Here is a 113,621-nt window from a genome sequence, read left to right as displayed (position 1 = left end):
GTGTCGGCACCCAGGGGGGTGCGCGTGATGTTCAGCGCCCCGAACCAGATCGCCGACGACCTGATCCGCCAGCTGGTCCGCGCCGAGCCCGCGGGGCGTGCGGTCGCGGTGGTCTCCTCTGATCGCGAGGTGGCCGAGTCGGTCCGCAGGATGGGCGCCAGGCCGGTGCCCTCGGTGCTTCTTCTCCGGCGTCTGGGGCGCGGGTAAACCTTTCGTGGTCGCCGGGCATCGGATCACCCAGGAGGATTGATTCGATGAAGAAGATCATAACGCTCGCCCTCGCCGTCCTGGCCGCCGGAGCGACCGTCACCACACCCGCGGCGGCCACGACGGCCGCCATCCCCAAGGGCTTCCTGCTGTACGAGAAGGACGCCGCCAAGAAGGACGACGACCCCGAGACCAACTGGCAGGTCGGCAACTCGGCGAAGGCCAGGCTGGCCGTCAACCCGTGTGACAGGAGCACGCTGGCCGCGACCGGCCGGGTGGCCGCGCGGACGGTGACCTTCACCGGCGTGCCGGACTTCATGAAGGTCGAGCAGGTGATCCTGTACGGTTCGCGGGCCTCGGCCGCCTCGGCCGTCGCCCAGGTGCGCGCCGCCCTGACCAGGTGCGGGGCCAGGACCGGCTCGGGTACCGGCTACCGCTACGCCTCCTCGCGCCTGACCGGGCTCGGCGACGAGGCGCTGAGGATCTCCGGGCAGGTCTACTACGGCAGGAAAGCCGGGGTGGGCGGCGACCGGAGCGTGCTGGTCAGGAAGGGCAACGCCGTCCTGGTCTACCTCTGGGCGGGCGAGTACGCCAAGCCCGCGAGGAGCGACTGGACCGTTCAGCTGCGTGACGCCAGGAGGATGACCGCCAAGATCTGCGCCATCGCCGCCTGCGGGTAGCGCGACCGGGCGGGGTCCGGGGCGGGCCGCTCCCCGCTCCCAGGGGCAGGAGCGGACCGCTTCCCGCGAAGGCGGACCGCCCCCGTGGCCGGGGCGCCGCCGCTCGCGAGACGGGCGCCGCCGGTCGCGGGTAAAGGGGTTCACCTGCAATTAAGGAGCAAACCCGGCGAAAAGGTGAGTCAATCATTACTTCTTCTGTACTATTCGCCGCAGGTCTGGTGCAGTCGGGAGGCGTTGACGTGGCCGTGGCGGGTTTGCCGGTTGGACTGATTCGGATACCGGTGGCGGCCGGGCTCGCTCTCGCGCTGCTGACGCTGCCGGTGGGCGGAGCGTCCGCCGAGCCGAGGCCGACGGCCGCCCAGGCCAAGAAGAAGCTGGAGAAGCTCAACGAGCAGGCCGACCAGGTCGTCGAGAAGTACAACCAGGCCTCGGAGAAGTGGAAGCGGGCCAGGAAGAAGTACAGCACGCTCAACGAGGACCTGACCCGCCAGAACGAGCAGGTCGCCGGGCTGCGCAAGGAGCTCGTCACGATGGCCGTCAGCACCTACCAGGTCGGCGTGGTCAACGGCTGGGAAGGCATGATCTACCAGGCCGATCCCGGCGCCCTGCTGAGCGGCCTGGCCGCCGCCGACCAGATGTCCACCTCCCGCGCCCAGTCCCTGAACGCCTTCGACGAGGCCACCAAGGCGCTGCGGACCAGCCGGGACCAGGCCAAGAAGGCGCTGGCCGAGGCCGACGAGACGCGTGACGAGCTGGCCAGGGAGAAGGCCAAGGCCGACAAGATGGTCAAGGCACAGACGAAGATCCTGCGCGAGCTCAACGCCTTCAGGACGGGCAACCCCGAGAGCGCCGGGATCCAGTACAACGGCTCCGCCTCGGGCAACGCCCGCGCCGCCCTGCAGTTCGCCTTCGCCCAGGTCGGCAAGCCCTACCAGTACGGTGGCACGGGCCCCGGCGGCTGGGACTGCTCCGGCCTGGTCCAGAGCGCCTGGCGCAGCGGAGGAGTCAGCCTCCCCCGCACGACCTGGGAGCAGTGGAGCTGGGGCGCGAGCCGCAAGGTCTCGCTGAGCGAGCTCCAGCCGGGCGACCTCATCTTCAGCGAGGGTCTCGGCCATGTCAGCATGTACGCGGGCAACGGCCAGATCGTGCACGCCCCGCAGACCGGCGACGTCGTCAAGGTCGTCCCGCTGTCCGCCTACGGCCGCCGCATCGTCGGAGCCGTCCGCCCCTGACCGCGCCGGGCCGCGGTCCCACCGGGGACGTCCAGGCCCCGCCTCGCGCTTGACGGAGCGCCGGGAAAAACCGGATGTGCCGGGCGCGTGGGTACTGCCAGCATCGGGACATGATCAAGTCATGGATGCCCGACGAGCTCGCGTACGCCGGTCCCGAGCACCTCGACGCCGCGTTCGTCGCCGGGTTCGACCGCAAGCAGGGCAGGCCCGACCCCGGGGAGGACCTCGCCGTGCTCGCGGGGCACGGCGTGGGGGAGGCGGCGACGGTCGTGGAGTTCGGCGCGGGGACGGGGCAGTTCGCCCTCGCCGCGGCGCGGCGGTTCCGGCGGGTGGTGGCGGTGGACGTCTCCCCGGCGATGCACGACTTCCTCGGCGCCCGCGCCGCCGAGGAGGGCCTCTCCGGCCTTGAGCGCGTGCGCGCGGGCTTCCTGTCGTACGAGCACGCGGGGCCGCCCGCCGACGCGGTCTACACCCGCCACGCGCTCCACCAGCTCCCCGACTTCTGGAAGGCCGTCGCGCTCGACCGCGTCGCGCGGATCGTACGGCCCGGGGGCGTCCTGCGCCTGCGGGACCTGATCTTCGACTTCCGGCCGGCCGACACCGACGCCGTGCTCGGCCGCTGGCTCGACGGCGCGGCGGACGATCCCGCGCTGGGCTACACCCGCGACGACTACGCCGAGCATCTGCGCACCGAGTACAGCACCTTCAGGTGGCTGCTCGAACCGATGCTCGACGCCGCCGGATTCGAGATCGTCGAGGCGGATTTCCGGGAGTCGATATACGGCGCCTACACGTGCGTCAGGCGCTGAGGTCACCCGGCCGGATCGTCCGGGACCGCTCCACGGGCGGTGAGTGTGATGAAGATTACATAAATCGTGATTTGTCGGACTAGCGAGAAGGGTGTGACGAGAGTCATATCTCAATAGCATAAATAGCCATTATGCAGGGATAACAGGAAGATCAAGAGGGGTAGTAGATCTTCCAATTTGGCGAATGCTTTGCCGAAAGTTGGAGATCGGGGTAACTTCTGGCGTCGCGACGTGCAAGCCACGCCGTCGCGGCGAATGTCGGTCTTCGGGCCGGTGTCCCTATAGAAATCCAACCGGCCGCCGCGCCCCCACCCGGGGGCAGGGCTCATCGCGGCGGCCCGCCGAATCTATGCAGCCAGGAGGCATGGAACCGGGGACCCAAAAGGCCCGATACAGCGTGGCCAGGGGTGAATCGGCGCGTTTGTGCCGTAGGGCATCTTCCAAGCCCGAATCCGTCAGCTAACCCGGTAGGCATCAGTGGAAGTCCCAAGGAGAAATCCTGTCTACCACCCCGTACAACCCCCGTCTGTCGCGCCTTTTCCGCCTTTCCCTCGGCGGCATCGCCCTCACCCTGACCGCCTCAGCCGGAGCGGTCACCCTGGGGTCCACGGCGGCGCAGGCGGTGGACGGCCCCTCCGAGATACTGGTCAACAGCGTGACCGGTGTCTCCGAGAAGGCCGGGAGCACCAAGAAGACCGCCTCTCAGGCCGGGACCAGGGCCAAGGCAGAAACCAAGGCCAAGGTCAAGGTCAAGGTCAAGGTCAAGAAGAGCAGGGCGGCACTGCAGAAGGTCCGGGCCGGTAAGGCGGTCTCGGCGGCCAAGAGGCAGATCGGCGATCCGTACCGGTGGGGAGCCTCCGGTCCCGGAGCGTTCGACTGCTCGGGGCTCGTCCGGTACGCCTGGCGGAAGGCGGGCGTGTCCCTTCCCAGGATCACGCACAGCCAGTACAGGTCGATCAGGAAAAAGGTCTCGTGGAGCAACTTGCGCCCCGGTGACCTGCTGTTCTTCAGTGGAAAGGGCCATGTCGGCATGTACGTCGGCAAGGGCAGGATGGTCCACTCGCCGAGCAGCGGCAAGACGGTCCGTGTCGTGAGGCTGGCGGGCTACTACAGGTCCTCCTTCGCCGGAGCGGTACGGCCCGGGGCCTGAGCCCCGTACGGCGCCCGGCACCCGCGTGAGCACGGAGCCCAGGTATGGAACCTGAGCCCGAGCCCGCGTCGGGGCACGCGCTCGAGCACATGCCCGAGCACGGAAAAGCGGCCCCGGCCCTCCACCAGGAGGGCCGGGGCCGCTCCATGCCGGTCGAGTACCATCGGCTCGTGTCCGTCCCGAAAGGGCGCCGCGCCGTGCTCGCCGGGATGCTGGCGCTGATGAGCGCCGGTCCGTTCGCCGGGACGGGACCCCTCCTGGCCGGAGCCGCGCCCCTCCCTCGCGCCCCCCGCCCCCTCGTCCCGTACGCCTCCCGGAGCCCGAGCGACCCCCGCGACCTGTGGCAGGGCGCCGCGGTCACCGTCCGGGGCGAGCACTCCCTCGTGATCGGCCACGGTGTCCCGGCCGGCGTCCTGCGGGATCTGGCGGCCAGGGCCGACCGGGCCCGCGCGACGATCGCGGCGATCTGGGGGCCGGTCCCCGCGGTCGTCCTCTTCCCCGCCACCGACGCCGAGGCCGCGGCGCTCGCCGGGGCCGGGAGCACCCGCGGCCTGGCCGCGATGGCGACCGCGGACCGGGTGATCGTCCTGCCGTCGGGGTACGCCCGGCTCACCGCGACCGGAAGGGACGTGGTGATCACCCACGAGCTCGCCCACGTGGCCACCGGCGCGACCCGCGGCGGTCGGGTGCCGATGTGGCTGTCGGAGGGCTTCGCCGACTACGCGGGCTACCGCGACGCCGGGATCGCGGTGCGCACGGCCGCCGCCGAACTGGCCGCCGAGGTGCGCTCGGGCGTCCTGCCCGACCGGCTCCCCGGCCCGGCCGACTTCGCCCCCGGCGCGCCGAGGCTCGCGCAGGCCTACGAGGAGGCGTGGCTCGCCTGCCGGTTCGTCGCGGAGCGCTTCGGGGAGAAGGCCCTGGTGAGGCTCTACGGTAGCGATGTCGAGAGCACGCTCGGCCTGCCGGTGGACGAGTTCACCCGAGCCTGGCGCGACTACCTCAGGGAGGAACTCACGTGACGCTGAGCATGACGGACACGCCCGCGGGCGTGCGGTCGGCGGGGTGGGCGCTGGCCGCCCTGGGGGTGGTCACGCTGGCGGTCGTGGCGTTCACCACGCCCTGGAGGGCGCTGCCCGGGGGGGCCCCGGCCGTCGCTCCCGATCCGGCCCGCGACTTCACCGCCGAGCAGATCGCCAGGGCCGAGACGTTCGACGCGCTGATCAGCCTTCCCGGCTATCTGTCGCTCGGCCTGACGCTGGTCGTGGCGGGGGTGCTGGTGGCCACCCCGCTGGGCGCGCGGCTCGCCGGCCGGCTGCCGGGGCCCTGGTGGCTGCGGGCGCTCCTCGGCGTGCTGGCGCTGTCGGTGGCCGTGGCGATCCTGCGCTGGCCCCTGGGGATGTGGTCGGAGAGCTACCTGCGCGACTTCGGGCTGTCCACCCAGGCCTGGCCGGCGTGGGCGGCCGACCGGGCCAAGAGCACCGGCATCGGCACCGCGCTGACCGCGATCATGGTGCTGGCGGTGATCGCCCTGGCGCGGCGCTACCGGCGCTGGTGGATCCCCGCGGCGGCCGGGGCCTTCGCCCTGACCGTGGTCGCCTCCTTCGCCTACCCGGTGCTCGTCGAGCCGGTCTTCAACGACTTCAGGCCGCTGGAGGCCGGGCAGCTCCGCGACGACCTGCTCGCCATGGCCGCCAGGGACGGCGTGCCGGTCGAGAACGTGCTCGTCGCCGACGCCTCCCGGCGGACCACCGCGCTCAACGCCTACGTCTCCGGATTCGGCGCGACCCGCAGGATCGTGGTCTACGACACGCTGCTCCGCGCGCCCGCCGGCGAGGTCGAGCTGGTGGTCGCCCACGAGCTGGGCCACGCCAAGGCGGGCGACGTGCTGTCGGGCACGCTCGTCGGCGGCCTGGGCGCGGCGTTCGGGGCGTGCCTGCTCTACGCGGTGACCTCCGCGGGGGCCGTACGGCGCCGGGCGGGGATCTCCTCCCTCGGCGACCCGAGGGCGGTGGGGCTGGTCATGGGGCTGCTGAGCCTGGCCACGGTCCTGTCGGGACCGGCCCAGAACCTGGTGAGCAGGCAGATCGAGGCCCGTGCGGACGTGCACGCGCTGGACCTGACCAGGGACCCGGCGACGTTCGTCGCCATGCAGAGACGACTGGCGGGTACCAATATTTCGGATTTGTCACCCGATCTAGTCGAATATGTACTTTATGCATCGCATCCCACGACGCCGCAGCGCATCGCCCTGGCGCGATCCTGGGCACGGCTGAACGGCCTCCCCGAACCGTGAGCCGCACGCTGGTCGTCACGAACGACTTCCCGCCCCGCGCGGGGGGGATCCAGTCGTTCGTGTACGGTCTCATCGCCCGCCGCCCGCCCGGCTCCGTCGTCGTCTACGCCCCCCGGTGGGCCGGCAGCGCGGCCTTCGACCTGCGCCAGCCGTACCCCGTCGTGCGGCACCCGACCTCGCTGATGCTGCCCACGCCCGCCGTCGCCCGCCGGGCCGCCGGGCTGGTCGCCGAGTTCGGGTGCGACACCGTGGTCTTCGGGGCGGCGGCGCCGCTCGGGCTGCTCGCGCCCCGGATGCGCGAGGCCGGGGCCCGTCGCGTCGTCATGGTCACCCACGGCCACGAGGCGGGCTGGGCCGGGATCCCGGTCGGCCGCCGGGTGCTCGCCAGAATCGGGGCGGACGCCGACGTGGTCACCTACCTGGGGGAGTACACCCGGCGGCGGCTGGCCAGGGTGATAGCGGCGGACAAGCTGGTGCGGCTCGCGCCCGGCGTCGACACCGGGGTGTTCCACCCGGGGGCCGGCGGGGAGCGGGTGCGCGCGCGACTCGGCCTGGGGGAGCGGCCGGTGGTGGTCTGCCTGTCCAGGCTGGTGCCGCGCAAGGGCCAGGACACGCTCCTGCGGGCCTGGCCAGGCGTGGTCGGGGACGTGCCCGGCGCGGTGCTCCTGATCGTCGGCGGGGGCCCGTACCGCAGGACCCTGGAACGGCTGGCCCGGCCGATGGGCGCTTCGGTGAGGCTCACCGGCCCGGTGCCGGAGGCGGAGCTGCCCGGCTACCTCGCCGCGGGCGACGTGTTCGCCATGCCGTGCCGTACCCGCCTGGGCGGCGTCGACGTGGAGGGACTCGGCATCGTCTACCTGGAGGCCTCCGCCAGCGGCCTGCCCGTGGTGGCCGGTTCCTCGGGCGGCGCCCCCGACGCCGTGCTGAACGGGGAGACCGGCCTGGTCGTCGACGGCACCCGTCCCGACGAGGTCGCGGCGGCCCTGGTCGGCCTGCTCAAGGACCCGGCCGGGGCGCGTGCGATGGGGGAGCGCGGTCGCGAGTGGGCGGCGCGCGAGTGGAACTGGGACCTCGCCGCCTCCCGCTTCGCCCGACTCCTGGAGCCCGCGGAGACCCCTTAGACGAGCAGGTCCCGATGCCGGGAACGGGTACGGAACAGGTACGGCGACGCGTACCGGCCGGTGAGCCAGCCCGTGAGGCACGTCCCTGGCGGGCCGGATGCCCCCGTGCCGTCCGGCGGCCGGACCGCGCCGACCGCCGCCCTCCGGCGCCACCGCGCCACCGGCCGGCCCGTCATCCGGTCACCGATCGCCCGCGGCCGCTGACCGGACCTCGAGCGAAACGGTCCCCGCCGGGTCGCAGGCCGGTCGGGAGGCCGCGCATCGTGAACGCATCGCGGAGATATCAACCGGGGCTCGCAGGATCGGTGTCACAAGGAAGCGCTACCAGGGAGTGTCCCCATGTCCACCACTGCCGTCGTCGTCACCGTCCTCGCCGCCCTCTGGGTGGGTTTCTCGGCCTTCTCTCTCCTCCGCCGCGCCGATTGGGTCGTGGAGCCGCTGACGGACTACGGCGTTCCCCGCTCGTGGTGGACCTGGCTCGGCGCGGCCAAGGCCGCGGGGGCCGTGGGCCTGCTCGTCGGCCTGTTCGTGCCGGTCATCGGCGTCCTGGCCGGGATCTGCCTGGTGCTGTACTTCACCGGAGCCGTCGTCACCGTGCTCCGGGCGCGCTCGTACTCGACCGTCGTCTTCCCCCTGCTGTACATGGGCCCGGTCATCGCCGCGCTGGTACTGGGACACGTCGCCTGACAGCGACGCGGATCACAGCCGCGGGCTGCCATGTCGCGCGCCGAGCCGCACGGAGACCCGCGGGCTCCGGGGTGCCCGGAGCCCGCGGAGACCCCTAGCTGTAGAGGGAGTCGACCTGCTTGGCGAAGTCGCGCATCACGATGTTGCGCTTGATCTTCAGGGTCGGGGTGAGGTGCCCGCTCTCCTCGCTGATGTCGATGTCGAGGACGGTGAACTTCTTGATCTGCTCGGCCTTGGAGACGAACCTGTTGGCGCCGTCCACCGCCTTCTGCACCTCGGCGACGATCGCCGGGTCGGAGCTGAGCTCGGTGAGGTCCGCCCCCGCCTTGCCGTTGGCGGCCTTCCACTGCTCCAGGGCCTCGACGTCGAGCGTGACGAGCGCCGCGACGAACGGCCTGTCGTCGCCGACCACCATCGCCTGGCTGATCAGCGGGTGGGCGCGGATGTGGTCCTCCATCGGGGCCGGGGCGACGTTCTTGCCCGCGGCGGTGACGATGATCTCCTTCTTGCGCCCGGTGATGCGGAGGTAGCCGTCCTTGTCGAGCTCGCCGATGTCGCCGGTGTGGAACCAGCCGTCCGCGTCGATCGCCTCGGCGGTGGCCTCGTCGTTGTTCCAGTAGCCCTGGAAGACGTGGCGGCCCTTGACGAGCACCTCACCGTCGTCGCCGATGCCGATGGTGACGCCGGGGAACGGCTTGCCGACGGTGCCGATCTTGTTGGCCCCCGGCATGTTGACCGAGGACGGCGCGGAGGTCTCGGTGAGGCCCCAGCCCTCCAGGGTCTCGATGCCCACGCCGCGGAAGAAGTGGCCGAGCCGCTCGCCGAGGGCGGAACCGCCGGACACCGCCGTCGTCAGCCTGCCTCCGGTCGCGGCGCGGATCTTGCGGTAGACGAGCTTGTCGAACAGGGCGTGCCTGAGCCGGAGGCCCAGCCCCGCGCCGCCCGCCGACTCCGCCCTGCTCCACGCGACGGCGGTGTCGGCCGCGGCGTGGAAGATCTTCCCCTTGCCCTCGGCGGACGCCTTCTGCTCGGCGCCGTTGTAGACCTTCTCGAACACGCGGGGCACGCCCAGCAGGAACGTGGGCTTGAAGGCCTGCAGGTCGGGGGCGACGTTCTTCATGTTGGGGGTGTGGGCGAGGATCGTGCCGGTCTCGATCAGCACGATCTCGATGATGCGGGCGAAGACGTGCGCGAGCGGGAGGAAGAGCAGCGCCGCCCTGCCGTCCACGACGAACAGGCGCTCCAGCGGTCCCTGCGCGACGTTCCTGGCGGTGAACAGCAGGTTGTCGTGGGTCAGGCTGCAGCCCTTGGGCCTGCCGGTGGTGCCCGAGGTGTAGACGATGGTCGCCAGGTCGGCGGTCCCGCGCCCGGTCCTGCGCTCGGCGAGCGTGCCGTCGGGGACCTCGGCGCCGAGCGCGGTGAGCTCGTCCAGGGCGCCGCCGTCGATGCGCCAGATGTTCCTGAGGCCCGGCAGGCCGGCCGCGTCCTCGCGGATGGTCTCCTCGTGCGACTCCAGCTCGGCGAAAACGGCCTTCGCGCCGCTGTCGGAGATGATCCAGGCGACCTGGTCGGCCGAGGAGGACTCGTAGATCGGCACGCCGACCGCCCCGGCGGTCCAGATCGCGTAGTCGATCACGGTCCACTCGTAGCGGGTGCGCGACATCAGGGCCACCCGGTCGCCGGGCTCCACCCCCGCCGCGATCAGGCCCTTGGCCACCCCGGCGACCTGGTCGCGGAACTCCCTGGCGGTGACCGCCGTCCAGTCGTCGCCGACCTTGCGCCGCAGGGCGACGACGTCGGGCTCCTCCTCGGCACGCCGGAACACCGTGTCGGTGAGGTTGGCGGAGGCGGGGACATCCACCAGCACGGGGACGCTGTACTCGCGCACGGGTCACTCCTGGAGACGCACGATCGATGGGGCTGCCTGGAAGTTATCGCGATAAGTTACGCATGAGTAAATTCGTCACCCAGGCGTTATGAAGAGGGATTTCACGGTAGCAACTACCGTCGCGCCGGACCGTCGGCCGCGCCGTGTGTCCCGTCACGTTCCCGCCTCGTCGGGTTCGTCCCATGTGGCCCTATTTATTGGTAGTTAGGATGTCCGGCATGCGGGTTCATGTCGTCAGCGATGTGCACGGAAGAGCCGACGCGCTGGCCCGCGCGGGAGACGGCGCCGACGCGCTGATCTGCCTGGGCGACCTGATCCTGTTCGTCGACTACGAGGACCACTCCCAGGGCATCTTCGCCGAGCTCTTCGGGGCCGAGCGGGCGGGGGAGTTCATCGCGCTGCGGACGGCCAAGCGGTTCGACGAGGCGCGGGCGATGTCCTCCGCGCTGTGGGCCTCGCTGGAGGGCGACCCGCGCGACCACATCGAGCGCTCCGTCCGGCGGCAGTACGGCGAGATCTTCGCCGCGATGCCGACTCCCGCGTACCTCACCTACGGCAACGTGGACCTGCCGGTCTACTGGCCCGAGTACGTCAGGGAGGGCCACCACGTGCTCGACGGCGAGACCGTGGAGATCGGCGGCCTGCGTTTCGGCTTCGTCGGGGGCGGCCTGCGCACCCAGTACCGGACGCCGCACGAGATCGACGACGAGGAGTTCGCCCGCAAGGTCGAGGCCGTCGGCGAGGTCGACGTGCTCTGCTGCCACATCCCTCCCGCGATCCCCGAACTGCTCTACGACGTGGTCGCCCGGCGCTTCGAGCGGGGCAGCGAGGCCACCCTGGAGGCGATCAGGCGGACCCAGCCGCGCTACGCCCTCTTCGGCCACGTGCACCAGCCCCTCGCCGCCCGCACCCGGATCGGCAGGACCGAATGCCTCAACGTGGGGCACTTCCGGAACAGAGGCGTCCCCTACGTCCTGGAGTGGTAGCCGCGCGGTCCGGCAGGACGCCATCCCTCATCCGGGCGGCGATCCTTCGGCATCCGGGCGGTGATCCTCCGACGGGAGCGGCGGACGCGCGAGGTGCCCGCTTCGTGCCGCCGCCTCCCGCCGGCGCGGTGGCCGCGCCCGGCCCCGCCGGGCGTACGCGGACGATCGTGAAGCAGTACGGTTGCCCCATGGCTGATCGCACCACCTCCAGCATCACGATCGGCGCGGACCGGTCGACCATCATGACGGTCATCGCCGACTTCCCCTCGTACCCGGAGTGGGCCGGGCAGGTGAAGGCCGCGCGGGTCCTCTCCACAGGGGAGGACGGCCGGCCGGAGACGGTCCGGTTCGTTCTCGACGCGGGCGTGATCAGCGACGAGTACACCCTCCGCTACACCTGGCACGGTGACGAGTCCGTCGACTGGAGCGTCGCCGAGGCGGGAAAGATGGTCTCCGGGCTCACCGGAAGTTATCGTCTTGCCGACGCGGGCAGCGGCACCGAGGTGACGTACGAGCTCGCCGTCGACCTCAAGGTGCCGATGATCGGCATGATCAAGCGGAAGGCGGAGAAGGTCATCATCGACACCGCCCTGAAGGGGCTGAAGAAGCGCGTCGAGACCCCATGAGGGAGCGGGGCGCGCGGCACGGCGCGGTCGCGGAGCGGAGTCCCGCGCCCTCCCGCCGGGAGTCGGCGTGAGCAGGGTCCTGCTCTTCACCGGCAAGGGCGGCGTCGGCAAGACGACCGTCGCCGCCGCCACGGCCACGCTCGCCGCCAGGTCCGGGCTGAAGACCCTGGTGGTCTCCACCGACACCGCCCACTCGCTGGCCGACGCCCTCGGTGTGCGGGCCGGCGGGGAGCCCACGGAGATCGCGCCCGGTCTCTCCCTCCACCAGGTCGACACCCAGAGGGCGCTGGAACGCCAGTGGGGTGAGCTGCGCGACTACGCCAGAGGCGTCTTCGCCGAGCTCGGCCTCGACGAGGTGACCGCCGAGGAGATCACGGTGCTGCCCGGCGCCGAGGAGGTCATCGCGCTGCTGGAGCTGCGCGAGCAGGCGCGCACCGGGCTGTGGGACGTCATCGTCATCGACTGCGCCCCGACCGCCGAGACGCTCCGGCTGCTCGCCCTGCCCGAGGCCCTCGACTGGCACGTGAACCGGTTGCTGCCCATCGGCAGGCGGCTGCTGGGCACCATCTCCCCGCTGGTCCGCCGCCTGGCGCAGGTCAGCATGCCGGAAGACCAGGTGATCGGCGCGGGCGAGCGGCTCCACCGGGGCCTGATGGAGGTGCGCGAACTGCTCACCGGGCCCGGGGCGAGCGTCCGGCTGGTGCTCACCCCCGAGGCCGTCGTGCTCGCCGAGGCCCGGCGCACGCTCACCTCCCTCAGCCTGTACGGCTACCGGGTGGACGCGGTGATCGCCAACCGTGTCTTCCCCTCCGAGGGCGCCGACCCGTGGCGGCGGAAATGGGTGCGGGCTCAGGCCCGGCACCTGGCCGAGGTCGGGGAGTCCTTCGCGCCGCTGCCCGTGCACACCGTGCCGTACCTCGCGGCCGAGCCCGTCGGCCTCGACGCCCTCGCCGCCGTCGCCGAGGCCATGTACGGCGAGGGCGACCCCTTCGCCCCGCCCTCCGTCGACCCGCCGCTGCGGATCACCGCCGAGGGCGAGCTGATCCTGGCCCTGCCGCTCGCGGACAAGGACGAGGTGGATCTGGCGCGCAAGGGCGACGAGCTGATAGTCAACGCCGGTTCCTACCGCCGGGTCCTGGCCCTGCCCGCCGCGCTGGCCCGCAGGTCGGTGCGGGACGCCGCGCTCCGAGACGGGTTTCTCCGGGTACGGTTCGAATCGGGAGGGCCTGATGACCGATAACACGAACGACGCAGAGAAGACCCCGAAGCCGCGCGCGCCGAGGAAGCCACGGAAGGCCGCAGGCGCCGTGACGCCGCCGTCCGAGGCCATAGGCGCCGAGAGCACCGAGAGCACCGAGAACATCGGGATCGCCGGAAGCACCGAGGGCGCCGAGGGCGCCGGCAAGGCTCAGAAGGGCCGGCGCGCGGGGAAGACGACCCAGAAGGGGCGGAGCGCGGACCCGGCGGGGAAGTCCCCGAAGGGCGGGCGCACCGGATCGTCCGAGTCCGTCGAGTCCGTCGTGCGGGTCGAGCGGGCCGAGGCCGTCGAGCGGCCGGAGAACGCCGGGAAGCCCACGGGGGGCGAGCGCGTCGAGAAGGTCGCGCGCCTGGAGGTGGTCGAGGTGGAGGCCGTGGCCGAGGCCGCGCCTTCCGAGCGGGCTCCGAGCTCCGAGCAGGACCCGAGCCCTGAGCAGGCCACGGGTTCCGAGGGAGCCTCGGGTCCGGCGCAGACCGATCGCGACGCGCGCGCCGAGTGGTTCGAGGAACGCGCCAGGCGGGCCAGGCAGGAGGAGCGGGCCGGATGGACCCCGTGGGCCCGGCCCGGCGACCGCGCCGGGTCCGTGGAGCGCGAGAAGGACAGCGCGGCCGGAAAGCAGGAAAAGGAACGGGCACGGGACGAACGAGCGCGTGACGAGCGGTCCCAGAGCGGCAAGGACCCGCTGGGCACCGCCGCCGAGGAGGCGTTCAAGCTCTTCGACACGCTGCAGCAGAAAGCGACCAGGGAACTGCGCAAGAACCTGATCAAGGGCACGATGACCGGGGTCGGCGGCGCGTTCTCCGGTGGTGGCCGCAGAAGAGAGCGGGACGTGTGGGAGGAGGCGGTCTCGGAGCATGAGGAGTACATCTGCCGGGCCTGCCCCGTCTGCCGCGCGATGGCCGCACAGCGCGAGTCGGGCGGTGGCGGTGCCGTCACCGACCACCTCATGCAGGCGGGCACCGAGCTGTTCGCCGCCTTCAAGTCGGCCGTCGACGGACTCGGCAAGCCCGCTCCCGCGCAGCGGGAACGGGAGCGCGAGCGAGGAGACACCCCCGTGGAGCACATCGACCTGGGGTGAGCCCAGGGGGAGAGGATGAATGGACAATGGCGCTGACCATCGGTGTGGACATTGGCGGGACGAAGGTCGCGGCGGGAGTCGTGGACGAGGACGGCCAGATCGTCGAGCATCTCTTGCGGCCCACCCCGGCGGAGAATCCGGACCAGGTCGCCCACACGATCGGTGACGCGATCCTGGAGCTCTCCAAGGGCCGGGAGATCGAGGCCGTCGGTCTCGGCGCGGCCGGGTTCGTCGACGAGACCAGGTCCATTGTCCGGTTCGCCCCCAACCTCGCCTGGCGCGAGGAGCCCCTGCAGAAGAAGGTCTCCGACATGGTCGGCCTTCCCGTCGTGGTGGAGAACGACGCCAACGCGATGGCGTGGGGCGAGGCCAGGTTCGGCGCCGGTCGCGGCGAGACCCACCTGGTGTGCGTGACCGTCGGTACCGGCATCGGCGGCGGCATCGTGTTCGACGGCTCCCTCTACCGGGGGCGCTGGGGCATGGGCGCCGAGCTCGGCCACATGCAGGCGGTTCCCGGCGGACGTCTGTGCGGGTGCGGCAACCTCGGCTGCTGGGAGCAGTACGCCAGCGGGAGCGCCCTGGTCAGCGAGGCCAAGAGGATCGCCGAGGCCGAGCCGGACCAGGCGGTCAAACTCCTGGAGATCGCCGGAGGAACGCCCGACCAGATCGAGGGTCAGGAGGTCACGGAGGCCGCCCGGCAGGGCGACCCGGCCGCGCTGGCCGCGTTCTCCTCGATGGCCCGCTGGATCGGCCAGGGCCTGGCCGACCTCGCCGCGGTCCTCGACCCGGGCTGCTTCGTCCTCGGCGGTGGCGTCTCGCGTGCCGCCGACCTGTGGATCGACGAGACCCGCGAGTTCTACAACACCCATCTGAGCGGCCGGGGGCACCGCCCGCTGGCCGACATCCGCTGCGCCGAGCTCGGCGCGGCGGCGGGTCTGGTGGGTGCCGCGGATCTCGCCCGCAGGCGCTGACCGCTTCCGGCGCGTACGGCCGCCCGCATGCCGATGAGGGCGGGCGGTCGGCACGTCCGGCGGTGAGCGTGCCGGCCGGGGTGAACGGCCGGCACGCCCGGCGGTGAGCATGCCGATCGGAGCGGGCGGCTGGTACGCCCGGCGGCGCGCGGCTATCCTCGCGGCACGCGTCGCGAAGTGAGGTGGCCGTGGTGCTCAGGATCGCCAGCTACAACGTGCGCTCCATGAAGGACGACGTCCCGGCGCTGGGGCGGGTGGTCGCCGCGCTCCGCGCCGACGTGCTCTGCGTGCAGGAGGCGCCCCGGTTCCTGTGCTGGCGCCGCAGGCGAAGGCGGCTGGCCGCCTTCGGCGGGCTGGTCGTGGCCGCGGGCCGCCGCAGGGGCGGGGTCGCCGTACTGACCGGTCCCGGGGTGCGGTTGCTGCACGGGGAGGGTCGTCTCCTGGAGTCCTTCTTCCCCCTGGAGCGGCGCGCCATCGCGATCGCCGTGGTGGAGGCGGGCGGACGGCGGGTCGCCGTCGGTTCCATCCACCTGGACCTCGACGAGACCGCCCGCCGCCGTCACGCGGACGAGGCGGTGAGGCTCCTGCGGGAGGTGGCCGACCGGTTCGGCGCGCTGCCGGTGCTGGCGGGGGACATCAACGAGCAGTCCGGCCAGCCGAGCTGGCAACACCTCGCCGAACGGCTGACCGACTGCTATCCGGTCTCGCCGCGCGGCGACGGCTTCACCTTCCCCGCCAGGGGCCCGCACAAGCGGATCGACGCGATCTTCGCGGTCGAGGGTTTCTCCGTGGTCTCCTGCGGCGGGGTCGACGCCGACCCGGCCGATCTGGTGGCCGCCACCGACCACCTGCCGGTGGTCGCCGAACTGGACCACCCGCGCCCCGAAGGCGAGGCGCCCCCGGACCCCGTCGCGGACCCCGTCGCGGACCCCGTCGCGGACGCCGGTCCCGGTACGGCCCCGGCGAGATCCCCCGGCACCGGCGACCACGCGGGCCCCGCGCGAGGGGAGCCCGATCCGGGCCTTCCGGGCCTTCCGGGCCTTCCGGGGGAGGCGGGAGAGCCGGGGGAGCCGGGAGGACCGGCTTCCCGGTGACCGTTCCGATGACCAAGGGCAGGCCGTCTTTCCAGATCGCGCCGGTCAAGTGGGGAGACCGGCACACGGGGAGCACGCGAGCCCCGTACCATTTGAAACATGACCCGTCGCCTTCCGCGGCGTGCGCTGGTTCTCTGCGCGGGAGGCCTGCTCCTGCTGTCTCCGCAAACGTTCCCAGCCCACGCCGACCCCGTCAGCCCGCCCGCGGCCGAGGCATGGCAGGCTCCGGTGAGCGCGGGCCTGAGCAGTGACGGATCGCTGTCCGACGTGGCGGGGGTCTCGGCCACGAGCGTGTGGGCGGTCGGCCAGCAGAGCGTCTGGGACGTCTGGCAGAGCCGCGGCGCGATCACCCACTGGGACGGTTCCTCCTGGAACGAGGTCGGCATCCGCAACGACCCGACCGGCGCAGGGCCCCTGCGTTCCGTCGCCGCGGCCTCGGCGACCGAGCTGTGGGCCGTCGGCGAGGGGCACGACGGCCTCCCCTATCTGGCGAGGGGGGACGGGGCGTCCTTCGACAGGGTCATCGTCGACAAGCTGCACTCGGGCGACTGGCTGGGCGGGGTGGCGGCCGTTCCCGGCCGGGTGGTCGCGGTCGGCCGCCGCGACAAGCTGCCCATGATCGTCACCGGCACCGGCGCCGGCTCGAAGTGGAAGCTCACCCACCTTCGCGACCGGGGCACGCTGTACGGGGTGGCGCTGTCGGGCAAGAACGACGGGTGGGCGGTGGGCGACACCGGCGGCAAGCCGTTGATCATGAAGCAGTCCGGCGGGCGCTGGAAGACCTTCAAGACCCCCGATATCGCCGGCGGCTATCTGCGTGACGTCCACCTCGACGGGCCCAAGCGGGCCCTCGCCGTCGGCGGCGTCTACCGGGAGGCCGGCGGGATCGTCCCGCTGGTCCTGTCGTGGAACGGCAAGAAGTGGTCCCGGGTGTCCCTCCCCGCCGGTGACGTCCGCCTGTACGGGGTGACGGGTGACCGCAAGGGTCACTTCTGGATCTCCGGGGTCGACCTGGAGCGGCCCGGCGAGGCGTTCCTGCTCCGCTACGACGGGCGCACGGTCAAGGCGCTGCGCGGTCCGGAGACCGCCTCTCCCCGGACGGTGCGGCTCCAGTCGGTGGCCTACCTGCCGGGCACCGGCACCGTGTGGACCGTCGGCCACGTGGTCGACGCCTCCGGCAAGTACACCGACGTGATCGAGCGCTTCGGCACCTCGGAGCGCGCCAAGCCGTAGTTCGGGCGGCGACGGTCGTGCTCGGCGATCGTGGACGACCCGCTCGGGCGAGCGTGGCAGATGCTCTGGTCATCCGGTCGCGACCGGATGACCAGCTCGGACGGCCGCGGCCGATGACCCGCCCGGGTGGGGTGGCCGTGGCCGGGCGCCCCGCTCAGATGACGGCGCCGTCGTCCCAGCCGGAGTCGTTGGGCGGGCCGTCGCCCATGCGGACCACCAGCGCCACGAAACCGCCGATGAACGCGGCGACCGCGGTGAAGAGCATCCACCCCTCCAGGTTCCAGTTGAGCGCGGCGCTCAGCAGCAGGTAGGCGGGGCCGCCGAACAGCGCCAGCCATGCGATCTTGGTGGTGGCGTCGGTCTTGGGCAGTGGGGGTGGGGGCGGGGGCACGTAGTGCCCCTCTTCTTCCTCGCCGCCGGACTGTTCCGTACCGGATTCGGTGTCGTCCGCGGGGTCGTCCTCCCTCAGGAGGTCCTCCTCGTCCGACTGTTTGATCACCCGTCGCGGAGGCTCGGCCGGAAGGTTCTCACTGTCCGGCCACGGCTGATTCGCCGAGTCACGCTCGGCGGTGTCGTTGAAGGACGCGACGATCTGACGCCAGACCTCGTCCTCATCGCTTTGAGGTGTCACCTAGCTGGGCCCGTTGTTCATCGGCCGATCACTTTCTCCCGGAGACCGCGCATCCCCCGCTCGCGATCAGTCTCTCTGCAAGGGTACAGACGCGTTCGCGGTGATGAACTCCAGGCTCCCCGCAAAGATCCGATCAGCATCGTTGTCAAGCGTCGCGACGTGATAGCTGTCGGCGAGCTCCACCACATTCAGATTCCCCCCGGTCAGCCTCTCACGCAGAATACGCACACTCCCCGGTTTCACAACATGATCCTGCGGACTATGGAAAACCAGGACAGGCTGGGTGATCTTACCCAGCTCCGATCGGGTCAACGACCACAGCCGCAGGAGGGTGGCCGCGGCCTTGACCGGCGTACGCGTGTAGCCGAGTTCGGCCGCCCCCTCCTTCTTGATGTCCCCGGCGACGCCGGGGACCGACGCGACCACGAACTTGAGCAGGGGAGCCAGCCTGAGCAGCGGCGCGTCGTTGACGATCGACGGGTTGACGACCACCAGTCCCTTGATCCCGTCACCGTGCACCTCGGCCAGCCGCAGCGCCATGCACCCGCCGAGCGACAGGCCCATGACGAAGACCTCGGCGCAGCTGCCGCGCAGGTCCGCCAGGGCCTTGTCCAGCTCGGCGTACCAGTCCTCCCAGCGGGTGCGCGCCATCTCCCGCCAGGTGGTGCCGTGGCCGGGCAGCCTCGGGAGCGCCACCGTCATGCCCGCCGCCGCCAGGTATTCACCCCAGGGGCGCAACGACTGTGGCGATCCGGTGAATCCATGACAGAGCAGGACGCCGATCTGTCCCCCCGCATGGTGGTACGCCTCCGCACCGGGCATGACTGGCATCGCGGCTCCTAGTAAGTTTCGCCCGATCGTCGCACGACTGGGACGTGTTTTGCGAGAGGTCGATTTGGGTGGTTCGGCGGGGTAGGTGACCGGGATCGGAAGTGGGAGGATAACTCCAGGTCCACGCCTGTCAACCGAAGGAGCATCGAGTGTTCTACTGGGTGGTGAAGGCCATCCTTTCGCCCTTCCTCCATCTGATTTTCCGTCCCTGGGTGGAGGGCGTGGGGAACGTGCCGAAGGAAGGGCCGGTGATCCTGGCCGGAAACCACCTGTCGTTCGCCGACCACTTCTTCGGTGCGCTGTTCCTGCGGCGCAAGGTGATCTCCCTCGGCAAGTCCGACTACTTCACCGGCCGCGGTCTCAAGGGAATGATGAGCAAGGCCTTCTTCAGCGGTGTCGGCACCGTCCCCATCGACCGCTCCGGAGGCAAGGCCAGCGAGGCGGCCCTGCGCACCGGCAGGCGCATCCTCGACGAGGGGCACGTGCTCGCCATCTACCCGGAGGGGACCCGCTCCCACGACGGCCGCCTCTACAAGGGCAAGACCGGTGTGGCCCGCCTGGCGCTGGAGTCGCGCGTGCCGGTCATCCCGTGGGCGATGGTCAACACCTTCGAGATGATGCCCCCGGGCAGCGTCCTTCCCAAGCTGGGCATCCGCCCGGGGGTGAAGTTCGGCAAGCCGCTCGACTTCACCCGCTACTACGGGATGGAGGAGGACCGCCTCGTCCTGCGCGCCGTCACCGACGAGATCATGTACGCGCTGATGGAGCTCTCGGGTCAGGAGTACGTCGACAAGTACGCCGCGAGCGCCAAGGTCGAGGCCGCCCGTGCCGCCAAGGAGGCGAAGGAGGCGGCCAGGCAGGCCGCCAAGGAGGCGCGCAGGCGTCCTTCCCCGGGTGGGGACGGGACCACCGGGTGAAGCGGGTTCAGAGAGTCGACTCGCGGATGACCAGCTCGGGCTGGAACATGATCTGCTGATGGGCGTGCGACTCGGGATTGTCGCACTCGTCCAGCAGTAGCTCGGTGGCGACCCGGCCGAGCCGGTGGGTCGGCTGCCGGACGGAGCTGAGCGAGACGGTCGACGCCGAGGCGAAGTCGATGTCGTCGTAGCCGATGAGGGAGACGTCCCGGGGGACCCGCACGCCCGCCTGGAGCAGCCCGCGCAGCATGCCCAGGGCGAGCAGGTCGTTCGCGCAGAACACGGCGTCGGGCAGACGCCCCTCGGCGATCATCTTCTCCGCCGCCTGCTGCCCCGACCTGGCGTTCATCGCGCTCATCGCGATCTCCTCCAGCGTCTCCCCGGGGTCGCGGCCCGCCGCGGCCAGCGCCCGCTCCGCGCCGATCAGGCGGTCGGCGCACTGGCGGATGGTGAGGGGACCGGTGACGTAGGCGATCCGCTCGGCGCCGGTGGACAGCAGGTGGGAGACCGCCAGCGAGCCGCCGGTGATGTCGTTGACCGCGACCGAGCACTGGTCGGCGCGTTCGGCGGGGTGGTCCACCAGCACCACGCTGATGCCGCGTTCCTTGAGCTGGTCGAGCTTGGCCAGGTTCGCCCCGGCGGGCGTGATGAGCACCCCGCGGACCCGCTGTTCGGCGAAGACGAGCAGGTTGCGCTCCTCCTTGAGCCGGTCGCCCGAGGAGTTGCCCAGGATCACCGCGTACCCGCGCTCGCTGGCCACCTCCTCGACCCCCGCCGCCACGTCGGTGAAGAAGGGGTTGCCGATGTCGATCACCGACAGGCCGACGGTGCGGCTGTGCCCGGCCCGGAGGCTGGAGGCGGAGCCGTGCCGGACGAACCCGAGGTCGCGGATGGCCTCCTCGACCCGGGTGCGGGTGGCCTCGGCGACCTTCTCCGGGCGGTTGAGCACGTTGGAGACCGTGCCGGGGGACACCCCGGCCCGTGTCGCGACTTCCTTTATGCTCACCGAACTCATGTGCATTGATTAAAACGTAACAACCGATGGTCCGCCAGTCGGCGCCGGTACTTTCGGCCCACCTGACGGTTTTCGGCCCGTGATCCGGCATGGGGGCGTTGACAGTGTCATGCGTGTCACATAGCTTTTTCACCGTCGTTAAAACGTTTTTAAAAAAATCTCACCTCGCCGCGCCCCGGGTCTCCCACGAAGGCTCCGCCGGGTGTCCGCGGGAGGTGACGGGTGAACGAGCGAGCGGAGAGGTGTCATGACGTCGCCGGTTGAGGAACTGCTGCAGCGGTCGCACGCGCTGGGGGCCGATCCGCGGAACACGAACTTCGCGGGGGGCAACACCTCGGCCAAGGGGACGGCGGCCGATCCCGTGACCGGCACCCCGGCCGAGGTGATGTGGGTCAAGGGGTCCGGGGGAGACCTGGGCACCCTGGCCGAGCGCGGCCTGGCGGTGCTGCGGCTGGACCGGCTGCGGGCGCTGGCGGGGGTGTACCCCGGGGTCGAGCGCGAGGACGAGATGGTCGCGGCGTTCGACTTCTGCGCCTTCGGCACGGGCGGCGCCGCGCCCTCGATCGACACCGCGATGCACGGCCTGGTGGACGCGGCGCACGTGGACCACCTGCACCCCGACGCGGGGATCGCGATCGCCACCGCCGCCGACGGGGAGGCGCTGACGGCGCGGATCTTCGGGGACCGGGTGGTGTGGGTGCCCTGGCGGCGGCCCGGCTTCCAGCTGGGACTGGACATCGCGGCGATCAAGAAGGACAACCCCCGGGCGATCGGGTGCGTCCTGGGCGGGCACGGCATCACCGCCTGGGGCGACACCTCGGCCGCCTGCGAGGCCAACTCACTGGAGATCATCCGTACCGCGGAGGCGTACATCGCCGAGCACGGCAGGGCGGAGCCGTTCGGGCCGGTGCTCGCCGGGTACGAGCCGCTGGACGAGGAGGCGCGGGCCGCGCGGGCGGCGGCGCTGTTCCCCGTGGTGCGCGGGCTGGCCTCCACCGACGCCCCGCAGGTCGGCCACTACACCGCCACCGGCGAGGTGCTGGACTTCCTGTCGCGCGAGCGCCACCCCGAGCTGGCCGCGCTGGGCACCTCGTGCCCCGACCACTTCCTGCGGACCAAGGTGGCCCCGCTGGTGGTGGACCTGCCCGCCGGCGCGCCGATCGAGGACGTGATCGCCCGGCTGCGGGAGCTGCACGCCGGCTACCGCGAGGAGTACGCGGCCTACTACCGGCGGCACGCCGTGGAGGGCTCGCCCGCGATGCGCGGTGCCGACCCGGCGATCGTACTGGTGCCGGGGGTGGGCATGTTCTCCTTCGGCAAGGACAAGCAGACCGCGCGGGTGGCCGGGGAGTTCTACGTCAACGCCGTCAACGTGATGTGCGGCGCCGAGGCGCTCTCCTCGTACGCGCCGATCGGGGAGAGCGAGAAGTTCCGGATCGAGTACTGGGAGTTGGAGGAGGCCAAGCTGCGCCGGATGCCGCCCGCCCGCCCGCTGGCGACGCGGGTGGCCGTGGTGACCGGCGGCGGTTCGGGCATCGGGGCGGCGACAGCGCGCCGGCTCGCCGCCGAGGGGGCGTGCGTGGTGGTGGCCGACCGCGACCTCGGCGCCGCGCGGAAGGTGGCCGCCGAGCTGGGCGCGAAGGCGTACCGGCCCGAGGACGTCGCGGTCGCGGTGGAGGTGGACGTCACCGACGAGGCACAGGTGGTCGCCGCGCTCCGGGCGGCGGTGCTGGCGTTCGGCGGGGTGGACCTGATCGTCAACAACGCGGGCCTGTCGCTGTCGCGCTCGCTGCTGGAGACCACGACGGCCGACTGGGACCTGCAGCACGGCGTGATGGCCCGCGGGTCGTTCCTGGTCTCGCGGGAGAGCGCCCGGGTGATGATCGCCCAGGGGATGGGCGGGGAGATCGTGTACATCTCCTCCAAGAACGCGGTGTTCGCCGGACCGAACAACGTGGCCTACGGGGCGGCCAAGGCCGACCAGGCGCACCAGGTGCGGCTGCTGGCGGCCGAGCTCGGCGGGCACGGGATCCGGGTCAACGGGGTCAACCCCGACGGGGTGGTACGCGGGTCCGGCATCTTCGCCTCGGGGTGGGGGGCCAACCGGGCCGCGGTGTACGGGGTGGAGGAGGAGAAGCTGGGCGAGTACTACGCGCAGCGCACCCTGCTCAAGCGCGAGGTGCTGCCCGAGCACGTCGCGGGGGCGGTCTTCCAGCTGACCCAGCTCACGCAGACCACCGGGCTGCACATCCCGGTCGACGCGGGCGTCGCGGCGGCCTTCCTGCGCTGACCGCCGGTCACCGGTCCTCGGTTCTCCTCGCCCGGCTCCCGTCCCGCGAGGCGGGGGCCGGGGGACGTTCCCGCTTTCCGCCTTTTGATTTCTCGTTCCTGTTTCCCGCTTTCCGAGAGGGGCTCGCATGCAGTCGGCACCGGGGACCGGAGGGTTCGCGCAGGCCGGACATCTCGCGCGATCCGAAGAGTCCGCGCAGTCGGCGCAGCCCGCGCCGTCCGGGCGGACCGGGCGGACCGGGAGGTACGCCGCGGTCGACCTCGGCGCGTCGAACGGCCGGGTGGTCGTCGCCGAGATCGGGCCGGACACCCTGGAACTGCACGAGGCGCACCGTTTCGCGAACGTGCCCGTCCGGGCCGGCGGCACGCTGTACTGGGACATCCTGCGGATCCACCGTGGGGTGCTGGACGGCCTGCGCGCGGCGGGCCCCGTCGACGGCATCGGGATCGACTCCTGGGCCGTCGACTACGGGCTCCTGGACCAGGACGGCGCGCTGCTCGGCAACCCCGTCCACTACCGTGACGCCCGCACCGAGAAGGCGGCCAGCCGGGTCCCCTTCGAGGAGCTCTACGCCCGCACCGGCATCGCCCGCCAGCCGTTCAACACCATCCACCAGCTCGCCGCCGAGACCCGGCTGGCCTCGGCCTCGACGTTGCTGCTCATTCCCGACCTGATCGCGTACTGGCTGACCGGGCAGGTCGGCGCGGAGCTGACCAACGCCTCCACCACCCAGCTGCTCGACGCCAGGACCCGCCGGTGGGACACCGTGCTGACGGGCGGCCTCGGCCCCGCGGCCAGGGTCCTGCCGCCGATCCGGCGTCCCGGCGAGGTGATCGGCCCGCTGGCGCCGGAGGTCGCGGGCGAGCTCGGGCTCTCCCCGGACACCCGGGTCATCGCGGTCGGTTCCCACGACACCGCCTCCGCGGTGGCGGCGGTCCCCGCGGAGAGCGAGCGGTTCGCCTACATCTCCTGCGGAACGTGGTCGCTGGTCGGCGTCGAGCTGGACCAGCCCATGATCAGTGAGGAGGGGCGGCGGGCCAACTTCACCAACGAGGCGGGCATCGACGACACCGTGCGCTACCTCCGTAACGTCACCGGGTTGTGGCTGCTGCAGGAGTGCATCCGCACCTGGGAGGCGGAGGCCGCCCCGGCGGAGACCCCGCCCGGCGCGGAGCCGTCCACCGGTTCGTCCGCCAGACCGTCCACGGAGTCGTTCACCGGGTCGTCCACGGAGTCGTCCGCCAGACCGTCCACCGGGTCGTTCACCGGGTCGCTCGAAGAGCGGCCCGCCGGGGCGCCGGGAGGGCGGGTCGACCTGGAGGAACTGCTCAGGCAGGCCGCAGGGGAGGTGCCGTTCCGGTCGGTCGTGGACGCCGACGACCCGATCTTCCACGCGCCCGGCGACATGCCCGGACGCATCGCCGACTTCTGCCGCCGTACCGGCAGGCCCGTGCCGGAGACCCGCGCCCAGACCGTCCGCTGCGTGATCGACTCCCTGGCGCTGGCCCACCGGGCGGCGATCGAGGACGCCCGGCGGCTCACCGGGCAGGCGGTGGACACGATCCACATCGTCGGGGGAGGCTCGCGCAACGCGCTGCTGTGCCGGCTCACCGCCGACGCCTGCGGCCTCCCCGTGGTCGCGGGACCCGTCGAGGCCACCTCGATCGGCAACGTCCTGGTCCAGGCCAGAGCCGACGGGGTCGTCTCCGGCACCCTCGCCGACCTGCGCGCCCTGGTCCGGCGCACCCAGCGCCTGGAGCGCTACGAGCCGCGCCCCGATGCCGGGATCCCGCCGGCGGAGACGCTCGGCCGGCCTGTTCCCGCCGAAGGGTGAGTGTCGGCCGGCCTGTTCCCATCGAGGGGCCGGCGGAGGGCCCGCCGGATCCCCGGAGGCGTGCGGCCGGGGATCCTGGGCGTGGGACGTTCGGACGCCCGGAAGGCGCGGCGGCCGGTCAGGGCCTCACGGGGTGTCCGACCCCATGAGGTGGGTGCGGATCTGGCGGATGTGCTCCGGAGTGGTACGGCAGCAGCCGCCGACGAAGGCGGAGCCCGCGGCGGTCCACCCGGCCGCGGCCTCTCCGAACTCCACCGGGTCGGCCAGCCCGAGCCAGCGCCGGTTCGCGGAGTCCCAGACCTCGCCGGAGTTGGGGTAGACCATGGTGGGCTTGCCCTTGATCTGCGAGATCAGGCTGAGCACGTGGCGCGGTGCCGTGCAGTTGACGCCGATCGCGATCACCTGGGGGTTCCCGGTGAACAACCCGGCGGCCATCTTGAGCGGGGTGCCGTCGTTGATGTGCTCGCCGTCGCGGCAGGAGAAGCTCACCCACGCCCGCATCCCCGGCGTCTCGGCGAGCAGCCGCCTCAGCGCCCTGGCCTCGGTGTAGGACGGGATGGTCTCGCAGGCCATCAGGTCGGCCTCGCTGTCGGCCAGGATGTGCCAGCGGTCGCGGTGCCAGTCGGTCAGGCCGTCCTCGTCGAGGTCGTAGTCGCCGGTGTACTCGGCGCCGTTGGACAGGTAGGCGCCGTACGGGCCGACGCTGGCGGCCACGGTGCCCGAGCCGTGGGCGTCCCTGGCCTGGGCGGCCAGGTGCACGGAGAGCAGGATGAGGTCCTCGGCCTCGGCGGCGCTCAGGCCGCGCCGTACGAACGCGGGGATGCTCGCCTGGTAACTCGCCGTTATCGCCACCTCGGCGCCCGCGGCGAAGTAGTCGAGATGCGCCTGCCGGATCACGGAGGGGTTCTCCAACAGGAGTTTCGCCGACCAGAGATCGTCTCGCAGGTCCGCGCCCAGCTCCTCCAAATGGGTGGCCAGGCCGCCGTCCAGAATCACCATCCCGCTACTTTATGTGGCGCGGCCCGAGTTGGAACCCCGCTCTTCCCGCCCTTGGTCCCGCTCTGTCCCATATCGGTCTCGCGGCATCTTCGTCGCGCACGGTGATCCGCCGGTGATCCGCGCCCGCGCGAGGGCCGGATCCAGGGAGGCCGCCGTGCCGATGACCGCGCCTCGTTTCCGTGAAACGGGGGGAAACCGCTACGCGTCACCTCCCGCTGTCGTCCGAACCGGCTCGCCGCCGAGTAGATGTCTGTGAGGCTTCAGGACGGAGATCGTGAATGGACGACGGGTTCGACGCTTACGTGGCGACGCGTTACGAGCGGCTCCGGCATACGGCGCACCTGCTGACGGGCAACAGGGCGACCGCCGAGGATCTCGTGCAGACGGCGCTGGCCAAGGCCTGGGTGGCGTGGCGTCGGATCGAGGGTGACCCCGACCCGTACGTGCACCGGATCATCGTCAACACCCACGCCTCCTGGTGGCGCAGGAAGTGGCGCGACGAGGTGCCCGCCGAGCACCTTCCCGAGCGCGCCGATCCGCGGGACTTCACCGCCGAGGTCGGCAGCCGCCAGATGCTCCGGGAGGCGATCGGCGGCCTGTCGGGGCGGCAGCGCGCGGTCATCGTCCTGCACTACTTCGAGGAGCTCACCCTCGCGCAGTGCGCCGACGTGCTCGGCTGCTCCCTCGGCACGGTGAAGACCCAGCTCGGCAGGGCGCTGAAACGCCTTCGCGTCCATTCGGAGATCGAGATGACGGGAGCGAAGCGATGATCTACACCGAGGACGAGTTGCGCGCGGCGCTGGCCGAGGACGTCTCCGAGGGGCTCCCCGACGTGCGGGAGATCGTACGGCGTGGCCGTCGCATCAGGCGGCGCAGGGTCGTGGCGGGCGTGGCGGGCATGGTGGGCGTGGCGGTGGCCGTCGTGGCCGTCGTGGCCTTTCCGGTCCGGGGGCTCTGGAGGGACGCGGAACCGGTGGAGAAGGAGTCGTCGACGGCGGCGAGGATCTCACCGCCGTCCGCTCTGCCCACTACGGACCTCCTGGACGCCCCTCTGATCACGTCATACGGCTCCACGACCATGCCCGGCAGAACGACGGTCACGTTCCAGCCGTTGAGCGCCTTCAGCTCGTACATGGTGGTATGCGCCGATCCGAAGGCGGTGGTGGTGATCCGGAAGGACAACGGAAACGGTTCGGCCGGCGCGTGCAGAAAGGACGGCCTGTACGGCTACCACTTTGACCGCACCATCTCGTTGGAGCGGCCCCAGCGTCTCAAGGTCTGGGTCCTGCCCGGTGACGTGGTGATGGATCCTCCCGGCCGCCCCCCGAACTCGTACGACGGCTGCAAGGTGGTGAGGAAAAAAGTGGGTCTGTGTGACGGCAAGTACATGGCGTCGGAGTTGCTCAATCCCGGAGTCATCGAACGGGTGTTCGCCGAAATCGAGCGGCGACCGGGGCGGTGGGCGGTCGGGGTCTACGATCAGGCGGGCAGGACCGCACCACCGAGGCCGACCGCGCCGAGTACCGTCGAACCGGACGATCGATCGGATACGACGACACCGCCGGGGCCGGCTCCGACGAGTGCCGTCACCGTCGAACCGGGAGCCGGATCGTGAAGAGGGCGGGACCGTCCGCCGGCGGGTCCGGGGCGACCTCGCGAGAGTCCCGCCCGGAGGTGGTCTCGTGACCGTTCTGGACGGTCGCGAGACCACCTCCGGGCCCTCAGGTCGCCAGGGCTTCCCGGGATGGTGGCGAGGAGGTCACCGCTTCCAGAACGGGCGCCGTTTGGCGGGGCCCGCCAGGGACTCCAGGACCTCCTCGGCCCGCCGCCACAGGGTGTCCACGTCCCCGCCGGCCCGCAGCTCCTCGGCCAGGGCCGCCAGCTCCGCGTGGCCGCCGAGGTAGACGGCCAGGGCCGCGAGGCGGCTGCCCAGGTCCTCCAGCAGGCGCAGCCGCTCGGCGGCGGGCAGGGACGCCGCGGCGCGCAGCCGCCTCAGCTCCTCGGCGAGCTGCTCCCTCGGCGGCTCCTGCGACGTGCCCTGCCTCGGGGGAGCCCCGGCCGGCGCGGGACGCAGCATCCGGGCGCGGTCGTCGAAGCCTCCGGCCGCCGCGTCCTGCGGCAGGCCGCCGACGGCCGGGCTCGCCGCGAACTTCGGCATGGAGCCGGGACGGGCCATCCCCGGAGGCGCCCCGGGGGACGGCGGAGGGCTCGGGGCCGCGCTCTCGAAGGCCATCGAGGTCATCATCATCGGCGCGGCGGCGACCGGGCCCTCCCAGCCGCTGGGCAGCTCCACCGGCTGGATCACCCGATGCGCAGGACCGCCCTCGGCGACCACCCGCGTGTCGACCGCGACGAAGGCGGTGAACCGGCAGAGCACCCCGTACCTGAGCGAGGTCTCGACGATCTCGGCCTCCAGCGACCGGTCACCGGCCGCGTAGCGGTCCTCCAGGGCCCGCAGCCGTGCCCGCGCCCAGATCGCCCGCACGGCCGGATTGTCCACCGTCGACGCGGTGACCCTCCGCTCCCACGGCGAGCCGTCGGGGCCCAGGCCCCGTACGGCCAGCGCTCCGGCGGCCGTGCCGCGGTAGCGGCCGAGCACGGTGAGCGGGACGCCCGAGTAGATCGAGCCGAGGTGGCTGACCGTCTCGGTGACCAGGTCGAGCCCGTCGGCCTTGAGGGACAGGTCGGTGACCAGGGGGGCGCCGATCCGGCGGTGGATGTGCTCCATCGCCTCGTCCAGCCGGTCCTCGGACTCGACCAGCTCGCACCTGCCCCCGCCCAGCCCGGCCAGCCTGCCCAGGAAACCGGCGTTGACCGCCCTGTCGATGCCGACCGTGTGCACCCGCACCCCGGCGAGCCCGGCGCCGGTCCGCTCCAGGATCTGGTCCTCGTTGCCGACCTGCCCGTCGGTGACGAGCACCAGCACCCGCTCCCTGGCGGAGTCGGCGAGCAGCGCGGCGGCCCGCTCCAGCGGTGACAGCATCTCGGTGCCGCCGCGCGCCTCCAGCCTGGCCAGGTGCTCCACGGCCCGGTAGCGGTTGCGGTCGGACGCCTCGGACAGTCCCTCGCCGAGCCCCTCCGGGTACTCCACGACGGTGTCGAAGGAGAGCACCGCGAACCGGTCGCCCGAGGTGAGCGTGTCGACGATGCGCGCGGCGGCGCGCCGGGCGGCCACCATCTTCCAGCCGGTCATGCTGCCCGAGCGGTCGAGCACCAGCACCACGTCCTTGGCCCCGGTCCCGGCAGGCGCCGGTTCGGGGACGACGGTCAGCGTGAACGTGCCCTCGTCGCTCTCGCCGTCCCTGTCGGGGGCCAGCGCGAGGGAGGTGGAGGCGTCCGCGGCCAGGCGCAGGATGAAGTCGCGGTCCAGCCGCTCACCCGGCTGGAGGCGGATCACGGTGCCCTCCTCCTGGACCACGTGCAGGCTGGAACGGATTTCGCGCAGCTCCAGACCGGCGGGGTCGACGGAGACGGCGAGCGACAGCCGGACCGGGTTGGGGAAACCGGGCAGCAGCACCGGCGGGGTGATCCGGGAGGCGTCGGGGACCGCTTCGGTGTCCGGGGCCCAGCCGTCGCCCGCGCGCTCGCCGTCCAGCGGGGTGCCCGGGACGTAGCGGGGGGCGACGACCAGCGGGAAGCGGAAGGTGGCCGCGCCGTCCTCGTACGGGAGCGGCTGGTTCAGCGTGAGGCGCACGGTGACCCGCTCGCCCGGCACGATGTTGCCGACCCTCATGGTGAAGACGTCCGGCCGGTCCTCCTCGGCGATCGCGGCCCGCTTCCCCTGGGAGACCGCCTGGTCGTAGTCGGCCCTGGCCTGGCCGCGCTCCTTGAGCACGCCCTCGACGACCCGGCCGTCGGCCTCCATCCTGAAGGCCGTCACGGCGGCACGGTCGGGCAGCGGGAAGACGTACGTCGCCTCGAGTGCCACGTCGTGCGGGTTTCGGAAGCCCTGGACCACCTCGACCCCGGCGCTCAGGCCGGACACGGCGGCGGTCACGTCCACGCTCTCCAGCGGCAGGTTGCCGCGTTCGGTGGCGAGCGCCCCCATCCCGGCGTCGGGGACGGGCAGGCACTCCTCCGGCGGCAGCGTTGTGATCGAGGTAATCATGTGTGAATTCCTTCCGGAGGTGTGAGGCCGCGTTCGCGGAGGAGCGACAGGAGCCCCTCCGAGGCGACGGCGATCTCGGCGAGGTCGTCGGGTGAGGGGGCGTGTCCGCCCGCGTCGAGCAGCAGCGTCACGCCGTTCGCGAGCCGTACGCCGTGGACGATCACGGCTTCCGGGGCGGGCGGTGCCGGGGGAGTCCTGCCGGGTGGGTTCTGGGCCTGCGGGACCGTGGCGGGGAAGGTCTTGCCGGACGAGGCTTCACCGGACGGGGCCGGATCGGGCGGGACCTGGCCGGAGGAAGCAGGAGGGGCCGGAGCGGGCGGGACTTCGCCGGACGGGGCCGGGGCCGGAGGCGGCTTCGGCGGAGCGGGGCCGGTGACCGCCGAGGCGGCGGCTGCCGGGGCGGCGGACGGCCCGGCCCAGAAACGCGGGCGTGCCGCCCGGGGAGAACCGGTCCCCGCCGGAGGCGGGGGCGGGTGCCCGGGTGCGTGCTCCGGCCGGTGCTCCGGTGCGCTTTCCGAGGCGGGCTCGGGGAGCCGGGCGATCGACTCCAGGGTCTGGTCGGTGGCCCCGGCCAGCTCGGCCTGGATCTCGGCGATGGTCCGGCCGTCGGACTGGCGCCGCTTGACGGCGACGATCTGGAGCAGGTGGCGCCTGCCGTACATGGCCACGCGGCCCCGGCGGGCCAGCGGGGGGTCGAGGAGGCCGATCGTCGAATACCAGCGGATGAGGCGCTCGTTGGGCATGTCCCTGACCCGCCCGTTGAGCTGGGCGGTGGGGGCCAGCGCCGCGGACGCCCGCTCGGCCAGTTCACCGATGGTCCATTCCATGCCTCGATAGTGACACTGTAATCATGACAGTGTCAACATGATGGCCGGAATAGGGAGACGGATAGATGGGTACGGACATTTCGTAGCAAAGGGGAAACTAAGCTCGAAACAGGGGGAGGACGCTTCATGTCCGCGATCACCAGCCCACTCACGCCAGAAGCCAAGAAGACCATTGCCGTCGTGCTCCAGGGGGCTCTCGTCGACCTGCTCGACCTTTCGCTCTTGACCAAGCAGGCCCACTGGAACGTGATCGGACACAACTTCCGGTCGCTGCACCTGCAGCTCGACAAGATCGTCTCGTCGGCCAGGAAGCACGCGGACACCGTCGCCGAACGCGCGGTGGCCCTCGGGTGCAACCCCGACGGCCGGGCCTCCACGCTCGCGAACACCAGCGAGGTGCCGCAGCTGGAGTCGGGCTACATCAACGACGGCAAGGTCGTGGCCGCCATGACGGACATCCTCGGCTCCATCATCCGCCGGATGCGTGAGCGCATCGAGGCCGCCGAACAGCCCGACCTGGTCACCCAGGACCTCCTCATCGAGATCACGCAGGACCTCGAGAAGCACCACTGGATGATCGAGGCCCAGCGCTAGATCGTCTTCCGAGGCGCCCCGGCCCGTGAGGGCCGGGGCGCCTTTCGCGTTCCCGGCGGCTTCTCCGCGCTTGCGGGGTGTGTCGGCACGGAAAGGAGAAACCCGGCCCGGCTCGGGTCCGGCCATGCCGCCGACCGGCATCACCGCACCGGCCGGCAAGGGGGTGGACGACCGGCCGCGTCCGCGGGATCCGCGTCGACGCGCGGATGGCGCTCTGGAACCGGTTCACAGAGGAAGGGTGGGCGCTCATACTCCATTCCATGGAGACCTACGCGAAGGCCGCGAGGGGGATCGAGAGGGGGATGCAGGATGAAACTGATCCACCTATCGGAGATCGATCCCTCCACGACCGGCCTGGTGGGCGGCAAGGCCGCCGGGCTAGGTGGGATGATCAAGGCGGGTGAGCGCGTTCCGGACGGTTTCTGCCTGACCACCGAGGCCTACACGTCCCGTGATCTCCCGGAGGACGAGCTGATCGACGCCTACGAACGGCTCGGCGGCGGGCGCGTGGCGGTCCGCTCCAGCGCCACCGCCGAGGACCTGCCGTACGCCAGCTTCGCCGGTCAGCAGGACACCTACCTCAACGTCGAGGGCGCCGGCCCGCTCATCGACGCGGTCCGCAGGTGCTGGGACTCCCTGTACACCGAACGCGCCGTGGCCTACCGCGCCGCGGCGGGCATCGACGACGCCGCCATGGCCGTGGTGGTCCAGCGCATGATCGATCCCGTGGTCGCCGGTGTCCTGTTCACCGCCAACCCGATCACCGGCTGCCGCACCGAGACGGTCGTCGACGCCGCCCCCGGACTGGGGACCGCCATCGTCGACGGCACCGTCGTCCCCGACCACTACGTCCTCGGCCACCCGCCGCCGGACGTACCCGGCGGCGGGTGCCTCGGCGGGCGGCAGCTCGAAGAACTGCGGGAGGCCGGGCGGCGGCTGCAGGAGCTCTTCGGCTCGCCGCAGGACATCGAATGGGCGATCGATTCCGCCGGCACGCTGTGGCTGCTGCAGTCCCGGCCGATCACCACCCTGTTCCCCGCCGCGCCGGACACTGGCGACATGCGGCTCTACCTCGAGTTCGGCCACATCCAGGGAATGCTCCGGCCGACCACCCCGATGGGGGTGTCGCTGCTCAAGACGGGCTCGGCCATGTGGTTCAAGGCCGTGGGCGCCACGGTCGATCCGCGTGATCCGCTGCCCCGGCTGGTCCCCATCGGCGGGCGGCTCTACTTCGACCTGACCGATTTCATCCGCAACAGGTCCATGCGGAAGCAGCTGGGGACGTCTCTGCGGGTGTACGGGCCGCGGGTGCAGGGTGCCGTCGAGCGCATGCTGGACGATCCGCGGTTCGCCCCGCGCGGCGGCCTGCCGTTCCGTCTCGGCAGCGCCGTGAAGATCACGCTGCGGCTGGCACCCGGTGCGGTCTTCGGCCTCGCCCGTAGCCTGGCCAGGCCGGACGCCGCCAGGGCCAGGGCCTACCGCGCCGTGCAGGAGATCAGGCGCCGGACCGTGCCGCCGAGCGAACCGGCCACGTCGGTCGAACGGCTCCGCTGGGTGGTCGAGGACTCCCACCGGGCGGTCATGAGCCCCGACATGATGGGGCTCGTGTGGCCGCTGACGGCCGGGATCCTCGCCGGGGTCGCGCCGTCCGCACTGCTCGAAGGTGTCGCCACCGCCGACGAGCTGGACATCGTCCTGGGCGGGATGCCGCACAACGTGACCACGGAGATGGACCTCGCGCTCTGGCAGGTCGCGGTGAACGCGCGCGGGCACCGCGACCTGTTCCTCGACACCCCGCCGGAGGAACTCGCCGCGAGGTACCGCGCGGGGGAACTCCCCGACATCGGGATGGCCGGCTTCCTCGACAGGTACGGCATGCGCGCCGCCGCCGAGATCGACGTCGGCATGCCCCGCTGGGAGGAGGACCCGGCCCCCCTGTTCGCCACGATCGCCAACTACCTCCGGGTGGGCGACCCCGAGCAGGCGCCCGACCGGCGGTTCGCACAGGCCGCGCGGCGGGCGGAGAAGATGATCGAGACGCTGTCGCGGCGGGCGCGGCGCGGCAGACCGGTACGCGCCCGGCCCGCGACCTTTTTCATGCGCCGGTCGCGCAAGCTCACCGGGCTCCGGGAGATCGCGAAGTTCGCCTGGCTGCCGGTGATCCAGACGGCCCGCCGTCAGCTCCTGCTGATCGGAGGCGACCTGGCCCGTCGCGGTCTGTTGGAGCGCGCCGACGACATCATGTTCCTCGATCTGTCCGAGGCCCGCTCCGCCGTACACGACCGTGCCGACCACCGGGACCTGGTCGCGGCACGCCGCGCCGAGTACGAGCGGGAACTGCGGCGGCACACCGTCCCGGGAGCCCTGCTGTCCGACGGGACCGACGTGGAGACGCTCGTCCCGCCCGGGCCCGCGGAAGCCGGAGTGCTGGTCGGGATGGCGGGGGCCGCGGGCCGGGCGACCGGCAGGGCACGGGTGATCCGCAATCCGGCCGGTGCGCACATCGAGCCGGGCGAGATCCTCGTGGCCCCCACGACGGATCCCGGCTGGACCCCGTTGTTCCTGACGACGGCGGGGCTGGTGACCGAGACCGGGTCGCCGATGGCGCACGGCCCCACCGTCGCCAGGGAGTACGGCATCCCGGCCGTCATCTGCGTCCGCAACGCCACGCACGAGATCAGGACAGGGCAGCTCATCACGATCGACGGGGCCGCGGGCACGGTTCGGGTGGAGGAGGACGGCTGAGGGCCCGGCCGTTCGAGCCGTCAGGCCTCGGACGACCATCGGACACGCACCGGCGTCCCCGCCCCGTGACCGAGCCGCGCCGCCGAGGTCGAACAGGGCGGGCACGGGCCGGGCCGTCACCGAGGTAGAAGCCGTCCGCGCTGGGTAAATCCGGGGAGGACCACACGGCCGGCGAGGGAGGAGGCGGGCGTGGTATTCGACTCCTGGAGCGGGATCGTCCGGACCGTCGTCGCCGCCGTGGCGGCGTACGCCGTGCTGGTGACGGTGCTGCGGCTGTCGGGCAAGCGCACCCTGGCGAAGATGAACGCCTTCGACCTGGTGGTCACCGTCGCGCTGGGTTCCACGCTGGCCACCGTGGTGCTCTCGTCCGATGTCGCGCTCGCCGAGGGCGGGCTCGCGCTGGCCCTGCTGGTGGCACTGCAGTTCGCCGTCGCCTGGCTGGCGATCCGCTCGGCCCGGGTGCGGCGGCTGATCAAGTCCGAGCCGACCGTGGTGCTGCGCGACGGGCGGCTGCTGGAGCAACCGATGCGCCGCCAGCGCGTCACCGCCTCCGAGGTGCGCCAGGCGGTCCGTGCCGGCGGCTCCGGCGCGCTGGAGGACGTCGCCGCCGTCGTCCTGGAGACCGACGGCAGCTTCAGCGTCATTTCCCGCCGGAAGCTCGGCGCGGGCAGCGCCCTGGCCGGCCTGGCCGGATTCGCCGGCCCGGGGGATTCCGCCGGTTCCGGGCACCGGCCGTCCCGATGACCTCTGCCCCGGCCGCGCCACCACCTCACGCCGGAGCGGGCCCGGCGCCGGCATGAACCCCCGCGACGAGGAAACGGCCGACGACCGCCAGACCTGGGCCGAGCGGCTGATCGACCGCCTCGACGGTCTCATGAGCGTCCTGGGCCTGCTGTTCCTGCTGGTCGTGCTCGGGCAGAATCTCGCCCGCCACCCCGTGCTGGCCGATGTCCTCTTCGCGGCGGGCTGGCTGCTGTGGGCCGCGTTCGCCGCCGAATACGCGCTGAGGTTGTACGTGGCCCCGGCGCGGCTGCGGTTCCTGCGCCGCACCTGGTGGCAGTTGATCTTCCTGCTCGTGCCGTTCCTGCGGTTCCTGCGGCTGCTGCGGTTGTTCCGGCTCGCCCGGGCCGGCGGCGTGCTCGGCTCGGCCGTGCGCGGCGGCCATTCGGCCGGGCGCCTGCTGTCGGGCCGAATGACCTGGCTGGCCGCGCTCAGCGCCATCGTGGCCCTGGCCTCCAGCCAGGTGCTGCACGAGTTCGCCGAATACGACGACTACGCCCTGGCGCTGCACGACGCCGTCATGGGCACCGTCACCGGTGAACCGCTCACCGTCAGGACCACGGCCCTGGCCGCCGTCGTCGAGGTGTTCCTGGCCGTCTACTCCGTGGTCGTCTTCGCCTCCGTCGCCGCCGCGATGGGCGCCTACTTCCTCAGCCGCCACCCCTCCGGCCCGCAGGACGGCGAACGTCCGGGCGACGAGCCCCCGGCCGACCCGGCCACCCGTCCATGACGTGCCGGCATGTCCCCTCTTGACGAAACCGATCCGTCCCGCATGCGGTGATCCGACCGGCCGACGGGTACCGGCCCTTCACACGACCTCCACCACCGGAAGGAGCGCGCCATGCCGGTGCGCGGAATGATCGACACCCGGCTCCGCCGACATCGACCTGGCCGCCGAGGCCGTCCAGGCGCCGATCGGCCGCGTCCGGGCCCGCGCGAGCGGAGGACCGCGATCTGCCGACCCGGTCGAGGTGACGGCCCGGCACCCCTCCGGAGGACGCGAAAGCCACTCCGCACCTCCCGGGCACGGCTGTTCGCCCGCACGCAGCGTAAGTAGAAGATCGTTGGTGAAGAACATGCGGAGCAGGACAAGTACATTGTGCGCGGCCGTAATACTGCTGGCCGCATGCGCCTGTGGCAAGGAGGGCGATGCCGGATTCTCCACGGAGGAGTTCGCGCCGAACACGGGGGCCAACGAGATCGTCAACGACGTGTACGTGAGGAACGCCTTCATCATCGGTGGTCCCGCGGGCGAGCCGCTGCCGCCCGGGTCGGGCGTCCCCCTATACGTGACGCTGGTGAACCAGCGAACCGAGCCGGACCGGCTCGTCTCCGTCAGCGCGTCGCCCACATTCGAAGGTTTTCGCGTCCGCGGAGGCGGCCTGGACCTTCCGGTGCGTCAGCCGGTCGGCGGGGACGTGAACCCGCAGGCGTTGCTGACCGGGTCGACCGGCGACCTGCGTAGCGGCACCTACCTTCCGGTGTCGTTCCGGTTCCAGGACGCCGGGACCGTACGGGTGCAGGTGCCCGTCCTGCCGCCCTCACAGTGGCGGGCCACGTACTCGCCCTGGCCGTCGCCCGGCTCGTGATGGAGGATGCCGGCCTCGATACCGGGAGCTTCGGCGACGGGCGCGGCTTCCGCCCGGCAGCTTAACGCCCGATATCGCGTGGTTTCACCCGCTTGTAGCACTGCCCGTCGCCGACGGCCTTGAGCCCGGCGAGGTCTCCTTCCTGAAGCGTGGTCACCCGCCGGCCGTACTGGACCGGATTCATCAGCTGACGGGGGTCGTCCACATGCCCCAGACCGACCAGATGCGCCAGCTCGTGCAGCATCACGGCACGTATGGCGTCGTCCCCGCCCATCGACGTCATCTGGCCGGCGTCGAAGACCACCGTCCCGCTCACATACCGGGGGACGCCCCTCCCGGCGCGGACGTAGACGGGACCGCCGTACCCGACCGCCTGCCCGCGCAGGCGCGCGGACTCCTCCGGGCCGGAGTAAGCGATCAGCACCGGTGCCCACCGGTCGCCGTACCGGTCCGGCTGGTAGGCCTTCCTGCCGTCACCGGGCGTCTCGTCGGTGCTCCCCCGGTAGGAGAACTTGAGTCCTGTCGCTTCGGAGATGCGCCCGAGGCTCTCCCGTAGCAACCGATCGCCCCCTTCCGGCCGCCCTTTCGTCCGCACGACATAGCTGATGGGCTCGCAGGTACTCCACCGCACGGGCTCGCCGTCGTCCCGCGTGTGCAGGAAGCTGTAGCCGTCCTTCGCGCCCTCCTTCCGGTTGTGGCCCCCACCGGATTCCTCCGCGGACGGGGGCGTGCCGGGCACCTGGGTGGTGACCACGCAACCGGAGAGCACACCGATCATCAGTACGGCCGCGACCGTCGCCTTCATCGGCCCCCCTCTCGTCGCCCGCTCCATCCCCCTACCCGGTACCGCACCCCGGATGCGGCTGCCGGCTCCGGCGGCAACCGCCGCCACGCACCACGTCCACCGCCCTTCCCCACGAGTCACGTCCCCGCCCATAGGAGCCGGTGCGATCGATACCGGCCGCCGCGTCACCGCACCCGTGCGGGGCGGGTACCGGTGAAGCGGGTGATGAGCGGTCCCGCGACCGCCAGGATGAAGACGTAGGCCGTCACCAGGGGTGCCAGGACGGGGTGCTGGGTCGCGGCCAGGCCGATGATGACGATGGAGAACTCGCCCCGGGCGATCAGTGCGGCCCCCGCGCGGGCCCGGCCGCGCCTTCCGACCTCGTCCCGGGAGGCGGCATAGCGGCCGGTGACGACTTTGGTCATGCCGGTGACCACGGCCAGCGCCAGGGCGGCGGGCAGCACCGGCGGCAGCTCGCCGATGTCCACGGACAGGCCGATGGCCACGAAGAACACCGCGGCGAACAGGTCGCGCAGCGGGGCGAGGACGGCACCGGCGCGTTCGGCCGTCTCACCGGTGACGGTGAGCCCGACCAGGAAGGCGCCCACCGCGGCCGAGGCGTGGATGTACTCCGCCAGCGCCGCCACCACCAGGGTGATGCCGAGCAGCCTGAGCATGAGCTGCTCGGCGTCCGGATGCGTCACCAGCCGGCTGACGTGGTGGCCCCACCGGTAGGAGGTGGCGAAGGCGGCCAGCACCGCGCCGAGCGCGACCAGCACGCCGAGTACGGCCTGCCACCAGGTGCCGCCGGAGACCAGCACCGCCAGCACCGGCAGGTAGGCGGCCATCGCGAAGTCCTCCAGGACCAGCACCGACAGCACGGCCGGGGTCTCCCGGTTGCCCAGCCGGCGCAGGTCGCCCAGGAGCCGGGCGATGATCCCCGAAGAGGAGATGTACGTCGCACCGGCCAGCGCCAGGACGCTCACGCCGTCCAGGCCGAGCAGCCATCCGGCCACCGCGCCGGGCGCGGCGTTCAGCACCAGGTCGACCGCGGCGGAGGGCACGTGGCGGCGCAGGCTGACGGTGAACTCTCCGATGGAGAACTCCAGGCCGAGCACCAGGAGCAGCAGCACGATCCCGATGGAGGCCCCCGTTCGCAGGAACCCTCCCGCCGCGGGTACGGGCAGGACGCTTTCCTCGCCCAGCGCCAGCCCCGTCAGCAGGTAGAGCGGGACCGGTGACAGGGTCAGGCGGCGCGCCATCGCGCCGAGGACACTGAGCGCGACCAGGATGAGGCCCAGCTCCAGCAGCAGGACGACGGAGACGTGCACCCGCTCAGGCCCGCAGGATGCGGGTCACGTCGGCGATACCCCTGTCGGTCCCGATCACCACCAGGACGTCACCGGCCCGCAGCACCTCCTGCGGGCTCGGCGAGGCGATCACCTCCTCCCCGCGGACGATCGCCACCACCGACACGCCGGTGCGGGTTCGAGCCCTGGTGTGCCCCAGCGGCCGGTCGGCGTAGGCGGAACAGGCCGGGAGCTCGACCCTGCTCGAGTTCAACCCGGGCACCTCCCTGCTCAGGTCGGCGAACCGCTCGGCGATGCGCGGCGCTCCCAGGATCTGGGCCAGGGTCTCGGCCTCCTCCTCGTTCAGCCGGAACACCGGCCTGGCCTCGTCCTGGTCGTCGTCGCCGTAGACGACCACCTCGAAGTCACCCGTACGGCGTGCGACGACGCCGATCAGGTCCCCCTCGTGATTGGTGAACTCGTACCGCAGCCCGACACCGGGCAGGAGCACCTCGTTGACGTCCATGTGCTCATCATCACGGTGGGCACCCCCGGCGCTCTGCGGGAACGGGTCCGTGTCGCGTCCGCGTCGCGCGGCCGTCGTCCGGAACCCGACACGTTCCCGGCTTTCGGGGTCTCCCGGAGCTCGGGCGCGGGGAGAGGGTGATCGCGCCACATGGGCGCTAAGGCGGGGGATTCCGCGTGTGGCCGTCCCCGAGCCAGACAAGGTCGGAGCGAAGCCGCCGCGCGGCGCTGTGCGCGCTCGTCCACCGGCCGAATCCGTGGCCGTTCGCCCCGAAGGTCGCCGCCGTCCCGCCCGGCAACGTCAGCCCGTAGGCCACCACCTCCGTGACGACTCCTTCGTCGTCCCCTCCGCACTCCTGGATCAGGGCGAACAGGCGTGGTGGCTCATCTGTCAGGGTGCGTGTCTCTTCACGGGCGTGCTCCGGCTCCGTGTCGCGTGCGAGGTGTCCGCCGACGCCCGAATCATGGCAGGCGGATGGTTGGCCGAACTCAAGGGAATGTTCCACGGCGGGTGCTCTCTTCCTGCCTGGCGCCTGTGAAGGCCGCCCGATCTGAATTCGTCTCGGCCGACTACCCGGAGAGACAGTCCTGCGTATGGCGCGCCATCGGCCGAGCTCTCAAGCCTTCGGCCTTGAGGGGAGGCCACGCGGGACCTCCTCGTGCAAGCACGAATCAGCCTGTCTGTTCTTTGGTCCACGGCAGCTCTATAGTGTTCTAGAGCACCAGTGAAGTCAACGACTGATTCAGAGTGCACTAGAACAGAGGTCCCATGATGGCTGACAGCCCGCAGGCGATGGCGCCGTACAGGCGGATCGCCGCACAGATCAAGGCCAGGATCGACAGCGGGGAGATCCGGCCGGGTGACCGCATTCCGTCGGTGCGGGAGATCATGCGGGACGAAGGGGTTTCCACCGCGACCGCCACCCGGGTCGCGGCCGTGCTGAGGGCGGAAGGCTACGCGGAGTCGGTTCCGGGGATCGGAACCCTGGCCACCCTGCCGAAGAAGATCACAGCAGGTTCCGATCGTCTTCAAATGCTGCGGGCGAGCGGGAGCGGCTACCGCCGGGGGGAACGGGCCGAGATCTTGAGCGCCGGTCTCGTCCCGGCACCCGAGGTGGTCGCGGACGCGCTGGAGATCGAAGAGGGAGTCGCCGTTGTCCAGCGCCGTCGCGCCTACTATGACGACAGAGGGCTCGTGGCGCTGTCCACATCGTGGCTTCCGGGTGAGCTGGGCCAGGTGATACCCGAGCTGCTGATCGCGGAACCGCTCCCGAGGATGGCGTTCGGGCTGGTCGAGGACAGGGCGGGCCGACGGGCCGTCCGGCGGCGCGACATCGTCGCCATCAGGCCGGTTCCCGAGGACGTCGCCTCGGTGCTCGGCATGGAAAGCGGTCTGCCGGCACTCACCATGACGAACCTCTACTGGGATCAGCACGGCGAGGTGACCGAGTACGCCGTGGACTTTCTCGGCCCCGGTCGCGAGCTCTCGGCCGACTACGCCCTGGAACAGTCTCCCGGCCTCCATCGCTGACGCCGATGCTCACAAAAGTGTGATGCGAGGGGCCGGTGTCGCGGGCTTCCCGCGAGCGTACGATCCCCCGCGAAGCGCCGCTCGCACACCGGATGAGTCCGCGACCGTCGTTCAAGAGCGGTCGGCCGCGTCGAGCGAGCGAGAGGGAGGAGCACGTGATGATCAGCCCTGAGGAGCTGGCGGGTGTGGCCTGGCACATCGGTACCAGGAGTGCCGACAGCAACGGTCAGTGTGTCGAGGCCGGTCCGCCGGCCGATGGCAGTGGGCGCATTGCCGTGCGGCACAGCCGTCGTCCCGACGCCGAGGTGATCGTCTACACCCGGGCCGAGTGGGAGGCGTTCGTCGGCGGCGTCAAGGACGGCGAGTTCGACTTCCCCGCCCGCTGACCGTACCGGCTCACAATGAGGCGATTCACCTTGTCCCGGTTTATGTGGGTATCACCATACTTCGGTGGTAATCGACGGGCGGCGCCCCGAGTCTGGATACTTGCGGCATGAGTGGTGAAACCCGTGAAATCGTAGAAGAACTGCTGCGCCGGATGGCCGAGGGCGATCACGACCGTACGGCGGAGTTGTTCGCCGAGCCGGTCGACTGGCGGCTCGCCTGGCCCGCCGAGGGGCATCCGGCGGTGCCGTGGATTCGCCCCCGGTCCGGCCGGGCCGAGGTGGCGGACCACTTCCGGTCGCTGGAGGCCCATCACGTGCCCGAACTGAACGGCACGTCGGTGACGCGCATCCTGGTCGACGGCGCGGACGCCGTCGTGCTCGGGGAGATCGCGCAGACGGTGCGGGACGGCGGGGCCGCGTACACCTCACCGTTCGCGCTGCACCTCACCGTCGAGGACGGGCTCGTCACCCGCTTCCACATCTACGAGGACAGCCTCACGGTCGCGCGGGCCCTCAGCGCTCAGGCGTGATCGCGAGGAGGTCCGTTCCGTCGCCGCGTCGGGGAACGGGCTCACGCTCCGCGCCTCGGCGGACCTCGGTCTCGGCAGGCCTGGACGCTTAGTGGTCCCGCCCGGAGGTTCGTCGGGGGTCAGTGGTTGAGGTAGGGGATCGCAGGCGCAGTCGAGGGCTTCCTGGGCGGTGCCGATGGTTGACGTGCTCCCCGGCCTGAAGGTCGAGGCACCAGCCCGCATTTCGGCAGCCCGGCCGGCAGGATCTGGTTCTCGTACTTGCCGCTACCGGCGAGGTGGCCCAGGTCCCGGGTGCGCCGCTCGATCGGCCCGGCCGGCGCACCCCCGCGACCCTGTTGAGTTTCCAGGCGCATGACATGGCCGGAAGTCGCCCGTGCTCGGGCTCCTGCACGGCCGTCAGCGTACCGTCTAAATTGCATTGACCGGTAGCACGCACCCGTCTACATTCATGTCTAACAGGATATTCACGCGAGACGACATGAAAAAGCTACCTTCATCATCCCGAACGATGGTGAACCAGCCGAGGAGGCCGCGTGCAAGAACGCTTCGGAGGCAAGTCGGCGATCGTCGCACTGACCGCCCTGACCCTGGCCGTGTTCGTCTACGTGACCACCGAGTCGCTGCCCATCGGCCTGCTCCCCCTGATCGCCCGGGATCTCGGCACCAGCCCGTCAGCGGTCGGGCTCCTGGTCACCGGATACGGCCTGATCATCGTGCTGGTGTCCCTGCCGCTCACGCGACTGACTCGCCGGCTGCCCCGGCGGCGGCTGCTGTGCGTCCTGTTGGGCGTCTTCGTCGTGGCGACCTGCCTGTCGGCCATGGCGGGGAACTACTGGCTGCTCATGGGCGCCCGGATGGTGACCGCGCTGAGCCAGGCGCTGTTCTGGGCCATCGTGACGCCGGCCGCCGCCGGCCTCTTCCGGGCCGAGGTGCGCGGCCGGGCCCTGTCCATCCTGTACGCCGGCGCCTCCAGCGCCGCGCTGACCGGCATCCCGGCCGGCACGTGGCTCGGCCAGCAGACCAACTGGCGGGTGGCGTTCCTCGCGCTCAGCGGCCTGGCCCTGCTCGTCCTCGCCACGATCGCGGCCGTCCTGCCCGACACGCCCGCCGGGCAGGGCGCTGCGGACCGGGGCAGCGCGCCCGACCGCGGCCGGTACCTGTCGATCGTGGCCACCACGGCGGTCGCGGTCACCGGCGCGTTCACGGCGTTCACCTACATCAGCCCGTTCCTGAGCGACGTCAGCGGCTTCACCGAGTCATCGATCGGCCCGCTCCTGCTGGCACGCGGGATCGCGGGCCTGGCCGGCGTGTTCGTGGTGGGCTGCCTCGTCGACCGCCACGGCTGGAGCACCATGACGGGACTCATAGGCCTGCAGGCGTTGGCGCTCGCCGGGCAGTACGCGTTCGGCGCCTCCCCGGCCGGGACCGTCATCGCGATCTCCCTGTCCGGCTTCACACTCGCAGGCCTGACCGCCGTACTGGGATCGCGGGTGCTCGTGTACGCGCCGGGCGAGTCGGTCATGGCGAGCGCCGCTACCTCCATGGCGTTCAATGTGGGCATCACCGCGGGCGCGTTCCTCGGCAGCGTGCTCCTGCCCGGTCCGGGCGTGCGCAGCACGGCACTGGCCGGGGCGCTGCTCAGCCTGGCGGCGTTCGCCATCGTGCTGGCCGAGCCGGTCCTGTCCAGCCGGCGGAAGGGCGCACCGGCCACGGCCGCCGCCCCCCTGCCCGAGGGCGCCCGAGTCACGTGATCCGATGCTCAACGCACCGAACCGTGCAACCTCCCTACCTGCCTTGAGTGGTAGCCTCAAGGGCATGTCACTCGACGTGGGACACCTTCCCCTGGTCGGCGGGCACCCCGCGCTCGATCTGGTCAACACGCTCGAACGAGGGGTACCGCTCGACGGCGGGCCGCCCCACGACCATCTGTCCGACGCCCCCGCATTGCTGCGCTGGGCGGCCAGGGCAGGCCTGATCAGCGACGCGGAGCGCGATCGGGCCGGCCAGGCGTGGCACGACGATCCCGCGTCGGCGCGGGCGGGGCTGGCCACCGTACGGGACATCCGGGAAGGGCTGCACCTCGTGGTGCTCGCAACGATCCGGCCCGCCGACGGCGGGCCGGCGGACGACGCGGGCGAGGGGGATCCGATCGCGGCCGGGGCCGCGCTGGTCGTGCTGCACGAGCGATGGGCCGGAGCAGTTGCCAGAGCCGCGCTGGTGCTCGACAGAGGCGACCCGCCGCAGGTGCGGCTCACCTACGGCACGATACCCGCCATGCTGATACCCGACCGGGTCGCCGAGGCCGCACTCGACGTCCTGCGGACGGCCGACCTGACCCGGGTACGCCGCTGCCCCGTACGCGACGGCGGCTGCGGATGGCTGTTCCTCGACCAGAGCCGCAACGGCTCCCGCCGCTGGTGCCGCATGGCCGACTGCGGCAACACGGCCAAGGCCCGGCGGCTCACCGAGCGCCGCCGCGCCGCCCGGGGCGGCACCCCGTAGGACCCGTACGCGATCGACGGTCGACGCCGCACCCAGGCGGCGGGTCACCTCGCCGCTGCCCGTCGAGGACCCGGCCGGCACCGCGCCCTGCCGGTCGAGTTCGTCGATGAGGGCGTCGAGGTCGGCGGCGAAGGTGCCGTAGTCGTAGCCGGCAGTGGGCCGGCTCGAGCGGCCGAAGCCACGCCGGTCGTAGGCGGCCAGGTGGGCCGGTGATCCGCCCCCGGTGGTCACACGGTAGCGGGACGGGGGCTCAGAGGAGATAACGGGCCAGGTCGGCGATGGGGTGCGGTCCGGAGAGCAGGTCGCGCAGGGTGTCCAGGTGGGTGGCGCCCGAGGTGTGGTGGGCGACGAGGCCGGTGTCGTGGACGGCCCGCTCCCAGCCCCCGTCGTCGTTCGCGGCCTCCTCCAGCCGCCGCAGCACGCTCGCCCCGTCCGTCTCCCCGGCCAGCAGCGTCAGCAGGTGCGGCCACTGGACGGCGAGCGCCGCGAGCTTGGCGACCTTGCCGTCCGAGGCGGGGGCCGCACCGGCGAGGGCTCGGCGGTAGGTCAGGAACGAGTAGAAGCGGAACACGTTCACGTACCGCTTGATCTCGCGCGGGTTGAAGAACGTCAGGGCCGGGAGCACGAACTCGATCGCCCGGTAGGCGTTCTCGTCGCTGTAGAGGTCGTCGAAGACCCGGTCGGCGGCCTCCCGGGTCGCCGCGCAGAGCCCGCCGACGGCGTCGGAGCACTCGATGCCCAGGGCGTCCTGCGCCAGCCGCGCCGCCTCGTCGAGGGTCGTTGTGGTCGGGCGCAGCGCCCAGATGGCGTCCTGCAACCGGCTCACCTGGACCGGGTCCGGCGGTTCCGCCGCCCGCGATCCGGGGTCGGGGGTCTCCGCCGGCGTTCGCGGCCCGAATCCCTGCAGCTCCATCGTCGCCCGCAGCCCGAGCCCCGGTATCGCCACCGGCGTTCGCGATCCGGGTCTTCGCGGCTCCGCCGGTGCCCGCAGTCCCGGCACGGCCGCTCCCGGTGGCGTGGTGGTGCCGGGAAAGCCCGGTGTGACCGCGCCGAGGGGGGAGGGCCGTGCGGGAGGCAGGGGACCGCGCGAACGCGGCCCGGCCGGATCCGGTGGCGGGTCGAGCCGTTCCAGGGCGGCTGGGGGACCCGCCGGACGCGGTCCGGCCGGATTCGGTGTCCGTGTGGTGTCCGGGTCCCGCGGCCACGCGGTACCCGTGCCCGCGGGAGCGGCGGGAGCGGCGGGAGCGGCGGGAGTGGCGGGAACGGTGGCAGGACCGGCGTGCGCGCCGGGATCGTCCTGGGGGACGGTCGCGGGCCGCGCCAGGTCGGACACGCCCAGCAGGGCCCGTACGAAGGCGGGCAGCCGGTCGGCGTCGTCCAGCAGCGGCACGCTCAGCGGGAGCTGCACGATCTTCTCCAGGAACCGCCAGCCCAGGCCGGACCGCCCGCCGCCCGGCAGCGTCCCGGCCAGCTCCGGGTAGGCCGCCTCGACGTGCGCCACGACCACCTCCGGTTCCATGGCCAGCACGAACACGCAGTTGGGGAACTCCCCGGCGAGGAAGAGGTTGATCGCCTCGATGACCTGCGCCACCGTTCCCGGCGAGCAGCGGTCCAGGTCGTCCACGAACACCACCAGCGGGCGCTCCCCGGTGGCGACGAGGTCGAGGACCTGCCGCATGTCGGTCTGCACCAGGTGCAGGAAGCCGGTCCTGGACCGGTACCCGGGGGTGGTCGCGACCTCGTTGACGAACCCGTCGGCCGCGCCGGGGCCGAGCAGGTCGGGTTGGGTGACCAGGCCGCGGAACGCGTTGTCCGCCGACTCCCCGAAGAACCGCGCCAGCCGTACGGCGCCCGCCCCCACCACCAGCGCCGACCCGGCGGAGCCGACGGCCGCCGCGGCGTTCCCCAGGAAGGCGCCGAGCGCGGGCAGCAGCGCGGCGGCGGCCAGGAGCGCCCCGGTGAGGACGACGGTGGCGACCAGGCCGAGGGCCACCGGCGCCAGACGGGTCATCGCCAGATGGTAGGCGCGCCTGCGGACCGCCTCCCGGTCGATCCTGGACAGGTTCAGCTCCAGCCAGAACCGTTCCCGCTCGGCGCGGGGCAGCCGCCGGGTGACCTGGGTGATGATCTCGTGGGCCAGCCCGGCCCAGACCTGCTCGCCGCTCTGGTACATCCACGGGTTGAACCAGACCGTGGGCCGCCAGTCCGCCCGCCGCAGCGGGAGCGGGCCCGGCTCGGCCTGCCCGGAGCTCTCCCGGGGGCGCCGTCCCGTCCTGGCGAGCACCTCGGCGTTGGTCAGCGTCCGCTCCGCGCGGGAGCCGGGCAGGTGGATCGGGGCGGGGTCGTCCCCGGCGGCCCCGGGGTCCAGCAGGTCCTGGATCATCCGCATCAGCGAGGTCTTGCCCGCGCCCCAGGGGCCCTTGACGCCGATCGTGAGCGGGGGCCGGGTCTCGGGATGGCGGACGAACGCGGCGATGGCCTCGGCGTAGACCCGGTGCCCGAGCTGGTCCTCGGTGGTCCACCGGTCGGCGGTGAGCCTGGCCCTGGGCCGTACCGTCCGCAGCCCGGCCCGGCGGCGGCGCAGCAGCGCCGAGGTCTGCGCCCGCTCGGCCGCCGACAGCCGCGAGTGGCCGAAGGCCCGCACGTCCGGGTGGACGAACGTGGTCGTCTCGCCCAGCAGACCCCAGTGCCTCAGCTCGGCGGCGTCGCCGAGGATCTCGTCGATCGGCTCGTCCTCGTCGAGGAGGGCCGCCCTGCGCAGGATCTCCCTGGCGGGCTCGCTCAGGTGGAGCTCGTAGACCCGCCGGACGATCTCGATCCCGCAGGCGGGCGGGGCGTGGTCGCCGAGCCGCGCCAGGACGCGGGCGAAGGCGGCGTGCGGCACGGCGGCGGTGTCCCGCGCCGGGGTGAGGGCGACCCCCGCGACGGCCCCGTACGAGATCAGGATGGGCGTGCGGGCGGCCGAGGCCGCCGCGTAGCGGGCGAGCGCGTAGGCGTGCAGGTCCCCGACGCTGATCGTCCCGTCCCCGTCGAGGTCGGCGGCCCGCGTCGTGAGGCCCTCCGCGATGACGTCGGTCAGCGTGCGTACCGGGCCGGGTACCGTCTCGTCGAGCCTCAGCGTGAGGGTGAGGGCCGCCGCGGCCACCCTCGGCTCCCCGGCCACGGCGAGCTGCCTGACCGGTTCGGCGGAGCCGTCCAGGGCGCTCCAGCCGAAGTCGACGATCATCAGTACGGCGGCCGCCAGCGACTCGCCGACCTGCCGCCCGAACGCGCCGATCATCGATCCCAGCTGTCCCGAGGTCCAGCCGCCGTCGGCGGGCAGCCGGATCACCAGCAGGTCGCCCTCCCGCGCCGAGCGCAGCAGGTTCCACACGCGCTCGCCGTCCGCGCCGGCCCCCTCGCTGGTCTCGGACTCGACGGTGAACCCCTCGGCGCGCAGCGCGCTCGCCAGCCGCGCGTCCGGCGGGGCGGCGTACGGCCCGGTGGCGGAGGTGCCCGCGTCCGGCGAGGCCGAGGGCGGGAGCGGGAGCGGGAGCGGAGGAGAGGGAGAGGGAGAGGGAGGGACAGGTGACGGTGGCGGGGTCGCGGCCGTGAGGGAGTCGAGGAAGACGAGGGCTCGGCGGGTGCCCACGTGGGGCGTGGTCTCGAAAACTGGATTCGCGAACGCGAGTCCCTCGCTCAACGGTCCTCCCGATCTGACGGCGGTCATCCCACTGTGGACGCGTCGGACGGGACAGATGGCGATCTTGGCGATAGGTCGACCTGTTTTGACGGATGTTTGATCGCCGGTTTCCGCAAAGTTTGCGGCGGGGAGCCGGGGCGGCGTCACCCACGGCGGTGTGGAATCTCGGCATCCCGCTGGGCGTGGACCGGCAGTTCGTCCAGGACCTGGCGGCCGACATGGCCGCGAAGGAAATCGGGCCGCTGATCGAGTGCGGCGCGGTCGCCCTGCCGCGACTGCCGTGGGGAACCGGGTCGGGCCTGGCCACGCCGGCCTGTCACCGGCGCAGGCGGGCGACCTGCTCCGGCTGCTGACCCCGCGTCCCGCGGGACCGCGCCGAGGCTCGCCGCCGTGTCCTACGTTGAGAGGACTCTCAGTGTCCCTCAGCGAGGTCACAGGTCCGGCGTAGCAGGCTTCACCGGGTCACCGGGTCACCGGGTCACCGGGTCACCGGGTCACCGACCGGGTCACCGTTTCACGGGGTTGAGGAGTCCGGATGAGAGCAGAGGTGTCGGGCGAACGGCGCAGGTGGCCGTGCGTTGCTGCGGTGTGGAGCTCGGTCTACGGTGCGGCCCACGTGTGGTGGCTGGCAGACCCGGGGTCGCCGCTGGCTCCTCCGGAGGAGGCGTTCTCACCTGGCCGGTGGGTGGCGGTGACGCTCGCCTTCATGGCCACGGCGGTGTGCTCAGCGATCGCCGCCGGGATCGGACACCACTGGGCGGCGCCTGTGCGGTGGATGCTGGTGGCGCTGGCGTGGGTGATCGGGGCCGGACTGATCGTTTATTCGTACATGCTCGCCATCAGCCTTGCCGCCATGCTGTTCGGCCAGGTCGACGACTGGGGGAGCCTGTTGACCCGCGCGGCCGGAGCGACGGCGGGCGCGCTGACGCTGGCGTGTGCCGTCGCCGAGCAGCGCAGGGTAAGGCGGGCCTGCTCTCACTGCGCCCGAGTCCACGGCCGTTCGCCGGAGCGGCGCACCGATCCCACACCGCGGTGGGCCTACCTCGCCGCCTACGTCGCGATCGCCGGTTGCGCAGCTCGTGTGCTCGTGCTGGTAGTCGACTCCATCACGACGCACAAGCCGCTGCCGTTCGCGCTCGGTGCGCCCTTCGGGATCTTCGTCGCCCTGCTGATCCTGGCCGGCACCCTTCTGCCGCTGGCGTTGGTCCACCGGTTCGGCAGGATCTGGCCGCGTTGGGTGGTCCCGCTGGCAGGCCGTGATGTGCCGCGATGGCTCGTGCTCGGGCCCGCCTTGTTCGTGGGCGCGAGCTTGGCCGGCTACTTCGGCGTGGCCGGGATGACGGCATGGCTCCTCGGCAAGGGCAACCTGGCTCAAGCCCCGGTCTGGAAGGTGTCGATGGAAATGTTCGGCTATACGTTGTGGGGCTCGGGCCTGCTCGCCGCCGCTGTGTCCCACTACGGTTTGACCAGGCCGGACTGTCCTTCTCATGGGTGCGCCGTCCCGCGCGCCCTGGGAACGTCTTCATGATCGGATCAACGATCGATCACCGAACGTGACACGGTTTAGGGCGAGGTTGGAGACGGCCCCTGGGCAGGGCCCTTGGCCCGGGACCGACCGGCCGGGTTCCGCGAGGAGGCGATCTCAGAGGTGAGGAGGCGCTCTCAGTGGTCGCGGGCCCGGAGCTCAGAGTTTCAGAGGCGGAGAGGCCGTCTCAGAGGTGCGGGCCCGGATCTTGGAGGTTCGGAAGCGAGGAAGCGGTCTCAGAGGTCGCGGGCCCAGATCTCCTCGATGAAGTCCCCGCCGCCCGGGCCGCCCCGGCCCCGCTCCTTCTCGACCAGCTCGAAGCCCGCCGCCTTGTAGATGCGCCTGGCGCCCAGCAGGACGTCCCTGGTCCACAGCACCATCCGCCGGTAGCCGGCGGCCCTGGCGAAGCGCACGCACTCGTCCACGAGCCGGGTGCCGATCCCCATGCCGCGCGCGGACGGCTCGACCAGCAGCATCCGCAGCTGCGCGGTCTCGTCGTCCTTACGCACGCAGAAGACGCATCCGGCGCGCTCGCCGTCCACCTCGGCGATCCAGGCCGCCTCGCGCCGGGGGTCGTGGCCGTCCACGTAGTCGGCCACGACCCTGGCCACCAACGCCTCGAAGTCCATCCCCCAGCCCCGCTCCTGGCTGTAGAGCGTGCCGTGCCGGTAGACCACCCAGCCGAGGTCGCCGGAACGGGGCGGACGGATGACGTACGGCAGGTCCGCCTTCGGCGTCCGGCCGAAGATCTCTTTGATCGTCGCCATGCTCGCGACCAGCCGGTCGCCGTCCTCGTCGGTCACCCCGGCCATCAGGTCGCGTACCTCCTGCGCCGCGCGCTCGTCGAAGCCCGCGAACCTGGTCCGGCCCTCGGCGGTCAGCTCGACCACCTGCCGCCGCGCGTCGGCGGCGGACCGCTCGCGCACCACCAGGCCGTCGCCCTCGAACCTGCCGAGCATCCGGCTGAGGTATCCGGCGTCGACCCCGAGCAGCCGCCGCAGGTCGCTCACCTCCATCCGGCCCGCCCGGTCCAGCTCGAACAGCACCCTCATCTCGGTCAGCGAGTAGGGGCTGTCCAAGAGGCCCTGATGGAGCAGGCCGATCAGCCTCGTGTAGAAGCGGTTGAAGTCGCGTACGTCCGCCACGTGTCTCTCCATGCTTGACAGCATCAACCAATTCATTGACGCAGTCAAAGAATTTGTCGACGTAGCCTCCTGTGAGATCGGCGGCCCGCTGCGCTAACTTCGCACTTTGGCTGAGAACGGATGATGAGCGGGGGCGGCGCGCGCCGCGCCCACGGCGGGAGCATGATGGCTGAGGTCGCGTACATCGGCGGATACACCCCGGACACCAACGGGTCCGGGCCGGGGATCACCCTGGTCGAGCTGGGGAGCCTCGCGCGGCTCGGGGAGACGGCGGCCTCCGGCCCCTCCTTCCTCGCCGTCCACCCCACCCTCCCGGTCCTCTACGCGGTGGGGGAGAGCGAGCGCGGCACGGTCTGCGTCTTCGCCCGCGCCGGGGACGGCACGCTGAGCCCGCTCGCGCAGCGGCCCAGCGAGGGATCGGCCCCCTGCCACCTGGCGGTGGACCCCACCGGCACGCGCCTCGCGGTGGCCAACTACGGCGACGGCACGGTCAGCGTGCACGGCATCGACGGCTCCGGCCTCCTGACCGACGTATGGATCTTCCCCTACCGCGAGGGCGCCCACGCCCACCAGGCGGTCTTCGGCCCCGACGGGGTGCTGTACGTGAGCGACCTGGGCTCCGACGAGGTCCGCCGCTACCTGGTCGGGGACGAGGTGGTCCCGCACCCCGCGGGTCCGGTGCGGCTCGCGTCCGGCATGGGCCCCCGGCACATGGCCTGGTCGGACGGCCACTGGTACGTGGCGGGGGAACTGGACGGCACCGTGCGCGTCTACGAGGTCTCCGACGGCCTCGACGACTCCGGCGACTCCGGCGACTCCGAGGCCTCCGGCGTCTCGGGTGTCTCCGGCGGGGAGTGGCGCGAGGTCGCCGCCGTCCCGGCCAGCGGGACCGACGGACACAACCAGCCCTCGCACCTGGAGGTCTCCGGCGGCCTCGTCTACGTCGCCAACCGGGGACCCGACACGATCTCGGTCTTCGCGGGTCCCGGGCTGGAGCCGGTGGCGGAGGTCCCCTGCGGCGGCGTCTGGCCGCGGCACTTCGCCATCGCCGACGACCGCGTGTACGTGGCCAACCAGCGCTCGGACGGCGTCGCCGTGCTCCCGCTCAAGGGGGGCGTGCCGCAGCCCGCGGAGGAGGTCCTCGCCGTCGGCACCCCCTCCTGCGTGCTCCCACTGTCCTAACATTTCCCTGGGGGCCTCCCGGGGCCCCGGCCCGCCTCCGGCGTGCCTCCATCGGGCCCGCGCCGGGCCTTCGACGTGCGCGCCCGGCCGGACGCGGGGAGACGGTCCGCCGGGCGGCTCACCTGTCGATCATGGGAAAGGACATGTGAGGACTACCCCCCTTGGTCTAGACCACTGGGCGCATCTGCGGGCAGAATGCGTTGCGTCGGTGGCGAAAACCCGTCGCCGGACCGACCGTGCCACTTAGTCTGGCCATCTTGTATCGAACTCACTACCGGAGGATGCCATGCGTATCGGAGTGCTCACCGGGGGCGGCGACTGCCCTGGCCTGAACGCCGTTATCCGCGCCGTCGTGCGCAAGGGAGTGGGCGTTCACGGGCATGAGTTCGTCGGGTTCCGCGACGGCTGGCGCGGTCCCCTCGAGGGCGACACCATGCCGCTTGACATCGAGGCCGTACGCGGGATCCTGCCGCGTGGCGGAACGATCCTTGGCTCTTCCAGGACCAACCCGATCAAGATCGAGGGCGGCGTTGAGAAGATCAAGGAAAACCTCGCGAAGGGCGGGGTCGACGCGCTGATCGCGATCGGCGGCGAGGACACCCTCGGTGTGGCCAAGCAGCTCTTCGACAAGGGCGTGAAGGTCGTCGGCGTGCCCAAGACGATCGACAACGACCTCAACGCGACCGACTACACCTTCGGCTTCGACACGGCCGTCAACATCGCCGTCGAGGCGATCGACCGCCTGCACACCACCGCCGAGTCCCACCACCGCGCGCTGATCTGCGAGGTCATGGGCCGTCACGCGGGCTGGATCGCCCTGCACGCCGGAATGGCGGGCGGCGCCAACGTCATCCTCATCCCGGAGAAGCCCTTCGACATCGACAAGGTCTGCGCCTACGTCGAGTCCCGCTTCGAGACGCGTTACGCGCCGATCATCGTCGTGGCCGAGGGGGCGCACCCGGTCGAGGGCCAGATGGCGCTGCAGGCGGGCGAGCTCGACGCCTTCGGCCACGTGCGACTCGGCGGCATCGGCGAGAACCTCGCCAAGGAGATCGAGAAGCGCACCGGCAAGGAGGCCCGCACCACCGTGCTCGGCCACATCCAGCGCGGGGGCACCCCCACGGCCTTCGACCGGGTGCTGGCCACCCGGTTCGGCCTGCAGGCCATCGACGCGGTGCAGGAGGGCGACTTCGGCAAGATGGTCGCCCTGCAGGGCACCGACATCGTCAGGGTCGGCCTCGACGAGGCCACCAAGGAGCTGAAGACCGTGCCGGCCGGCCGCTACGAGGAGGCCGAGGTCTTCTTCGGCTGAGCCGGATCGCCCCCGGAGCCCGCCCCCGAGGCGTCTCCGGGCGCGCCGGTAAGTGTTCTGCAAGCGGCCTCCCCTAGCCTCCCGGCAGGGCGGCCGCCCGCGATTCCCCTCCATGTACGGCTTGCGCCTTGACCAGGCACCAGCGGGGGCGCAAGCCGTACATCATCGCCCTTGCGAGTCGAACAGCGACGGGCCCTTCCGCGCGGGAGCCGGCGGCGGGGCGACCGGCTCCCGGAGGTGGTCCTCGTCGCGGAGGCTCTCCAGTCTGGCCAGCAGGGCGGCGTCGCTCTCCATCTCCCGCTGCGACGGCGCCAGGATGACGGCCAGCAGCAGGCCGAGGGTGAGCAGGCTCACCAGGGCCAGCGTGGGCAGCATGAAGTCGACGCCCCTGGCCCCCTCGACCGGCGTCAGCGAGATCAGGGGCCGCACCTCGAGCGCGAACATGCCGGTGTAGTGCATGCCGCAGACGGCCAGAGCCATGATCAGCGCGGCGCCGCCGGTGGCGAGCGCGCCGCTGACCCGCAGGGTGAACCAGAGTGCCACCGTGGACGCGGCGATCGCGATCAGTACCGAGAGCCCGACCAGCGGCGGATCGTAGGAGACCTGCGCCGACATGTTCATCGCGAACATCCCGATGTAGTGCATGCCCGCCACGCCGAGGCCGGTGAGCACGCCGCCGGACAGCAGGGAGAGCGGCCTCTCGCCCTGGTAGGAGACCAGGAACAGGCCCGCGCCCACGATGACGACCGCCAGGGCCGCCGAGCCGATCGTCAACGGCACGTCGTAACGGATCTGGCCACCGCCGACGGCGAAGCCCATCATGGCGACGAAGTGCATGACCCAGATGCCGGTGCCGCCGATGGACAGCGCCCCGCCCGCCAGCCAGCGGACGCGGGCCGCGCCCGTCGCCGCGCGGGCCCTGGCGGTGAGCAGGAGACCGAGCATGCATCCGACACTCGACATGACGTAGGCCAGCGCGGGGGTGAGCAGGCCATAGGAGAAGTGATCTACGTGGGACATGTTCCAGTTTCTATTGAGAGGGAAACCAGGGGATTATTGCAGCTCGCGGCCTTTCCGGAGAAAGGGGCGGGCGGCCGATGACGGGAATCGAGGACCCGTTTTGGCGAGCGGTCGCGGTTTTCCGCGTCGCATCCCTCGGGTACGCGGCGGTCCTGCTCGTCCGCGCCGGAGGGTACGCCCACCCGGTGACCGGCTGGCTGGTGATCGGCGTCATGGCACTGTGGACCGTGGCGACGATCTTCGCCTACTCCGTCAGGGAGCTGCGCGGCCGGCCCCTGCTCGCCGCCGACATGCTCGTGACGGTGGGCTGCCTGCTCGCCACTCCGGCCGTGCAGGGCCCCTACCAGCAGGGTAGCCTGCCGATCACCGGCACCTGGATGGGCGGGGCGGTGCTCGCCTGGGGAGTGTACGGCGGGCGGCGGTTGGGGGCGGTGGCCGCGCTGATCGTCTCGCTGGCCGATCTGTGGCTGCACGGCGTCCCCGGGGGCGGCTTCGAGATGCTGCCGATCAACGGAACCGTCCTGCTCTTCCTCGCCGGGGTGGTCGTCGGGCACGTGGCCCGGCTGGCCAAGAAGGCCGAGGAGCGCATGCAGCAGGCGATCGAGCTGGAGGCGGCCGGGCGGGAGCGGGAGCGGCTCGCCAGGGGAATCCACGACTCGGTGCTCCAGGTGCTGGCGCTGGTCCAGCGGCGCGGGCAGGAGATCGGCGGCGAGGCGGCCGAGCTGGGCAGGCTCGCGGGCGAGCAGGAGGCCGCGCTGCGCGAGCTGGTCAGGCTCAGGCCCGAGACGTCCGCCCTCGGCACCGCCGACCTGTGCGCCCTGCTGCACGGGTACGGCTCGGCCACGGTGACCGTCTCGGCCCCGGCGACCCCGCTGACCCTGCCCGCGGCCACCGCGGCCGAGATGGCCGCCGCGGTCGGGGCCGCCCTGGACAACGTCGCCCGCCACTGCGGGGCGCGGGCGCCCGCCTGGGTCTTCGCCGAGGGCGACGGCGGGCTGGTCACCGTGACCGTCAGGGACGAGGGGCCGGGCATCGCGCCCGGACGCCTGGAGGAGGCCGCCGCCGACGGGCGGCTGGGCGTCGCGCAGTCCATCCGGGGCCGCATCGCCGACCTCGGCGGCACGGTCACCGTGATCTCGGACCCGGGCCGGGGCACCGAGATCGAGATGTCGGTGCCGGCCGGGTGAAGAAGACCGGCCGGTCGGGACATAACAGCCCTAAGGTGGGCCAATGCGCGTGATGGTGGTGGACGACCACCCGATGTGGAGGGACGGGGTGGCCAGGGATCTGGCCGAGGCCGGGTACGAGGTCGTGGCGACGGTCGGGGAGGGGCGGCAGGCGGTCCGGGTGGCCGCGGCGGTCCGGCCCGAGCTGGTCGTGCTCGACCTGCAGCTGCCCGACCTGCCGGGGGTCGAGGTGGCCAGGAGGCTGGCCGCGTCGGAGCCGCCGCCCCGGGTGCTGATGCTGTCGGCCAGCGGCGAGCAGGAGGACGTGCTGGAGGCCGTCAAGGCAGGCGCGTCCGGATATCTCCTGAAATCAGCGAGCAAGGAGGAGTTCCTCGACGCGGTCAGGCGCACCGCCGAGGGCGACGCGGTGTTCACCCCCGGCCTTGCGGGACTCGTCCTGGGGGAGTACCGCAGGCTGGCCGCCAGGCCCGCGCCCGAGACGACCCCCCGCCTGACCGAGCGGGAGACCGAGGTGCTCCGCCTGGTCGCCAAGGGCCTGTCGTACAAGCAGATCGCCGAGCGTCTCGTGCTCTCCCACCGGACGGTGCAGAACCACGTCCAGAACACCTTGAACAAGCTCCAGCTCCACAATCGGGTGGAGCTGGTCCGCTACGCGATCGAGCAGGGCCTCGACGAGTCGTAAGCGCGACTAAAGTGACAAGGTCGAGACGTTGTCTTTGCGTGAGTACGCGAGAGACTTGACCGTGGTACCCGGACCCCCGGGTTCTCCGGGTTTCCCTGACGTCCCCCGACTCCCCGTTCCCCTCGACGTTCCACCGGAGGTCGCACCATGACCATGTCCGCCTTGGGCGAGCCCTGCGTTCTGCTCAAACTGGGCGAGGTCGTCCTCAAGGGCAACAACCGCGAGCTCTTCGAGCGCAGGTTGCAGGCCAACATCAAGGCCGCCCTGAAGGACGTCGGCGTCAAGGTCGACGTACGGCAGCGCCACGGTGTCATCGCGCTCTTCCTGCCCGACGGCAGTAGCGCGGAGATCGCCGACGCGGTCGCCGAGCGTGTCTCGTACGTCCCCGGCCTGGTCTGGGTGCACCGCGCCTGGCGGGTGGAGAAGGACCCCTCGGCGATCACCAAGGCCGCCATCGAGTTGCTGGCCGACCGCGACGACGTCAGGCGCGGCGTCTCCTTCGCGGTCCGCTCCCGCCGCCGCGACAAGCGCTTCCCGCTCACCTCGATGCAGCTGGACCGCTCGGTCGGCGGCGAGCTCAACGACATCTACGGCCTGCCGGTCGACCTGAAGCGCCCCGAGCTGGTGGTCTCCATCGAGGTCGACCGCGACGAGGCGTTCGTCTTCACCGGCGGGCAGCCGGGCCAGGGCGGGCTGCCGGTCGGCACCAGCGGCAGGGGCCTGGTGCTGATGTCCGGCGGCATCGACTCCCCGGTGGCCGCCTACCGGATGATGCGCCGCGGCCTGCGGGTCGACTTCCTGCACTTCTCCGGCATCCCCTTCACCACCTCGGAGTCCATCTACAAGGCGTACGCGCTGGTCAGGGCGCTCGACAAGTTCCAGGGCGGGTCCCGGCTGTGGGTCGTCCCCTTCGGCAAGGCCCAGCAGTCGATCAAGGCCTCCGGGCAGGACCGCCTGGCGATCATCACCCAGCGGCGCCTGATGCTGAAGACCGGCGAGGAGGTCGCCCGCCGCCTGCGCGCCGGGGCCCTGGTCACCGGCGACTCCCTGGGGCAGGTCTCCTCGCAGACCCTGCAGAACATCACCGCCCAGGACGACGCCGTCGACATGCCGATCCTGCGTCCCCTCATCGGCCTCGACAAGACCGAGATCATGGCCGAGGCCCGCCGCATCGGCACCCTGGCGATCTCCGAGCTGCCGGACGAGGACTGCTGCACGCTCCTGGCCCCCCGCAGGGCCGAGACCGCCGCGAAGCTCGTCGACCTGAAGAAGATCGAGCGCCGCCTCGACGCCGAGGAGCTCGCCGTCCAGCTGGCCGGGTCCCTGCAGGAGTACAAGATCGACACCTGAACCCCCCCGGGCACGCCCGGGGGGAGGTCAGGCGGGGGCCAGGAGGTCACCGGCGGCGACCTTGCCCAGCAGCGGCGGGAAGTGCTCCATCACCCGGGCGAGCTCGTCCAGGTCGCCGTCGACCAGTGCCTGCGGGCCGTCGCAGAGGGCTTGGTCGGGGTGCGGGTGGACATCGATGATCACGCCGTCGGCGCCGGCCGCGACGGCCGCGCGGGTGAGCGGCAGGACCAGGTCGCGGTGGCCGCCGGAGTGGGACGGGTCGACGATCACCGGCAGGTGCGACAGCCGCTGGGCGAGCGGCACCGCCGAGACGTCCAGGGTGTTGCGGGTGGCGGTCTCGAAGGTGCGGATGCCGCGCTCGCACAGCACGATGTCGAGGTTGCCGCGCTGGGCGACGTACTCGGCGGCCATCAGCCACTCCTCGATGGTGGCGCTCATCCCTCGCTTGAGCATCACCGGCCTGCCGGCGGCGCCGACGGCCTGCAGCAGCGCGAAGTTCTGCGCGTTGCGGGTGCCGACCTGGAGCATGTCGGCGTAGGAGGCCACCAGCTCCACGTCGTCGGCGTCGACGACCTCGGTGACGACGGGAAGCCCGGTCTGCTCGCGCACGTCGGCGAGGATGCGCAGGCCCGCCTCACCGAGCCCCTGGAAGGCGTACGGGGAGGTGCGGGGCTTGTAGGCGCCGCCGCGCAGCAGGGTGGCCCCGGCCGCCTTCGCCATCAGGGCGGCCTCCAGGGTCTGCTGCGGGGTCTCCACCGCGCACGGCCCGGCGATCAGGGTGACCGTGTCCGGGCCGATCGGCACGCCGCCGACGCGCACGGTGGACCGCTCGGGGTGGTTGTCGCGGCTCACCAGCTTGTACGGCGCGCTCACCCGCATCACGTCGGCCACCCCCGGCATCCCGCGCAGGTCCAGGGTGGCGAACTGGGCGATGTCGCCGACCAGGCCGATGATCGTACGGCTCACGCCCCGGCTGACGAACGCCTCGCCGCCCGCCGTGCTGATGATCTTCACGATCGCCTCGACGTCCTCTCGCGTGGCGTCCGGGCCCATGACGATGACCATTTCTCTCCCTCTCGATCGCTCCGCCGGTGCCGGCCGATCCCGGCGGGCCCCGATGGTTCTCGTGGTTGTGACGTTCTCGGCGAAGGCCGGGAAAAGCAGAAGGCCCCGGGTCCGAAAACCGGACCCGGGGCCTTCTGTTCGCCAGGCTGTCAGCGCAGCATCTGGAGGCGAACGGTCCGACCTGAGGGTCCGTCGCCATACCAAAACCAGAACGCGGTGCGCATAGCCGCAAATGATAGCGCACGACGAGAATGCGCTCTCCCGTGACCCGGGGTCCGGAGGGGGAAGGGTGCAATGCGGTGGCCACCGAGGAGGCGGAAAACCGACGATGGCAGGATTACCCCGTGCCAGCGGGGAAACGGCGAGGGGAGTGACGGTGGAGCAGTCCGAATCACCGGAGGAGCCTCGCCTGCCCCCCGGCCAGTACGTCCCCCGGGGCAGGCCGGTGATCCACTATGGCCGGGTGCCCACCTTCCGCCCGGCGACCTGGCAGTTGCACGTCATGGGGGCGACCGCCTCGGGCGAGCAGCACCGCTTCACCTGGCCCCAGTTCTCCGAGCTGCCGCGCACCACGATCGTGGCCGACTTCCACTGCGTCACCAAGTTCTCGATCATGGGCAACGAGTGGAGCGGGGTGTCCACGGAGACGCTGATGAAGATCGCTCCGCCCGCGCCCGACGTGAAGCACGTGATGATCTGGGGTGAGTACGGCTACAGCGCCAACCTCCGGATCGGCGACTTCGCCCGCTCCCAGACGATGTTCGCGCTGGAGTTCGAGGAGAAGCCCATCTCCCCGGAACGCGGGTTCCCGGTGCGGATGGTCGTCCCGCACCTGTACGCGTGGAAGAGCGTCAAGTGGGTTCGCGCCGTGGAGTACCTGGTGGAGGACAAGCGCGGTTTCTGGGAGGAGCGCGGTTACCACAACATCGCCGACCCCTGGCGCGAGCAGCGCTACTCCTATCAGGAGGAAGCGGGCGAAGGCCCGCCGTGATCGGCGTTCGCCCCTGATCAGAGGGACGGGTTGACTACGGTTTTCCGCATGTCGACCACCGGCTGGGTGCTGCTGTGCGCCTTCAGCACCCTCCTCGGATTCCTCCTTCCCCGCCCGCGCCGGCGGCACCCGGACCGTCCGGGCGGCCCGACGGACGAGGCCACCTTCCTCACCCTGCACATCGCGGCGATGGCGGCGCCCTCGCTGCGGGCCGGGCTCACCCGCGACTCCGCCCGCAAGGCGGTCCGCCACCTGCGTGCCCTGCTGGGCACCAGCGCCATCGCGGTCACCGACTCCGGCGGACTGCTCGCCTGGGACGGCGTGGCGGGCTGCCACCGCGACCACGCGCCCGAGCACGCCCGTGCGGTCCTCGCCTCCGCCCGCCCGCGCACGGTGGCCGGAGACGAGCTGGCCTGCGACACGCCGGGCTGCGCCATCGGGGGCGGGGTCGTCGTGCCGCTCACCGTCGACGGGCGGGTGGTCGGGGCGCTCGCCGCGTACGACACCGTGGTGAGCGCTGCGCTGGTGCGGACCGTCACCGAGGTCGGCCGGTGGGTCTCGGGACAGCTGGAGATGGCCGAGGTCGACTCCTCGCGGCGGCGGACGATGGCGGCCGAGATGCGGGTGCTGCGCGCCCAGATGTCCCCGCACTTCGTCTACAACGCGCTGACCACCATCGCCTCCTTCGTCCGTACCGACCCCGACCGGGCGCGGGAGCTGCTGGTGGAGTTCGCCGACTTCAACCGGTACGCGCTGCGCCGGGCCCGCGACTTCGCCACCCTCGCCGAGGAGGTGCACTGCGTGGACCGCTACCTGCTTCTGGAACGTGCCAGATTCGGCGACCGGCTCCGCGTCACCCTCCGGGTCGCGCCGGAGGTGCTGTCGCTCCCCGTCCCCTTCCTCTGCCTGCAACCCCTGGTGGAGAACGCCGTCAAGCGCGGGGTGGCCGCGGTGGGACGTCGGGGCGAGGTCCGGGTGGTGGTCAGCGACGCCGGCCCCGAGGCGCACATCAGCGTGGAGGACGACGGCCTGGCCGTGCCGTCCGAGCGGACCCGGCCGCTCCTCGACGGCGGCCCCCCGCACGAGGACGAGGAGGGCGGGATCGGGCTGGCCGGCGTGGACGTGCGGTTCCGCCAGATCTACGGCGAGGACTACGGCCTGGTCGTGGAGAGTGCCCCGAACGCGGGTACCACGGTGAGGCTCCGCGTTCCCAAGCTCCCTCGCCAATAGCTACATGTAGTCAAACTATTACCTGAAGTCGCCATGCGGCTTGCGGCGGATGTGGTTCAGGGGGCAGCGTAGGGTCATGTTGCGAGTCCTGGCCGTTGACGACGAGGTCCCCGCTCTTGAGGAGATCGCCTATCTCCTCCGCCAGGACCCCCGGATCGAGCACGTCTCCACCGCCGTGGGCGGCGTCACCGCGCTCCAGGACATGGTCCAGATGATCGGTACGGGCGAGCGGCTGGACGGGGTCTTCCTCGACATCCGGATGCCCGGCCTCGACGGCCTCGACCTGGCCAGGCTCATCGCGGGCTTCCCCAACCCGCCCCGGCTGGTCTTCGTCACCGCCCACGAGGAGTGCGCGGTGCAGGCCTTCGAACTGGAGGCGGTCGACTACCTGCTCAAGCCGATCAGGACCGACCGGCTGGCCGAGGCGGTGCGGCGGCTGGAGGCGCTGATCCCCGCGCCCCCCGCGACCCCCGCGGCGGCCGACCCCGTGGCCGAGGACGTCATCCCGGTCGAGCTCGCCGGGCGGACGAGGTTCGTGCCGCAGCAGGCCGTCTGGTTCGCCGAGGCGCAGGGCGATTACGTCCGGCTGCACACCGACGAGGGCAGCTATCTGGTCCGCATGCCGCTGGCCGCCCTGGAGCGGCGCTGGGCCGGGTCGGGGTTCATCAGGGTGCACCGCAGCACGCTCGTCTCGGTGCGGCACGTGAGCGAGCTGCGCTTCGACGGCGGCCGGGTGATGCTCAGGGTGGGCACCGAGACGCTCCCGGTCAGCCGCCGCCACACCCGCCAGGTCCGCGAGCGGCTCATCCGCCAGTTCCGCGACCGCCCTGCCGCCCCCGGGGTGGCCCGGGGCAGGTCCCTGCCCTCCGCCGCCCTGCGCTAACCGCGCCCCTTCCCGTTTCGTCCCGCTCCCTTCCGGGGATCGAGAGCTCCCTCCGGGAGGTGAGGGCTCCCTCCGGCGTTCCCTCCCGAGGCGCGAGGGACGTTCCGTGGCGGCCGCTCGTCCCTCCCCGTTCGTACCGGCGGGCCGCGCGTGGTCGCGGGTGGGCCGTGCGTGGGCCGTGCGTGGTCGCGGGGCCCACGGGGATGGTTCCGGGGGTCCTCGCCCCTCTCCGGGCCGTACGGCCGCCGTGCGACCACGTCTTCGCCCAGGGCCCTGCCCCGCGTTCCCACGCCCCCGGGTGGCGATTCACGCCCGGGTGGACCCCGGCACGCCCACTCCCGGGCCGCCGGGCCGCCGGCCGTGTCTCCGATCGCCGCCCCGGCCGTGGCCCGGACGGCGCCCCGCGCTCGCCGCGGCCATCCTCGCCCGGGACGCCTGCCTGCCGTCGCCGGGCTCCCGGTCCCCGACCCCGCTCGCCGGCACGCGTTTCGCGCGCCCTGCCCGCGTTCCCCCGTACCGGTGGTCCCACGGGCCCCGGAAGCCCCCGATCGACCGTTCGTCGTCCGTCGGCGGCCGTTCGTCGTACCGGCACTCTCCGTACATCGACAACTACGAACCGTTAATCGCGCTGGGGGGAAAGCGCCGCTCACTCGTCTGGACGCGCCTCTAGTGTTCCCTCATCGGAGAGCGAGACCCGCCGCGTCAGGGGGGACAGAGCCGGAAGGCTCGCACAAGACCTGACGTGCGGACATCGGGTGACCGTCGAGAGCCGGCGACATCCGGTCACTCGGCCGCCGGGTCCTTGGCCGGAAGGGGAGGGGCCGCCGATCTCCGATATGACGGGACGCCCGCGCCAGCCAGCGGGCCGGACCGTGATCCGGCCACACGGGGGCGGCCGGATCACGAGGACGGGCGTCCCGTCTGACCTCGCGGACCCCGGGGACGCGCGCCCTCCCGGCCGGCGATCACCGGCAGGCGGCCGGTCGCCGGATCAGGAGTCGCGCAGCTTCTTGAGCACGTCGATGTCCTCGCGGTGCTTCTCGGCGCCGCCCGGCGTCTCGATGCAGAACGGCACCCCCGCCACCGCGGGGTGGCGCATCATCTCGGCGAAGGGGGCGGCGCCGATGTGGCCGGCGCCGATGTTCTCGTGCCGGTCCCTCCTGGAGGCGCACGGGTCCTTGGAGTCGTTGGCGTGGACCAGCTTGAGCCGCCCCGGGGCGATCGCGTGCAGGGCGTCCAGGGTCTCCTTGACGCCCTCGGAGGTCGACAGGTCGTGCCCGGCGGAGAAGACGTGGCAGGTGTCGAAGCAGATGCCCGCCTTCGGGTGCCAGTCGAGGGCCTCCAGGTAGGGCTCCAGGTCCTGGACGGTCGCGCAGAGCACCCCGCCCTGCCCCGCCATCGACTCCAGCAGCAGGTCGGGACCGTCGTCGGGGATCTCCTCCAGGAGCGGCAGCAGGTGCTCGTGCAGCTGGCGCAGGGCGGCGTCACGGGACTGGCTCACCGCCGACCCCGTGTGGATGACCACTCCCTTCGCGCCGATCGCGTGGCCGCGCAGCAGGTTGTGCCGCACGGTGGCCACCGACTTCTCCAGCGTCTCGGGGCTGGGAGACCCCACGTTGACGAGGTAGGAGGCGTGCACGAAGGACAGCACGCCCGACTCGCGCAGCTTGGCGTCCTGGGCGGGGTCGCCCGCGGCGAGCGCCCAGCCGCGGGGGTTGCTGACGAACACCTGGATCATCTCGGCGCCGATGTCCGCGGCGTACCGCAGCCCGCCCTTGGCGAGACCACCGGTGACGGAGACGTGCCCGCCGATGAGGGAGAGTGAAGTCATAGTGAACCCATTTTAGGCGCCACCCGGGCGGTCGGCCTGTCCCCGGCGATCGGTGTTCCTTATCGCCCGACGGCACCCGCCGTTCAGCGAGTTTGGAGCATGTTACGAAAATCTGGGGCAAATCATGGCTCACTTTGCGGTTCTTGGCGCTGGACCGCGCACACCGGCGGTGTGTGTACTGCTCACATGCGTAACGTGGACTCCGCGCCGAACTCCGCGCCGCCGGTCCCGGGGCTGGCCGCGTTCAACGCGCTGGGCGCCGAGGAGGCCGAGGCCGGGCTGCTGGCCTGCTGCGCCTGCCGGGCCTTCGCCCGGGAGGTGGCCGCGCTGCGCCCCTACCGCGACCTCGACCGGCTGGCCGAGGCGGCGGAGGCCGCAGTGCGGGGGCTGGACTGGTCCGGCGTCCGCGAGGCGCTGGCCGCCCACCCCCGGATCGGCGAGCCGCCCCGGGAGGGTGGTCCGGCGACCGGTTCCGAGCCGCCCGGCCAATCGGGAAAACGCGTGGAAAGGCGCTCGGAAACCGAAGCGGCCTGGTCGCGGGGGGAGCAGGCGGGGGTCGGCACGGCCGGGCGGGAGGTCCTCGACCGGCTGGCGGAGGGAAACCGCGCCTACGAGCGGCGGTTCGGCCACGTCTACCTGATCTGCGCCACCGGCCTGTCGGCCGGGGAGATGCTGGCCCGTCTCACGGAGCGGCTCGGCAACGACGAGGACACCGAGCGGGAGGTCGTCAGGGCCGAGCTCGCGAAGATCACCCGGCTGCGGCTGGCGAAACTCCTGGGAACCGCCACATGAGCCCCGCACCTCCGGGAGCCGTCACGAGTTTCGTGCCCCTGGGAGCCGTCACGAACCCGGGAGCCGTCACGGCCTCCGTACCCCTCGAAGACCGCGCGCCGGGGAAGGGTCACACATGAGCCTGTCCACCCACGTGCTGGACGCCGCCCTGGGCAGACCCGCGGCGGGGGTCGCCGTACGCCTGGAAAGGGACGGCGAGGTGCTCGCCGAGGGCGTCACCGACGCCGACGGGCGGATCGCGGGATGGACCTGCGGGGAAGGCGACCACCGCCTGGTCTTCGAGACCGGCGGCTACTTCGCCGCCCGCGCGGTGAAGGCCTTCTACCCCCGGGTCTCGATCGACTTCACGGTGGCGGACCCGCGGGAGCACCACCACGTGCCCCTGCTGCTCAGCCCGTTCGCCTACTCGACGTATCGAGGGAGCTAGCATGCCCGTCGTTCTCGGCCCCAACCGCTACGGCAAGGCGGAGACCCGCCTGGTCCGCGTCGTCAGGGACGGCGGCGTCCACCACGTCAAGGACGTCACCGTCGGCTCGGCGCTGTCCGGTGACATGGAGGCGGTCCACCTCACCGGCGACAACGCAGCGGTCCTGCCGACCGACACGCAGAAGAACACCGTGTACGCCTTCGCCAGGAAGCACGGCGTGGCGGAGATCGAGGATTTCGCGGTCCTCCTGGCCCGCCACTACGTGGAGTCGCAGCCCACCGTCCACCACGCCCGCGTGGAGATCGAGGAACACTTCTGGGACCGCATCCCGGTGTCCGACGACGTCGCAGGGGAACGCGGGCGGCACTCCTTCGTCCGCTCGGGCCGGGAGACGCGCACCTGCGCCGTCCACCACGACCGGGACGGCACCACCACCGTGGTCTCCGGGCTGAGGGACCTGGTGGTGCTGAACTCGACCGACTCGGAGTTCTCCGGCTTCGTCGAGGACGAGTACACCACCCTCCCGCCCACCAAGGACCGCGTCCTGGCCACCGCCGTCTCGGCCCGCTGGCGGCACCTGCCCGGCGCGGAACCGCCGGGGACGGCGTACGGGGAGTCGTACGACGAGGTGCGCCGCCACCTGCTCGGGGCGTTCGCCGAGACCTACAGCCTGTCGCTGCAGCAGACGCTCTACGCGATGGGCGAGCGGGTGCTGAACGCCCGCGAGGAGGTCTGCGAGGTGCGCCTGGCGATGCCGAACAAGCACCACTTCCTGGTCGACCTCACCCCGTTCGGGCTGGACAACCCCAACGAGGTGTTCTACGCGGCCGACCGTCCCTACGGGCTGATCGAGGGCAGCGTGCTCCGCGACGACGCCCCCGACGCCCGCTTCAGCTGGGAGTGACGAGCATGGACTTCCTGCGACCCGCCACGTGGGCGGAGGCACTCGCCGCCAGGGCCGACCGGCCGGACGCGGTGCCCATTCAGGGCGGCACCGACATGATGGTCGAGCTCAACTTCGACGTGCGGCGGCCCGGCGCGCTGCTCGACCTGAACCGGGTCGCCGAGCTCGCGGAGTGGAGCGAGGAGCCGGACGGCAGGCTCAGGGTCGGCGCGGGCGTGACGTACGCCCGGCTGATCGCCGAGCTGGGCGACCGGCTGCCCGGCCTGGCCCAGGCCTCCCGCACGGTCGGCTCGCCGCAGATCCGCAACCGGGGCACCGTGGGAGGCAACCTCGGCGCGGCCTCGCCCGCCGGGGACGGCCATCCGCCGCTGCTGGCCGGGGACGCGGTCGTCGAGGTCGAGTCCGCCGCCAGGGGCGTGCGGATGATCCCGGCCGACGGCTTCTACCTCGGGGTCAAGCGCAGCGCGCTGGAGGCCGACGAGCTGATCCGGGCGTTCTGGATGAGCCCCGCGAGCGGCCCCCAGTACTTCTCCAAGGTCGGCACCCGCAACGCCATGGTGATCGCGGTCTGCTCGTTCGCGATCGCGCTGCGCCCCGGTGAGCGCCGGGTCGGCACCGGCATCGGCTCGGCCGCCCCGACCCCCCGCCGCGCCGTCGCCGCCGAGGAGTTCCTGGCCGCCGAACTCGACTGGGAGGCACGGCTCGACCCGGCGGTGCTCGGCCGTTTCGGCGAGCTGGCCGCCGAGGCCGCCTCGCCGATCGACGACGTGCGCGGCACCGCCGATTACCGGCGCCACGCCATCGCGGTGATGGCGCGGCGCACCCTCACCTGGGCGTGGAACGAGTTCCGCTCCGGACACTTCGAGAGGAGGGCCGGCTGATGCGCGTCACCTTCACCGTCAACGGCCGCACGGAGACCGCCGACGACGTCTGGGAGGGCGAGAGCCTCCTGTACGTCCTGCGAGAGCGGGTCGGCCTGCCGGGCTCCAAGAACGCGTGCGAGCAGGGCGAGTGCGGCTCCTGCACGGTCTACCTCGACGGGATCCCCGTCTGCGCGTGCCTGGTCGCGGCCGGGCAGGCCGAGGGGCGTCAGGTCCGCACCGTCGAGGGGCTCGCCGACGGCGACCGGCTCGACCCGATCCAGGAGGCCTTCGTCGAGTGCGGCGCCGTCCAGTGCGGCTTCTGCACCCCCGGACTCCTCGTCCAGGCCCACGACCTGATCGAACGGGTCGGGCAGCCGTCCGACGCGGAGATCCGCGAGGCTCTGGCGGGCAACCTGTGCCGGTGCACCGGCTACGAGAAGATCCTCGACGCCGTGCGCCTCGCCGCGGCACGGAAGGCGGAGGCCTCGTGAGTCCCACCCTGATCGAGAACGTCCACGGGAAGGCGGCCCGGTGAGCTCCATCCTGATCGAGAACGTCCACATCGCCCCGGTCGCGGGCCCGGAGATCCTCTCGGGGCACATCCACGTCGAGGGCGACAGGATCGCGGCCGTGGGCGCCGGCCCGGCGCCGGACGTCCCGGGAGCGGCCAGGATCGACGGCACCGGCTGCCTGGCCACCCCCGGCCTGGTCAACACCCACCACCACCTCTACCAGTGGGCCTCCCAGGGGCTCGCCCAGGACGCCACCCTGTTCGAGTGGCTGACGGCGCTCTACCAGGTGTGGGCCGCGATGGACGCCGAGGTCGTCAGGGGCGCGGCGGGCGCGGGGCTGGGCCATCTGGCGCTGTCCGGCTGCACCACCTCCAGCGACCATCACTACATCTTCCCCTCCGGGCGCGGGGACCTGTTCGCCGCGGAGATCGAGGCGGCGAGGGAGGTCGGACTGCGCTTCCACCCCGCCCGGGGCTCGATGGACCGCGGGAGGTCGCAGGGCGGCCTGCCACCGGACGTCGTGGTCGAGCGGCTCGACGAGATCCTCGACGCCACGGCCGAGGCCGTCGACACCTACCACGACCCGTCCTTCTCCTCCATGCTCCGCGTCGCGGTAGCCCCCTGCTCGCCGTTCTCCGTCAGCGCCGACCTGATGACCGAGGCCGCCGCGCTGGCCAGGTCCAAGGGCGTGCGCCTGCACACCCACCTCGCCGAGACCCTCGACGAGGAGGAGCACTGCCTGCGGCAGGTCGGGCAGCGCCCGGTCGACTACATGGAGAAACTCGGCTGGCTCGGCCCGGACGTGTGGTTCGCCCACGCCGTCCACCTGAGTGACGGCGACATCGACGTCTTCGCCCAGACCGGTACCGGTTCGGCGCACTGTCCCAGCTCCAACGGCCGTCTCGGCGCCGGGATCGCCCGCGTCTCCGAGATGCTCCACCGGGGCGCGAACGTCGGCCTGGGGGTGGACGGCAGCGCCTCCGCCGAGCTGACCTCCCTGTCCGGCGAGATGCGGCAGGCTCTGCTGTTCCAGCGGGCCAGGTACGGGCCCACCGCGCTCACCGCCCGCCAGGCCCTGGAGATCGCCACCCTCGGCGGGGCGAGGAACCTGGGACGGCAGGAGGAGCTCGGCTCCCTGGAGGCCGGGAAGCTCGCCGACATCGCCCTCTGGCGTACCGGGGCCTTCGCCTCCGCGGTCGCCGACCCGGTCTGCGCCCTGGTCTTCGGCACCCGGCAGCCCCCGCTGGCCCGGCTGCTGGTCGGCGGCCGGACCGTCGTCGAGGACGACGAGCTGCGTACCGTCGCCCAGGACGAGCTCGGCCGCGAGGGAGGCGAGGCGCACCGCCGCCTCATGCGCCTGGCGGCGGAGCAGGGCTTCGGGATCTCGTGACCTTCCCCGCCGGTGGCCCGGAGGCGTCGCCGGGCAGGACCGGACGTCCGGAGGATCTGGAGCATCCGGAGCGTCCGGGGTGTCCAGGGGGTCCGGGGCGTCCGGGGGGAGGGGCCGGGCGTCCGGGGCGTCCGGGGGCGGATGTCAAGATGGTGCTCCGTCTCACCGGGGTCCGGCATCCGCCTCCCGTCCGCTCGTACCGGCCGGGAACGCGTGCCCCCCATCCGTCACCAGGGAGCAGGGTTGTCTGAGTCGTCGGGACACGTCGTGATCGCCCCGGACAAGTTCAAGGGTTCGCTGACCGGTGCCGAGGTCGCCGCGCGGATCGCGGCGGGTCTCGGGCCCGGCGTCGCCACGGTCGCGCTGCCGGTGGCCGACGGCGGTGACGGCACCGTGGACGCCGTCGTGGCCTGCGGTTTCACCCGCGTCGAGACCGAGGTCACCGGTCCCGTCGGCGTACCGGTCCTCGCCTCCTACGCCTGGCGCGACGCCTCCCCGCCGGAGGGCGGTGCTCCGGGGGCGGACGTGCCGACGGCGGTCGTCGAGCTGGCCGAGGCGTCCGGCCTGCGGCGGCTGCCGGTCGCCTCCGGGCCCGCCGCCCCGGCGGGATCGCCCGCCCACGAGGGCGTCGAGCTGGCCCCGCTCACCGCGACCAGCCACGGCACCGGCGAGCTGATCGCCCACGCCGTACGGCGCGGGGCCCGGCGGGTCGTGCTCGGCCTCGGCGGCAGTGCCTGCACCGACGGCGGCACGGGCATGATGCGGGCGCTCGGCGTCCGCTTCCTGGACGCCGAGGGGTGGGAACTCCCCTTCGGGGGAGCGGCCCTCCGCGACCTGGCGAGAATCGACACCTCAGGACTCATCGCCGTTGACGGGGTCGAGTTCGTGGTCGCGGGCGACGTGGACAACCCGCTGCTCGGCCCGCACGGCGCCGCCGCCGTGTACGGACCGCAGAAGGGCGCGAGCCCCGACGACGTGCGGCTGCTCGACCGGGCCCTCGCCCGGCTCGCCGCCGTCGCCGCGCACACCCACGGCCTGGTCGGGGCCATCGAGCACGACGGCGTCGTCCGCTCGATGGGCGTGGCCGGGCAGCCGGGCGCGGGCGCCGCGGGAGGAGTGGGCTTCGCCGCGCTGGCCTTCCTGGCCGCCGACTTCCGCCCGGGCATCGACTATCTCCTGGAACTGCTCGGCTTCCGCGACCGGCTCGAGGGCGCGCGCCTCGTCGTCACCGGTGAGGGCTCGCTCGACGAGCAGACGCTGCGCGGCAAGGCACCCGCCGGGGTGGCGAGCGCCGCGGCCAAGGCGGGGGTCCCGGTCGTCGCGGTCTGCGGGCGCCGCAGCCTCGGCGACGAGGAGCTGAACGCGGCGGGCATCACGGCCGCCTACGCGCTCACCGACATCGAGCCCGACCCGGCCGTGTGCATGTCCCAGGCGGGCCCGCTGCTGGAGCGGCTCGCCCGCAGGGTCGCGGAAAGGCACCTTTGACAGACGGCGAGGACGGAGAGCGGATGAGCGCAGGGGCTGAGGACGTACCGGATCTGGTCATCCGGTCCCGCAGGGTCGTGCTGCCCGGGGGAGAGGAACCGGCGGCGGTCGCCGTACGGGACGGGAGGATCGTCGGGGTGCACGCCCACGACGCCGGGCCGGACGCCGTCGAGCGGGTCGACCTCGGCGACGTCGCGCTGCTGCCCGGCCTGGTCGACACCCACGTGCACGTCAACGAGCCCGGCCGCACCCACTGGGAGGGGTTCGCCTCCGCCACCCGGGCGGCCGCGGCGGGCGGGGTGACCACGATCGTGGACATGCCGCTCAACTCGCTGCCGCCGACCGTGAACGCGGACGCCCTGGCCGTGAAGCGGAGGGCCGCGGACGGGCAGTGCGCGGTGGACGTCGCCTTCTGGGGCGGGGCCGTCCCCGGCAACGTCGGGGACCTGCGGGCGCTGCACGAGGCGGGCGTACGCGGGTTCAAGTGCTTCCTGTCCCCGTCGGGCGTGGACGAGTTCCCGCCGCTGGACGCGGACGGCCTGCGGGCCGCCATGGTGGAGATCGCCTCCTTCGACGGCCTGCTGGTCGTCCACGCCGAGGACCCCGCGCTGCTCGCCGACCCCGAGGGGCCGGGATACCCGGAGTTCCTCGACTCCCGGCCGGGAGAGGCCGAGCGCCGCGCCGTCGAACGGGTCGCCGCGCTGGCGGGGGAGACCGGGGTGCGGGCGCACATCCTGCACGTGTCGTCCGCATTGTGCCTGGAACCGCTGGCGAAGGCCCGGCGGGAGGGGGTGCGGCTCACCGCGGAGACCTGCCCGCACTACCTCACGCTGATGGCCGAGGAGGTGCCCGAGGGCGCCACCCAGTTCAAGTGCTGCCCGCCGATCCGCTCCTCGGCCAACCGAGACGAGCTCTGGCGCGGGCTCGCCGACGGGGTGCTCGGCTGCGTCGTCTCCGACCACTCGCCGTCCACCCCCGACCTGAAGGTGCCCGACTTCGCCGCCGCCTGGGGCGGGATCTCCTCCCTCCAGCTCGGCCTGACCGCCGTCTGGACCGAGGCGGCGCGGCGCGGGCACGACCTGGGCGACGTCGTGCGCTGGATGGCGGGAAACCCGGCCGAGCTGGCCGGGCTGCGCGGCAAGGGCGCGATCGCGGTGGGTGCGGACGCCGACCTCGTCGCCTTCGACCCCGACGCCGTCCACACCGTGGACGTCTCCGCCCTGCACCACAGGAATCCGGTCACGCCCTACCACGGCAGGACGCTGGTGGGGGAGGTGCGCACGACGTGGCTGCGCGGCCGGGCCGTGGGTAGGGAACCCCGGGGCGCCCTCCTGTAGGGCCGTCGGGACCCGAAGGACCGTGGAACGACCCCGGTGGCCGGGCCGGCTCCCCGCGAGAAAGGTTCTCTCCTTGACCGAGTTCACGATCGGATTCACCGCACTGCCCGACCTCGCCCTGCGCACCCTCGGCGGCTCGGTCATCGCGGCCAACGACGAGTCCTTCGCCGAGAAGGAGAGTCTCATCAGGCCGGGCCGCCCCGGCTTCATGCCGCACACCTTCGGGGCCAAGGGCCAGGTCTACGACGGCTGGGAGACCCGCAGGCGCCGCGAGCCCGGCCACGACTGGGCCCTGGTCAGGCTCGGCATGCCCGGGGTGATCAGGGGCGTCGTGATCGACACCGCCTGGTTCAAGGGCAACTACCCGCCGTACGCCTCCGTCGAGGCCGCCGAGGTCGAGGGCTACCCCACGGTCGCCGAGCTGGAGACGGCCGGCTGGACGGAGATCGTTCCCAGGAGCGAGCTGAAGGGGGACGCCGAGCACCTCTTCGCGGTGCCCGGCGAGCGCCGCTACACGCACGTACGGCTGAACATGTTCCCCGACGGGGGCATCGCCCGCCTGCGGGTGCACGGCGAGGTCAGACCCGACCTGTCCCTGTACGAGGGACTCGGCCTGGACCTGGCCGCCCTGGAGAACGGCGCGCTCGTCACCGCGTGCTCCGACGAGTTCTACTCCTCGCCCAACAACGCCATCTCACCCGGCCTCGCCCGCCACCAGGCCGAGGGCTGGGAGACCGCCCGCCGCCGCGACGACGGCAACGACTGGCTGGTGATCCGCCTGGCGGGCCCCGGCGTCGTCAGCCTCGCCGAGATCGACACCACCAACCTGGTGTTCAACGCCCCCGCCGAGGTCTCCGTCACGGGCAGCGCGGACGGCACCACCTGGTTCCCGCTGCTGCCCAGGACCCGCCTGCTGCCCGACACCCGGCACCGCTTCCGCATCCGGGACGCGCCCGCGGCCACGTACGCCAGGGTCGACATCCATCCCGACGGCGGCCTGGCCCGGATCCGCCTGCACGGCTTCCTCGCCGAGACCGGGGGCTGATCCCGCCCCGGTGCCGGAGAGTCAGTACCAGATGGTGACCTCGGTGCCGGGCGGGACCGCCTGGCCGCCCGGCGGAACCTGGGCCAGCACCCTGCCCTTGCCCAGGGTGCGCCTCAGCTTCACCGTGACTCCCGCGGCGCGCAGCTCGTCCCTCGCCGCCCGGTAGTCCTTGAACACGATGTTCGGGATCACCACGATCTTCTGGTCGTCGCCGGGTGGTGGCTCGCCCTCGCGCTCCCAGGGCCAGCGCCAGTCGCCGCCGCACTGCGACAGGGTCAGCCGGACCACGGCACCCCTGTCGACCTCGGCCCTGGGCAGCGGGTCCTGGGCGATGACGGTGCACGGCTGGGCGGAGTCGGTCTGCTCGACGAACTCGGGAACGAACCCGTCCCCGCGCAGCACCGCGTCGGCCTGGTCGCGGGGCATTCCCCTGAGGTCGGGCATGACCAGGCCCGCGCTCACGACCAGGTCGAGCTTGCTGTTCTCCTTGACCGGGTTTCCCACGGCGGGGATGGTCCGCATCACCTGGCCGCGCGGCACGGTCTCGCTGGCCTGCTTCCTGACGTCGTCGACGAGGAGGGAGGACTCCGCCAGCTTGCTCCTGGCCTGCGGTTCGGTCATCCCCACCACGTTGGGCACCGCCACCCGCTTGGGGCCGGCCGAGGCGATGAGGATCAGCTTGCTGTTCGGCTCGGCCTCGGTGCCCGCCGCGGGCTCGGTGCGCAGCACGATCCCCTTGGGAACCTTCTCGTCGTGCTCGGCCTTGCCCGTCTCGACCGTGAAGCCGCTCCGCTTGGCCTCGCCGGCGGCGGCCATGATGTTCTTGCCCACCAGGGTGGCGGGCACCACGATGGAGGTGTTCTGCGAGAACAGCCAGCCGGTCACCCCCACCGCGATCACCATGACCACGGCCAGCCCGATCAGGAACCAGCGGGCCCCCGACCCCCCGCGCGCCCTGGGGGCGGCCTCGGGGCGGTCGCCGGCCGGGCCGGTGAGCAGGTCGGCGCGGGGCTGGATCAGCGTGTGGTTGGCCGGGGCGGGGGGCGCGGGCGCCACCATCTCGTGGCCGTGCGGCGGGCCGACGGGGACCGACGGCACCGGTCCGCTCTCCCTGGGCAGCATCCGGTGCGCCTCGACGGCGGCGACCAGCAGCGCGGTGGCGTCCGCCGGACGGTTGGCGGGGTCGCGGGCCGTCGCCCTGGCCACCAGCGTGTCGAGCAGCGGGGAGGAGCCGGGCAGCAGCGCCGAGGGCACGGGCACCGTGTCGTGCACGTGCCGGTAGGCCACCGACATCGGGGTCTCGCCCTCGTACGGCTGGCGGCCGGTCAGGAGCTCGAACAGCATGATGCCGGCCGCGTAGACGTCGCTGCGGGCGTCGGCGCCGCCGGAGGTCACCTGCTCGGGCGACATGTAGCCGATGGTGCCGATCATGACACCCGTGCGCGTCTGGTTGCTCGCCTCGATCGCACGGGCCAGGCCGAAGTCGACGACCTTGACCCGGCCGTCGTCGGCGAGCAGCACGTTCTCCGGCTTGACGTCCCGGTGGATGAGGCCGGACTGGTGGGCGGCGCCCAGCGCGGCGAGGACGGGGATCATGACCTCCAGCGCCTCGCGGGCGGGCAGCCTGCCCCGGGCGCGGAGCACGTCGCGCAGGGTCCGCCCCGGCACGTACTCCATCGAGAGGTAGACGTTGTCGCCGTCCGTGCCCTGGTCGAACACGTGCACCACGTTGGGGTGCGACAGGCTCGCCACCGACTTGGCCTCGCCGATGAAGCGCCGCACGAAGGCGGGGTCCTCGGCGAGCGAGCGGTGCATCACCTTGACGGCGACCGTGCGGTCGAGCCGGACGTCCAGGGCCAGATAGACGGTCGCCATTCCGCCCCGGGCGATCCGGGACTCGACGCGGTAACGCCCGTCGAGGAGTTTCCCGACCAGGGGGTCCGTAAGCGTCGTGTCCACGTGGCCGAGTTTACGGGCGATTTGGCGCCGACAGGATCCCCGAATCCCAAACCGATGCCGAGACGTGGTGGTTTTCTATCGATGAACCACCGGCGTGCTGTCGATCGAGGGAGAGGAGGCTTCCGCGTAGCGACGCCGGGGTATCCGCCCGGCCATACGGGCCGCCCGGCCCGCGGAGACGGCCGAGCGCATCGCCCGGGCCATCAGGTCAGGACGCTGCGCGCGGGTGACCGCCGTGGCCAGCAGGACCGCGTCGCAACCCAGCTCCATGGCGAGCGCCGCGTCGCTGGCCGTGCCGATCCCGGCGTCCAGGATCACCGGCACGCTCGCGAACTCCACGATCAGTTCGATGTTGTGCGGGTTGCGGATGCCCAGCCCCGAGCCGATCGGCGCGCCCAGCGGCATCACCGCCGCGCAGCCCGCCTGCTCCAGCCTGCGCGCCAGCACGGGGTCGTCGCCGATGTAGGGCAGCACCGTGAACCCGTCGGCGACCAGCCGCTCCGCCGCGTCGAAGGTCTCGATGGGGTCGGGCAGCAGGGTGCGCTCGTCGGCGATGACCTCCAGCTTGACCCAGTTCGTCTCCAGCGCCTCCCTGGCCAGCCTGGCGGTCAGCACGGCCTCACCGGCGGTGAAGCAGCCCGCGGTGTTCGGCAGCACCTTGATGTCGCGCCGGCGCAGCACGTCGAGCACCGAGCCCCGCGCGGCCGGGTCGAGCCGCCGCATCGCGACCGTGGTCAGCTCGGTCCCCGAGGCGGCGAGCGCCTGGTCGAGGATCTCCAGGGAGGGGGCGCCCCCGGTGCCCATGATCAGGCGGGAGGAGAACTTCTCGCCGCCGATGATCAGCTCGTCCGCCATGCCCGCCATACCCGTCATGTCAGCTGCGTCAGTCATGTCAGTCATGTTCGTCATCGCCCGTCACCCTCCCTGAACCGCGGTGAGCACCTCGACGCGGTCGGCCTCCGCGAGCGCCGTGGACTCCCAGGCGCCGCGCGAGACGACCTCGTCGTTCACCGCGACGGCCACCCCGCTCCGCACGTCGGTCAGCCGCCGCACGGCCTGCGCGACGGTCGCCCCCGAGGGCAACTCGTGCGCGGCGCCGTTGATGGTCACGTTCATCGGTACTCCTGAGGTGTGTGCTCCCGGAGGCGGTGTTCCCGCGGCGGGTGTTCCCGGGAGCCGCGCTCCCGGAGGGCGCGCTCCTGTGGGGTGTGCTCCTGGGAGCCGTGCTTGTGGGGGGTGTGCTCCCGGGAACCCGGCTCCCGGAAGCGGAGGGGAGAGCAGACCGCGGCGAGCCCCGGGTCCGGCTCACCCGTCCCGCCCCCCTCACCCGTCTCGCTCACGCAGAGGTCGGCGGTGAGCGGCGCGAGCAGGACCCCGCCCCGGTGGTGGCCGGTGGCCAGGTGGAGACCGGGCACGATCGTGGGGCCGATCAGCGGCAGGTTGTCCGGGGTGCCGGGGCGCAGTCCCGCGGCCACCTCGGACACCTCCAGCTCGGTCACCCCGGGGACGAGCTCCCGCGCGTCGCGCAGCAGCTCCCACAGCCCCCCGGCGGTGACACGGGTGTCGAAGCCCATCTCCTCCTGGGTGGCGCCGAGGACCGTCTCGCCGTCGCCGCGCGGCACCAGGTAGACGTGCGAGCCGTGGACGACCCCGCGCACGCACCGCCGCAGGATCGGCGCGGGAGAGCGCAGCCGCATGATCTGGCCCTTGACGGGCCGCACCGGGGGCAGCGCCTCCGGGGGCACCCCCTCCAGGGAGCCCGACCAGGCTCCCGTGGCGAGGACCACCAGGCCGGCACCGACGGTCTCGCCACCCGCCAGGCGTACTCCGGTGACCGTTCCCGAGGACGTGAGCAGCTCGGCCACGCGGGCGCGCACCAGGGCGCCGCCCGTACGCTCCAGGGCCGCCAGGAGTGCCGCGGTGACCCTCCTGGGGTCCACCCAGGCGTCGCCGCCGGCCAGCAGGCCGCCCCGGACGGCGGGGGCCAGCATGGGCTCCAGGCGGCGGCACTCGCGGCCGGTGAGCCGCTCGGCGGGCAGTCCCAGCCTGGCGGTGAAGGCGGCGAGGTCGTCCAGCGCGGCCAGGTCGTCGGAGCCGAAGGCGACGTCGAGGGTGCCGTCGGTGCGGTAGTCGAGATCGTGCCCGCTCGCGTCCGCCAGTTCGGCGGCGAAGGCGGGCCAGCGCTCCAGGGAGGCCAGGCCCAGCCGCAGCAGCGGCTCCTCGGTGTAGGTGACCTCGCTGACCGGGGCGAGCATGCCCGCCGCCGCGTGCGAGGCGCCGGAGGCCGGTGCGGGGTCGGCCACCGCCACCCTCAGGCCCCGGCGGGCGGCGCGCCACGCCACCGACAGGCCGATCACGCCCCCGCCGGCGACGAGAAGATCGAAATGGTCCGCCATACGTGCTCCGCTCCCTTCGCCGGCATGACCCGGATCAGGTTCGTGGCGGTCGAGGGCTCGCTCGCGGCCGCTGTCCGGACCTCGCTCGCCCGTGCCGTGCCCGATCGCGCCCCAGGGCGCGTCTCCTCGCACATCACCGGCTCGCAGGGTCCTTCTTCGCCCGCAGCCCTCCTCTCAGCCCGGTGCGTACCGGGCTCCCGCGCGTCTTCACCCCCCACCCTAAGGGTTCGGACAACACGCTTAGCGCGTTAGATGTGAGGTAAATCCCGTTTTCGTTATCAACGACCGTTGGTAGGAGTACGGGGTTCCCGCTTATGGTCGGGAAGTGTGAATCATGTCGTGGTGGTTGGCGCCGGCCTGGCCGGTGTACGCAGCGTCGAGGCGTTACGGGCCCGTGGGTTCGGCGGCAGGATCACCCTGATCGGAGAGGAACGGCACCGGCCCTACGACCGCCCGCCCCTGTCCAAGGGGGTGCTGCTCGGCGAGACCGACTCCACGGTCGTCGACTCCGACCTCGACGCGCTCGAGGTCGACTTCCGCGCGGGCGTGTCCGCCAAGGGGCTCCACCCCGGCGTGGTCGAGACCACCGAGGGCGAGCTGGCCTACGAGGGCCTGGTCGTCGCCACCGGGGCCCGCCCGATCAGGCTGCGCGGGGACGGCCCCCAGCACGTGGTGCGCACCATCGACGACGCGCTCCGGCTGCGTTCACTGCTCGGCGAGGGAACCACGGTCGCCGTCATCGGCGCGGGCTGGATCGGCGCCGAGGTGGCCACCGCCGCCCGCAGGGCCGGCTGCGCCGTGACGGTCGTCGAGGCCGCGGGCACCCCGCTGGCCGCCGCGCTCGGCCAGGCCGGCGGGTACACCGCCCCCTGGTACGCCGAGGCGGGCGTCGACCTGCGCCTGGGCACGATGGTCGCCTCCGTCGACCACGGAGGGCTCACCCTGGCCGACGGCTCGGCGATCGAGGCCGACGTGGTCGTCACCGGCGTGGGCGTGCGGCCCGCGACCGAGTGGCTGGCCGGGTCCGGCATCAGGCTCGACAACGGCGTGGTCACCGACGAGCACCTGCGCACCTCGCTGCCCGGCGTGGTCGCGGTGGGCGACTGCGCGGCCTGGTGGTCGCGCCGCTACGGCATCCGCCTCCGTGTCGAGCACTGGGACACCGCCCTGGGCGCCCCGGACGTCGCGGCGGCCACCCTCGTCGGCGACGCCGCGGTCTACGACCCGGTCCCCTACTTCTGGTCCGAGCAGTTCGGCCACATGGTCCAGTACGCGGGCCACCACGACGGCGCCCGCCTGATCCTGCGCGGCGACCCGGCGGCCGAGGGAAAACCCAGGTGGGCGATCTGCTGGGTGACCGAGGACGACCGGCTCACCGCGGTGCTCTCCGTCAACCGCCCCCGCGACCTGGTCCAGGGGCGCCGCCTCATCGAGGGCGGGCAGCGCCTCGACGTCGATCGCCTCACCGACCCTGCGATAGCGTTGCGCGATTGTACGGTGGCGTAACCTCGCCGCCAGGTGTTTGGCGAAGGGCTCGATGTGGTAGTGGTGGATTCGTGACGCTTTCTGTTGCGCAGATCGACCGGGAAACCGACCAGCTGGTGGGCGAGTGGCTCACCCTGACCGAGGTGGCCAGAAGGCTCAACCTGAGCGCCGGTCGCGCCAAGCAACTTCTCAAGGACCGCAAGCTCATCGGAGTGCGCAGGGGCGGTGGCGAGCCACAGGTCCCCGCCGCGTTCCTCGCCGACGGAGACGTCGTCAAGGGCCTCCCCGGCACCCTCACGGTGCTCCTGGACGCCGGATACGACGACGTCGAATCCCTTCGCTGGCTTTTCACCCCCGACGACACGCTTCCGGGATCGCCGGTCGACGCGATCCTGGCGGGCCGCCACACCGAGGTGAAGAGACGTGCTCAAGCCCTCGGTTTCTGACGCCCGCCTGTATCTCTGTACGGACGGGCGCCGGGACCGGGGGGACCTCGCGGACTTCCTCGACGCCGCCCTCGCGGGCGGGGTCGACATCGTGCAACTGCGCGAGAAGGGCCTTGAGGCGCGCGAGGAGCTCGACCTCCTCGCCGTCTTCCGCGAGGCCTGCGACCGGCACGGCACCCTCCTGGCCGTGAACGACAGGGCCGACATCGCCTACGCGATCCGTCCCGACGTGCTCCACCTCGGCCAGGATGATCTGCCGGTGCGGGTCGCGCGCGACATGCTCGGCGACGACATCCTCATCGGGCGTTCCACTCACGCCCCCGAGGAGGCCTCCGCCGCGGCCGTCGAGCCCGGTGTCGACTACTTCTGCTGCGGCCCGATCTGGCCGACGCCCACCAAGCCCGGCAGGTTCGCCCCGGGCCCCGGCCTGCTCAGGCACGCCGCGGCCCTGGAGACCGACCGGCCCTGGTTCGGCATCGGCGGCATCGACCTCGCCAACCTCGACGAGGTGATGTCGTACGGCGTGCGCCGGGTCGTGGTCGTGCGGGCGATCACCGAGGCAGACGACCCCAAGGCGGCGGCCGAGGAGTTCAAGCGGAGGCTGGCCGCCCCCGCCTGAGGCCCCTCCGCCCGGCGAGGACCGCGTCCCCTGCCGGGCGGACCGGCCTGTCCGCGGACCTTTTCGCGGGCCGGCCTGTCCGCGGGCTTTTTCGCCAACCGGCCGGTTGGCGAACCCGCCGCCGGCCGGGTGTGCGTCCGGCGCGCGGTCAGGTCCGCCGGGAGGTGGCGGCCACCGCGAGGTCGGCCAGGGCCGCGCGGGCCTCGGGAAGGATCGGGGCGCCCTCCAGCGAGCCGAGGGCGTTCTCCAGATACCCCTTGATCAGGTCCTCGCACGCCACGAGGGCCCCCGTCTCCTCGATGATCCGGCGCAGCCGGTCGACCCCCGCCTCGTCCAGGCCGGGGTCGCCCAGCGTGGTGCGCACCACCTGGGCCTGCGACTCCGAGGCCGCGGCCAGCGTGCGGGCGATGAGCATGGTCCGCTTGCCCTCGCGGAGATCGTCGCCGGCCGGTTTGCCGGTCTCGTCAGGGTCGCCGAACACGCCGAGGATGTCGTCGCGCAACTGGAAGGCGATGCCCACGGACTGCCCGTACTCCTCGCAGAGCCGGTCGATCCACGGCTCCCTGCCCCGGGCGGCCAGCACCAGGCCGAGCCGGAGCGGTTGTTCCACGGAGTACTTGCCGCTCTTGAAGAGGGCGACCCGCAGCGCGCTGTCGAAGGTGCCCTCCCCGTGCGCCTGCTCCAGCAGATCGAAGTACTGCCCGCACATCAGCTCGGTGCGCATGTCGTCGTGGACCTTCTGCGCCGCCGCCAGCGAGGCGGCCGGCAGGCCGCTGTTCCGCCACATCTCACCGGACCAGATGAGCATCAGGTTGCCCAGCAGGATGGCCGCCCCCTCGCCGAACTGCTCGGCCGAGCCGTGCCAGCCCGCATCCCTGTGCAGCCCCTCGAACCTGCGGTGCGCCGAGGGCATGCCCCGGCGCAGGTCGCTGGCGTCCATCACGTCGTCGTGCACCAGGGCGCTGGCCTGGAGCAGCTCCAGTGAGGCCGCGGCGGCGAAGAGCGCGGGATCGTCACCTCCGCCCGCGCCACGCCAGCCCCAGTAGCAGAAGGCGGGCCGCAGCCGTTTGCCGCCCGCGAGGAAGTCCTCGGCCGCCGAGATGAGCGGGGCCAGCTCCGGAGCGCTGACCTGCGGGCGCTGCCGTTCGACGAATCGCCGAAGAGAGCGGTCCACCTCGGACCGGATCGTGTCCAGCGCGGCTGCAGAAGTGATCATCGAATACCTCCAGTGTGGAGACCCTGGGCTTCAGCTCTGGGGGGGAAACGCGGTACGTTGCCGTGCGTCGCGGCAGCGTGACCAGCGGTGATGACGCACCGATCACCGTACGCATGATCGACAAGATCCTCTCCGCCGGTCCGGCGGAGAGGTGGAACGCCTGTGGAGCCGATGTAAGGCACGACACCTCCGGGTTCCTTGCGACTGGCGATGAGGCAGGAAACCCAATCTATGAAAATCGGAATCCCCCGCCTTCGACGGCGGGAGGAGGTCAGGTAATGAGATTAACGGTCCAAGAGGACATTTCGATCTAGAGGGGTGGTTGATTTGCGCGATAATTGACACAGGGCCGTTCTGCGGGTGGCGGAGATGATCTGACCGGGCACCCGGGCGGCCGGGCAAGTATCCTTGCCCCATGGCTCTGGGTCGCGCATCTGTCCTCCCCGATCGTGTCGCCACCGTCCGCGAACTCCTCGCCGCCGGTGCCCGCTCGTTCTCCTTCGAGTTCTCCCCTCCGAAGACCGACGAGGGAGAGCGTCAGCTCTGGCGCGCCGTCCGTGAGCTGGAGTCGCTGCACCCCACCTTCGTGTCCGTCACCTACGGCGCGGGCGGCAGCACCCGCGACCGCACCGTCGACATCGTCGAGCGGATCGCCCACGAGACCACGCTCACCCCGGTGGCCCACTTCACCGCCGTCAACCACTCCGTCCGCGAGCTGCGCCACCTGATCGGCCGCTTCGCGGGGGCGGGCGTGCGCAACATCCTCGCCGTGCGGGGCGACCCGCCCGGCGACGTGACGGGCGAGTGGGTGCGCCACCCCGAGGGCGTCCAGTACGCCGAGGACCTGGTCCGGCTCATCCGCCAGTCCGGCGACTTCTGCGTGGGCGTGGCCGCCTTCCCGTACAAGCACCCCAGGTCGGATTCGATCGAGTCCGACACCGAGTACTTCGTGCGCAAGTGCCGCGCGGGCGCCGACTACGCGATCACCCAGATGTTCTTCCGCGCCGAGGACTACCTGCGGCTGCGCGACCGGGTGGCGGCCGGCGGCTGTGACACGCCGATCATCCCCGGGATCATGCCCGTCACGCAGATGAGCACCATCGCCAGGTCCGAGCAGCTCTCCGGCGCCCCGTTCCCGCCGGAGGTGGCCGAGAGGTTCGCGGCCGTCGCCGACGATCCGGCCGCCGTGCGCAGCCTCGGCATCGAGCACGCCGCCGAGCTCTGCCAGACCCTGCTCGACGAGGGGGCGCCCGGCATCCACTTCATCACCTTCAACCGCTCCAGCGCGACCCGAGAGGTCTTCCAGGCCCTCGACCACACGCAGAAGGCCGCCCCGCTGCCGGTCTGACGCCGCCGCGTCCCCGCTGCCCCGCCCCCGCCGGGACATGGCGGCCGGCGGGTGGTCCTTGTCCGGCCGGGCCCCGGTCACCGTGGCCCGTTGTGGCCCTTCGCGGCCCGCCCGGCGCGTCCGGCCTGGCCGGGTGGCCCGGCTCCCGGGGCGGGACTCCCAGGTGCGGGGCGTCCGGGGAGGGCGGCGTTCCTGCGGGGACCAGGAGCTCCGGCCGGTGGCTCAGCCGTCCAGCGGCAGGACGGTCCCGAGGATCGCGTAGCGCTCGTGCCCGCCGGGAAAGACGAACTGCGTGAGCAGGTCCACGAAGCCGATGCTCCGGTAGAGGTGCCGGGCCGCGGTGGGCTGGTCACGGGTCGACAGCACGGCGGTGCGCTCCAGGCGGCCCGCGCACATGCCCGTGATCATCGCCCGGCCGATGCCCTTCCCCTGGTAGTCGGGGTGGACGTGGATCTCGGCGAGCTCCAGCGCGTCGCCCAGCCAGCCGCGGGCGCTGCCCTCGCCGTGTCTCTCCACGAGGGCCCGCCTGACCACGTCGTGCCACCACTGGCCGGGAACCCCGTGGAAGCCGTAGGCGATGCCCACCGGTGTGCCGTCGGCGAGCTCGGCGAACAGGCAGGTGAAGGCGGGGTGGGTGGCGTGGTTTCCCATGATGAGCCTGCGGCCGGCGATCTGGTCGGCGGGCGGGTTCATCGCCTCGGTGTAGACGTGGAGGACCGCGTCCAGCCGGAGCCTGAACTCGTCGGGTCCGATCCGTCGCAGTCCGATCACGCGTCGCACCCTAGCAGTGCGAACGTGACGCGGGTCGGCACGGGGCGAGAGCGCGGCACCCGGTGTCCACCACGAGGTTCACCGGCCGGTCCCGCTCGCCTCCTGACCCGGCCGCACGGGTCCTGACCGCCCAGGCACGGCTCGTGCGGGGGTGTACGGGGTCCGGGCGCGCCGTGTCACGGTCACGGCGTCCCGCGGCCACGGGAGCCACGGGGGTCGTGAGGGCCATGGGGCCCGGGAGTGCGGCGTCCGGTGGCCACGGCGTCCGGTGGCACGGCGTCCGGTGGTCGCGCGGTTCGGTGAGTGCGGCGCCTTGCGAGTGCGGCGTTCAAGCGCCGTTGAAGGCCGTCAGTCGAAGGCCGTCATTCGACCTCGACGGGAACCCCGCCGGTGATGCGGACGAGCTCCTCGAAGGAGGTCGGGAAGACGGTGTGCGGATGGCCGGCGGCGGCCCAGACGACCTCGTGCTTGCCCAGCCAGGTGTCGACCAGGGTCCTGACCGGCGCGGGGTGGCCGATCGGGGCGACGCCGCCGATGACCTGGCCGGTGGCCGCCCGTACGAAGGCGGGGTCGGCGCGCCGCACCTTCGCCGCGCCGGCCGTCCTGGCGATCAGGTCGGTGTCGACCCGGTGGGCTCCGCTGGTCAGCACCAGGAGCGGCTCGCCGTCGGCGTCGAATATCAGGCTGTTGGCGATGGCGCCGACGTCGCAGCCGAGCTGCGCGGCCGCGGTGGCGGCGGTCGGGGTGGCCTCCGCGAAGACGACGATCTCGCCGGGGACGCCGTGCTCGCGCAGGACGGCGGCGACCTTCTCGATGTTCGGATGCAACTTTTCTGGCACGCGGCCACTCTAAACAGATTGACCGTTGATTGCCGCTTTATAACCGGCGGCCTGCACGGGGAACCCGTGCGCTATGGTCCCTTGACCTGATCCATAGTGATATGAGGAGTTGATTGAAAGTGGGGGTTGGACAGCGGCAGGGAGTGGCCGCGCTGATGACGGCGGGGGCCGTGCTCCTCTCTTCCGCGGGCGTCACCCTTTTCGCGGACGCCGCCGCGGCCCAGACCTCGGCTTCCCCTGCCGTCTCGGCCGTGACGGCTGTGACGGCGACGGGGGCGAGCCCGTTCGTCGCACCGGGCAAGACGCTCAAGCTCGGCGCGAAGGGCGCCACGGTGAAGGTGCTCCAGACCCGGCTGGCCGAGCTCGGCTACGCCCCGGGCAGGATCGACGGCCGCTACGGCGGGGCGACCCTGGCGGCGGTCTGGGCCTTCCAGAAGGTCAACGGCATCACCCCGACCAGCACCGTGGCGCGCAGGACCTGGGCCGCCCTGGAGACCCCGCTGGCGCCGAAGGTGCTCGTGCCCAACGGGAAGCCGACCCGGGTGGAGGTCAACCTCGCCAAGCAGGTGATGGTCCTCTACGTCGGCGGTGTGGTGAAACTGGTCAGCCACACCTCCTCGGGCAGCGGGATCTCCTACTGCGAGACGGCCACCTGGGAGGGCAGGGCCCAGCGGTTCTGCGGCGACGCCCGCACGCCGACGGGCGACTACAAGACCACCTGGCGCAGGGACGGCTGGCACAAGTCCTACCTCGGCCAGCTCTACAACCCGATCTTCTTCAACGGGGGCATCGCCTTCCACGGCGCGCTGTCGGTGCCGCTGGCGCCCGCCTCCCACGGCTGCGTACGGCTGCCGATGCACGTGGCGGAGGTCCTTCCCGGCCTGCTCGGTACGGGAGTGCCGGTGCACGTCCGCGGCAGGTTCGTCCGGTAGGGCGGCGGAACGGGTGATCCGGGGGGCGTGACCCCGCCGGTCGTGAACCGGGGCCCCGGGAGACGGCGATCTCCCGGGGCCCTTTCGCGTTTCCGCGCGCACCGATCTCCCCGGGCCCGCATGTGCCCTCACGCACCGATCTCCCCGGGCCCGCATGTGTCCTCACACACCCGAAGATCGAACTTTTGTTCGTCGTTTTACTTGACAGTATTAGTGATCGAATTTATGTTCGATGTGATGACACGGGGCTCGCGGCTCGTGTCCGAGGGCGGCCGATCCGGTCCACGTCGTCGGCGGAGACGATCGGGCCAGGTCAGGACGGGCGGGGAGAGGGGAAGCTCCTCGTCCGGCCGTCCGGTGGATTTGTCGGTGGGGTCTGCGAGTGTGATACCACCGGCGAAAACGCCGGAGCCGCTTGCGACCAAGGAGGCTGAAGCACTATGACCCCTCGGCTCAGCGATTCCGGTGGGCCCCGGTTGTCCCCCACGGTGCGGGCGCACCTCTCAGACGCGCGCGACTGCCTCGAAGAGGCCGCCGCCGCCCGGACTTCCGCCGCGCGTTACGTCGCGGCCCACCTCGCCGCGCTCAGGGCGGCCGCTGCCGTCCTGGCGGCCCGTCCCCGTCCCATGGAGGGCCGCAGGAGGCGCAGGCTGCGCAGCGCCTGGGAAATGCTGCCCGAGGCCGAGCCCCGCCTGGCCGAGTGGGCACCCTACTTCGAGACGAGCGCGGCCAAGCGGGCCGCCGCCGAGGCGGGCCTGACCCGCACGGTGTCCTCGCGAGACGCCGAGGAGCTCATCTCCGAGGCGGAGCGTTTCGTCACCGCCGTGGAGAAGCTGCTCGGCGCGCCGAGCCAGCCCATGCTCCCCGGCCAGGTCCCCCTAGCCGGTTAGAGCCGGAGCGGCCTCCCACCCGGGGTCGCCGCCCGGGCTCACCGGCGCCGTCCCCGTACGTCTCCGTGCCCACCGGTCCTCCCGGGCGGCACGAAGACGTACGGGGACGTTTTTCGCGTCGCCTGTCCCTCGCGTCGCCTGTCCATCACGCCACCCGCCCCGGGCCGTCCTCACCCCGTCCGTTCCGACGCCGCCGCCGTGGAGTTCTGGCGGGCGGCGCGGTGACGTAGCAGGAGCATGGCGGCGTCGTCGCTCAGCGGCCTGCCCACGTGGTCGAGCAGGTCGGCGCGGAGGGCGTCCAGCGAGCCCTGGGGGTCGTCGCCGTCCAGCAGGTGCGCCCGCTCCAGCAGCGGGTAGAACTCGCCGGCCGCGTCGCGCGCCTCGATGACCCCGTCGGTGTAGAAGAGCACCTGGTCGCCCGGCTCGAACGGGATGTGGTGCGGCTGCGGCTCACTGGCCTTGAGGGCGCTCATGCCCAGCGGGAGCGCCTCGTCCGGCGGGTCGGCGAACCAGATCCCGCCCTCGGCGTCGAGCACCATGGGCGCCGGATGGCCGCAGTTGATGACGGTGATGGTGGAACCGCCGCTGATCTCGGCCAGTACGGCGGTCACGAACTGCTCGCCGGACAGCTCGCGGGTCAGGGCGTTCTCCAGACGCGCCACGACGCCCTGAAGCGCCTTCTCGTCGTGGGCCGCCTCCCGGAAGGCCCCGAGCACCACGGCGGCCGTCTCCACGGCCTCCAGGCCCTTGCCCTGGACGTCTCCCACGATGATCCGCACCCCATGCGGGGTGGTGACGACCTCGTACAGGTCGCCGCCGATCCTGGCCTCCGCCGTGGCGGAGGTGTACGAGACGGCCACGCCGATGCCCGGTCCCGCGCGGCGGGGCACCGGGCGCAGCAGCACCCGCTGGGCGGCCTCGGCCACCGAGCGCACGTCGGCGAGCTGGTGTTCGTGGCGCAGCCGCCCTGCGCTGGCCAGCACGCTGGCCATGGTGACGCCGAGGATGGCGATGAGGGTGATGTCGGTGCGGGGCATCCAGAGGATGTCGTTGTAGGCGCCGAGCGCGAAGCACAGCAGCAGGGCGACGACGCCGACCACCGTGGTGCGGGCCAGGCCGCACGCCACGCTGGCGAAGGCCGGGCCGAGGGCGAGCAGCGGCAGGAGGCCGGACGTGGGGCCCGAGCCGAAGTCGATCAGGGCCACCACGGCCATGACGACGAACGGCAGGAGTTTCAGGGTGTCCTGGGTCTTGGTGGTGCCGATCGAGGTCAGCAGCCGCAGGAAGGCATGCGTCTTGGTCGATCCCAGCGACGTCATGACGGCGCGGAGACCACTTTTCCGGCTTGATCGAGAGTGATCGAGCCGATCATCTCCCGAGGCCATGTCCACCACATCTCGCTAAACGCATGTTTGCCTTTTCCTACCACAGTGGCGGTCAGCCCGGGGCGGGACGAAGGACACGTTCTACTGAGAGCGGGAAGCTCTGCGGGGTGGGCACGCCGGTTCCGGCGCACCCACGACCGGTCAGGGGTCGTCAGAAGGACTCGACGGCTCGGCGCGCCTCCGGGTCCAGGACGCCCCAGCTGATGAGCTCCTCGGTGAGCTCGCTGGGGGACTTGTCGTAGATCACGGCGAGGGAGCGGAGGTCCTCCTGGCGGATGGACAGCACCTTGCCGTTGTAGTCGCCACGCTGGCTCTGGATGGTGGCCGCGTAACGGGCGAGCGCGCCCGCCTTCTCCTTGGGGAGCTGGGCGAGACGCTCAAGGTCGATCACAAGCTTCGGTGTCGGGCCCAGGGGGCTCGGAGCGGCCCCTCCCGGCAGCAACTCCGAGACCGGCACTCCGTAGAAATCAGCCAGTTCGGCAAGCTTCTGCACGGTGACGGCACGATCGCCACGCTCGTAGGAGCCAACGACGACCGCCTTCCAGCGCCCGCGGGACTTCTCTTCCACCCCGTGCAGGGACAGGCCCTGCTGGGTGCGGATGGCGCGGAGTCTTGCACCCAGCGACTTGGCGTACTCAGACGGCATGGTGTGGCCCCCCGGCTCTGTTATGTAGTGCTCTCAACATGATTGTGCTACCTCGCAACTTATGCCCCGTTCACCGGGTTGGCGCCCGGGGTAGGCACCTTTGGTGACCGATGCGTCAGGGTTCACCCGATAACGCCACGAGGTGTGGTTACGGACAGTGACGGTAAAGCTGTGGGCGCCTAAGGTCAAGCTGATTGGAAAAAAGATGCCGAATCCGGTCCGGTGGGGTCCGCCTCAAACGCCGCACTTGTCCTACCCCGCATCGCGAAACCTCCGGTTTTTTCGGGACTTTCGCATGATTTCCGGCTCTTCTCCGGGATTCGGGACGGCGTCGCCCCCGGGTGCGGCGACGGGCGTATGATCTTGAACGGCGCGGCGGCGGGCAATACCCGGTGCGACGGTTTCGCGCCGCCGGAGGCGAGGCTCGGCGCGCCCGTGTGCCGGTCCGGGCGTCGCCCCGGGAGGCTCCGCCCGCCGTGTCCGGGCCGTCCCGCCCCGAGGCCAGGGGCGGAGGTCCGCCCCGGACGGCCGGCCGGCGGCCCCGGTCACCGGACGCCCCGGTTGAGACGCGAGTGGCGGTAGCCGTAGAGGAAGTAGGCGAGCAGGCCGGCCGCCATCCAGATCCCGAAGGCCAGCCAGGTGACGCCGGCCAGGCCGGCCATCACGACGAGGCAGAGGATCACGCCGAGGATCGGCGTGATCGGGAAGAACGGTGTCCTGAAGCCGCGGGGCAGGTCGGGTCGGGTGCGGCGCAGGACGAGCACGCCGGTGTTGACGATCGCGAAGGCGAACAGGGTGCCGATGCTGGTGGCCTCGGCGAGCCGGCCCAGCGGGACGAACCCGGCGAGCACGGAGACGAAGGCGGCCACGATGAGGGTGTTGGCGACCGGTACCCGGCGGCGCGGGCTCACCCTCTCGAAGATCTTCGGAATCAGACCGTCGCGCGCCATGGCGAACAGGATGCGGGTCTGGCCGTACAGCACGGTCAGGACCACGCTGGCGATGGCGATGGCCGCGCCGAAGGAGATGACGACGCCGGGCCAGGTGGCGCCCACGGCCCGCTTCGCGATCACGGCCAGGCCCGCCTCGGTATTCTGCGGGTCGAAGTCCTGCCACGGCATGGCGCCGACGGCGGCCAGCGCCACCAGGACGTAGACGAGTGTGACGACGCCGAGGGACAGCATGATCGCCAAAGGGAGGTCACGCCTGGGGTTCCTGGCCTCCTCCCCGGCGGTGGAGGCCGCGTCGAAGCCGATGTAGGAGAAGAACACCTGCGAGGCGGCGGCGGTGATGCCGGCGATCCCCATCGGGGCGAACGGCGCCAGGTTGCCCGCGTCGAACGCGGTGAACGCCACGACGCAGAAGAACGCCAGCACCGCGATCTTGACGAGCACGAAGATCGCGTTGGCGCCCGCGCTCTCCGAGGCGCCGCGCAGCAGCAGCCAGGTGGCGAGCAGGACGATCAGGATCGCGGTCAGGTTGACCACGCCGCCCCGGTCGCCGGGGGAGTGGACGACGGCCGCCGGGAACGTCCAGCCGAACAGGTCCTGGAGGAAGGCGTTGAGGTACTCGCCCCAGCCGACCGCCACGGCCGCCACCGAGACGGCGTACTCCAGCATCAGGCACCAGCCGCACACCCACGCCACCAGCTCGCCCAGGGTGGCGTACGCGTAGGAGTACGACGATCCCGAGACGGGGATCGTGCCGGCCAGCTCCGCGTACGACAGCGCGGAGAACAGGGCGGTGACCGCGGCCAGCAGGAAGGCGACCGGCACCGCGGGGCCCGCCCTGGGCACGGCCTGGCCGAGGATCACGAAGATGCCGGTGCCGAGGGTGGCGCCGACGCTGAACAGGGTCAGCTGCCACAGGGTCATGCTCCTGCGCAGCTCGCCGCCCTCGCCGTGGCCGCCCTCGGCGACGATCTCCTCGGCGGGCTTGGTACGGAGAAGCCTGCGAGCCGGTGAGGCCATCCGTTCCTCCCCTCCACCGCGGTCCGCGTGGTGACGGTCCGCCCTGCCGGGAGGGAGGACCAGGCCCGCTCTTCCATGGGGGCGCCGACTCTCCGGGAGGTACAGGGAGCTTTTCCGCACACGTCCCGCCGCACACGTCCCGCCGGACCCGGCTTCCGGGAGCCGAGCCGTCCGGACGGGCCTTCCGGACGGGCCTTCCGGACGGGCCGGGCTGCCTGGACGGCGGGCGGCGGCCGGAGTCGGGGGTCAGATGCCGTCGCGTTCGAGCGGGCAGCTCATGCAGCGCGGGCCGCCCCGGCCGCGGCCGAGCTCGCTGCCCCGGATCGTGATGACCTCGATCCCGTTCTCGCGCAGGTGGTTGTTGGTGGTGGTGTTGCGCTCGTAGGCCACCACCACGCCGGGACGCAGGGCCAGCACGTTGCAGCCGTCGTCCCACTGTTCCCGCTCGGAGGCGTACACGTCCTGCGTCGCGCTGAGGACCTTGATGTCGTCCAGCCCGATCGCCCGCGCGATGGCCCGGTGCATGTCCTCGGGGGGATGGTCGGTGATCTTGAGCTCCTTCTCGTTGTCGCCGGGCTCGACGGTGTAGGAGGGCAGCATGCCCAGCCCCGCGAACTTGGTGAAGACGCCGACGTCCACGTTGGTCATGACCGTGTCCAGGTGCATGAAGGCCCGCGCCTTCGGCATGTCGAGCGCGACGATCCTCGTCGCCGCCCCTCGCCTGAACAGGCTCCGCGCGAGCATCTCGACGGCCTGGGGCTGCGTGCGCTCGCTGATCCCCACCAGCACCGCGCCGCGGCCGATGACGAGCACGTCGCCGCCCTCGATGGTGGCGGGCGCCATGGGGATGCCCGGCAGCCAGACGTTGTAGCCGCCCTCGTCCGGCCGGTCGTAACCGGGCGCGAAGGCCGGGTGGTAGCGGTAGATCGCCTCCATGTTGACGGTCTCGCGGCGGCGGGCCTTCTTCCTCATCGCGTTGATCGAGACGCCGTCGTAGATCCAGCAGGAGGTGTCGCGGGTGAACAGGTGGTTGGGCAGCGGGGGCAGGACGAAGTCGTCCGGCTTGAGCGTGTGGAAGGCGAGGCTCTTGGGGTCGGTGCCCATCTCCACCATCTCGCGCTTGGTGATGCCGCCGGTGAGATAGCGCTGGAGCACGATGGAGTCCATCGAGTCCAGCGCGTTGCGGATGGCGTCGACGGCCATCGGGCCGAAGTAGCGCTCGTCGGCGATGCCGTCCAGGATGTGCTTGCGCGCCTCGGGGATCTCGACCGTCTCGCGGAGCAGGTCGGAGAGCATGTAGACGGTGACGCCCTGTTCGACCAGGAGCTTCTGCCACTCCTCGTGCTCCTCCACGGCGCGCTGCACCCACAGCACGTCGTCGAAGAGGAAGTCGTCCTTGTTCGACGGCGTGAGCCGTTTCAGGGCGAGTTCCGGCCGGTGCAGCAGGACCTGGTGGAGCCGGCCGACCTCGGAGTCGACGTGAAAGGCCATTTCTCTTCCTTCGCGGCTGGTGACGGGCGCGGCCGGTGACGAGGCCGTCAGAGGCCGTCGGCGGCCTTCAGCGGCCGTCGGTGGCCGCCGGGCCGACCGCGCCCGGGGTGTGATCGTCATGCTCCGCCTTGGTGCGGATGTAAAGCGCATACCCGGAAGAACCAAGGGGAAGTCAGCGATGATCGGGATATTTATTCTCTTTTGAGAAGATTGCTGGGCCGGATCTTCGGCGTTCGCGGAGCGGACCCCTGTTCGGGCGAGCCTTCACGCGGCTGGTACCGTGAAGGCGTTGACTTCCTTTAAGACCCGTCCCGTGAGGCGGGAAAGGTGGTGTTTCTCCGTGGCCGAGGCCATTTCGCGTTCGCTCCCGCATGCGCAGGGCAACGCCCGCGCCGTCCTTGAGGAGCCCGACATCAACCGGGCACTCATCCGCATCTCCCACGAGATCCTCGAGCGGACCAAGGGCGGTGAGAACGTCCTTCTCCTGGGCATCCCCACCCGCGGCGTCCACCTGGCCCGCCGCCTGGCCGCCCACATCAAGCAGTTCGAGGGCCGCTCGGTGCCCGTCGGCTCCCTCGACGTCACGATGTACCGCGACGACCTCCGGCTGCGTCCCGCCCGCGCGCTGGGCCGCACCGAGCTGCCCGCCGACGGCATCGACGGCAGGGTGGTCGTCCTCGTCGACGACGTCCTCTACTCGGGCCGTACCGTCCGCGCCGCCCTCGACGCCCTCAACGACCTGGGCCGCCCGCAGGCCGTGCAGCTCGCCACCCTGGTCGACCGGGGGCACCGCGAGCTGCCCATCCGCCCCGACTACGTGGGCAAGAACCTGCCGACGTCCAAGTCCGAGAGCGTCAAGGTCTACCTGGAGGAGAACGACGGCCGCGACGCGGTCCTGCTGCTGAAGGAGGAGGACCGGTGAAGCGACACCTGATCTCCGCGGCCGACCTGACCCGCGACGACGCCCTGCTCATCCTGGACACCGCCGACGAGCTGGCGAAGATCTCGGAACGTTCCATCAAGAAGCTGCCCACCCTCCGGGGCCGCACGGTGGTGAACCTCTTCTTCGAGGACTCCACCCGGACCAGGATCTCCTTCGAGGCCGCCGCCAAGCGCCTGTCGGCCGACGTCATCAACTTCTCCGCCAAGGGCTCCAGCGTCTCCAAGGGCGAGTCGCTCAAGGACACCGCGCTCACCCTGGAGGCGATGGGCGCCGACGCCGTCGTGATCCGCCACGGCGCCTCGGGCGCGCCGCACCGGCTGGCCGGCTGGGTGCGCGGCAGCGTCGTCAACGCCGGCGACGGCACCCACGAGCACCCCACCCAGGCCCTGCTCGACGCCTTCACCATGCGCCGCCGCCTGGGCCCGCTGGACGGCAGGAAGATCACCATCGTCGGCGACGTGCTGCACAGCCGGGTGGCCCGCTCCAACGTGCTTCTGCTGGCCACGCTCGGCGCCGAGGTGACCCTGGTCGCCCCGCCGACCCTGTTCCCGGTCCAGGTCGACTCCTGGCCGTGCGAGGTCTCGTACGACCTCGACGCGGTGCTGCCCAAGTCCGACGTGGTGATGATGCTGCGCGTGCAGCGCGAGCGCATGAACGCGGCGTTCTTCCCCACCGAGCGGGAGTACAGCCGCCGTTACGGGCTCGACCGCGACCGCGTCGCCAAGATGCCCGACCACGCCATCGTGATGCACCCCGGCCCGATGAACCGGGGCATGGAGATCGCGGCCGAGGTGGCCGACTCGCCGCGCTCGACGATCGTCGAGCAGGTCGCCAACGGTGTGACCGCACGCATGGCCGTCCTGTACTTGCTGCTCGGCGGCGCCGACCTCGGGGGAGAGATCTGATGAACGACCGCATCGGGGCCACGCGTGACGGCATCGTCATCAGGGGCGCCAGAATCCTCGGCGGCGAGCCGGCCGACATCCTGATCCGCGACGGCCTCCTGGTGGAGATCGGCCAGGGGCTGACCGGCGGCGAGACCGTCGAGGCCGAGGGGCTGATCGCCCTGCCCGGCCTGGTCGACCTGCACACCCACCTGCGCGAGCCGGGCCGCGAGGACGCCGAGACCGTCGACACCGGCACCCGCGCCGCCGCCCTCGGCGGCTACACCGCCGTGCACGCCATGGCCAACACCGAGCCGGTCGCCGACACCGCGGGCGTCGTCGAGCAGGTCTGGCGCCTGGGCCAGGAGGCTGGCCACTGCGACGTGCAGCCCGTCGGCGCCGTCACCGTCGGCCTGGGCGGCGAGCGCTTGGCCGAGCTCGGCGCGATGGCCGACTCCGCCGCGCGGGTCCGGGTCTTCTCCGACGACGGCAAGTGCGTCTCCGACGCGGTGCTCATGCGCCGCGCCCTGGAGTACGTCAAGGCCTTCGACGGCGTCGTCGCCCAGCACGCCCAGGAGCCGCGCCTGACCGCGGGCGCGCAGATGAACGAGGGCGCGGTCTCCGGCAGGCTGGGCCTGACCGGGTGGCCCGCGGTCGCAGAGGAGGCGATCATCGCCCGCGACTGCCTGCTCGCCGCCCACGTCGGCTCGCGCCTGCACGTCTGCCACGTCTCCACGGCCGGTTCCGTGGAGATCATCCGCTGGGCCAAGTCCAAGGGCTGGGACGTCACCGCCGAGGTGACCCCGCACCACCTGCTCCTCACCGACGACCTGGTCGAGGACTCGCCGGTCGGCTCCTACAACCCGATCTACAAGGTGAACCCGCCGCTGCGCACCCGCGCGGACGTCGAGGCGCTGCGCGAGGCCCTGGCCGACGGCACGATCGACTGCGTGGCCACCGACCACGCCCCGCACCCGGTCGAGGACAAGGAGACCGAGTGGGCCGCCGCGGCCATGGGCATGATCGGCCTGGAGACGGCGCTGGCCGTGGTCCAGGAGGCGATGGTGGACACCGGACTGCTCGACTGGGCCGGCGTCGCCGAGCGCATGTCCCTCGCCCCGGCCAGGATCGGCAGGCTCCAGGGGCACGGGCGGCCGATCGAGGCCGGGGCCCCGGCCAACATCACCCTCTACGACCCGTCGGTGCGTGCCGCGGTCGACCCGGCGGGCTACGCTTCCAAGAGCCGCAACACGCCCTACGAGGGCCTGACCCTGCCCGGCCGCGTCGTGGCGACCTTCCTGCGCGGCAGGCCGACCGTCCTGGACGGAAAGCTCACGTGAGGGCTCCCGTCCGCCGCCCCCGGGCGACCGCGGTGACCTCTGTGACCGCCGCGCCCGCCGGGCCCGCTGCGTTCGCTGCGTTCGCTGCGTTCTCCACGGAGGGCACCTTCCGCCTTCCCTTCCCGGAACACGGGGGCCTTCCTCCCGCCCCGGGGCGCCGAGGCGCCCCGCCGGGCGGAGGGATGACGACCCACCATGCCGGATATTTCATACTTTGCGGAGCTGTAACCGAGATGATCGGGGTGTGTGAGTGACCGCAGTGCTAGTGCTGGAAGACGGGCGCGTCTTCCGCGGGATCCCTTACGGCGCCGAGGGCGAGACCTTCGGCGAGATGGTCTTCAACACCGGGATGACCGGCTACCAGGAGACGCTGACCGACCCGTCGTACCACCGCCAGATCGTCGCGATGACCGCGCCCCACATCGGGAACACCGGGGTCAACGACGAGGATCCGGAGTCGTCGCGGGTGTGGGTGGCCGGATACGTGGTCCGCGAGCCCGCCCGGACGGCCTCCAGCTGGCGTTCCAACCGTTCCCTGGACGACTACCTCAAGGAGCAGGGCGTCGTCGGCATCGCCATCACCGGCACCCGCGCCCTCACCCGCCACCTGCGGGAGCGGGGGGCGATGCGGGCCGGGGTCTTCTCCGGCAAGGCCCTGGCGCCGGTCGAGGAGCTGCTGGAGCGAGTGCTGGGCAGCCCCGCGATGGAGGGCGCCGACCTGGCCGGGGAGGTCTCCACCTCCAAGCCGTACGTCGTGCCCGCGATCGGTCCCAAGCGGTTCACCGTGGCCGCCGTCGATCTCGGCATCAAGGCGATGACGCCGCACCGGATGGCCGAGCGCGGCTGCGAGGTGCACGTGCTGCCCGCCTCCGTCACCGCCGAGGAGATCCTCGCGCTCGGCCCCGACGGGGTGTTCTTCTCCAACGGGCCGGGCGACCCCGCCACCGCCGACGGCCCGGTCGAGGCGCTTCGCGGCGTCCTCGACGCGGGCGTGCCGTTCTTCGGCATCTGCTTCGGCAACCAGCTCTTCGGCCGGGCGCTGGGGCTGGGCACCTACAAGCTGCGCTACGGCCACCGGGGCGTCAACCAGCCGGTGCAGCACCGGGGCACCGGCAAGGTGGAGATCTCCGCGCACAACCACGGCTTCGCCGTGCGGGCGCCGCTGGAGGGCGCGTTCGACACGCCGTACGGGCGGGCGGAGGTCAGCCACGTCAACCTCAACGACGACTGCGTCGAGGGGCTGCGGCTGCTGGACCGCCCGGCGTTCAGCGTCCAGTACCACCCCGAGGCCGCGGCGGGCCCGCACGACTCGGCCGGCCTGTTCGACGACTTCTGCGCGTTGATGGCGGGCGAGCGGGGAACGGTCAGCGAGGTGAGCGCTAACACCGGCGCGACCATGAGTACGGAGCGGTCGAGGGGACGAGCGGGCGGAGTGGCCGACGAGGGACGAGTCGTCCGCGCAGCCGGCGAGGAGCCGAGCGCGACCATGAGCACGGAGCGGTCGAGGGGACGAGCGGGCGGAGTGGCCGACGAGGGACGAGTCGTCCGCGCAGCCGGCGAGGAGCCGAGCGCGACCATGAGCACGGAGCGGTCGAGGGGACGAGCGGGCGGAGTGGCCGACGAGGGACGAGTCGTCCGCGCAGCCGGCGAGGAGCCGAGCGCGACCATGAGCACGGAGGGAAGCAAGGGTGCCTAAGCGCACGGACATCCAGTCGATCATGGTGATCGGCTCAGGGCCGATCGTGATCGGCCAGGCCTGCGAGTTCGACTACTCGGGCACCCAGGCCTGCCGCGTGCTGCGCGCCGAGGGCTTCCGCGTGATCCTCGTCAACAGCAACCCGGCGACGATCATGACCGACCCCGAGTTCGCCGACGCCACCTACGTCGAGCCCATCACCCCCGACATCGTCGAGAAGATCATCGCCAAGGAGCGGCCCGACGCGCTGCTGCCCACCCTGGGCGGGCAGACCGCGCTGAACACCGCGATCTCCCTGTACGAGGCCGGGGTCCTGGAGCGCTACGAGGTCGAGCTGATCGGCGCCGACGTCGACGCCATCCAGGCGGGCGAGAACCGCGAGCTGTTCAAGGGCATCGTGGCCAAGGTCGCCGCCGAGCGCGGCCTCAACGCCGAGTCGGCGCGCTCGTTCGTCTGCCACAGCATGGACGAGTGCCTGGCCGCCGCCGGCGAGCTCGGCTACCCGCTGGTGGTGCGGCCCTCCTTCACCATGGGCGGGGTCGGCTCGGGCTTCGCGCACGACGAGGAGGGCCTGCGCCGCATCGCCGGGGCGGGCCTCGACGCCTCGCCGACCACCGAGGTGCTCCTGGAGGAGTCCATCCTCGGCTGGAAGGAGTACGAGCTGGAGGTCATGCGCGACCGGGCCGACAACGTGGTGATCGTCTGCTCGATCGAGAACATCGACCCGATGGGCGTGCACACCGGTGACAGCGTCACCGTGGCCCCCGCGCTGACGCTGACCGACCGCGAATACCAGAACATGCGCGACGTGGCCATCGCGGTCATCCGCGAGGTCGGCGTCGACACCGGCGGCTGCAACATCCAGTTCGCCGTCGACCCGCGCACCGGCCGCATGGTCGTCATCGAGATGAACCCCCGCGTCTCGCGCTCCTCGGCGCTCGCCTCCAAGGCCACCGGCTTCCCGATCGCGAAGATCGCCGCCAAGCTGGCCATCGGCTACACCCTGGACGAGATCCCCAACGACATCACCAAGGAGACCCCGGCGTCGTTCGAGCCCTCGCTCGACTACGTCGTGGTCAAGGTGCCGAGGTTCGCGTTCGAGAAGTTCGCCGGGGCCGACCAGACCCTGACCACCCACATGAAGTCGGTGGGCGAGGCCATGGCGATCGGCAGGTCCTTCCCCGAGGCCCTGCAGAAGGCGCTGCGCTCGCTGGAGAAGAAGGGCGCCTCCTTCACCTGGGCCGGGGAGCCGGGCGCCAAGGACGAGCTCCTGGCCGCCTGCCGCGTCCCGCACGACGGGCGCCTGTTCACCATGCAGCAGGCCATCCGCGCCGGGGCCACGATCGAGGAGCTGTCGCAGGCCACCTCCGTCGACCCCTGGTTCCTCGACCAGCTCATCGCGATCGACGAGGTCGCCGCCGAGCTGCGCGACGCGCCGCAGCTGACCGCCGAGGTGCTGACCCGGGTCAAGCGGTACGGCTTCAGCGACGCGCAGATCGCCGAGCTGCGCGGCATGACCGAGCCGCGGGTGCGCGACCTGCGCCACGCGCTCGGCGTCCGCCCGGTCTACAACACGGTCGACACCTGCGCCGCCGAGTTCGCCGCCCAGACCCCCTACCTGTACTCCACCTACGACGAGGAGACCGAGGTCCCCTACGGGGAGCGTCCCAAGGTCCTCATCCTCGGCTCGGGGCCCAACAGGATCGGCCAGGGCATCGAGTTCGACTACGCGTGCGTGCACGCCTCCTTCGAGCTGTCGGCCGCCGGGTACGAGACCGTCATGGTCAACTGCAACCCCGAGACGGTCTCCACCGACTACGACACCTCCGACCGCCTCTACTTCGAGCCGCTCACCCTGGAGGACGTCCTGGAGGTCGTCCACGCCGAGCAGCAGACCGGTCCCGTGGTGGGCGTCATCGTCCAGCTCGGCGGCCAGACCCCGCTCGGCCTGGCCCAGGCGCTCAAGGACGCGGGGGTCCCGATCGTCGGCACCTCGCCCGAGTCGATCCACCTCGCCGAGGAGCGAGGCGCGTTCGGCAGGGTCCTCGCCGAGGCGGGCCTGCCCGCGCCCAAGCACGGTGTCGCGGTGACGGAGGACGAGGCACTGGCCATCGCCGCCGAGATCGGCTACCCGGTGCTGGTGCGCCCCTCCTACGTGCTGGGCGGCGCCGGGATGGCCATCGTCTACGACGACGACACCCTGGTCGCCTACATGGCCAAGGCGGGCGCGGCCAGTGACCACCCGGTGCTGGTGGACAAGTTCCTCGACGAGGCCGTGGAGATCGACGTCGACGCCCTGTTCGACGGCGAGGAGCTCTACCTCGGCGGCGTGATGGAGCACATCGAGGAGGCCGGCATCCACTCCGGCGACTCGGCGTGCTCGCTGCCGCCGATGACGCTGGGCGGCTACGACATCAAGCGCATCCGCGCCGCCACCGAGGCCATCGCCAGGGGGGTGGGCGTGCGCGGCCTGCTCAACGTGCAGTACGCCATGTCCGCCAACATCCTGTACGTGCTGGAGGCCAACCCGCGCGCCAGCCGTACGGTCCCGTTCGTCTCCAAGGCCACGGCGGTGCCGCTGGCCAAGGCGGCGGCCAGGGTGATGATGGGCGCCACGGTGGCGGAGCTGCGCGCCGAGGGCCTGCTGCCCGCGACCGGCGACGGCGGCACCATGCCGCTGGACGCGCCCATCGCGGTCAAGGAGGCCGTGCTGCCGTTCAACCGCTTCCGCGGCGTGGACATCGTGCTCAGCCCCGAGATGCGCTCCACCGGCGAGGTCATGGGGATCGACGAGTTCTTCGGCACCGCCTACGCCAAGTCGCAGGCCGCCGCGTACGGCTCGCTGCCCACCAAGGGGCGGGCGTTCGTCTCGGTGGCCAACCGTGACAAACGCGCGATGATCTTCCCGGTGAAGGCCCTCGCCGACCTCGGCTTCGAGATCCTCGCCACCGAGGGCACCGCCGAAGTACTGCGCCGCAACGGCGTCCATGCCAAGATCGTGCGCAAGCACAGCGAGGGGACCGGCCCCGAGGGCGAGCAGACCATCGTCCGGCGCATCCTGGACGGGGAGGTGGACCTCATCGTCAACACCCCCTTCGGCAGTCCCGGCCAGTCGGGGCCGCGCCTGGACGGCTACGAGATCCGCACCGCCGCGGTGTTGCGCGCCATCCCCTGCATCACCACCGTCCAGGGACTCGCCGCGGCCGTACAGGGCATCCAGGCGATCGTCCGCGGCGACATCGGCGTACGGTCCCTCCAGGAGCACGCGAAGCGTTTGCGGAGCGGCTGAGGAGCGGGGCCGGTGCCTTAGCGGAGGTGAGGGAGACGCCTGTTACTCCGGTACAGGTGACCGGCACGGTGCTGACGACGCGCCGCGTCGACGCCTACCATGCGCTGACCGTGGTGGCGCCCGGCATCGCCGAGCGCTTCCGCCCCGGCCACTTCGTCGGGGTGGCCGTCGGCGGGGCGCGGACGTCGATGCTGACGCGCCGTGCCTTCTTCGTCCACGACGTCAAGCCCGACTACGGCGGTACGGTCGAGTTCGTCTTCTCCGTACGAGGTCCCGGCACGGCCTGGCTGGCCGAGCGCCGCGCCCGCGACACCCTCGACCTGGTGGGCCCGCTCGGCCGCCCGTTCCCGCTGCCCAGGGACCCGGTGACCTGCGTCCTGGTCGGCGCCGAGCACGGCTCGGCGACGCTGTTCACCGTGGCCGACGCCCTCCAGGGGCGCGGCTGCCGCGTCGACTTCGTCCTGGGCGCGGTCTCCGCAGACCGGGTGTTCGGCGCCCTGCGCGCCAGGAGGATGGGGGAGACCACCACGCTGACCACCGAGGACGGCTCCCTGGGCATGCGCGGCCGGGTGACCGACGTGCTGCCCGGAGTGATCGCAGACGTGCGGGCCGACGCCGTCTACGCCTGCGGTCCGATGCCGGTGCTGCGCGGCGTCACCGCGGTGGCGGTCGAGTTCGACATCCCCGTCCAGGTGGCCGTCGAGGAGGGGATGGCGTGCGGGATCGGCGTGTGCATGACGTGCGTGCTCCCGGTCATCGGGGACGACGGTGTAACCCGGATGGTGCGCTCGTGCGTCGAAGGACCGGTCTTCAGGGGCGAGCGCGTCCGCTTCGACGACGTCGGCACGATCCCGTTCGACGCGCTGGGAGCGCCCGGTGGGGGAACGCGGAATGCCGGTTGACATGCGGACGTACCTGGGGCACGTGGAGCTGGTCAACCCCGTCACCACGGCCGCCGGGTGCGCGGCGTCGGGCTCTGAGCTGGCCCAGTTCTTCGACCTCGCCAGGATCGGCGCGCTGACCACCCGGTCGATCACGATGGCCCCCAGGGCGGGCCGCCCGACCCCCAGGATGGCCGAGACGCCCTCGGGCATGCTCAACGCCGTCGGGCTCCAGGGGCCGGGCGTGGACGCCTTCCTGGAGCGCGAGCTGCCCTGGCTGGCCCAGCGGGGCGTGCGGACCGTGGTGTCCATCGGCGGCGGCACCGTGGCCGAGTACACCGCGCTGGCCCGCAGGCTCACCGACGCGCCCGGGGTCACCGCGGTGGAGGTCAACCTGTCCTGCCCCAACATCGAGGACCGGGGCCGGGTCTTCGCCCGCGACGGCGCGGCCTCCGCCGAGGTGATCGCCTCGGTGCGCTCGGTGATGCGCTACGACGTGCCCGTGGTGGCCAAGCTCTCCCCGGACGTCGTGGACATCGTGAGCGTCGCCCGCGCGTGCGTGGACGGCGGCGCCGACGCGCTCTCGATGATCAACAACCCGCTCGGCATGAGCATCGACACCGAGGCCATGCGCCCCGCGCTCGCGGCCGTCACCGGCGGCCTGTCGGGACCGGCCATCCGGCCGCTGGCCGTACGCTGCGTGTGGCAGGTCCACGCGGCCCTGCCCAGCGTGCCCATCATCGGCATGGGCGGCGTGCTGACCGGCAGGGACGCCTTCGAGCTCATCCTCGCCGGCGCCTGCGTCGTCGCCGTGGGGACGGCGCTGTTCCACGACCCCTATGCCTGCCTGCGCATCCTCCGCGAGCTGGAGGAGCTTCTGGCGGCCCGGGGGTTCCACCGGCTGGCCGACGCGGTCGGACTGGCCCACCGCCCGCCGGGGGCGTCCTCCCGGCATCGGATAGATCTTGAGGAGAGTTCCCTGTGACGCCCGCACCCATCGCCGTCGCCCTGGACGCGCCAGACCTCGAGACCGCGGCCCACTGGGCGAGCCTGGTGACCCCGCACGTCACCACCGTCAAGGTCGGGCTGGAACTCTATCTCCGCTACGGCCCCGACGTGATCGCCTCCGTCCGCGGGGCGAGCGGAGTGCGGATCTTCCTGGACCTGAAGCTCCATGACATCCCCAACACCGTCGCGGGCGCCGCCAGGGCCGTGGCCCGCCTCAAGCCCGCCATCCTGACCGTGCACGCCGCCGGCGGCCCCGCGATGATCCGCGCGGCCGTGGAGGCCATGCCCAACACCCAGATCGCGGCGGTGACGTTGCTCACCTCGCTCTCGGAGGCCGACCTGGACCAGCTGGGCGTCAACGGCCCCTCGCAGGACGCCGTGCGCCGCCTGTCGGCGCTGGCCGTCGCCGCGGGCGCCCAGGCCCTCGTCTGCTCGCCGCGCGAGGTCGCCGCGGTGCGCGCCGAGGTCGGGCCCGACATCACCCTCATCACCCCCGGCGTCCGCCCCGCCGGCGCCGCGAGCCAGGACCAGGCAAGAGTAGCGACTCCCGAGCAGGCGCTGGCCGACGGGGCCGACCTTCTCGTGATCGGCCGCCCGATCACCGGCTCCGCCGATCCCGGCGCGACGGCCGCGGGCATCGCCGCCGCCCTCCGGCGCGTCTCCGCCGCCTCCGGGCACGGCGCGTGACGCGGTCCGGGAAACCGCCGGGCGTCGGCGTACGACGCGATCCGGAAAGTCGCGTACGACGCGATCCGTGAACCCGTCGGGCGGTCGTGGGCGGCGCGCCCGCGACTCTGTCGGGCGTCACGCGTCACGCGTGACGGGGTCCGGAGGCCGCCGGGCGTCGCGGGTGGGGTAACGCCGGGAACCACCCGGTTTCGCGTGTGAGGGGACGCTGGAGACCGCCGGGCGTCGCGGGTGGGACAACCCCTGAAAACTCGGCGTTGAGAGCAGTTTCGTCGACGTAGAGCAACGCGGCGAGCACGGAAAGTCACGAAGTAGATTTTCTAGGGGGATAAAGTGGCCTTGACGTTGCTTGAAGCGCCATGACCAGCTAGTTTCCCATCCCGTCCGAGTACATCGACAGGAAATTCGAGGTGACCCGGCGTGGCTCTTCCTCCCCTTACCCCTGAGCAGCGCGCCGCAGCCCTAGAGAAGGCTGCCAAGGCCCGCCGAGAGCGTGCCGAGGTGAAGAACCGCCTGAAGCACGGTGCGGTCTCTCTGGCTGAGGTGCTCAAAGACGGGCAGGCCGACGACGTCATCGGCAAGATGAAGGTTTCGGCCCTTCTCGAGTCGCTTCCCGGCGTGGGCAAGGTCCGCGCCAAGCAGCTCATGGAGCGGCTTGGAATCGCAGAGTCCCGCCGTGTGCGGGGCCTGGGTACGAACCAGCGAGCTTCGCTCGAGCGTGAGTTCGGCGGGGCCGAGAGCTAGTCTCGGTTCATACGACCACGCTCGCCCCGCATGGGGGACGGCATCACGGGGGGTTTGGAGTGACCGGAACGTCGTGGTCCGACGAGAGTCGGACTCCGGAGGCAACCGCCGAGGGCGGGGCCGGTCGCTTCACATCCCCAGCCGGAGGTCCGGAGGGGGCGCGAGCCTTCCCCGGCCTCTCGGCCGGTAAGCGCCTGACGGTCCTGTCCGGGCCGTCGGGCGTCGGCAAGTCCACGGTCGTCGCCGAGCTTCGGCGGGCACACCCGGAGGTGTGGCTGTCGGTCTCGGTGACCACCAGGAAACCCCGTCCGGGAGAGACCCACGGGGTCGAGTACTTCTTCGCCGACGACGAGGAGTTCGACCGCCTCGCCGCCTCCGGCGAGCTGCTGGAATGGGCCGAGTTCGCCGGCAACCGGTACGGGACCCCGCGCGGCCCCGTGCTTGAGAAGCTCGACGCCGGGGTGCCCACGCTGCTGGAGATCGACCTCCAGGGCGCCAGGCAGGTCCGCGCGACCATGCCCGAGGCGCTGCTGGTCTTCCTGGCCCCCCCGACCTGGGGAGAGCTGGAGAAGCGGCTGCGCGGCCGGGGCACCGAGCCCGAGGACGTCATCGCCCGCCGCCTGGCGGCCGGCCGGATCGAGATGGCGGCCGAGCAGGAGTTCGACCTGACACTCGTCAACACGTCCGTCCAGGGCGTATGCCATCGGCTGATAGCCTTATTGGCTGATGCTCCCGAGGATTCGCGCCTCGGACGTTCACCTAGCTAGGGGAAATCACACGTGGCAACCAGCGCCGCCTACTCCGAAGGCATCACCAACCCGTCGATCGACGCCCTGCTCGACATCGTCGACAGCAAGTACAGTCTCGTGATCTTCGGCTCCAAGCGGGCGCGTCAGATCAACGCCTACTACTCCCAGCTCGGCGAGGGCCTGCTCGAGTACGTCGGCCCGCTCGTCGAGACCCACGCGCAGGAGAAGCCGCTGTCCATCGCGCTGCGCGAGGTCAGCGAGGGCCTGCTGACCTCCGAGCCGATCGAGGGCTGAAACACCTCGTGCGGACCCCAGAAGAAGCCGGGTCTCCCGGCAGACCCAGGGTCGTCCTCGGTGTGAGCGCGGGCATCGCCGCCTACAAGGCGTGCGAGCTGCTGCGCCTGTTCACCGAGTCGGGCCACGACGTTCGCGTGGTCCCGACCAGGGAGGCGCTCCGCTTCGTCGGTGAGCCGACCTGGGCCGCGCTGTCCGGCAACCCGGTCACGACCGACGTCTGGGAGTCCGTGCACGAGGTGCCGCACGTCCGCATCGGGCAGGGCGCCGACCTGGTGGTCGTCGCGCCGGCCACCGCCGACGTGCTCGCCAAGGCCGCCCACGGGCTGGCGGGCGACCTGCTGACCAACACCCTGCTCACCGCGCGCTGCCCGGTGGTGTTCGCCCCGGCGATGCACACCGAGATGTGGGAGCACCCCGCGACCCGCGCCAACGTGGCCACGCTCCGCGAGCGCGGCTCGATCGTCGTCGACCCCGCCGTGGGCCGCCTGACCGGCGCCGACACCGGCCCCGGCCGGCTGCCGGACCCGAAGGAGATCTTCGAGGTCTGCCGCGCGGTTCTCGCCGGACGCTCCGCCGACCTGGCGGGGCGCCGCCTGGTGATCTCCGCCGGGGGCACCCGCGAGGCCATCGACCCGGTCCGCTTCATCGGCAACCGCTCCTCTGGCCTGCAGGGCTACGCGCTGGCCCGCACGGCCGTCGCCCGCGGGGCCGAGGTCACCCTGGTGGCCGCCAACGTCGGCCTGCCCGATCCGGCGGGCGCCAGGGTCGTCCGGGTCGAGTCGGCACTGGAACTGCGCGCCGCCGTGCTCGACGCTGTGGAGGGCGCCGACGCCGTGGTCATGGCCGCCGCCGTCGCCGACTTCCGGCCCGCGGCGCGGAGCGGATCGAAGATCAAGAAGACCGCCGACGAGCCTGACGCCATCCATCTCGTGAAAAATCCTGACATCCTGGCTGAACTGGGTGAGCGGCGCCGCGAGGGGCTCAAGCCGTACCCGCGGGTGATCGCGGGATTCGCGGCCGAGACCGACGACGTGCTCGCCAACGGGCGGGCCAAGCTCGCCCGCAAGGGCTGTGACCTGCTCGTCGTCAACCAGGTCGGCGACGGCCTCGCCTTCGGCACGCCCGACAACGCGGCCGTGGTCCTGGTCGCCGGCGGGGAGCAGGTCGAGATCCCCCGCGGCCCCAAGGAGGCCCTCGCCGACACGGTCTGGGACCTCGTCGCCGCGCGCCTGGCCTGACCGCTCGCCGTAGTCCACCTTCCGGCGGATCCGACCACTTGCCGTCGGCGGCCTCCCGGCGGATACTGCCTCCGAGATGACCTGCGATGTCGCGGCTTGGAGGGGTTTCGATCATGCCGGTCGCCGCCGCCGTCAGGGCTCGATGCCGGGCGCTGCTCCCTCCGGGGGAGGAGATCCACTACGTCCTGCCCGCGTTGTCGGTGGGCACCCCGGTCATGGCGACCTTCCTCATCGTGGTCACCGACCGCACCATCTGCGTGATGTCCACCAAGTTCTTCGACCGCGACGCGCCGACCTCGGTGTACGCCACCCACTCCCGGCGCACCCGGCTCGGCCCGCTGGAGTTCTCCGCGGGCGCGGCCATCGAGCTCGGCGACATGGTGTTCGAGATCGAGGAGGAGTACGCCGCGGTGGTCGCCGCCGCCGACGCCGAGGTCTTCGCCCCCGAGACGCTGCCCCCCGACCCTCTGCCCGATTTATGAGCTAAATGCCGATTTTTCGGGTTTTTTCGGTGGCGTGATCGAGCCCTCCTCGCGTCGCGGACGCACGCGGTCCCGGCCCGGATTCCGGTGAGCAGGCTCTCTTTCCCGTACGGGATCTAAGACTTTAGGGTGACATGATCTGAGACGATTTCGCGGCCCCACATCAGGTGGGGCTAGAATTCGCCGGAGCGCTACTGGTGTCCGCCGACGCCAGAGCCCCCAGACGCCAGCAGCCGCTGCATGAGGAGCCACTGACTTGTCCCGTCGCCTTTTCACCTCCGAGTCGGTCACAGAGGGCCACCCGGACAAGATCGCCGACCAGATCAGTGACGCGATTCTCGACGCCATGCTCAAGGGTGACCCCAAGAGCCGTGTCGCGGTCGAGACGCTGATCACCACCGGTCAGGTCCACGTCGCCGGAGAGGTGACGACGGAGACCTACGTCGACATTCCCGGTCTCATCCGCGAGAAGATCCTCGAGATCGGTTACGACGCCTCGCACAAGGGCTTCGACGGCGCCTCCTGTGGCGTGTCGGTGTCCATCGGAGCGCAGTCGCCCGACATCGCCCAGGGTGTCGACGACGCCTACGAGAACCGCGAGGGCGAGGCCGGCGACGAGCTCGACCGCCAGGGCGCCGGCGACCAGGGCCTGATGTTCGGCTACGCCTGCCGCGAGACCCCCGAGCTGATGCCGCTGCCGATCCAGCTGGCGCACCGCCTCGCCGAGCGCCTGTCGCAGGTCCGCAAGGACGGCACGGTGCCCTACCTGCGTCCCGACGGCAAGACCCAGGTCACCGTCGAGTACGACGGCGACAGGCCCGTCCGGCTCGACACCGTGGTGGTCTCCACCCAGCACGCGGCCGAGATCGACCTCAAGGAGATGCTCGCTCCCGACATCAAGGAGCACGTGGTCGACCCGGTCCTGGCCGGCCTGGAGATCGCCACCGAGGGCTACCGCCTCCTGGTCAACCCGACCGGCCGCTTCGAGATCGGCGGCCCCATGGGCGACGCCGGCCTGACCGGTCGCAAGATCATCGTTGACACCTACGGCGGCATGTCCCGCCACGGCGGCGGCGCCTTCTCCGGCAAGGACCCGTCCAAGGTCGACCGCTCGGCCGCCTACGCCATGCGCTGGGTCGCCAAGAACATCGTGGCCGCCGGTCTGGCCGACCGCGCCGAGGTCCAGGTCGCCTACGCCATCGGCAAGGCCCACCCGGTCGGCGTGTTCGTCGAGACCTTCGGCACCGAGAAGACCGACGTCGAGAAGATCCAGCAGGCCGTGCTGGAGGTCTTCGACCTGCGCCCGGCCGCGATCATCCGCGACCTCGACCTGCTCCGCCCGATCTACTCGGGCACCTCCGCGTACGGCCACTTCGGCCGCGAGGGCTTCTCCTGGGAGTCCACCGACCGCGCCGACGCCCTGCGCAGCGCCGCCGGTCTCTGACCGCACCGCTTTTCCGTACGGCCCCCGCGAACTCCTTCGCGGGGGCCGTCCGCGTTCCCGGTCCCATCCCGCCTGGCGGGATGCCGATTTCGTGTGTCGCACGCCGGTGTCATGCGCTTGGGGATGTGGGGAGTCTCTCGCTGGTGAACTGGGCCCAGACGGCGTGGCCGTGGGTTCGGGTGCCCTGGCAGCCGACCTGGGAAGCCAGGGCGGTGACGAGGAGGAGGCCCCGGCCGCTCTCGCCGAGGAGGGCGGGGTGGGGGAGAGCGGGTACGGGCCCCTGGCCGGAGTCGTAGACCGTCACGCGGGTGGTCTCGGGTTTGCGGACGACCTCGACGACGAACGTGCCGTACGGCCGTCCGCTGGCGGTGTGGCGGACCGCGTTGGCGGCGAGTTCGGCGACGACCTGCTCCGCGTCATGGCCGAGGGGGGAGTCGACCAGGAGAAACCGGACGAAGCGTCGAGCCTCGGGAACCTGGCAGGGACGGCCGGGGAAGGTCCGCCGCCAGATCATGCCGCCAGGGCGGAGCCGGACCATCGCCTCGATCAACTCCGGGGCCACGCCGTCGTGGGTAGCGGTCATGTGCGTTCTCCTGGTCTCCTGGTCAGGGGAAAATCGTCAGCAGAACAGTGGCCCGGCACTCCCGTGCGGTAGCCCTCCGGGACGGCGTCAGCGAGATACTCCGCACACAGTGCCGCTGACCTGCGAGAACATCACATCCAGTGGCCGAGGATCCCCACTTCCCCCGCGAGCTGTCATTCTCCGTGACCATGGACATACGATCCGTGTGTGTTCGGGGAAGGGAGTTGAGGATGCCCGGAGAGGGATACCGGATCCTGCTGGGATGCAGACGGCGCAGCGAGGCACTGCGGGCCTGCCGCCTCACGTTCGACCAGATCGCCGGCGTGTTCGCCCTCGACCACCAGGTCAGCCCGTTGCGCCTGTACCGCTACGCCCACGGTCGCACGGCGGGTGAGGTGGTGGCCGCCTACAACGACCTCGACCCGGCGGGCACCGCCACCCTGCGTGCCGCGCGCTTCTACGACTACGAGGCATGGCCGCAGGCCGGGCGGCGTCCCGGCGCCGGGGCGGTCGCCATCTTCGCCCGCATTTACCAGACCACCGCCCGCCGCCTGGTCACCGACGAGGTCTACGCCTCCTACGGGGTGCGCGACCGCGACCTGATCGACCAGACGGATCACCGTCACCTCGACGCGCACCACTGCCGCCAGGTGTCCGGACCGGCCGTCCCGGGCACCAAGGGGACGAAGGTACTTTCCCCGCTCGTTCCCGCGCCCGCCCGCTGTGCCGACCTGCTGCGCGCGGTCGGCGCAGAGGAGGCCGACGTGAAACGCCGCGAACTGCTCTTCGAACTGGCCCTGCTCCTGGGCGGGACACCGGCCCTGGGCCTGCTGCGCCACCTCACCCCGCCGGAGCGGGAACGCCTGGCAGCGGCCGCCCGGCACCAGGGCCCGATCGACGCGGCCACCATCGACGTGCTGGAACGGCTCACCGCCCGCCTGTGGACCATGGACGAATCATCGGGCCCCCGGCGAGTCCTGCCGGTCGCCGAGGCCAAACGCGCCATGGTCGACGACCTCCTCAAGCGGGGCTCCCTCACCCCGGCCCTGCGCGAGCGCCTGCTCCGCGTCTACTGGAGCCTGAGCCACATGACGGGCTGGTGTCACTTTGATCTGCTGGATCATGCCGCGGCCGCCTGTCGATACGAGGAGGGACTGGCTGCGGCGCACGAGCTGAATGCGCCCGCCCTCCTGGCTCATATGCACGGGTTGCTGGCTGATATGGCACTTCACCAGGGAAAGCCCACGGTCGCCATGGACCATGTCTTCGCGGCTGACGGCTGGGCCAAGAGCAGTGGTAACCGTCTGCAGCAAGCGGCGACTTTTCTCATTATCGCCCGTGTGCTCTCGAGGACGAGGTCCGACGATGAAAGTCTCCGCGTGCTCGACCGTGCCATCTCACTGGCGGGAAGAAATCGGGAGGCCAGTGATCTTCGGCACCTCTTCTGGTGTAACCAGGATCGTGTCGCACGCCATGCCGTCTTCTGTCTGGTCGGGCTCAAACAGCCCGATCGAGCGATCAGCGCGGCGGATCCGATCATGACGGAGATGGGGTCCGGATCGAATCGATCCGGCTGGAATCGCGAGCGGGGCATCCTGAATCTCGAATACGCGACCGCGCTGATTCAAAAACAAGAGATTCCGGCGGCCACCGCCATGATCGGTGAGGCTGCTCAAATCACCGTGCGACACAGCTCTGCCAGACTCGTTCACTCCGTACGGCGAACTCGCGTCCAGCTTCAGCCGTGGGAGGGCAACAAGCACGTCCGGGATCTGGACGAACGGTTGCGCTCGCTGTCCATCGTGGTCTGACGTGTTCAGGCACTCCTCCTGGAAATCGCTTGGTTATCAGACATCATTGGGTCTGGGGATGTTGGCCGACGTGAACGGAGAGCTCCATGGTGCGCCTTGCTTCCGCCCGTGCCGGGGCGGCCGTGATCGTCGCCTTGGGGATGTTGGCGTTGGGAGCGTGCTCTTCTGAGCCTCCGGGGCCGACGGCGGCTCAGGCCGAAGCGACGTTGAAGGCCGACATCGACTGGTTGGTGAAGTCGACCCACGCAAAAGATGTCACGGTGACGGACGAGGGTGGCAAGGACATCCCCTGCGGAGAGGGGAAGGCAAAACGAACGTATGGGGTTGCCGGAGTGGACGCTTCCAGCGTCGACGAACCGGTCATCATCTTCAACATGCTGACCGGCGGCCTGGGGAAGCGCGGATACAAGGTTGTTTCTGTCGACTGGAAAACGCCGAGCAATGAGTCCGTCAAGGGTGAATCGCGTGTCAAAATCACTGTTGATTCTTCGCGGAAAAAGCATTTCGAGCTCTCCGGCGAGACTCAATGCCTCAGGGTCGCTTTGTGAACTACCCCAAAGGGCTTGGGTTTGTTTGCGTGTTGTCCTTGGCGCCGCCGAAAGCGTTGTTGAGCCGGGTGGCCGCCTCTCCGACGGTGCTGTCGTCTCCGCTGCCCGAGCCGTTGCGAATCATCCAGTCGGCGAGGTTCTTCAACGCCTTCGGGTCCTTGGCCAGCTTGTCGAAGGGGAGCAGGTTGCCGTCCTTCCCGGTGATGGGAGGCCGGCTGAAGGCCGGATCGTCCGGGGGCACCGGGTAGGAGAACCCGTAGCGCTTCAACTCGTGAAAGATCCAGTATTCGCGCCCAAGGGTGGCCAGGCGATTACGCTCCTTGAGAGTGTCCAGGCGGGTTTTGTCGATGTCCTTGTACGAGTCGACGGTCTCGCTCGCGGACTTGCCGATCAGCAACCAGATCAGCTCTCCGGCCGGGTCGAACGCCATGCTCGCGCCCGAGGCGTCCAGCGTCGCGGCGGCCCACTGCGAGACGCCGAATCCCACGAGGTCGACTCCCAATCCCATGAGGAGGAAGAGCCGATCCCTCACCTCCTGGTCATACTCATCCATTTTTCCCTGGACCTCGTTCGCCGCGGCGAACTGCATGCCGGAAACGTAGCCCAGGCTCGCGAAGGTTCTTCCGAGGTGTTTGATGCCCGCCCCGCGGTCCTTGGCGCCCGCCTCGTCCATGAGGTGCCTGGAGAACCTGCCCATTCCCGCGTCGAACGGTTTCATCCGCTCCGCCGAGTCGGCGAAGGTCTTGATGAAACGGTAGGTGTCGCCGGGACTGAGACGGAATTTCGGATGCAGGCCTGCGGTGAGCGTGGCGGTTTTCTCGAACGCGCTGTCCTGTGTCCGGTTGGCGTCACCGGCGTCGGCGCCCTCGATGATCTCGGCGGCGTAGGCGCCCGCGAGCATCGACATGAAGATTCTCGCGCCCTTCGCCACCTCCATCGGCTGCCCCTCCGGATTGCGGAAGTCCGCTTCGGTCCGGAGCTCGCCCATGGTCGTCATGGTGTTGAAGGCGAATCGCACCGCCTCGGGGCCGGGGGAGCGCTTCTCGAAGACACCGGCTCCGGCGGCGAGCATCCGGCCGAACTCCTTCTCCAGGTCGAAGGCGATCACGTCATGCTCGTTGGGATAGAGCGAGACCTGCTCGTTGAGTTCGGAGAACAGTTCCCTCAGATCTCCGGGGGACAGGTCGTTGAACAGGGCTCTGGCCGTTTCCGGATTGTTGGCCAGGGCGGACAGGAAATGGCTCAGGTCGGCGGTCCAGCGTGCCGGACCCCCGCCCTCGGCGGCTTTGTGGACGCGGGGACGTATCACCTCGGTGAACCACCCGGAAGGGAACCTGCCGTGGCCGAGCGCCAGGCCCAGATCGGCCCCCTGCGTCTTCCCGAGGTTCTCCGGTTCCCAGGCCGGGCCGAGCGTTCTCGGCCGCCGGGCCACCGCCGTGGCGAGAGCCTCCCCCATGGTCTTCCAGTGTTTTCGAGCGGATTCTCCGTGATAGTGATTCAGCTTCCGAAGCGCTGCCGCCGCGCCCTTCGGGCCGAGGGCGGAGAAGAATCCCGCGGTGAAGTCGGCGTCATTCCGCCTGCCGGCGAGCCGGTCGAAGATGCCGTCGTATACGTTTTCCGAGGAGTACGGAGTCGGGTGTCCCAGGGCGCTGAGGCTTTCCGCGAGCTTCTCGCCCTCGTCGGTGGCGAGAGTGCGTGTCGCGAGAGCCTTCTCGTCGAAGGCCGTGAGCCCTCCGCCCCCGGGCCCCGGCGTGAGTCCCAGCGGACCCGGCCCCGCCAGGCCCGCGGCCCACTCCTTCAGGAGGTCGGGCTCCTGGATCAGCTGGTTGCGCCTGCGCAGTCGCGGGATCTCCTGGTCCAGCCAGCCTTCGATCTCGCGGATCCGCAGGGCCGCGGACCGGTCGGCGTCCACCGAGGAAAGCGCCCTGAGGATTCCCGAGAGCTCCTCGCCCACCACTTTCCGCGCCTGCTCCAGCGACGCGATGAATCGCTCCATCAACTCCGGATTGATTCCCGAGTATTCATCCGGAGATGACCCGTTTTCCGATGACGCGGGCGGTGTCGGCCCCATATCGAAAGTCTCCTGCCGAAGGCGATCCACGTTTACCTTAGGCACCCGGATCGCAGCCTGATAGGAGTTCGATCGCCTGGGAGCGTGGACCGCGGGTTCCGGTCTTTCGCACGAGCGACGGGCGCTGTGCTCGACGACACGGGAAAGACTTGACGACACGGGAAAGAACGGTGGCCGGGAAGAATCCGGTACCCGGGGGAGCGCGCGTCGGTTGTGCGCCTAATCTCTGCTTATGTCCTCACCGTCCCCCCGTCTGCTGCTGCGCAACGCGCGGCTGGGTCCCGGCGGCCCGCTCCGCCACGTCCTGATCGCCGGAGGCCGGGTCGCGGAGGTGGCCGCGGAGCCGCCCCCCTGTGACGAGTCGGTCGACGCCGGGGGCGCCACCCTGCTGCCGGGCCTGTGGGACGCGCACGTGCACTCCGCGCAGTGGGCGCAGGCCCGGCGCAGGATCGACCTGGCCTCGGCGCGGTCGGCGCGGGAGGCGGTCGACCTCGTCGCGCCCCGCTCCGGCGCGCCCGGCGCCTCCGGGTTCACGGTCGGCTACGGCTTTCGCGACGCCCTGTGGCCGGACACGCCGCACAAGTCGCTGCTCCAGGCGGCGGCGCCCGGCCAGCCGATCGTCCTGGTCAGCAATGATCTGCACACCGCCTGGTTCAGCCCGGCCGCATTGGCGGCGATCGGCAGGGGCGAGCACCCGACGGGGGTGCTGCGCGAGCGCGACTGCTACGACGCGATGGCGGAGATGCCCCCGCCGCCCCGGGACGAGCTGGACCGCTGGGTGGCCGAGGCCACCACCGCCGCCGCGGCCAGGGGCGTCGTCGGCGTGCTGGACTTCGAGTTCGCCGACAACGTCACCGACTGGACCCGGCGGGTCCGGTCGGAGCGGATCGACGTCCGGGTCGGCTGCTCGATCCCGGTGACCCGGCTGGAGGAGGCGATCGGCCGCGGGCTGCGCACCGGCGAGCCCGTCGCCGGTTCGGGGGGCCTGCTGGAGGTCGGGCCGGTCAAGACGTTCGTGGACGGGTCGCTGAACACCAGGACCGCCTACTGCGAGGACCCGTACCCCGGCGGCGACGCGCGCGGGCTGCTGGAGACGGCGCCCGAGGAGCTGTACGGCGTCATGGCCCTGGCCGCGGGGCACGGGATCGACCCGGCGGTGCACGCGATCGGCGACCTGGCGGTGGACATCGCGCTGGACGCCTTCGAGCGGACCGGCTGCCCGGGGAGGATCGAGCACGCGCAGCTGGTCCGCCCGGAGGACTTCGGGAGGTTCGCCAGGGCCGGCCTCGTCGCGGGCGTGCAACCCGCCCACGCGCCCGACGACCGCGACGTGGCCGACCTGCACTGGTCCGGGCGGACCGGCAGGGCCTTCGCCTACGCCGACCTGCTGGCGGCCGGCGCCGTCATCGAGCTGGGCTCCGACGCCCCGGTGGCGCCGCTCGACCCGTGGGACGGGATCGCCTCGGCGGTGGCCAGGACCGACGACGAGCGGCCGCCGTGGCATCCGGAGCAGGCGATCCCGCTGCCGGCGGCGCTCGCGGCGGCGGCCAGGGGGCGCGCCGGGGTGCGTCCCGGCGATCCCGCCGACCTGGTGATCACCGAGTACGATCCGGCCGGTCTGGACGGGGACGGCCTGCGCCGCATGCCGATCCTCGGCACCCTGCTCGGCGGCCGCTGGACCCATCGCCGCTCCATCTGATCCGTCCGGCCGGTCCCCGGCGGCGATCTCGTCGTCGCCGGGCGCCGCCGAGCCTCGCCGGGCGCCGCCGTGAACGCGTCCTCAAGCTCCACCTGATCCGTCCGACCGGCTCCGGCGGCGATCCCGCCGGAGCCGCCCCCGCCTTCCCCGCGCGGGAGCCGGCCGCCTCGCCCGCCGTCGTCTGGGCGGGTGCCCGGGTCTGGTAGGACAGGTGGGTGACCCACGCCAGCCCCTCGCCGGACGACGACGCCCTGCTGCCGCTCGACGCCGTCCGAGAGCGGTCCGCGCCCGGCGGTCCGGCGAGGGCGCGGGGCGGCGCCGCCAGGTCCGCCAGGCCCGGCAGGACCTCCAGGGTCGTCAGGGCCGCCGGGACGGCCAGGACGGCCGGGGTGGCCGAGCCGGTCAGGGGGGTGCCGGAGCCGGCCGCCGAGCTGCCGATCGCCCGGGTCGTCGTCGACACGCCGCTGCCGCACCTCGACCGGTTGTTCGACTATCTCGTCCCCGCGCCCCTGGACGCCACCGCCGTGCCGGGGGTCAGGGTCCGCGTCCGGTTCGCGGGCAAGCTCGTCGACGGCTTCCTGCTGGAACGGGCGGAGAGCACCGAGCACGAGGGCAGACTGACCCGCCTGGAGAGGGTCGTGTCCGCCGAGCCCGTGCTCACCCCGGAGATCGTCGCGCTGGCCCGCGCCGTGGCCGACCACTACGCCGGGACCATGGCCGACGTCCTGCGCCTGGCCGTCCCGCCCCGCCACGCCAGGGTCGAGGCGGAGACCCCCGCTCCGGTCCCCGCCTCCCCGGAGCCGGCACAGGGGGACGCGGGCCCGTGGGCGGACTATCCGGAGGGAGAGGCGTTCCTGGCCGCCCTGGCGAAGGGAGGCTCCCCCCGCGCGGTGTGGACCGCCCTGCCGGGAACCGGGGAGAGCGGGCCGGGGTGGCCGGAGGCGGTCGCCGTCGCCGTACGGGAGACGCTGCGC

At 71.8% G+C, this 113,621-nt stretch carries 102 protein-coding genes, 1 pseudogene and 1 riboswitch (2 of these 104 running past the window's edge); of the genes and pseudogenes, 74 read left to right on the top strand and 29 right to left on the bottom strand.

What is annotated here, in order from left to right; translation table 11 throughout:
* The 9 genes from ACTOQ1_RS06900 to ACTOQ1_RS06860 form a co-directional block, all read left to right on the top strand.
* Positions 1–207 carry the final stretch of an NYN domain-containing protein gene (locus ACTOQ1_RS06900; protein ID WP_440065252.1) on the top strand. The gene continues 1,056 nt to the left of window position 1, outside the view, so 207 of the gene's 1,263 nt are visible here — the last part of the coding sequence; its start codon lies beyond the left edge, outside the window; its stop codon occupies positions 205–207.
* A 47-nt stretch (positions 208–254) separates the two neighbouring features.
* Entirely contained in the window at positions 255–887 is a 633-nt protein-coding gene (locus ACTOQ1_RS06895) for a hypothetical protein (RefSeq protein WP_440065251.1), read from the top strand.
* A 281-nt stretch (positions 888–1,168) separates the two neighbouring features.
* Positions 1,169–2,119, top strand: a complete 951-nt coding sequence (locus tag ACTOQ1_RS06890) for an NlpC/P60 family protein (RefSeq protein ID WP_440065250.1) — start codon at positions 1,169–1,171, stop codon at positions 2,117–2,119.
* A gap of 110 nt (positions 2,120–2,229) precedes the next feature.
* Positions 2,230–2,928, top strand: a complete 699-nt coding sequence (locus ACTOQ1_RS06885) for a class I SAM-dependent methyltransferase (protein WP_440065249.1) — start codon at positions 2,230–2,232, stop codon at positions 2,926–2,928.
* Between the two features lie 329 nt (positions 2,929–3,257).
* Positions 3,258–3,417: riboswitch (cyclic di-AMP (ydaO/yuaA leader) on the top strand.
* Positions 3,418–3,550: 133 nt separating this feature from the next.
* Positions 3,551–4,078 carry a C40 family peptidase gene (locus tag ACTOQ1_RS06880; protein ID WP_440065248.1) on the top strand — a complete coding sequence of 176 codons (528 nt, stop codon included), beginning with the start codon at positions 3,551–3,553 and terminating at the stop codon, positions 4,076–4,078.
* A 44-nt stretch (positions 4,079–4,122) separates the two neighbouring features.
* Positions 4,123–5,097, top strand: coding sequence for a hypothetical protein (locus ACTOQ1_RS06875; protein ID WP_440065247.1), 975 nt, complete (start codon positions 4,123–4,125; stop codon positions 5,095–5,097).
* Positions 5,094–6,371 carry a M48 family metallopeptidase gene (locus ACTOQ1_RS06870; RefSeq protein WP_440065246.1) on the top strand — a complete coding sequence of 426 codons (1,278 nt, stop codon included), beginning with the start codon at positions 5,094–5,096 and terminating at the stop codon, positions 6,369–6,371. Before ACTOQ1_RS06875 ends, ACTOQ1_RS06870 begins: the two co-directional genes overlap by 4 nt.
* Entirely contained in the window at positions 6,368–7,492 is a 1,125-nt protein-coding gene (locus ACTOQ1_RS06865) for a glycosyltransferase family 4 protein (RefSeq protein ID WP_440065244.1), read from the top strand. The genes ACTOQ1_RS06870 and ACTOQ1_RS06865 overlap by 4 nt, the downstream gene beginning before the upstream one ends.
* 339 nt (positions 7,493–7,831) lie before the next feature.
* Positions 7,832–8,179 (top strand): DoxX family protein, encoded by a 348-nt coding sequence (locus ACTOQ1_RS06860; protein ID WP_440065242.1) that lies wholly within the window; start codon positions 7,832–7,834, stop codon positions 8,177–8,179.
* A 94-nt stretch (positions 8,180–8,273) separates the two neighbouring features.
* Here the strand turns inward: ACTOQ1_RS06860 and ACTOQ1_RS06855 are convergent, their stop codons facing one another.
* Entirely contained in the window at positions 8,274–10,067 is a 1,794-nt protein-coding gene (locus tag ACTOQ1_RS06855; protein WP_440065241.1) for an AMP-dependent synthetase/ligase, read from the bottom strand.
* Between the two features lie 218 nt (positions 10,068–10,285).
* Here ACTOQ1_RS06855 and ACTOQ1_RS06850 point away from each other — a divergent pair, with 218 nt between their 5' ends.
* From ACTOQ1_RS06850 to ACTOQ1_RS06820, 7 genes are all read left to right on the top strand, one after another.
* Entirely contained in the window at positions 10,286–11,053 is a 768-nt protein-coding gene (locus ACTOQ1_RS06850) for a metallophosphoesterase family protein (RefSeq protein ID WP_440065239.1), read from the top strand.
* 188 nt (positions 11,054–11,241) lie between these two features.
* Positions 11,242–11,679 carry an SRPBCC family protein gene (locus ACTOQ1_RS06845; protein WP_440065238.1) on the top strand — a complete coding sequence of 146 codons (438 nt, stop codon included), beginning with the start codon at positions 11,242–11,244 and terminating at the stop codon, positions 11,677–11,679.
* A 67-nt stretch (positions 11,680–11,746) separates the two neighbouring features.
* Positions 11,747–12,919, top strand: a complete 1,173-nt coding sequence (locus tag ACTOQ1_RS06840) for an ArsA family ATPase (protein WP_440065237.1) — start codon at positions 11,747–11,749, stop codon at positions 12,917–12,919.
* Positions 12,909–14,015 (top strand): hypothetical protein, encoded by a 1,107-nt coding sequence (locus tag ACTOQ1_RS06835; protein WP_440065236.1) that lies wholly within the window; start codon positions 12,909–12,911, stop codon positions 14,013–14,015. The genes ACTOQ1_RS06840 and ACTOQ1_RS06835 overlap by 11 nt, the downstream gene beginning before the upstream one ends.
* A 26-nt stretch (positions 14,016–14,041) precedes the next feature.
* Positions 14,042–14,986: an ROK family glucokinase gene (locus ACTOQ1_RS06830; RefSeq protein WP_440065235.1), complete on the top strand. Its 945-nt coding sequence runs from the start codon at positions 14,042–14,044 to the stop codon at positions 14,984–14,986.
* 191 nt (positions 14,987–15,177) lie between these two features.
* Positions 15,178–16,080, top strand: coding sequence for an endonuclease/exonuclease/phosphatase family protein (locus ACTOQ1_RS06825; protein WP_440065234.1), 903 nt, complete (start codon positions 15,178–15,180; stop codon positions 16,078–16,080).
* A gap of 99 nt (positions 16,081–16,179) precedes the next feature.
* Complete coding sequence (locus tag ACTOQ1_RS06820; protein ID WP_440065233.1) at positions 16,180–17,313, top strand: hypothetical protein; 1,134 nt, start codon at positions 16,180–16,182, stop codon at positions 17,311–17,313.
* Between the two features lie 154 nt (positions 17,314–17,467).
* Here ACTOQ1_RS06820 and ACTOQ1_RS06815 read toward each other — a convergent pair whose 3' ends face one another.
* Positions 17,468–17,944 (bottom strand): hypothetical protein, encoded by a 477-nt coding sequence (locus ACTOQ1_RS06815; RefSeq protein ID WP_440065232.1) that lies wholly within the window; start codon positions 17,942–17,944, stop codon positions 17,468–17,470.
* 66 nt (positions 17,945–18,010) lie between these two features.
* On the bottom strand, positions 18,011–18,775 hold the full coding sequence (locus tag ACTOQ1_RS06810; RefSeq protein WP_440065231.1) for an alpha/beta hydrolase: 765 nt from the start codon (positions 18,773–18,775) through the stop codon (positions 18,011–18,013).
* Between the two features lie 149 nt (positions 18,776–18,924).
* On the opposite strand from ACTOQ1_RS06810, the gene ACTOQ1_RS06805 reads away from it, so the two are divergent.
* The gene (locus tag ACTOQ1_RS06805; protein WP_440065230.1) at positions 18,925–19,692 is read left to right on the top strand and encodes a lysophospholipid acyltransferase family protein; all 768 of its coding nucleotides are present in this window, start codon (positions 18,925–18,927) and stop codon (positions 19,690–19,692) included.
* A gap of 7 nt (positions 19,693–19,699) precedes the next feature.
* On the opposite strand, the gene ACTOQ1_RS06800 is transcribed toward ACTOQ1_RS06805, so the two are convergent.
* Positions 19,700–20,707: a LacI family DNA-binding transcriptional regulator gene (locus tag ACTOQ1_RS06800; RefSeq protein WP_440065229.1), complete on the bottom strand. Its 1,008-nt coding sequence runs from the start codon at positions 20,705–20,707 to the stop codon at positions 19,700–19,702.
* A 247-nt stretch (positions 20,708–20,954) separates the two neighbouring features.
* Between ACTOQ1_RS06800 and ACTOQ1_RS06795 the strand changes: the two genes are divergently transcribed.
* Positions 20,955–22,997, top strand: coding sequence for a bifunctional aldolase/short-chain dehydrogenase (locus ACTOQ1_RS06795; RefSeq protein WP_440065228.1), 2,043 nt, complete (start codon positions 20,955–20,957; stop codon positions 22,995–22,997).
* Positions 22,998–23,124: 127 nt separating this feature from the next.
* On the top strand, positions 23,125–24,831 hold the full coding sequence (locus ACTOQ1_RS06790; RefSeq protein WP_440065227.1) for a rhamnulokinase: 1,707 nt from the start codon (positions 23,125–23,127) through the stop codon (positions 24,829–24,831).
* 126 nt (positions 24,832–24,957) lie between these two features.
* On the opposite strand, the gene mmuM is transcribed toward ACTOQ1_RS06790, so the two are convergent.
* Positions 24,958–25,830 carry a homocysteine S-methyltransferase gene (mmuM, locus tag ACTOQ1_RS06785; RefSeq protein ID WP_440065226.1) on the bottom strand — a complete coding sequence of 291 codons (873 nt, stop codon included), beginning with the start codon at positions 25,828–25,830 and terminating at the stop codon, positions 24,958–24,960.
* 278 nt (positions 25,831–26,108) lie between these two features.
* Between mmuM and ACTOQ1_RS06780 the strand changes: the two genes are divergently transcribed.
* Positions 26,109–26,600 (top strand): SigE family RNA polymerase sigma factor, encoded by a 492-nt coding sequence (locus tag ACTOQ1_RS06780; protein WP_440065224.1) that lies wholly within the window; start codon positions 26,109–26,111, stop codon positions 26,598–26,600.
* A gap of 1 nt (position 26,601) precedes the next feature.
* Here the strand turns inward: ACTOQ1_RS06780 and ACTOQ1_RS06775 are convergent, their stop codons facing one another.
* A complete protein-coding gene (locus ACTOQ1_RS06775) occupies positions 26,602–26,964 on the bottom strand; it encodes a hypothetical protein (protein ID WP_440065223.1) in 363 nt (120 codons plus the stop codon).
* On the opposite strand from ACTOQ1_RS06775, the gene ACTOQ1_RS06770 reads away from it, so the two are divergent.
* Positions 26,942–27,445 (top strand): hypothetical protein, encoded by a 504-nt coding sequence (locus ACTOQ1_RS06770; protein WP_440065222.1) that lies wholly within the window; start codon positions 26,942–26,944, stop codon positions 27,443–27,445. The two genes, ACTOQ1_RS06775 and ACTOQ1_RS06770, sit on opposite strands and share 23 nt — an antisense overlap.
* 144 nt (positions 27,446–27,589) lie before the next feature.
* On the opposite strand, the gene ACTOQ1_RS06765 is transcribed toward ACTOQ1_RS06770, so the two are convergent.
* Together ACTOQ1_RS06765 and ACTOQ1_RS06760 are read right to left on the bottom strand one after the other, a co-directional pair.
* Entirely contained in the window at positions 27,590–29,938 is a 2,349-nt protein-coding gene (locus ACTOQ1_RS06765; protein WP_440065221.1) for a VIT domain-containing protein, read from the bottom strand.
* Positions 29,935–30,765 (bottom strand): MerR family transcriptional regulator, encoded by an 831-nt coding sequence (locus ACTOQ1_RS06760; RefSeq protein ID WP_440065219.1) that lies wholly within the window; start codon positions 30,763–30,765, stop codon positions 29,935–29,937. The genes ACTOQ1_RS06765 and ACTOQ1_RS06760 overlap by 4 nt, the downstream gene beginning before the upstream one ends.
* A 126-nt stretch (positions 30,766–30,891) precedes the next feature.
* Between ACTOQ1_RS06760 and ACTOQ1_RS06755 the strand changes: the two genes are divergently transcribed.
* The 5 genes from ACTOQ1_RS06755 (at position 30,892) to ACTOQ1_RS06735 (ending at position 36,473) form a co-directional block, all read left to right on the top strand.
* Positions 30,892–31,359, top strand: a complete 468-nt coding sequence (locus tag ACTOQ1_RS06755) for a Dps family protein (RefSeq protein WP_440065218.1) — start codon at positions 30,892–30,894, stop codon at positions 31,357–31,359.
* Between the two features lie 309 nt (positions 31,360–31,668).
* Complete coding sequence (locus tag ACTOQ1_RS06750) at positions 31,669–34,104, top strand: PEP/pyruvate-binding domain-containing protein (RefSeq protein WP_440065216.1); 2,436 nt, start codon at positions 31,669–31,671, stop codon at positions 34,102–34,104.
* Between the two features lie 189 nt (positions 34,105–34,293).
* Positions 34,294–34,848: a DUF421 domain-containing protein gene (locus ACTOQ1_RS06745; RefSeq protein ID WP_440065215.1), complete on the top strand. Its 555-nt coding sequence runs from the start codon at positions 34,294–34,296 to the stop codon at positions 34,846–34,848.
* Between the two features lie 52 nt (positions 34,849–34,900).
* The gene (locus tag ACTOQ1_RS06740; protein ID WP_440065213.1) at positions 34,901–35,614 is read left to right on the top strand and encodes a hypothetical protein; all 714 of its coding nucleotides are present in this window, start codon (positions 34,901–34,903) and stop codon (positions 35,612–35,614) included.
* A gap of 337 nt (positions 35,615–35,951) precedes the next feature.
* Positions 35,952–36,473 (top strand): hypothetical protein, encoded by a 522-nt coding sequence (locus ACTOQ1_RS06735; RefSeq protein ID WP_440065211.1) that lies wholly within the window; start codon positions 35,952–35,954, stop codon positions 36,471–36,473.
* A gap of 61 nt (positions 36,474–36,534) precedes the next feature.
* Here ACTOQ1_RS06735 and ACTOQ1_RS06730 read toward each other — a convergent pair whose 3' ends face one another.
* From ACTOQ1_RS06730 to ACTOQ1_RS06720, 3 genes are all read right to left on the bottom strand, one after another.
* Positions 36,535–37,278 (bottom strand): matrixin family metalloprotease, encoded by a 744-nt coding sequence (locus ACTOQ1_RS06730; protein WP_440065210.1) that lies wholly within the window; start codon positions 37,276–37,278, stop codon positions 36,535–36,537.
* A 164-nt stretch (positions 37,279–37,442) separates the two neighbouring features.
* Positions 37,443–38,588 (bottom strand): cation:proton antiporter, encoded by a 1,146-nt coding sequence (locus ACTOQ1_RS06725; RefSeq protein WP_440065209.1) that lies wholly within the window; start codon positions 38,586–38,588, stop codon positions 37,443–37,445.
* Between the two features lie 4 nt (positions 38,589–38,592).
* On the bottom strand, positions 38,593–39,072 hold the full coding sequence (locus ACTOQ1_RS06720; RefSeq protein ID WP_440065208.1) for a cation:proton antiporter regulatory subunit: 480 nt from the start codon (positions 39,070–39,072) through the stop codon (positions 38,593–38,595).
* Between the two features lie 771 nt (positions 39,073–39,843).
* Between ACTOQ1_RS06720 and ACTOQ1_RS06715 the strand changes: the two genes are divergently transcribed.
* From ACTOQ1_RS06715 to ACTOQ1_RS06695, 5 genes are all read left to right on the top strand, one after another.
* A complete protein-coding gene (locus ACTOQ1_RS06715; protein ID WP_440065207.1) occupies positions 39,844–40,602 on the top strand; it encodes a GntR family transcriptional regulator in 759 nt (252 codons plus the stop codon).
* Between the two features lie 158 nt (positions 40,603–40,760).
* On the top strand, positions 40,761–40,988 hold the full coding sequence (locus ACTOQ1_RS06710) for a DUF397 domain-containing protein (protein ID WP_440065205.1): 228 nt from the start codon (positions 40,761–40,763) through the stop codon (positions 40,986–40,988).
* Positions 40,989–41,095: 107 nt separating this feature from the next.
* Positions 41,096–41,518, top strand: coding sequence for a nuclear transport factor 2 family protein (locus ACTOQ1_RS06705; protein ID WP_440065204.1), 423 nt, complete (start codon positions 41,096–41,098; stop codon positions 41,516–41,518).
* Positions 41,519–42,051: 533 nt separating this feature from the next.
* Complete coding sequence (locus ACTOQ1_RS06700) at positions 42,052–43,269, top strand: MFS transporter (RefSeq protein WP_440065202.1); 1,218 nt, start codon at positions 42,052–42,054, stop codon at positions 43,267–43,269.
* Positions 43,270–43,333: 64 nt separating this feature from the next.
* Complete coding sequence (locus ACTOQ1_RS06695) at positions 43,334–44,020, top strand: CGNR zinc finger domain-containing protein (protein WP_440065201.1); 687 nt, start codon at positions 43,334–43,336, stop codon at positions 44,018–44,020.
* A gap of 250 nt (positions 44,021–44,270) precedes the next feature.
* On the opposite strand, the gene ACTOQ1_RS06690 is transcribed toward ACTOQ1_RS06695, so the two are convergent.
* Entirely contained in the window at positions 44,271–47,702 is a 3,432-nt protein-coding gene (locus tag ACTOQ1_RS06690; protein ID WP_440065200.1) for a P-loop NTPase fold protein, read from the bottom strand.
* A 155-nt stretch (positions 47,703–47,857) separates the two neighbouring features.
* Here ACTOQ1_RS06690 and ACTOQ1_RS06685 point away from each other — a divergent pair, with 155 nt between their 5' ends.
* The gene (locus ACTOQ1_RS06685; RefSeq protein WP_440065199.1) at positions 47,858–48,055 is read left to right on the top strand and encodes a hypothetical protein; all 198 of its coding nucleotides are present in this window, start codon (positions 47,858–47,860) and stop codon (positions 48,053–48,055) included.
* Positions 48,056–48,393: 338 nt separating this feature from the next.
* Positions 48,394–49,230, top strand: a complete 837-nt coding sequence (locus tag ACTOQ1_RS06680) for a hypothetical protein (protein ID WP_440065198.1) — start codon at positions 48,394–48,396, stop codon at positions 49,228–49,230.
* Between the two features lie 233 nt (positions 49,231–49,463).
* Here ACTOQ1_RS06680 and ACTOQ1_RS06675 read toward each other — a convergent pair whose 3' ends face one another.
* Entirely contained in the window at positions 49,464–50,384 is a 921-nt protein-coding gene (locus tag ACTOQ1_RS06675; protein ID WP_440065196.1) for a bifunctional helix-turn-helix transcriptional regulator/GNAT family N-acetyltransferase, read from the bottom strand.
* Between the two features lie 153 nt (positions 50,385–50,537).
* On the opposite strand from ACTOQ1_RS06675, the gene ACTOQ1_RS06670 reads away from it, so the two are divergent.
* Positions 50,538–51,554: a lactonase family protein gene (locus tag ACTOQ1_RS06670; RefSeq protein WP_440065195.1), complete on the top strand. Its 1,017-nt coding sequence runs from the start codon at positions 50,538–50,540 to the stop codon at positions 51,552–51,554.
* 286 nt (positions 51,555–51,840) lie between these two features.
* On the top strand, positions 51,841–52,866 hold the full coding sequence (locus ACTOQ1_RS06665; RefSeq protein WP_362676568.1) for a 6-phosphofructokinase: 1,026 nt from the start codon (positions 51,841–51,843) through the stop codon (positions 52,864–52,866).
* A gap of 162 nt (positions 52,867–53,028) precedes the next feature.
* On the opposite strand, the gene ACTOQ1_RS06660 is transcribed toward ACTOQ1_RS06665, so the two are convergent.
* A complete protein-coding gene (locus ACTOQ1_RS06660; protein ID WP_440065194.1) occupies positions 53,029–53,886 on the bottom strand; it encodes an MHYT domain-containing protein in 858 nt (285 codons plus the stop codon).
* A gap of 77 nt (positions 53,887–53,963) precedes the next feature.
* Between ACTOQ1_RS06660 and macS the strand changes: the two genes are divergently transcribed.
* From macS to thiI, 3 genes are all read left to right on the top strand, one after another.
* Positions 53,964–55,073 carry a MacS family sensor histidine kinase gene (macS, locus tag ACTOQ1_RS06655; protein ID WP_440065192.1) on the top strand — a complete coding sequence of 370 codons (1,110 nt, stop codon included), beginning with the start codon at positions 53,964–53,966 and terminating at the stop codon, positions 55,071–55,073.
* Positions 55,074–55,125: 52 nt separating this feature from the next.
* Positions 55,126–55,755, top strand: a complete 630-nt coding sequence (locus tag ACTOQ1_RS06650) for a response regulator (RefSeq protein ID WP_440065467.1) — start codon at positions 55,126–55,128, stop codon at positions 55,753–55,755.
* Positions 55,756–55,902: 147 nt separating this feature from the next.
* Complete coding sequence (thiI, locus tag ACTOQ1_RS06645; protein ID WP_440065191.1) at positions 55,903–57,105, top strand: tRNA uracil 4-sulfurtransferase ThiI; 1,203 nt, start codon at positions 55,903–55,905, stop codon at positions 57,103–57,105.
* Positions 57,106–57,132: 27 nt separating this feature from the next.
* Here thiI and aroF read toward each other — a convergent pair whose 3' ends face one another.
* Positions 57,133–58,170, bottom strand: a complete 1,038-nt coding sequence (gene aroF, locus ACTOQ1_RS06640; protein ID WP_440065190.1) for a 3-deoxy-7-phosphoheptulonate synthase — start codon at positions 58,168–58,170, stop codon at positions 57,133–57,135.
* 328 nt (positions 58,171–58,498) lie between these two features.
* On the opposite strand from aroF, the gene ACTOQ1_RS06635 reads away from it, so the two are divergent.
* The 3 genes from ACTOQ1_RS06635 to ACTOQ1_RS06625 all read left to right on the top strand — a co-directional run bounded on the left by ACTOQ1_RS06635 (position 58,499) and on the right by ACTOQ1_RS06625 (position 61,274).
* Positions 58,499–59,161, top strand: a complete 663-nt coding sequence (locus tag ACTOQ1_RS06635; protein ID WP_440065189.1) for a molybdopterin-dependent oxidoreductase — start codon at positions 58,499–58,501, stop codon at positions 59,159–59,161.
* 48 nt (positions 59,162–59,209) lie between these two features.
* Positions 59,210–60,391, top strand: a complete 1,182-nt coding sequence (locus ACTOQ1_RS06630) for a sensor histidine kinase (protein ID WP_440065188.1) — start codon at positions 59,210–59,212, stop codon at positions 60,389–60,391.
* Positions 60,392–60,467: 76 nt separating this feature from the next.
* Positions 60,468–61,274, top strand: coding sequence for a LytR/AlgR family response regulator transcription factor (locus ACTOQ1_RS06625; protein ID WP_440065187.1), 807 nt, complete (start codon positions 60,468–60,470; stop codon positions 61,272–61,274).
* Positions 61,275–62,265: 991 nt separating this feature from the next.
* Here the strand turns inward: ACTOQ1_RS06625 and ACTOQ1_RS06620 are convergent.
* The gene (locus ACTOQ1_RS06620; protein WP_440065186.1) at positions 62,266–63,105 is read right to left on the bottom strand and encodes a deoxyribonuclease IV; all 840 of its coding nucleotides are present in this window, start codon (positions 63,103–63,105) and stop codon (positions 62,266–62,268) included.
* 186 nt (positions 63,106–63,291) lie between these two features.
* On the opposite strand from ACTOQ1_RS06620, the gene uraD reads away from it, so the two are divergent.
* The 9 genes from uraD (at position 63,292) to alc (ending at position 71,860) form a co-directional block, all read left to right on the top strand.
* Entirely contained in the window at positions 63,292–63,897 is a 606-nt protein-coding gene (gene uraD, locus ACTOQ1_RS06615; protein WP_440065185.1) for a 2-oxo-4-hydroxy-4-carboxy-5-ureidoimidazoline decarboxylase, read from the top strand.
* 115 nt (positions 63,898–64,012) lie between these two features.
* The gene (gene uraH, locus ACTOQ1_RS06610; protein ID WP_440065183.1) at positions 64,013–64,324 is read left to right on the top strand and encodes a hydroxyisourate hydrolase; all 312 of its coding nucleotides are present in this window, start codon (positions 64,013–64,015) and stop codon (positions 64,322–64,324) included.
* A 1-nt stretch (position 64,325) separates the two neighbouring features.
* Positions 64,326–65,228: a factor-independent urate hydroxylase gene (gene pucL, locus ACTOQ1_RS06605; RefSeq protein WP_440065182.1), complete on the top strand. Its 903-nt coding sequence runs from the start codon at positions 64,326–64,328 to the stop codon at positions 65,226–65,228.
* A 5-nt stretch (positions 65,229–65,233) separates the two neighbouring features.
* Complete coding sequence (locus ACTOQ1_RS06600) at positions 65,234–66,109, top strand: FAD binding domain-containing protein (protein WP_440065181.1); 876 nt, start codon at positions 65,234–65,236, stop codon at positions 66,107–66,109.
* Positions 66,109–66,582 carry a (2Fe-2S)-binding protein gene (locus ACTOQ1_RS06595; RefSeq protein WP_440065180.1) on the top strand — a complete coding sequence of 158 codons (474 nt, stop codon included), beginning with the start codon at positions 66,109–66,111 and terminating at the stop codon, positions 66,580–66,582. Before ACTOQ1_RS06600 ends, ACTOQ1_RS06595 begins: the two co-directional genes overlap by 1 nt.
* Positions 66,583–66,622: 40 nt before the next feature.
* The gene (locus tag ACTOQ1_RS06590; protein ID WP_440065179.1) at positions 66,623–67,993 is read left to right on the top strand and encodes an 8-oxoguanine deaminase; all 1,371 of its coding nucleotides are present in this window, start codon (positions 66,623–66,625) and stop codon (positions 67,991–67,993) included.
* Between the two features lie 243 nt (positions 67,994–68,236).
* A complete protein-coding gene (locus ACTOQ1_RS06585) occupies positions 68,237–69,478 on the top strand; it encodes a glycerate kinase (RefSeq protein WP_440065178.1) in 1,242 nt (413 codons plus the stop codon).
* Positions 69,479–69,501: 23 nt separating this feature from the next.
* The gene (gene allB, locus ACTOQ1_RS06580) at positions 69,502–70,815 is read left to right on the top strand and encodes an allantoinase AllB (RefSeq protein WP_440065176.1); all 1,314 of its coding nucleotides are present in this window, start codon (positions 69,502–69,504) and stop codon (positions 70,813–70,815) included.
* A gap of 73 nt (positions 70,816–70,888) precedes the next feature.
* Positions 70,889–71,860 (top strand): allantoicase, encoded by a 972-nt coding sequence (gene alc / locus ACTOQ1_RS06575; protein WP_440065175.1) that lies wholly within the window; start codon positions 70,889–70,891, stop codon positions 71,858–71,860.
* A 21-nt stretch (positions 71,861–71,881) separates the two neighbouring features.
* Here the strand turns inward: alc and pknB are convergent, their stop codons facing one another.
* From pknB to thiO, 4 genes are all read right to left on the bottom strand, one after another.
* Entirely contained in the window at positions 71,882–73,819 is a 1,938-nt protein-coding gene (gene pknB / locus ACTOQ1_RS06570; RefSeq protein ID WP_440065174.1) for a Stk1 family PASTA domain-containing Ser/Thr kinase, read from the bottom strand.
* Between the two features lie 75 nt (positions 73,820–73,894).
* Positions 73,895–74,710: a thiazole synthase gene (locus tag ACTOQ1_RS06565; RefSeq protein ID WP_440065173.1), complete on the bottom strand. Its 816-nt coding sequence runs from the start codon at positions 74,708–74,710 to the stop codon at positions 73,895–73,897.
* A gap of 24 nt (positions 74,711–74,734) precedes the next feature.
* Positions 74,735–74,935 (bottom strand): sulfur carrier protein ThiS, encoded by a 201-nt coding sequence (gene thiS / locus ACTOQ1_RS06560; protein ID WP_440065172.1) that lies wholly within the window; start codon positions 74,933–74,935, stop codon positions 74,735–74,737.
* Positions 74,932–76,215 carry a glycine oxidase ThiO gene (thiO, locus tag ACTOQ1_RS06555; protein WP_440065170.1) on the bottom strand — a complete coding sequence of 428 codons (1,284 nt, stop codon included), beginning with the start codon at positions 76,213–76,215 and terminating at the stop codon, positions 74,932–74,934. Before thiO ends, thiS begins: the two co-directional genes overlap by 4 nt.
* A 339-nt stretch (positions 76,216–76,554) precedes the next feature.
* Here thiO and ACTOQ1_RS06550 point away from each other — a divergent pair, with 339 nt between their 5' ends.
* From ACTOQ1_RS06550 to thiE, 3 genes are read left to right on the top strand one after another with little or no spacing between them, the layout of a single operon-like run.
* The gene (locus tag ACTOQ1_RS06550; protein ID WP_440065465.1) at positions 76,555–77,721 is read left to right on the top strand and encodes an NAD(P)/FAD-dependent oxidoreductase; all 1,167 of its coding nucleotides are present in this window, start codon (positions 76,555–76,557) and stop codon (positions 77,719–77,721) included.
* 50 nt (positions 77,722–77,771) lie between these two features.
* A complete protein-coding gene (locus tag ACTOQ1_RS06545) occupies positions 77,772–78,146 on the top strand; it encodes an Rv2175c family DNA-binding protein (RefSeq protein WP_362676524.1) in 375 nt (124 codons plus the stop codon).
* On the top strand, positions 78,124–78,765 hold the full coding sequence (gene thiE / locus ACTOQ1_RS06540; RefSeq protein WP_440065168.1) for a thiamine phosphate synthase: 642 nt from the start codon (positions 78,124–78,126) through the stop codon (positions 78,763–78,765). The genes ACTOQ1_RS06545 and thiE overlap by 23 nt, the downstream gene beginning before the upstream one ends.
* A gap of 148 nt (positions 78,766–78,913) precedes the next feature.
* On the opposite strand, the gene ACTOQ1_RS06535 is transcribed toward thiE, so the two are convergent.
* A complete protein-coding gene (locus tag ACTOQ1_RS06535; protein ID WP_440065167.1) occupies positions 78,914–79,981 on the bottom strand; it encodes a polyprenyl synthetase family protein in 1,068 nt (355 codons plus the stop codon).
* Positions 79,982–80,396: 415 nt separating this feature from the next.
* Between ACTOQ1_RS06535 and metF the strand changes: the two genes are divergently transcribed.
* Positions 80,397–81,329: a methylenetetrahydrofolate reductase [NAD(P)H] gene (metF, locus tag ACTOQ1_RS06530; RefSeq protein WP_440065165.1), complete on the top strand. Its 933-nt coding sequence runs from the start codon at positions 80,397–80,399 to the stop codon at positions 81,327–81,329.
* Between the two features lie 222 nt (positions 81,330–81,551).
* Here metF and ACTOQ1_RS06525 read toward each other — a convergent pair whose 3' ends face one another.
* A complete protein-coding gene (locus tag ACTOQ1_RS06525; RefSeq protein ID WP_440065164.1) occupies positions 81,552–82,100 on the bottom strand; it encodes a GNAT family N-acetyltransferase in 549 nt (182 codons plus the stop codon).
* Positions 82,101–82,462: 362 nt separating this feature from the next.
* Entirely contained in the window at positions 82,463–82,939 is a 477-nt protein-coding gene (locus ACTOQ1_RS06520) for a YbaK/EbsC family protein (RefSeq protein ID WP_440065163.1), read from the bottom strand.
* A gap of 119 nt (positions 82,940–83,058) precedes the next feature.
* Between ACTOQ1_RS06520 and ACTOQ1_RS06515 the strand changes: the two genes are divergently transcribed.
* Complete coding sequence (locus ACTOQ1_RS06515; protein WP_440065162.1) at positions 83,059–83,871, top strand: L,D-transpeptidase family protein; 813 nt, start codon at positions 83,059–83,061, stop codon at positions 83,869–83,871.
* A 440-nt stretch (positions 83,872–84,311) separates the two neighbouring features.
* Positions 84,312–84,761: an SAV_6107 family HEPN domain-containing protein gene (locus ACTOQ1_RS06510; RefSeq protein WP_440065160.1), complete on the top strand. Its 450-nt coding sequence runs from the start codon at positions 84,312–84,314 to the stop codon at positions 84,759–84,761.
* A 170-nt stretch (positions 84,762–84,931) separates the two neighbouring features.
* Here ACTOQ1_RS06510 and ACTOQ1_RS06505 read toward each other — a convergent pair whose 3' ends face one another.
* From ACTOQ1_RS06505 to ACTOQ1_RS06490, 4 genes are all read right to left on the bottom strand, one after another.
* Complete coding sequence (locus ACTOQ1_RS06505) at positions 84,932–86,080, bottom strand: PP2C family protein-serine/threonine phosphatase (RefSeq protein WP_440065159.1); 1,149 nt, start codon at positions 86,078–86,080, stop codon at positions 84,932–84,934.
* Positions 86,081–86,297: 217 nt separating this feature from the next.
* Complete coding sequence (gene bldD / locus ACTOQ1_RS06500) at positions 86,298–86,792, bottom strand: transcriptional regulator BldD (protein WP_329424589.1); 495 nt, start codon at positions 86,790–86,792, stop codon at positions 86,298–86,300.
* A gap of 545 nt (positions 86,793–87,337) precedes the next feature.
* Positions 87,338–88,762: an amino acid permease gene (locus ACTOQ1_RS06495; protein WP_440065158.1), complete on the bottom strand. Its 1,425-nt coding sequence runs from the start codon at positions 88,760–88,762 to the stop codon at positions 87,338–87,340.
* Positions 88,763–89,008: 246 nt separating this feature from the next.
* A complete protein-coding gene (locus ACTOQ1_RS06490) occupies positions 89,009–90,253 on the bottom strand; it encodes an arginine deiminase (protein ID WP_440065157.1) in 1,245 nt (414 codons plus the stop codon).
* 340 nt (positions 90,254–90,593) lie between these two features.
* On the opposite strand from ACTOQ1_RS06490, the gene pyrR reads away from it, so the two are divergent.
* From pyrR to metK, 14 genes and pseudogenes are all read left to right on the top strand, one after another.
* Complete coding sequence (gene pyrR, locus ACTOQ1_RS06485; protein ID WP_440065156.1) at positions 90,594–91,175, top strand: bifunctional pyr operon transcriptional regulator/uracil phosphoribosyltransferase PyrR; 582 nt, start codon at positions 90,594–90,596, stop codon at positions 91,173–91,175.
* Positions 91,172–92,101, top strand: coding sequence for an aspartate carbamoyltransferase catalytic subunit (locus ACTOQ1_RS06480; RefSeq protein ID WP_344749604.1), 930 nt, complete (start codon positions 91,172–91,174; stop codon positions 92,099–92,101). The genes pyrR and ACTOQ1_RS06480 overlap by 4 nt, the downstream gene beginning before the upstream one ends.
* The gene (locus ACTOQ1_RS06475; protein ID WP_440065154.1) at positions 92,101–93,420 is read left to right on the top strand and encodes a dihydroorotase; all 1,320 of its coding nucleotides are present in this window, start codon (positions 92,101–92,103) and stop codon (positions 93,418–93,420) included. The genes ACTOQ1_RS06480 and ACTOQ1_RS06475 overlap by 1 nt, the downstream gene beginning before the upstream one ends.
* A gap of 250 nt (positions 93,421–93,670) precedes the next feature.
* Positions 93,671–94,774 (top strand): annotated as a pseudogene (carA, locus tag ACTOQ1_RS06470) (glutamine-hydrolyzing carbamoyl-phosphate synthase small subunit); the annotation flags it as partial.
* 334 nt (positions 94,775–95,108) lie between these two features.
* On the top strand, positions 95,109–98,405 hold the full coding sequence (gene carB, locus ACTOQ1_RS06465; RefSeq protein WP_440065153.1) for a carbamoyl-phosphate synthase large subunit: 3,297 nt from the start codon (positions 95,109–95,111) through the stop codon (positions 98,403–98,405).
* A gap of 56 nt (positions 98,406–98,461) precedes the next feature.
* Positions 98,462–99,307, top strand: a complete 846-nt coding sequence (locus tag ACTOQ1_RS06460) for a dihydroorotate dehydrogenase electron transfer subunit (protein ID WP_362845387.1) — start codon at positions 98,462–98,464, stop codon at positions 99,305–99,307.
* Positions 99,297–100,271, top strand: coding sequence for a dihydroorotate dehydrogenase (locus ACTOQ1_RS06455; protein WP_344749601.1), 975 nt, complete (start codon positions 99,297–99,299; stop codon positions 100,269–100,271). Before ACTOQ1_RS06460 ends, ACTOQ1_RS06455 begins: the two co-directional genes overlap by 11 nt.
* Positions 100,268–100,981 (top strand): orotidine-5'-phosphate decarboxylase, encoded by a 714-nt coding sequence (pyrF, locus tag ACTOQ1_RS06450; RefSeq protein WP_440065151.1) that lies wholly within the window; start codon positions 100,268–100,270, stop codon positions 100,979–100,981. Before ACTOQ1_RS06455 ends, pyrF begins: the two co-directional genes overlap by 4 nt.
* Before the next feature lie 420 nt (positions 100,982–101,401).
* On the top strand, positions 101,402–101,725 hold the full coding sequence (gene mihF, locus ACTOQ1_RS06445; protein WP_030909986.1) for an integration host factor, actinobacterial type: 324 nt from the start codon (positions 101,402–101,404) through the stop codon (positions 101,723–101,725).
* A gap of 194 nt (positions 101,726–101,919) precedes the next feature.
* The gene (gene gmk, locus ACTOQ1_RS06440; RefSeq protein WP_440065464.1) at positions 101,920–102,492 is read left to right on the top strand and encodes a guanylate kinase; all 573 of its coding nucleotides are present in this window, start codon (positions 101,920–101,922) and stop codon (positions 102,490–102,492) included.
* A 12-nt stretch (positions 102,493–102,504) separates the two neighbouring features.
* On the top strand, positions 102,505–102,768 hold the full coding sequence (rpoZ, locus tag ACTOQ1_RS06435; protein ID WP_030909981.1) for a DNA-directed RNA polymerase subunit omega: 264 nt from the start codon (positions 102,505–102,507) through the stop codon (positions 102,766–102,768).
* Between the two features lie 8 nt (positions 102,769–102,776).
* Positions 102,777–104,009 carry a bifunctional phosphopantothenoylcysteine decarboxylase/phosphopantothenate--cysteine ligase CoaBC gene (gene coaBC / locus ACTOQ1_RS06430; RefSeq protein WP_440065149.1) on the top strand — a complete coding sequence of 411 codons (1,233 nt, stop codon included), beginning with the start codon at positions 102,777–102,779 and terminating at the stop codon, positions 104,007–104,009.
* Between the two features lie 113 nt (positions 104,010–104,122).
* Positions 104,123–104,491 carry a hypothetical protein gene (locus ACTOQ1_RS06425; RefSeq protein WP_440065148.1) on the top strand — a complete coding sequence of 123 codons (369 nt, stop codon included), beginning with the start codon at positions 104,123–104,125 and terminating at the stop codon, positions 104,489–104,491.
* A gap of 256 nt (positions 104,492–104,747) precedes the next feature.
* Complete coding sequence (gene metK / locus ACTOQ1_RS06420) at positions 104,748–105,935, top strand: methionine adenosyltransferase (protein ID WP_440065146.1); 1,188 nt, start codon at positions 104,748–104,750, stop codon at positions 105,933–105,935.
* Between the two features lie 109 nt (positions 105,936–106,044).
* On the opposite strand, the gene ACTOQ1_RS06415 is transcribed toward metK, so the two are convergent.
* Positions 106,045–106,518, bottom strand: coding sequence for an ATP-binding protein (locus ACTOQ1_RS06415; RefSeq protein ID WP_440065145.1), 474 nt, complete (start codon positions 106,516–106,518; stop codon positions 106,045–106,047).
* Positions 106,519–106,841: 323 nt separating this feature from the next.
* Between ACTOQ1_RS06415 and ACTOQ1_RS06410 the strand changes: the two genes are divergently transcribed.
* Together ACTOQ1_RS06410 and ACTOQ1_RS06405 are read left to right on the top strand one after the other, a co-directional pair.
* Entirely contained in the window at positions 106,842–108,329 is a 1,488-nt protein-coding gene (locus ACTOQ1_RS06410) for a hypothetical protein (RefSeq protein WP_440065143.1), read from the top strand.
* A gap of 86 nt (positions 108,330–108,415) precedes the next feature.
* Positions 108,416–108,877, top strand: coding sequence for a hypothetical protein (locus ACTOQ1_RS06405; RefSeq protein ID WP_440065142.1), 462 nt, complete (start codon positions 108,416–108,418; stop codon positions 108,875–108,877).
* Position 108,878: 1 nt separating this feature from the next.
* On the opposite strand, the gene ACTOQ1_RS06400 is transcribed toward ACTOQ1_RS06405, so the two are convergent.
* A complete protein-coding gene (locus ACTOQ1_RS06400) occupies positions 108,879–110,873 on the bottom strand; it encodes a hypothetical protein (protein ID WP_440065141.1) in 1,995 nt (664 codons plus the stop codon).
* A 307-nt stretch (positions 110,874–111,180) separates the two neighbouring features.
* Between ACTOQ1_RS06400 and ACTOQ1_RS06395 the strand changes: the two genes are divergently transcribed.
* Positions 111,181–112,647 (top strand): amidohydrolase, encoded by a 1,467-nt coding sequence (locus ACTOQ1_RS06395; protein ID WP_440065139.1) that lies wholly within the window; start codon positions 111,181–111,183, stop codon positions 112,645–112,647.
* Between the two features lie 215 nt (positions 112,648–112,862).
* Positions 112,863–113,621 carry the 5' portion of a primosomal protein N' gene (locus ACTOQ1_RS06390; protein ID WP_440065138.1) on the top strand. The gene runs 1,407 nt beyond the window's last position, so only the first 759 of its 2,166 coding nucleotides appear in the window; it begins with the start codon at positions 112,863–112,865; the stop codon falls past the right edge of the window.

Origin of the sequence: Streptosporangium sp. OZ121 (assembly GCF_051918885.1) — a bacterium.
In the GTDB taxonomy this organism is placed as follows: domain Bacteria; phylum Actinomycetota; class Actinomycetes; order Streptosporangiales; family Streptosporangiaceae; genus Streptosporangium.
The sequence above is the reverse complement of the archived record's forward strand: the minus strand, read 5'-3'. Positions and strand labels throughout refer to the sequence as shown.

What these genes read in the sequence shown, in the direction of transcription:
- ACTOQ1_RS06895 (WP_440065251.1), top strand. Translation starts at nt 255, where the DNA reads ATGAAGAAGATCATAACGCTCGCCCTCGCCGTCCTGGCCGCCGGAGCG.
- ACTOQ1_RS06885 (WP_440065249.1), top strand. Translation starts at nt 2,230, where the DNA reads ATGATCAAGTCATGGATGCCCGACGAGCTCGCGTACGCCGGTCCCGAG.
- ACTOQ1_RS06875 (WP_440065247.1), top strand. Translation starts at nt 4,123, where the DNA reads ATGGAACCTGAGCCCGAGCCCGCGTCGGGGCACGCGCTCGAGCACATG.
- ACTOQ1_RS06860 (WP_440065242.1), top strand. Translation starts at nt 7,832, where the DNA reads ATGTCCACCACTGCCGTCGTCGTCACCGTCCTCGCCGCCCTCTGGGTG.
- ACTOQ1_RS06850 (WP_440065239.1), top strand. Translation starts at nt 10,286, where the DNA reads ATGCGGGTTCATGTCGTCAGCGATGTGCACGGAAGAGCCGACGCGCTG.
- ACTOQ1_RS06845 (WP_440065238.1), top strand. Translation starts at nt 11,242, where the DNA reads ATGGCTGATCGCACCACCTCCAGCATCACGATCGGCGCGGACCGGTCG.
- ACTOQ1_RS06835 (WP_440065236.1), top strand. Translation starts at nt 12,909, where the DNA reads ATGACCGATAACACGAACGACGCAGAGAAGACCCCGAAGCCGCGCGCG.
- ACTOQ1_RS06830 (WP_440065235.1), top strand. Translation starts at nt 14,042, where the DNA reads ATGGCGCTGACCATCGGTGTGGACATTGGCGGGACGAAGGTCGCGGCG.
- ACTOQ1_RS06820 (WP_440065233.1), top strand. Translation starts at nt 16,180, where the DNA reads ATGACCCGTCGCCTTCCGCGGCGTGCGCTGGTTCTCTGCGCGGGAGGC.
- ACTOQ1_RS06810 (WP_440065231.1), bottom strand. Translation starts at nt 18,775, where the DNA reads ATGCCAGTCATGCCCGGTGCGGAGGCGTACCACCATGCGGGGGGACAG.
- ACTOQ1_RS06800 (WP_440065229.1), bottom strand. Translation starts at nt 20,707, where the DNA reads ATGAGTTCGGTGAGCATAAAGGAAGTCGCGACACGGGCCGGGGTGTCC.
- ACTOQ1_RS06795 (WP_440065228.1), top strand. Translation starts at nt 20,955, where the DNA reads ATGACGTCGCCGGTTGAGGAACTGCTGCAGCGGTCGCACGCGCTGGGG.
- ACTOQ1_RS06790 (WP_440065227.1), top strand. Translation starts at nt 23,125, where the DNA reads ATGCAGTCGGCACCGGGGACCGGAGGGTTCGCGCAGGCCGGACATCTC.
- mmuM (WP_440065226.1), bottom strand. Translation starts at nt 25,830, where the DNA reads ATGGTGATTCTGGACGGCGGCCTGGCCACCCATTTGGAGGAGCTGGGC.
- ACTOQ1_RS06780 (WP_440065224.1), top strand. Translation starts at nt 26,109, where the DNA reads ATGGACGACGGGTTCGACGCTTACGTGGCGACGCGTTACGAGCGGCTC.
- ACTOQ1_RS06775 (WP_440065223.1), bottom strand. Translation starts at nt 26,964, where the DNA reads ATGTACGAGCTGAAGGCGCTCAACGGCTGGAACGTGACCGTCGTTCTG.
- ACTOQ1_RS06765 (WP_440065221.1), bottom strand. Translation starts at nt 29,938, where the DNA reads ATGATTACCTCGATCACAACGCTGCCGCCGGAGGAGTGCCTGCCCGTC.
- ACTOQ1_RS06760 (WP_440065219.1), bottom strand. Translation starts at nt 30,765, where the DNA reads ATGGAATGGACCATCGGTGAACTGGCCGAGCGGGCGTCCGCGGCGCTG.
- ACTOQ1_RS06755 (WP_440065218.1), top strand. Translation starts at nt 30,892, where the DNA reads ATGTCCGCGATCACCAGCCCACTCACGCCAGAAGCCAAGAAGACCATT.
- ACTOQ1_RS06750 (WP_440065216.1), top strand. Translation starts at nt 31,669, where the DNA reads ATGAAACTGATCCACCTATCGGAGATCGATCCCTCCACGACCGGCCTG.
- ACTOQ1_RS06740 (WP_440065213.1), top strand. Translation starts at nt 34,901, where the DNA reads ATGAACCCCCGCGACGAGGAAACGGCCGACGACCGCCAGACCTGGGCC.
- ACTOQ1_RS06730 (WP_440065210.1), bottom strand. Translation starts at nt 37,278, where the DNA reads ATGAAGGCGACGGTCGCGGCCGTACTGATGATCGGTGTGCTCTCCGGT.
- ACTOQ1_RS06720 (WP_440065208.1), bottom strand. Translation starts at nt 39,072, where the DNA reads ATGGACGTCAACGAGGTGCTCCTGCCCGGTGTCGGGCTGCGGTACGAG.
- ACTOQ1_RS06715 (WP_440065207.1), top strand. Translation starts at nt 39,844, where the DNA reads ATGGCTGACAGCCCGCAGGCGATGGCGCCGTACAGGCGGATCGCCGCA.
- ACTOQ1_RS06710 (WP_440065205.1), top strand. Translation starts at nt 40,761, where the DNA reads ATGATCAGCCCTGAGGAGCTGGCGGGTGTGGCCTGGCACATCGGTACC.
- ACTOQ1_RS06705 (WP_440065204.1), top strand. Translation starts at nt 41,096, where the DNA reads ATGAGTGGTGAAACCCGTGAAATCGTAGAAGAACTGCTGCGCCGGATG.
- ACTOQ1_RS06695 (WP_440065201.1), top strand. Translation starts at nt 43,334, where the DNA reads ATGTCACTCGACGTGGGACACCTTCCCCTGGTCGGCGGGCACCCCGCG.
- ACTOQ1_RS06675 (WP_440065196.1), bottom strand. Translation starts at nt 50,384, where the DNA reads ATGGAGAGACACGTGGCGGACGTACGCGACTTCAACCGCTTCTACACG.
- ACTOQ1_RS06670 (WP_440065195.1), top strand. Translation starts at nt 50,538, where the DNA reads ATGGCTGAGGTCGCGTACATCGGCGGATACACCCCGGACACCAACGGG.
- ACTOQ1_RS06665 (WP_362676568.1), top strand. Translation starts at nt 51,841, where the DNA reads ATGCGTATCGGAGTGCTCACCGGGGGCGGCGACTGCCCTGGCCTGAAC.
- ACTOQ1_RS06660 (WP_440065194.1), bottom strand. Translation starts at nt 53,886, where the DNA reads ATGTCCCACGTAGATCACTTCTCCTATGGCCTGCTCACCCCCGCGCTG.
- macS (WP_440065192.1), top strand. Translation starts at nt 53,964, where the DNA reads ATGACGGGAATCGAGGACCCGTTTTGGCGAGCGGTCGCGGTTTTCCGC.
- ACTOQ1_RS06650 (WP_440065467.1), top strand. Translation starts at nt 55,126, where the DNA reads ATGGTGGTGGACGACCACCCGATGTGGAGGGACGGGGTGGCCAGGGAT.
- thiI (WP_440065191.1), top strand. Translation starts at nt 55,903, where the DNA reads ATGACCATGTCCGCCTTGGGCGAGCCCTGCGTTCTGCTCAAACTGGGC.
- aroF (WP_440065190.1), bottom strand. Translation starts at nt 58,170, where the DNA reads ATGGTCATCGTCATGGGCCCGGACGCCACGCGAGAGGACGTCGAGGCG.
- ACTOQ1_RS06635 (WP_440065189.1), top strand. Translation starts at nt 58,499, where the DNA reads ATGGCAGGATTACCCCGTGCCAGCGGGGAAACGGCGAGGGGAGTGACG.
- ACTOQ1_RS06630 (WP_440065188.1), top strand. Translation starts at nt 59,210, where the DNA reads ATGTCGACCACCGGCTGGGTGCTGCTGTGCGCCTTCAGCACCCTCCTC.
- ACTOQ1_RS06625 (WP_440065187.1), top strand. Translation starts at nt 60,468, where the DNA reads ATGTTGCGAGTCCTGGCCGTTGACGACGAGGTCCCCGCTCTTGAGGAG.
- ACTOQ1_RS06620 (WP_440065186.1), bottom strand. Translation starts at nt 63,105, where the DNA reads ATGACTTCACTCTCCCTCATCGGCGGGCACGTCTCCGTCACCGGTGGT.
- uraD (WP_440065185.1), top strand. Translation starts at nt 63,292, where the DNA reads ATGCGTAACGTGGACTCCGCGCCGAACTCCGCGCCGCCGGTCCCGGGG.
- uraH (WP_440065183.1), top strand. Translation starts at nt 64,013, where the DNA reads ATGAGCCTGTCCACCCACGTGCTGGACGCCGCCCTGGGCAGACCCGCG.
- pucL (WP_440065182.1), top strand. Translation starts at nt 64,326, where the DNA reads ATGCCCGTCGTTCTCGGCCCCAACCGCTACGGCAAGGCGGAGACCCGC.
- ACTOQ1_RS06600 (WP_440065181.1), top strand. Translation starts at nt 65,234, where the DNA reads ATGGACTTCCTGCGACCCGCCACGTGGGCGGAGGCACTCGCCGCCAGG.
- ACTOQ1_RS06595 (WP_440065180.1), top strand. Translation starts at nt 66,109, where the DNA reads ATGCGCGTCACCTTCACCGTCAACGGCCGCACGGAGACCGCCGACGAC.
- allB (WP_440065176.1), top strand. Translation starts at nt 69,502, where the DNA reads ATGAGCGCAGGGGCTGAGGACGTACCGGATCTGGTCATCCGGTCCCGC.
- ACTOQ1_RS06565 (WP_440065173.1), bottom strand. Translation starts at nt 74,710, where the DNA reads ATGACTGACGCAGCTGACATGACGGGTATGGCGGGCATGGCGGACGAG.
- thiS (WP_440065172.1), bottom strand. Translation starts at nt 74,935, where the DNA reads ATGAACGTGACCATCAACGGCGCCGCGCACGAGTTGCCCTCGGGGGCG.
- thiO (WP_440065170.1), bottom strand. Translation starts at nt 76,215, where the DNA reads ATGGCGGACCATTTCGATCTTCTCGTCGCCGGCGGGGGCGTGATCGGC.
- ACTOQ1_RS06535 (WP_440065167.1), bottom strand. Translation starts at nt 79,981, where the DNA reads ATGATCACTTCTGCAGCCGCGCTGGACACGATCCGGTCCGAGGTGGAC.
- metF (WP_440065165.1), top strand. Translation starts at nt 80,397, where the DNA reads ATGGCTCTGGGTCGCGCATCTGTCCTCCCCGATCGTGTCGCCACCGTC.
- ACTOQ1_RS06510 (WP_440065160.1), top strand. Translation starts at nt 84,312, where the DNA reads ATGACCCCTCGGCTCAGCGATTCCGGTGGGCCCCGGTTGTCCCCCACG.
- ACTOQ1_RS06505 (WP_440065159.1), bottom strand. Translation starts at nt 86,080, where the DNA reads ATGACGTCGCTGGGATCGACCAAGACGCATGCCTTCCTGCGGCTGCTG.
- bldD (WP_329424589.1), bottom strand. Translation starts at nt 86,792, where the DNA reads ATGCCGTCTGAGTACGCCAAGTCGCTGGGTGCAAGACTCCGCGCCATC.
- ACTOQ1_RS06495 (WP_440065158.1), bottom strand. Translation starts at nt 88,762, where the DNA reads ATGGCCTCACCGGCTCGCAGGCTTCTCCGTACCAAGCCCGCCGAGGAG.
- ACTOQ1_RS06490 (WP_440065157.1), bottom strand. Translation starts at nt 90,253, where the DNA reads ATGGCCTTTCACGTCGACTCCGAGGTCGGCCGGCTCCACCAGGTCCTG.
- ACTOQ1_RS06475 (WP_440065154.1), top strand. Translation starts at nt 92,101, where the DNA reads ATGAACGACCGCATCGGGGCCACGCGTGACGGCATCGTCATCAGGGGC.
- ACTOQ1_RS06455 (WP_344749601.1), top strand. Translation starts at nt 99,297, where the DNA reads ATGCCGGTTGACATGCGGACGTACCTGGGGCACGTGGAGCTGGTCAAC.
- ACTOQ1_RS06425 (WP_440065148.1), top strand. Translation starts at nt 104,123, where the DNA reads ATGCCGGTCGCCGCCGCCGTCAGGGCTCGATGCCGGGCGCTGCTCCCT.
- ACTOQ1_RS06415 (WP_440065145.1), bottom strand. Translation starts at nt 106,518, where the DNA reads ATGACCGCTACCCACGACGGCGTGGCCCCGGAGTTGATCGAGGCGATG.
- ACTOQ1_RS06405 (WP_440065142.1), top strand. Translation starts at nt 108,416, where the DNA reads ATGGTGCGCCTTGCTTCCGCCCGTGCCGGGGCGGCCGTGATCGTCGCC.
- ACTOQ1_RS06400 (WP_440065141.1), bottom strand. Translation starts at nt 110,873, where the DNA reads ATGGAGCGATTCATCGCGTCGCTGGAGCAGGCGCGGAAAGTGGTGGGC.
- ACTOQ1_RS06395 (WP_440065139.1), top strand. Translation starts at nt 111,181, where the DNA reads ATGTCCTCACCGTCCCCCCGTCTGCTGCTGCGCAACGCGCGGCTGGGT.